This is a genomic window from Xylanibacter rodentium (genome assembly GCF_013166575.1).
GTDB lineage: Bacteria > Bacteroidota > Bacteroidia > Bacteroidales > Bacteroidaceae > Prevotella > Prevotella rodentium.
The window spans coordinates 288,358-403,700 of the sequence record NZ_JABKKE010000001.1; the positions used below are offsets into that span (position 1 = coordinate 288,358).

Sequence of the window (115,343 nt, forward strand, 5' to 3'; positions counted from 1 at the left end):
ATTTCCCAAAGAAGGAAACAGACTATAGTCGGAAACGGACAACACAAAGCAATAAAAGACACGGAGAAACGCCATACGGGGCAGTGCCCCACATTCTATTTCTCCGTGTCTTGCTCTATTTATAAGGACAAAGCCATCTCATCCAAAGGCCCTGTGCTTATTTTATTCTATCACTACGAGAGGATCACCCTCCATCACGCTCTGTCCTTCCTGAACGCAGACAGCCGTCACCTTGCCTGACTTTTCAGCCTCAAGGTTATTTGCCATCTTCATTGCTTCAAGTACAACAACGATGTCACCGGCAGACACCTCGTCACCAACGGCAACCTTTATCTCAGTTATCACACCGGGCAGAGGAGACTTCACGGCATTCTGAGATCTGGCACCGGCACCACCGGCCGGTGCAGCTTTAGGCTCGACAACAGCCACGGGACGGACAACCTTGGGCTTTTCTATCTTTTTCTCCTCACGTTCCATCTCCACCTTATATACTTCACCGTTTACCGTAACATCAGCAATGTTGTCAGTAATGTCACCGATGACAACGTCATACTTGTTTCCGTTGATTGTATACTTATACTCTTTCATATCAATAATGTCTCAACCTTGTTGTTTATGGATGTGCAGTCATTTGCAAGGCATGTCCGTTCCACTGAGTGTCACGTCTTACAATCGTAATCTTGCCGGACTCGCTGTCGTGGACATTGTTGCCCTCAAACTCATGCAGAGCCAATGCTATTGCAGCAAATATTTCCTTATTGTCCATAAGAGTTAATTATAAAAAATACAACACCCTTTATTACATCGGGATGTTTCCATGCTTCTTGGCAGGCAAACTCTCACGCTTTGTTGCAAGTTGAGCCAAAGCACGGCAGATACGGAAACGAGTATTACGGGGCTCTATCACGTCGTCAATGTATCCATACTTCGCAGCCTGATACGGGTTGGCAAACATCTCTGTATACTCTTCCTCTTTCTCTGCAAGGAAAGCCTTGACATCTTCACCGGCCTCCTTCTTTGCCTTAGCCTCCTTGGCACTAAGTACAGCGACTGCTCCCGAAGCACCCATAACGGCTATCTCCGCCGACGGCCAAGCATAGTTAAGGTCTGCACGCAACTGCTTGCAACCCATCACGATATGACTTCCTCCATAGCTCTTACGCAGTGTGACTGTAATCTTTGGCACAGTAGCCTCCCCATAAGCGTAGAGCAACTTTGCTCCGTGCAGGATTACGGCATTGTACTCCTGACCTGTACCCGGCAAGAATCCTGGTACATCAACAAGCGAAACAATCGGAATATTGAAAGCATCACAGAAACGTACGAAACGTGCTCCCTTACGGCTGGCGTTAACATCAAGAACACCTGCATAGCATGACGGCTGATTGGCTACGATACCTACACTCTGTCCATTGAAGCGGGCAAAACCCACAATGATGTTTCTCGCAAACTTAGGCTGTACCTCGAAAAACTCACCTTCGTCGACAATGGCACCAATCACCTTGTACATATCGTAAGCCTCATTCGGATTCTCGGGGATAATTTCATTGAGACTATCTTCCAAACGATCTATCGGGTCCTCACACTTCTTGCGTGGAGCCATTTCCATGTTGTTGGACGGAATATAGCTCATCAGAGTCTTTATCATCTGCAGACCTTCTTCCTCGGTAGATGCAGTGAAATGTGTAACACCACTCTTGGTGGCATGCACACTTGCACCGCCCAAATGTTCCTGATCTATATCCTCGCCTGTAACAGTTTTTACAACCTTCGGACCGGTAAGGAACATGTAAGACGTATTCTCCATCATAAGAGTGAAATCGGTTAGCGCTGGAGAATAAACGGCACCACCGGCACAAGGACCAAAGATACCGCTGATTTGCGGGATAACACCCGAGGCAAGAATATTCCTTTCGAATATTTCTCCATAACCGGCAAGAGCGCAGATACCCTCCTGAATGCGTGCGCCACCCGAGTCATTGATACCGATTACAGGCGCACCCATCTTCATGGCCATGTCCATAACCTTACATATCTTCTGCGACATAGTCTCAGACAGCGAACCGCCGTTCACTGTAAAATCCTGGGCAAAGATGAATACCAAACGACCGTCGATTGTTCCCGAACCGGCAACAACACCATCACCCAAATACTGCTTCTTTTCCATTCCGAAGTTTGTACAACGGTGAAGTTTGAACATGTCGTACTCTTCGAAACTGCCTTCATCAAGCAGCATGTCTATGCGTTCACGTGCCGTGTACTTGCCACGTGCATGCTGTTTTTCGATAGCCTTCTCACCTCCTCCAAGACGGGCCTGTTCACGCTTTTCTATAAGCTGCTTGATTTTTTCTAATTGCTTGCTCATTATAGTATATCGTTCTTAATAATATATTAATGTTCACAAAGTTCTGTAAGGATTCCTACTGTCGATTTGGGATGAAGGAATGCTATATTAAGGCTTTCTGCACCCTTGCGCGGAGCTTTGTCTATGAGCTTTATGCCCTTTGCATCACACTCGGCCAAAGCATTCGCCACACCATCCTCAACAGCAAATGCGACATGATGCACACCATGATTGCCCTTGTCAAGCCACTTCTGTATTGTGCTGTCCGGAGATGTCGGTTCGAGAAGCTCCAACTTCACCTCTCCGCACTTCAAAAAAGCGGTCTTCACTTTCTGATCTTCCACAACTTCAACATTATAGCATTTCAAGCCTAATACTTCCTCAAAATAAGGCAGGGATTCATCTATGCTCTGCACAGCGATTCCCAAATGTTCTATATGAGAAACCTTCATAAATAAACTTTTTTATAAAACGGTTAATATTAACATTGGCTGCAAAGTTAGCAATTATTATCAAGAATTAAGAAACAACTATTGAAAATATTGTTAAGTAATTAAAGTTTAAATGTATAATCTCATGTTTTTATTGTACATTTGCGTCCGGTATACAAATCACATTATCCAATAAGACGCATTTTCATGAGTTATAATTCGATATTCTTTATGACATTGCAGTTGACATACATGACAATTTGAGAATATACACTTATGCAGGCAGTATCTTGTTTGACAATGTTGAAAATAAAAAACAATAAATTAATGATATTATATATATCATGCAGATAAAAGAATATATCTTATGGCTATGGAAAACAACCAAGGGAGTGCGTGCAACCATGGCATGCAACACTATTTTCGGAATCCTGCATGTCGGCACATCCATATTCTTTATTTGGACAAGCAAACATCTGATAGACATAGCCACCGGCAAAAGTGAAGGTCCGTTTGTTCTTTTTGTATGTATTATAGTGGTATGCGTTGTACTACAACAGCTGCTTTCCGCTGTAATAAAGAGACAAGAATCACTGACAGAAACAAAACTTGCAAACAGACTACGCCACAGTCTTTTCATTCATATCATGAAAGGTCCTTTGACGAGTAGTGAAAACATACATACGGGCGACATCATCAATCGTTTGGAAAAGGATGTCAACATTGTAGCCAACCTTCTGAGCCATGTGATACCATCCGGCTGTGTAACATCTATCCGTATGTTTGCCGCTTTTATTTTCCTGCTGTCATTGGATATACGGTTGGCCGGAATCATTTTATTAATCATGCCTGTAACATTACTGTCAAGCAAAAGGCATATCCACAAGATGCGAAAACTTACAGAAAATATCAGGATTACGGACAGCCATATACAAATTTATCTGCAGGACAATTTGCAACACCGGACATTGATTTCCGCATTGTCCGCCACAAACTTGGCTTCACAACGCTTATTCTCATTACAGAACATCCTTTACCGGCAAATAAAATGCAGAACCGATTTTTACATATTCTCCCGGACAATGGTACAGTCTGGATTTGCCGCAGGCCACACAACAGCTTTTCTGTGGGGTGTTTTCTGCCTATGGCAAGGTACGGTGACATTCGGAACCGTAACAGCATTTATACAATTGGCAAATCAAGTGCAACAACCTATTGTAAAACTTGGAAATCACATCATGGCCTTTATCCATACATTTACATCCGTAGAGCGGTTGAACGGATTGGCAACATTGAAAACAGAGAAACAGGACACTCCGATAAAGCTGGGAAACATGCCTGGGATCAGACTTGAAAATGTATATTTTTCTTATCCGAATGATGACCGCAACATCATTGAGAATTTTTCCCACAACTTCATTCCGGGCAGCCTTACAGCCATACTTGGAAAGTCCGGAACAGGTAAAAGCACACTGCTGCATCTGTTGGCTGCACTGCTGATACCCCAAAAAGGAAACATCATTTTATACGACAGGAAACAAGAAGCTGTCGCTTCGCCACAGACACGTTGCAACATCGTATATGTACCACAGGGAAATACACTCCTCAATGGAACCATACGTGACAATCTGCTGTTAGGAAAGCCCGATGCCTCGGATGAAGAATTGCACGATGCTCTTATTGTATCCGCCGCCGATTTCGTTTACGAATTGCCCCAAGGACTGAATACACCTTGCAGAGAACTTGGTACCGGACTCAGCGAAGGCCAGGCACAGCGCATAGCTATTGCCAGAGGCCTGCTTCATACAGGCGGCATACTGCTATTGGACGAACCGACCGCTTCGCTTGACAAGGATACTGAACGGATTCTTCTTGACAGACTGACCGAATCTGTTCTTGACAAAACTATAATTATCGTAACACATAAACAAAGTACCGCACAGTTCTGTACTCACATTGTAAACATATAACTATAACGGTAAGCTACACACATCAGAAAACACATTCCAGTTCCAACAACATCCGCTTGGCATCAAGCCCACCACCGTAACCCGTAAGCGAATTATCGCTGCCTATGACACGGTGACAAGGAACAAAAACAGATATCGAATTTGCCCCATTGGCATTAGCCACCGCACGTACAGCACCTGGCTTCCCTATGCGACGTGCCATATCACCATAGGAAAACGTCACACCGAAAGGTATCTTCAACAGTTCCCGCCACACTGTTTTCTGAAAATCCGTTCCTACAAGCAACAACGGGACATCAAACTCACGGCGCTGCCGCGCAAAATATTCGTCGAGCTGTCGCGCAGCTTCTTCCGTCACCGCTGATGTCCCCTCTTCAAAATCGGCCTGCAATATCCGCCTCAACCGTCTGTCCACACGTTCGCGGTGGTTCTCAATCTGCCAGTCACACAGACAAAGTTTGCCATCGAATGAGCCAAGCACCAAAACACCACACGGCGATTGGTAATGTCTTACGATTATGCCATTACTTTTTTTCATATCCACATGCAAATTTACATATAAATCGCGAGAAATCCATACCGGTAGGATAAAGAAAATGATTCTCATTTAAGTTAGTCAACAAAATTAATTTAAATGTTTTGCATTCCCAAAGTGCCACTTTTGCATTGTAAAAGTGCCACTTTCACATCCTAAAAGCGGCACTTTTACAATGCAATATTGGCCATTATAGAAATGAAAGTTTTCGTTAAGTCAAATGAGCAGAGTAAAACTTGTTTCAACTCTGCCATGGCGAGAAAACGCGCATTAATATGAACTAAAATTTATAAACAAACAATACTTGTTGTATATATGCAAACGCCTACTTACCACAAGGAAACAACTTCAACCATATTCTCTCATAGAAAGCCAACAGATAGCGTCTGACTGGAGTGAGAGTTATCCATATTTCAGAATAAAACCTCCACTTAATTCCGGTAACCATATCAGGAACATCTCTTCCCTTGCGATAAAAACCAAGGGCAACTCCAACTACATTGTCCATTATGCAGTTTTCAACGTCACGTATATTTCCGTCGCCTTGCAGCGTCAGCAGATTGCCCTCTATCCGGATGACACGATGCAACACATAATATCCCATAACCGTTTCAGCAAGCACCACATCCCCTATCCTAACTGAGTTGCAAGGCCCCAAAATAATTTTATCCCTGCTGCCCTCAAGGAAAATACGCATACTCAATCCCCTAACCCGAAAAGTTATAGTGTGCCCATCGTCTATCAACCTTTTAATTTCCGGAACAAGGACTTCATTAGGGATAAATACCGTTTTCATCCCGTTATAGTTCTAAAACTTAATCTGACTGCCATTTCGTCCGGCCTGCATTTCAGACTGTAGACAGGTATTCTTTCTACGATACCCGACACGATATCACAAATTTTGCCATAAGATGATTTATCCCATACCATCGCTGAACATGAAGACAATATAGAGGTAAAAGCCTTGATACACGATTCCTTTTTAATAATGTTTTCCGGACATTGTTCCAATTTAACAAAAGCGCCAACCTCAACACTGACATTACGATAACATGGAGTCTTGCCGCTCCATGGTGTGCCATACACATAAATTTTCCCATCTTGCGGCATAAACCGTATGGCAGGATTGTCGTCATTGAGGAGTTCGGAACCAGTAATATATCTATGCCACAGTCTCGAATGAGTGCTCTTGCCTGTTCCGCTTTGTCCAAGAAACAAATAACCCTTATTGCCGTACATTGTAACGGAAGAATGCATCAGCACGATATTATTATATACACCGGAAAAAGCAAAGGCTATCATTACGGCGTTGTTCAGACCAAGAAACCGATGTTCGGTGTCTCCAAACAAAGAAACCCGACAGATAGAAAAATCTTCGTTTACTTCCATCGAGCAACACGTTTTTTTAGCAGAATCGTCTATCAGAATTTTATATCCATTGGATATTTTATACACCACATATCCGATTCCGTCACATCCGAATCGTCCTATATCCTTGCCTTCCGGCTTAAGCGACACCAAATCTGATCCTACTGTCATAACAAAGATAGGCAACTCTACCGCAGGAAGCGCCTGTATACGAAATGGGACATAAGAGGAAGTAAGGAGACGCGTATCCTCACCTTGAATACAATTCAAGCAAAACAGTGCATCCGCTACACGAAAATATAATTCTTTCATTAATTTAATGTATTAAAAACAATGCGGCATGCGTGCACCGGATTGCTCAGGCAACATATTTATTCTTCTGACACTTGATTTATTATATGCCTGAAAAGTATTTCACTCAGCACATGTTCTCCCATAAAACGGCTTTTGTCTATATATCCGGACACTCCGGCTATACGGCCTTTACTCGTATACTGCCACATGGTTATATCACGTCCGTCGGCCAACACAGGCTCACTGTCCGTATATTGGGCTATCATAAGCGGATAGCCGTCAATCTTGCCACAGAGATGTTTATTGTAAAAATTGGTATAAGTATAAAGCAACGGTTTCTGCTTGTATTCCTTCTCCACAAGTTGTATGAACAGCATGAGCGAATCGCAGAACTCATCTGTAGACAACCCTCCGGTGGTCTCTATGTCCACCATTGGCAACAGGTCCTGATCACCGGGCAGACATTGCATCTTGAAATTCTCCAACTGCCGCTTCTGTTCTGTCTTGGGACGATAGAAATGATAGCTTCCCACCTTGACACCATTGTTTTGGGCGAGTTCTATATTTCGTTTGTACATGTGGTCGATACGATCACCTCCCTCCGTGGCCTTAAGATAGACGTATGCCATCTTGGCGTTGGCACCGATATGCTCCCAAAATACTTCTCCCTGATAATGGCTCAAATCTATGCCATGTATATGTGTACACGTATCTTCACATTGCTCATAGACATCCTGTGCGACCACATCTACAGACGCCGACAACAGCAAAGACACGACAAATAATGTCAGTTTACTCATCATTGAAAACAAAAAATTTGATTGCAAAGGTACTAACTATTAATAAAAAAAGCGTATCTTTGCCGAAAAATATGTGATTATGAAATATTTCTTAACCATGATATGTGCTGCCATATTGCTCATATCGTGCGACAGCGATGATGAATGCATAAACACCGAAATAAAGGAACCGGCCATATATCCAAAGGCCGAACGCACTGTCATTGTGTATATATCGGCAGAAAACAATCTCTCTCCATTCGCAACAAGCGACATCAACGAGATGGCAAGAGGCTCGATTATGATGCCGGCCAACACCAACCTGATAGCATTCGTAGACAAGAACGATAAAAACAAACCGCCATACATCCTGCGCATGAGAAACGGAGAAATGGAGACGGACACTTATTACAATAACGACACCGACTTCTATGCCTCCGATCCTGAGCGCATGTACGAGACACTTCACTGGATAATGACACGCTATCCGGCCGAGACTTACGGTTTGGTATTGTGGGGACATGCCAGCGGATGGGTGATAGAAAAAGATTCCATATCCCCCTCACCGGCCATGAACAAGCCGCAGAGAGCTTATGGAGTGGACTATGGCACAGACAATATTACCGGTAACGGGGCAAAATGGATGAACATACCGTCAATGGCCGGAGCATTGGGACGGCTGCCCCACAGGCTGCTTTTCATCTTTGCCGACTGCTGCAACTTTCAGAATGCAGAGGTTGCATACGAATTGCGGAACGTGACCGACTACATAATAGCCTCACCGGCCGAAATACCAAACGTAGGAGCACCGTATGATAAAGTCGTACCCGACATGTTCGATACCTCTGATGACTTCTACAAGAAAATGGTTGACGACTACCACTCGATGAAGACCAATGCCGGAGAACAAGTACCGCTGTCGGTGGTAAAGACAAGTGGGATGGAAGCACTGGCCAAAGCCACACAAGAACTGACGGCACTGCTCGGACAAGCCGGCAAATATCCCTATACGGAAAATTTGATATACTACCGTCATACAAAAAAATACGGTGATGTGAAACTTATGCTTGACATGAACGATATTATGCTGCGCAACATCAGTGAAGAGGTATACGGAAGATGGAAGACTGTATACGACAGAACCGTAATCTACAAGGCCATGAGCAAAAAATGGATGACAGACGGACTGGTAGACTTCGACTTCGACATGAACGAAGAGAAATTCGGTGGCATGAGCATGTTCGTTCCATTGGAAATTTACGATAAAAAAGGCTACGACTTCTGTGAGACTATACAAAAAATGACATGGTATTATGCCGCAGGTGTAGACAAATGTTATACCGGAAGCATAAAAAACTAAACAACAAAAGGTTATTATGAATTAATTTCGTAACTTTGCAACCACAAAAACGATAAAAAGAATCAAACACTATGGTAGAGAAGAACTGTACAGGAAACGAGGAGAAGAGAAGTCTGAGCTTTGTCGAGCAGATGGTGGAGGGAGACCTTGCGGCCGGCAAGAACGGCAGCAGAATACAGACACGCTTTCCGCCCGAGCCCAACGGATATATACATATAGGTCATGCAAAAGCCATATGTATGGACTTCGGTGTGGCCGACAACTACGGCGGTGTATGCAATCTGCGCTTTGACGATACCAATCCGTCAAAAGAGAACAACGAATATGTCGACTCTATACTGAACGACATACAATGGCTCGGATTCAAATGGGGCAACTTATACTATGCATCCGACTATTTCCAGCAGTTGTGGGACTTTGCCGTATGGATGATTAAGAAAGGTTTTGCTTATATCGATGAACAGACATCGGAACAGATGGCTGCACAGAAGGGCACACCAACCGTAGCGGGAACAGAAAGCCCTTACCGCAACCGTCCAGTGGAGGAAAACCTTGAACTGTTCAACAAAATGAATACTCCCGAGGCTGTCGAAGGTTCGATGGTGTTGCGCGCCAAACTTGACATGACCAACCCGAACATGCACTTCCGTGATCCGGTGATATACCGCATAATACATACACCCCATCACCGTACTGGAACGAAATGGCACGCATACCCCATGTACGACTTTGCACACGGACAGAGTGACTACTTCGAGGGAGTGACCCACTCTATATGTACTCTCGAGTTTGTGCCCCACCGCCCACTTTACGACAAACTTGTAGACCTGCTGAAAGAATACGAGGCTGAAAACGGGCATACACCCGACTACCGTCCGCGGCAGATCGAGTTCAACCGCTTGAACCTGACATATACCGTAATGAGCAAACGTAAGTTGCACACCCTCGTAGACGAGAGTCTGGTAAACGGATGGGACGACCCGCGAATGCCAACTGTATGCGGAATGCGACGCCGAGGATATTCGGCACAGAGCATCCGAAACTTCATACGCTCGATAGGATACACAAAGTTTGACGCACTCAATGACTATGCCCTACTTGAGGCCGCCGTACGCGACGACCTTAACAAACGGGCATGCCGTGTCTCGGCTGTGCTCAACCCTGTAAAACTCATCATTACAAACTATCCCGAGGGTCAAACCGAAGAAATGATTGCAGTAAACAATCCTGAAAACGAGGCTGACGGTACACATACCATCACTTTCAGTCGTGAGCTATGGATAGAGCGTGAAGACTTCATGGAAGACGCACCAAAAAAATTCTTCCGACTCTCACCGGGAAAGGAAGTAAGACTGAAGAACTCATATATAATAATGTGCACAGGATGCAAGAAGAATGCCGACGGTGAGGTTGAGGAAATATACGCCGAGTACGATCCACAAAGCAAGAGCGGAGAAGAAGGGGCAAACAGAAAAGTGAAAGGTACGCTACATTGGGTCAGTGCTGCCCATTGTATAGAGGCAGAAGTACGTCTGTACGACAGACTTTTCAGTGTGGAAAACCCGTCGGCCGACGAACGCGACTTCCGTGAATTACTCAACCCCGAATCACTTACCGTGCTGAACAAATGCTATGTGGAAAAGTATCTCGCAGAAAAGAAGCCTGGAGACTTTTTACAGTTCCAACGCATAGGATATTTCACTCCCGACTCTGACTCTAAGCCGGAGAGACTGATATTCAACCGTACTGTAGGACTGAAAGACACATGGGCTAAGATCAATAAATGATGCAGACAGGTGACGAATATTTCGACAGCAAGGAATTCAGGGATATTCTGACGTCATATGAAGAATCCGTCAGGTCCGGACTACCCATATTTATGGATGCAGACGACCTGACGGATATAGCAGACTATTACAATTATACAGGTGACACCGACAGAGCAAATGAAGTAATAGACTTTGCACTGAACATGAATCCGGGAGCCACCACTCCACTTGTATTCAAGGCAAGGGCGGCACTTGAAAATGAAAATATCGCTTTAGCCGAAGAACTTGCAGAAAAAATCATCGACAAAGACGATCCCGACTACAAATATCTCAAGGCGGAAATACTGATTGCCCAAAATAAAATAGACAAGGCTGAGGAATTTCTGAACGAATATTCCGAGACAATAGAACAGGATGAATATGAGGATTTCATCATCGATGTGGCCAATCTATACGCTGACTACGGAGTTTACGACATGGCATATAAATGGATGAATATCGGTAACGAGAGTCAACTTCCAGAATACAAGGAATTGAAGGCAAGAGTGCTGTTCGGCATGGAAATGTATAGTGACAGTGCAAAAGTCTACAACGAACTGATAGACAGCAATCCATATTCTAAAAGATATTGGAATTCGCTGGCAAGTGCACAGTTCATGAACGAAGACTATGACGAAGCCATTACAAGCAGCGAATATGCAATAGCAATAGACCCCAAAGATTCCTACGGTCTTTTGGCCAAAGCCAACTCATTGTATCGTCTGAACAAGTATAAAGAAGCTCTCGACTACTACGGAAGATATTGCGAGATAAATCCGACAGACGAGTTCGGAAGGTTGCACAAAGGTATATGTCTTGTCAATCTGTCACGATATGAGGATGCCATAGAACAATTGGAAACAGCATTGTCAGTTGCTAAACCTGATTCGACGTATATTGTACAGATATATCAGGAAATGGCGTTCGCCTATAGTGCAATACGAAATCCGGAAAAAGCCATTGAGTATATAGACAAGACTGACTCAATGGACTGCGACCATACGGACATGAAAGTGCTGCGTGGCCACATACTATTGGAGAACGGACGCTACAATGAAGCGGAAGAAATGTTTCATGAAGCCATTATCAATGCTGAAAACGCTCCCGTCATAGTGCTGCGCATAATAGTATCACTGTATGACAACAAATATCTTGACACAGCATACAAGATGTTCAAGAAGTTATTTACAATGGTAGATGACGATTTCCTTGCCGGATATTCATACATGGCATTATGTTGCTGGGACATGAAACTGACAGATGAATTCATGCATTATCTGAAAATCGCCGTGGAAAAAAATCCGAATGAGGCAAAAAATGTTCTCGGCCATCTGTTTCCCAAAGACACTGATGCTAAAAATTATTATAATTATATGTACGATAAACTTAAAAGCAAAGATAAATGAACATACTATACAATCTCCTTGACAATCTAAACTATCTCACGATATTCATTCTTATGACCATCGAGAGTACATTCATTCCATTTCCCTCAGAAGTTGTGGTTCCGCCAGCAGCCTACAACGCAGCAGCCGGAGAGCTAAACATATTCCTTGTAGTGCTTTTCGCTACAATAGGTGCCGATGTGGGCGCAGCCATAAACTATGGTCTGGCATATTATCTTGGACGTCCCGTGATATACCGTTTTGCCGAAAGCCGCCTGGGACGTATATGCCTGCTCAACCGTCATAAAATAGAAATGAGCGAGAAATTCTTTTCCGACCACGGTATGGTCGCCACACTTGTAGGGCGCGTTCTGCCAGGAATCAGACAACTGATATCAATTCCCGCCGGACTGGCACGTATGAACTTCGGCAAGTTTATCCTCTACACCACAATTGGTGCCGGATGTTGGAACATAATCCTTGCTACAATGGGATGGTATCTGCACTCATTCGTACCGAAAAGCCAACTCAGTGACAAGATTACAGAATATTCCGAATACATCAAAATAACTATTATCGCTGTTTTATTACTCGTTATTGCATATTTCACAATAAAAATTCTGATAAAAAGATACGGCAATACTAATAAAAACAAATAGGCCCAACGGATTACATATCTCTGTTTTTAGAATACAAAAGCAATTAATATAGATACCAAAAGGACAACAACATAAAGACAAGTCCTACAGATATATCATTATTATCAATAAATCATAATTATTTATGGCGACAACAAACAACCATTTAGTAATCATGGCAGGCGGCGTTGGTAGCCGTTTTTGGCCGATGAGCACGGCAGAAAAACCCAAACAGTTCATAGACGTGCTCGGCGTTGGCAAATCACTCCTGCAACTGACGGCAGAAAGATTCAATGGCATTTGCGAGCCTCACAACATCTGGGTCGTAACCAACAGAAACTATGTGGACATCGTGAGACAACAGCTGCCCGACATACCGACAGGCAACATTCTCTGCGAACCATGCCGCCGCAATACAGCACCGTGTATAGCCTACGTCAGTTGGAAAATAAAATCACAGGATCCGAAAGCCAATATCGTTGTGTCGCCAAGCGACCATATTGTGACAAATACTACAGAATTTACCCGCATCATGTCAAGGTGTATGGAATTTACAAATGAGACCGACTCCATAGTAACACTTGGTATCAAACCATCACGCCCAGAAACAGGCTATGGTTACATACAGGCCGATTTGTCATCAAGCTCATTGCGCAACAAAGAGATATTCCGTGTAGACTCATTCCGCGAGAAACCAGACATTGAAACGGCACAACAATATATACAAAAGAATGACTACTTTTGGAATGCCGGCATATTCGTATGGAACGTAAATACCATAATCAACGCATTCCGCGTATATCAACCGACAATGGCAAAGATATTCGAATCGCTCATACCTATATACGGCACAGGCAAGGAACAGGAAGAAATAGACAGATTATTCCCCGAATGTGAAAACATCTCTGTAGACTACGCCATCATGGAAAAGGCTGAAGAAATATTCGTATGTCCAGCCGATTTCGGATGGAGCGACCTGGGAACATGGGGGTCATTGCAAACGCAGACACATAAGGATCTGTATGGCAACAGCTGTATAGGCAATGACATCAGTCTGTTCGAAACCCACAACTGTATGATACACACCACCCAAGAGAAAAAAGTGGTAATCCAAGGACTTGACGGATATATCGTAGCCGAGAACAACAACACTTTGCTTATCTGCAAACTCTCTGAAGAACAACGCATAAAACAATTCTCCGGACAAGACAAATAATGAAGTTATATTAAGAATAGTAAGTTTATAAAAGAAGAAAATGGAAAGAAAAGTTGCATTAATCACAGGTGTCACCGGTCAGGACGGTTCATACCTGTCAGAGTTTCTTATCGAGAAAGGCTATGACGTACATGGCATCATACGCCGTAGCTCGGTTGACTATCGCGAACGTATAGCCCATCTTGAGGGTCATCCGCAATTCCACCTGCACTATGCCGATATGGGCGACTCAATGTCTCTCGTAAAGGTTATAGGCAAAGTACAACCAACGGAAATATACAATCTTGCAGCACAGAGCCATGTACAGGTATCGTTCGACTCGCCCGAATTCACTGCCGACGTAGACGCCACTGGTGTTCTCCGCGTGCTTGAAGCCGTACGCGCCAACCATCTTGAGCAGACGTGCCGGATATATCAAGCATCGACATCCGAACTTTACGGCAAGGTTGAGGAAGTTCCGCAAAACGAGAAGACCCCTTTCCACCCATACTCACCATACGCTGTAGCCAAACTTTACGGTTTCTGGATAATCAAGGAATACCGCGAGGCATACAACATGTTCTGCTGTTCCGGCATATTATTCAACCACGAGTCCGAGCGCCGCGGTGAAACATTCGTTACAAGAAAGATCACCCTCGCAGCAGCACGCATAGCACAAGGCAAGCAAGACAAACTTTATCTGGGCAACCTTTCGTCACTGCGTGACTGGGGATACGCCAAAGATTATGTCGAGTGCATGTGGCTCATCCTACAGCACGACACTCCTGAGGACTTCGTCATAGCTACGGGCGTACAGCATTCCGTTCGCGAATTCTGCCAATACGCATTCCGTGCCGCCGGCATAGAGGTTGAGTTCAAGGGAGAGGGAATGGATGAGAAAGGATACGACGTGAAGACCGGCAAGTGCATCATAGAAGTATCACCCGACTTTTACCGTCCTACCGACGTGGTAAACCTTTGGGGAGATCCCACCAAAGCACGCAAAGAACTGGGATGGGATCCACAGAAGACAACATTCGAGGAGCTCGTCAGCATAATGGTCAAGCACGACATGCAGAAAGTTGCTGCCGACCACGTGGCAAGCGTAATGCGCACCAACCTTGCAGAATATCTGGAGAAAGGACTTGTGAAGTAATAGTTATATGTTAGACAAGAACAGTAAAATTTATATCGCCGGTCATCACGGACTCGTGGGGTCGGCGATATGGAATAATCTGAAACAGCGGGGCTACAATAATCTTATAGGCCGCAGTCACAGCGAACTCGACCTTACAGACCAGACCGCAGTGAAAAAATTCTTCGACGAAGAGCGCCCCGATGCAGTTGTCTTGGCCGCGGCTTTCGTAGGCGGCATAATGGCCAACTTCCTCTACCGCGCAGACTTCATCATGCAGAACATGCTAATGCAGTGCAATGTGATAGGCAATGCCTACTCGCATGGCGTGAAAAAACTGTTATTCCTCGGTTCGACATGTATATATCCAAAGGATGCACCACAGCCGATGAAAGAAGATGTGCTGCTCACATCACCATTGGAATACAGCAATGAGGAATATGCGATAGCAAAAATTGCAGGACTGAAGATGTGCGAAAGCTACAACCTGCAATACGGCACCAATTATATCGCCGTAATGCCGACCAATCTCTACGGCCCCAATGACAATTTCCATCTTGAGAACAGCCACGTAATGCCGGCCATGATGCGCAAAATCTATCTGGCCAAACTCATACACGACGGCAACTGGAACTCTATCCGTACCGATATGGACAAGCGTCCGGTTGAAGGAGTGACAGGCAGCAACTGCAACGACGAGATACTGACGGTACTTGCAAAGTACGGCATCAGTGACAACCGCGTGGTGCTTTGGGGCACAGGTACACCGCTCCGCGAATTCCTATGGAGCGAAGATATGGCCGACGCCAGCGTGCACGTGCTACTGAATGTAGACTTCAAGGACATCATCGGCATAGAGAAATACTCTTCCGTATTCTACGGAAAGACAACTACAGGTGCCGTTGACCGCAACAACAGTGAAGGTCGCGGCGGTGCAATCCCGTCTCTTGGCGAGATTCGCAACTGCCATATCAATGTAGGAACAGGCAAAGAACTCACCATCCGCGAACTTTCCGAACTTGTCGTCAAGGCTGTCGGTTTCAAAGGAACAGTGGAATTTGACGCCTCCAAACCGGACGGAACACCGCGTAAACTTATCGACGTGGAGAAACTCCACTCACTCGGATGGACCCACAAGGTAGAGATAGAAGACGGCGTGCAGAAACTGTTCGAATGGTATCAGGACAGTCTGCGGTAGCCTGCAACAGTCATTACTATATAATTATCCCGCATAATATACAATAACGGAAATAATAATTCGGATATATCCGTATAAAGCGATTCCCCCTGTAACTTCTTTAATGGAAGAACAGGGGGAATTGCTTTACACCAGACACGGCAATCCAATAACTTTATATACCATCATCTTACCCGCATCCTCCGCCAAAACCAATCCGGAATGCAACGCCATAACGCAGTGAGCACACGCCAACGGCAATCAATCACCGCAACACGCTTGCGCGATTTTATAGCCTTTACCATACTATATGCCACATCCTCAGGACGCATCAGCATAGGATAGCGGCAATCATCTCCAAGCAATGCCGTTGCAACAAATCCGGGACGCAGGTCTGTGAAGGTGATTGACAGCCCGCGCATACAGGCCTGTTGGTCGAGAGCCTGAATATATGCGTTCTGAAAAGCCTTTGTAGCAGAATATGAAGGAGCCACCCCTAACCCTTTGGTGCCGGCTATAGAACTTATCACTGCAATATGTCCTCCACCATTATCTGCCATATACCGATATGCCGCACCTACCATACGGGTAAATCCGAGAGCATTGGTAGCAACGGTGGACAACTCTGTATCCTGTTCCAGTCCAATGTTCTGCCGTCCGATGCCGGAAGCATAGAAGAACAGCTGCATACCTCCCACACGTTCAATCAATGATTCCAACCGCGCCACAGCACCTTCGTCCGTAACATCAATCGTCTCTGTCTCCACCCTGTCCGGACACATTTGCCTCAGTCCGAGCAATAACTCAGAACGACGGGCGGCAACTCCTATATGCCACCCGTCGTCCAAAAGAATCCGTGCCACCTCGAAACCAAGCCCCGACGAGGCACCTATTACTATAGCATGCTTCATTACTTTATTCCCACATTGAGAGGATTGCGCAGTCCGTCAAGGTATGAAGCTACGCGCAGTTGCCACTCTCCGAGGCTGCGGCAGTCATACTTGCTCCATGCCGAACCGAAGTAGTAAGTATAACCGCCGCCTTTGTATCCGCGCAATATGCCAAGAGCGTGGCCGGCATTGCCGCGAGTAGGATTGTCGTACATCAGCTTCTTGGTCTCCGTCACTCCGTTGGGAAATAGCGCCGCCACGTATATCTGAAAGTTCTGTCCTTTCGGATTGTCCGTCGGGTCAGCATATACCACATAGTCCTTGCCAGTTTCCACATTCTCGGTGTCCTCCGTATGAATGACCACACCCGAAGCCAAATCGGCCGGTACCGTAAGTCCGTCGTACCACACTGTCATCTTATTGAAGTTAGAACCTTTGTCGAGACTCAGTATTCTGTTCTCCACCACATTGTCACAGCCCTTTATCTTAGCCGGATTATACACCAGCTTCACCGTAAAACGCAGAGGACCGTTGTCAAGTATCTCATAGTCCTTGTAACAGTAAGGGAACAGTATCTTATCGCCGTCCATCAGGGCCGGAGTGCCGCAACCAAGCGTCGGTCCCACCTTATAGCAGTCGAGACCATGGCCTTGGTCGAAGTGATAGCTCGTAATCATGTTGAGCGAGTCGGCCGCTGCCGGATTCGTCTTTTTGAGCGCAGTTATCACAGGCTTCGTTACATCCTCTATATAATAACGCTTCTCCACCTCAAGATCGGGAGTGTTCTTGACCCAGACGTCGTTTCCGAAAGCATCCTCACCCGTACGCTGCAGGGCCGGACCATAGCATCGGTATGCCCCACGGTCGTTCTCCCAGGCAATATCGTCCACACGCTCGGGATACATACGGCCGTAACATGTATTGACAAATGTCTTCGGAGTGCCCTTGCTGAAGGTATAGAGTGCCGTTCCGCAAGGGCGCACAGCAGCATCAATAAGTACCTTGCCGTCGTATGTAAGCTGATACGGCACTTGCTGACCGAGAGCGTTGTACACACAGAACTGGCGTCCGCCGCTTATGCCAAGACGCGCAAACACCTCCTTGGCATCCAGTTCTACCACCTCCTGACGGAAACGGTCGGTGCTGTTGGTCACTCCAACAGTGAATGTCCTGGCGTCCGTAGGCCGCACGCTGCCATCGTCATAGCGCACCTTCTCGCATGCAGCAAGCAGGAAGGCTCCCGTTCCGAAGTTAGTAACATTCTGTGCGCTCAGCAGCTGGCCCTTGATGGCTTTCTCGCCGATAGGCTGCACATAGCCGACAGAACCGTCGGACTGCAGTGCCACAGTTGACAGATACTGCCATGCACGGTCTGCAGCCGGCCCATATACGGCACGGTCGAGCAGTCCGTTGTTAACGCCCCACATCAGTCCGTAGGCCAACAGCGCCGTTCCGCTGGTCTCGCGGCCCTCGGCCTGCTTCGGGTCGAGCATAGAGCGTGTCCAGTAACCGTCGGGCTGCTGGCATTTCACGGCTCCGGCAGCCAGACTCTTGAAACGCTCCACAAACACACCGCGATTGACATATGATGCCGGCATATCGGTGATAACCTTGGCCAGTCCGGCAAGCACCCACCCGTTGCCACGTGCCCAAAAGTCCTTCTTTCCGGCCTCGGTCTTGTGTGCAGGATAGAGATACTTGCCGTCACGATAGTAAAGATTGTCCTCCTTGTCATACATCAGATTGTCGGCATAGGTGAAGTTGTCGTACATCTTGTCAAGATACTTCACGTCGCCTGTGGCCACATACATCTTCGACATCACCGGCATAGCCATATACAGAGCGTCGGCCCACCACCAATAATCGGTCTCTTTCGTGGCACACTCATAGCCCATCACCTCGGTGGCACGTGCTATCTTGTATGCATCAGGGTTCATGGCGTACATATCGAGATATGTCTGGAAACATATCTGCCAGTCACCGAAGAGCACATAGTCATTCCCTTCACCATAATTCCTGTACTTCCATTGCTTCGGATTGGCGGCTGTGGCTCCGCTCCACTTGTTGTGACGTGCCCATTTGTCGCTATATTCCAGATACTTGGCGTTTCCGGTAAGGCGGTATGCCTCCATATTACCGGTAAAATAGACTGCATCATCCCAGAAAGCTCTCACTTCCGGCTTGTTCGTCTCCTGCCAATGGTTGTTCACTTTCTCTACAATCTCGATTGGCGACAACGTTGGAGCCGCCTGCTTCTTCTTGGCCTTGGCGTCTGCCGGTGACGGTACGAGCGTCATGGCGGCAACAAGGCTTGCTGATGTCAATAGTCTTAGTTTCATATAATATTGTTATGTAGTTTTCCTTTTTTATACAGTCCGCTATTTCATTTCGGCATTAAAGAAGTTGACAATCTGCCTGAACAGATGATTGCGCGTGTTGCCTCCGTAGATGCCATGGTTGCGGTTGGTGTATATATTCTCCTTGAAGTCCTTGTCGGCCTGTACGAGAGCCTCGGTGTATTCGGCCGTATTGCGGAAGTGCACATTGTCGTCGGCCATACCGTGGCATATCAGCAGCGAGCCGCTGAGGTCCTTGGCACGCATTATAGGGTTGATGTCGTAACCCGACGGATTCTCTTTCGGCGTACGCATATAACGCTCCGTGTACACCGTGTCATAATAGCGCCAGCTTGTAGGCGGTGCGACGGCTACTCCGGCACGGAATACGGCACGGCCTTCACTCATGCTCATCAGTGTGTTCCATCCGCCGTAGCTCCATCCCCATATGCCTATACGGTTCTTGTCGACAAACGACTGCCGGCCAAGCCACAGGGCTGCCTCCACCTGGTCGCGGGCTTCGAGCTCACCGAGACGCAGATATGTACACTTCTCAAACTCGGCACCGCGTCCGCCTGTGCCACGGTTGTCCACACAGACCACAAGATATCCCTGCTGGGCAAAGTAATGTTCGAGCACGGCTCCCTGCCCGCACATACCAATGTTCCAGCTGTTGAGCACCTGCTGACTGCCCGGACCACCATATTGATACATTATGACGGGATAGCGCTTCCCGATGTCGAAGTCCGCAGGCTTTATCATCCATCCGTTAAGTTCCACGCCTTCGGAGGTCTTGAACGAAAACAATTCGCGCTTGCCAAGCCCGTAGGATTCCATCTTTTCCTTAAGCTCATGATTGTCAATCAGGGTGGCCGTCACCTTACCTGTATTGGCACGGAGCGTATATACGGCCGGATTGTCGAGGTCGCTCCATATGTTGATGAAATACTTGAAGTTCTTGCTGAAGATAGCCGCATTACATCCTTCACGGTCGGTCAGCCGCTCCGTCTTGCCGTTCTGACGGGCCACGAATATCTGCCTGTCCTGCGGACCAAGCTGCGCGGCTGAATAATATACATCGCCCGTAGCTTCGTCAAGTCCGTAAAGGGCGGTCACGACATAATTGTCCTTCACTATCTGACGCTGCAGTTGCCCTGTAAGCGAATATACATAGATATGGTTGTAGCCGTCGCGCTCGCTCGGCACTACGATGTGCTTGTCGGTAATGACGATTCCGTCCATCGACTCTTCCTTGATATACTTGTCCGCCTTGTCCTGCACGACAAGCTGGCACACGGTGGAAAGAGGGTTGGCCATATATATCGACAGGCAGTCCTGGTGGCGGTTCATCGTGTATACGGCCACCTTGGTCGGGTCGGATGTCATCACGATCCGAGGTATATATCCGTCGGCATCGAGCGGCAAATCCATGCGTCGTGTCTGACGCGACTTGATGTCAAAGCTGTATACGGCCACCTTCGAATTGGCTTCGCCCGCCACAGGATACTTATATGTATACTCTCCGGGATATCCGGCATATTCCTTACGTTCGGGTCTGAGACCGCAGTAAAGCGGAAACGAATATTCCTTCACGCCCGATTCGTCGTACCGGATCCAGCATATCTGACGGCTGTCGGCCGTGAAGACCATGGCACGGCTATGTCCGAACTCCTCCTCACACACCCAGTCTGGAATGCCGTTTATCACCTCGTTGCGCCGTCCGTCCTTGGTGACCTGGCTCTCGGCATTGTCGTAGAGCAATTTTATAAGATGGATATTATTGTCCCGCACAAAGGCTATCATGTTGCCGTCGGGCGAGAAGAGCGGCGTCTGCTGCGGCCCTCCGTCCGACAATGGCACCATCCTGTTGTTCTCCACCTCGAATATATAGTACACCGCCGTAAACGAACGACGGTATATGTCCTTGGTCTCTGTCTGGATAAGTATGCGGTCACCCTTTGGACTGATGATATATCCGTCTATCGATTCAAGTTTTTTCCCGCGTACGGTGTTCACGTCAAACAGCGTCCCCACTTGTTTTCCGGTCCGGAACGAGTACTTAACAATCTGTTTCCCGTCGCTGCTCAACCGCGCATATGTCTCTCCGTCGTCGAGAGGTTTCACGCCGGTGATATGCCTGCCGCTGAATTCGCCGCCGGTAATGCTCTTCAAATCGAGCCTGTCGCCGGCAAAAACGTGAACGGCAGCCGTGAGTAATACAGCACACATAAATGCAATTTTCTTCATTATAATACAATTATTATATCGTTATTAGTTTTATTTCCTGTATCTATATATTCGGCAAAGTTACAAATAAAATATGAAATGAGACAATTACAGCGCAAGGATATGGTGGCAGAATGACAGAAATGTGATTTTTCAGCAATGACAAGCACGAAGCGGAATTGCGTTTTTCCACCACTCAGATTATCCCATACGCCCAATATCCCCCTTGGGAGACTATAGCAGTCCGTCCTCTTTTTTCTTAATTTTCCGTACTTTCTTTCTCTCATTCTGGAAGAACAGAAAGGCCTTTTCAGCGCTCTTGACACACGTTTCCAGCACCATTTTCTTGCCGTAAGGGCCTTTTTATCTCCCAAAACGGCCATTTTGTCTTCCCAAAGCGGCCGTTCGGTCTTCCCGAAGCGGCTCCGTTGCAATGCGAAACGGCCGTTATCGCAACCCGAAAGCGGTCTCTCTGCTTTCTTTACATGGCCTTACGAAAGCGGTGCAAGCGTAACCCGCTGACTGTCAGCACATCCTGTTTTGGCACAAATTTGCGATATTTCGGGCCCAATGGTGGCAAAACACGATTTTGTGACGGCCGACGAAGTGTTTTGTAAAGTAAATTACCACTTTACGGACACACAGTCTGTCGGCACAATACTGCACCGACGGCAGGCCGTACTTCAGCTGCCGGCCCTCGTCGAAATAGGCATGCAGCAGATTGTCAAACCGCATCAGCAGGGACAGATTGTCGTGCTAGTCATCGGTCATCACCTCTTCACCGTTGTCTTTCCAGCCCCCCTATCTGCCCCGGGGCCACGCATATCACCTTACCTTTCTTATAGTCGTACTTGCCGCAGCCGTAAGACAAATCCACTTCAGCCTCATCGTGAAAGAAAATGCCGTATACACTGTAGTTGTTAAGGCTGTGCCGCACGGGCGACACAGAGGCATAGTCGATTATACTCACCAGAGGATGCTGCTCCAATTGCCCCAGATAGCGGCTGTAATCGTTGGGATTTCTTATTTTCAGAATATTGTTCATAAGGCCAGTTTATTGCTATTCTGTGACAAAGATATTTATTTTTACCGTCAAAACGGCATAAACGGCACAATAAAATCAGTAAAAATGGTACAAATACACCGTTTTTCGTTACATAGATTACGCTGGATTATACATAAATTTGCACCATAAAACTATTGGAATATGAAAAGAACAATTATGACAATGGCACTGGTCGCCGCAACTAACATGGCGCTGTATGCCAAGACTTTGGTGGTGTATTACAGCTATACGAACAATGTACACAACATCGTAACGGCACTTTGCGGGCAGATTGACGCCGACGTGATACGCATAGAACCGGCCGAAAAAGGCCTCGACTATGCGGCAAACAACTATGCCATAGGCAGCGAGCAGATAGCCGCGATACGCAACAAGCCAGACGATGCGGCGGCGTATCCCGCCATCGACCCCGTTACGGTAAATCCAGACGAGTACGACACGGTGATAATAGGAGCCCCGCTATGGTGGAGCGACATGGCATCGCCGTTGCAGACGTTCCTGTTCCATTACGGCAAACAGCTGGCCGGCAAGCGCATCGGCCTGATTGTGTCGAGCGCAAGCAGCGGCATATCGGGGGTGGAAGCCGACGCGAGGCGCCTTGTGCCCGGCGGAGTGTTCCTGTCACCGTCGCTATGGATACGGTCGTCACAGACGTCGTCGGCCCCCACGCTCGTGGCCGAATGGCTGAAAACGATAGACTATAAAAACATAACAGACAACAATATGAACAACAAACTATCCATCAGCGCCAACGGACACACGCTGACCGCCACCCTCGACGACAACAGTTCGGCACGCGCCTTGCAGGAGATGCTGGCCTCGGCAGGGCCTGTCACCATCCACATGTCAGACTACGGAGACATGGAAAAGGTGGGTATACTACCGCAATCGCTGCCCACCAACGACGAGCACATCAACACCGTGGCCGGCGACCTGATACTGTATCAGGGCCGGAACTTCGTTATCTACTACGATAGCAACTCGTGGAACTTCACCCGTCTTGGGAAAATAGACAATGTGACATCCGGTAACGAACTGAAAAACATACTCGGCAGCGGCGACGTGGACGTGACACTGACACTGTCTGGCACAGCGGGGATAAGCAGCACCACGGCCGACAGCGGCAAGGCCACGACCATGTACGACCTGCGCGGGATGCACACGGCACATCGCAGCAACGGCCCTGAGGGCATGCCCAAAGGGGTGTATATAGTAAACGGAAAGAAAACGACGGGCAGATAAACGCCGTATCACAAAACACAGACAGCAAGAATATGATGAAACAATTTACATTCGCCATTATGTTGCTGGCCGCGTTGAGTGCCAATCGGACAATAAGGAAAAGACAGACCATATAGACCGGCGGTCCAAGTCAGTTTACCGTCATATGAAAGCAGCCTTGCTTTACTTCATACTTTACATAACAGCGGCCTTGTTCACGGAAATCGCGCAGCACTTCGCTCAGCACCCACTTCAGCGTGTCGTTGCGCACCATCCGTCGGGCCGGCCCGTCAGGGTCCTCCACAGTCTTGTAACGGTTGTAGCAAATGTCAAAGGTGGTTCCATATAGATGGCAACTGTTTTCTGTGGCGTTGCCGTTACGGTTGCGCAGCTTGGCAACATCGTCACGTGTGCGGAGCACGCTTGTCACTATCAGCTTGTGCAATGGAATGCCTTTGACCTGCAGGCTGTCGAAATACGCCCGGCCTATGTCCTGCAACAGCACTGCGGCACGTGGCACGAGATATGGTATGCTGCTGTTGAGCTTGTCTACATGATAATAAGGATTGCTGCCCATATACACAAGTTCTTTCATGCGGTGCTCCGCCTCTGTACGGTCATTCACCGGAGAAACTCCGTAGCGTCGGGCAGCAGCCATCTGCACGCTGTTGCTGTCGGGAAAGACTCCCTTAAAAGAACTTACACTGTAAATGCGGCTCTTGCGCGGTGTCCCGTCGGCATTGAAAAAGGTAGCCAAAGCAGTGGACGGCTGTATCCCGCCACCGCCACACGCAGGCTGTCCATCGCGACAACCGCCCGATGCTACGTTACCACGACCGCCGGCACATACCGGCTTGACATCTGTTCCACCTTCACCTACAGCCTTGTCTGCTGCGGTGGAGGCCGAGGCTTCCCGCCGAACATCCGCCACGCCCGGAAAAACACACCTGACAAGCGCCAGCAATACCACCACGGCAAAGAATCCCTGAAGATATCTTTTCTTCGTAATTATCATATTCTTAATAAACCGAATAAACACTATTTTGCAAAATTAAATGCAAAATTACAAATAAATCCCGAATAAAGTACAATTACAATCACGTAAAAAAGAGATAAAGAAAGAAATCAAAAAGATAATGAAAGATGACGGTATATTGAAAAGTTTCTGTAATTTTGCATACGAATATTAAACAGGAATCACATTGATAGAGAAACATATCGTACTGGAAGACATTGATCCCGTAGTATTCTACGGAGTGAACAATGCTCATCTGCAAATGATAAAAGCGCTTTATCCCAAACTTAGGATTGTGGCGCGCGACAACGTAATACGCATATTGGGCGACGAGGAGCAGATGTGTGCCATGGAGGAAAGCACCGAAAAGATGCGCCGGCACATAATGAAATTCAACACGCTGACAGAAGAAGACATACTGAGTATAGTAAAAGGCGAACGCACCAATGACGAATATCCCGACGGAGTTGTCGTATACAATATATCCGGACGCCCCATCAAGGCACGCGGAGAGAATCAGCAGAGGCTGATAGATTCGTACAATGCCAACGATATGATATTTGCCGTGGGCCCGGCCGGAACCGGAAAGACATATCTGAGCATCGCACTGGCGGTGAAAGCGCTGAAAGAAAAGAAGATAAGAAAAATAATATTGAGCCGTCCGGCTGTGGAAGCAGGAGAGAAACTCGGATTTCTTCCCGGAGACATGAAGGACAAAATCGACCCTTATCTGCAACCGCTGTACGACGCATTGGAGGATATGCTGCCGGCCGTAAAACTGCAGGACATGATGGACAAGCACGTAATACAGATTGCCCCGTTGGCTTTCATGCGCGGACGGACATTGAGCGACGCAACCGTCATACTTGACGAGGCCCAGAACACCACACCGGCGCAGATACGCATGTTCCTAACCCGCATGGGATGGAACACAAAGATGATAATCACCGGCGACATGACACAGATTGACCTGCCGCGCGAACAGAAGAGCGGACTGGTGGAAGCACTCAAGATACTGGAAGGAATTGAAGGGATTGGAGTGGTGAAACTTAACAAAAAGGACATCGTCCGTCACAAGCTCGTCACTAGAATAGTCAATGCATACGAGGCCTTTGACAAGAAAACGAAAAGTGAAGACGGAAAAGAGAAAGAAGAAACACCCAAAAGCGAGATTTAAGGAACAAAGATTCAAAACAGCATAACAATGAAAGCATTAACAAGAACCGATTTCAACTTCGAAGGACAAAAGAGCGTATACCACGGAAAGGTGCGCGACGTGTACGACATCAATGACGATCTGATGGTGATGGTGGCCACCGACAGAATTTCGGCATTTGATGTGATTCTGCCCAAAGGCATACCTTTTAAGGGACAGGTACTGAACCAGATTGCAGCAAAATTCCTTGATGCGACAGCCGACATCTGCCCCAACTGGAAGCTGGCCACCCCCGACCCCATGGTGACCGTGGGCCTGAAGTGTGAAGGATTCCGCGTGGAAATGATTATACGTTCCATTCTCACCGGTTCGGCATGGCGCGACTATCAGAAGGGATGCCGGGAGATATGCGGTGTAAAATTGCCCGACGGCATGAAAGAGAACGAACGCTTCGCTGAACCCATCATCACTCCTACTACCAAAGCCGATGAAGGCCATGACCTGAACATATCGAAAGAGGAAATAATACGGCAGGGGATTGTAAGTGCCGAGGACTACGAAGTGATGGAAGACTACACAAGAAAGCTCTTCAAGCGTGGACAGGAAATCGCTGCCCGACAAGGGCTTATCCTCGTAGATACGAAATATGAATTCGGCAAGCGCGACGGCAAGGTCTACCTTATTGACGAGATACATACACCGGATTCGAGCCGATATTTCTATGCTGAAGGCTATGAAGAGAAGCTGGCCAAGAGCGAACCGCAGAAACAACTGTCGAAAGAGTTTGTACGTCAGTGGCTGATAGAGCACGACTTCATGAACGAACCGGGACAGACCATGCCCGAAATCACCGACGAATATGCAGAAAGCGTCAGCGACCGATATATAGAACTCTACGAACACATCACTGGCGAGAAGTTTGACAAGGCTGCCGAAGACGGCGACATCGCCGCACGCATAGAAAAGAACGTGAGCGGATATCTGGCAAGCAGACAATAACACAATATGTACAAACAAGAGGGTATAAAGCCTTACGGGCAAGATACGGAGAAAGGTGAGCAGGTGGAACGGATGTTCGACAACATCGCGCCCACCTATGACACCCTGAACCACCGTCTGTCGTGGAACATAGACAAGGGATGGAGGCGCAAGGCCATCAAACAACTGGCACCATACTGTCCGAAGAATATCCTCGACATTGCCACCGGCACGGGCGACTTTGCCATCATGCTCGCAGAAATGTTGCATCCTGAAAAAGTAACCGGTGCGGACATCAGCACGGGTATGATGGAGATAGGACGGCAGAAAGTGGAACGGTGCGGACTGGCTGGTACGGTTTCATTCGCACGTGAAGACTGTATGCACCTGTCGTTCGGTGACAATACGTTCGATGCCGTCACGGCCGCTTTCGGCATACGAAACTTCCAGAATCTTGACCTCGGTCTGAAAGAGATGTACAGAGTGCTACGCCCCGGCGGTCATCTGAGCATTGTCGAACTTACCACTCCCATCGGCTTCCCCATGAAACAACTGTTTCGCATATATTCACACACTATCCTACCGGTCTACGGACGTATCATCTCCAAGGATACCAATGCCTACAGTTATCTCACGGCAACCATCGAAGCCTTCCCGCAAGGAGAACGCATGGTGGAGATACTAAAGAATGCCGGATTCGGCAAAGCGGAATTCAAACGTCTTACGTTCGGCATCTGTACGATGTATTTTGCAACCAAATAACAGACAACAACTTTATTTATGGATACATACGGTTTAATTGGATACCCCCTTGGCCACTCGTTTTCGATAAGCTATTTCAATCAGAAATTTGCCGACGAGAACATTGACGCCAAGTATGAGAACTTTGAGATACCGGCCATCGACTCACTGATTGAAGTGATTGACACGAATCCCAATCTGCGCGGGCTTAACGTCACAATACCGTACAAACAGAAAGTCATGCCGTTTCTTGACACAATAAGCCCGGAAGCAATGGCTATAGGAGCCGTTAATGTGATACGTGTGGTCCACGAAGGCAACAAAACCATACTTAAAGGCTATAACTCTGACGTGATTGGATTCACACAAAGCATAGAGCCTATGCTTGAGAAGATACACAGGAAAGCGCTTATACTGGGGACGGGAGGCGCTTCGAAAGCCGTAGCCTACGGACTGAAAGCACTCGGACTCGAAACTGTTTTCGTAAGCCGGTACCAACGTCCCGGGACAATACAGTACAGCGATGTGACACCGGATGTGATAAAAGAATACAACGTCATCGTCAACTGCACGCCATGCGGAATGTATCCAAATGTGGACGAGTATCCCGAACTGCCGTATGAAGCTATGGACAACCACACCATACTCTACGACCTTATATATAATCCGGACGAAACTCTCTTCATGAAGAAAGGAGCGGCGTACGGAGCAAACACCAAAAACGGACTCGAAATGTTGCTCCTGCAGGCATTCGCAAGCTGGAACTTCTGGAACGGCAAAGAGTAATAAGAACAAACCAAATAATAACAACGGCCTTGCTACACCACAGGCCCTCCCCGATATGGGGAGATGAGGGTGAGCTTCACTACAATGGACAACAGCAACCGCTATATGATGCGCGGCGTAAGTGCCGCCAAAGAAGATGTGCACAACGCCATCAAGAACATCGACAAAGGCATTTATCCGCAGGCTTTCTGCAAAATCATACCCGACATACTGGGCGGCGACCCTGAATACTGCAACATAATGCATGCTGACGGAGCCGGCACAAAATCGTCTCTGGCATACATGTACTGGCGTGAGACAGGCGACCTGAGCGTATGGAAAGGCATCGCACAGGATGCACTCATCATGAACACCGACGATTTGCTTTGTGTGGGTGCCGTAGACAACATCCTCGTATCAAGTACAATCGGGCGCAACAAGATGCTCGTGCCGGGAGAAGTAATATCGGCCATCATCAACGGAACAGACGAACTGCTGGCACGCATGAGGGAAATGGGTGTGGGCATATATGCTACCGGCGGCGAGACTGCGGACGTTGGTGATCTCGTACGCACTATCATCGTTGACTCCACCGTGACATGCCGCATGAAGCGCAGCGACGTAATCAACAATGCCAACATACGTCCGGGAGACATTATCGTGGGACTATCGTCATCCGGACAGGCAACATACGAAGACTGTTACAATGGAGGTATGGGCAGCAACGGACTTACAAGTGCGCGCCATGATGTGTTCGCAAAGTACCTTGCAGAGAAATATCCCGAAAGCTACGACCATACCGTGCCTGACGAACTCGTATACAGCGGACACTATCACCTTGACGACACTGTCGAAGGGGCTCCCGTAACAGCAGGACGCCTTGTACTCTCTCCCACCCGAACTTATGCCCCAGTCATCAAGCGCATACTTGATGAACTTCGTCCTGAGATACACGGAATGGTACACTGCACTGGAGGAGCCCAAACCAAAGTGCTCCACTTTGTCGGAAACAACTGTCATGTCGTTAAGGACAATATGTTCCCAGTTCCTCCTCTCTTCCGGATCATAAGTGAAGAGAGTGGCACAGACTGGAAAGAAATGTACAAGGTATTCAACATGGGCCATCGTATGGAGATATACGTAAGCCCCAAGCATGCAGAAAAGATTGTCGAAATAAGCCGCAGCTTCAACATCGACGCACGTATTGTCGGACGCATAGAAGAAGGGAAAAAGAGCCTGACGATAAAGTCTGAGTTCGGCACATTCGAGTATTGATGGGCAAATATAACTTCTTTCAATAAGTTCCACAATCACTTATGCACTGATAGTACAACGGTGTGTCGATATGCAACACATATTGATACACCGTTATAGTTTTTTAGTTAAAAACAGATAAAACGATATTGAATATTTGCATATATTACAAATTATTCATACCTTTGCACCCGATTTAAGGGTTCCGTAGCTCAGTTGGATTAGAGCAACGCCCTTCTAAGGCGTGGGTCTAGGGTTCGAATCCCTACGGAATCACGGAAGGAGCACTCAAAAAGTGCTCCTTTTCCATTGAAATACAAGCAGTTACAAATAAAGCATCACACTAAACCATAAAATACGGTATCAAAAAAGGTGGCGGTTATTGTCCGTTATTGTCCGTTTTTATCCGTTTGTGATACCGAATTGATTATGCTTAATCCCCCTATACTTGTCGTGTTGGCCGAAAAAATCCATGTCCCCTAATTAAACTAAATAATAATGATGGAGTATATACATACAAAAAGAGAGACTTTTAAGTCTCTCTTTTTGTGACTCCTGCAGGATTCAAACCTGCAACCTTCTGATCCGTAGTCAGATGCTCTATTCAGTTGAGCTAAGGAGCCCCGATTGCTTTCATTTCCGAATTGCGAGTGCAAAGGTAGAAATTTATTTTCATTCAACCAAATATTTTTTAGGAAAACTTTTGAAAAGTATTAAACTTATGCATTCATTATAAGTTAACCCTAACAAAGAACCCCCAAAAATATGATAACAATTTATCTTGCTTTCATCATTCTTCTGCGCCAAGCATAGTAGCCATAAACAGCTATGACTGTATAAACAGCATAAAGAAATGCACGAGCATATATACCTTTATATATATACAATGACGAAGACACGGCATCTACCACAAGCCACACCCACCATTGCTCGATATATTTACGCGAAAGCATCCACAATCCTATAATAGACAATGATGTCGTGAAAGCATCAAGCACCGGCACATTGCTATCGGTACAGAAATTAAGAAAAGCCCACAGAGCAAACCAAAGACCAAAAGTAATAGGAACAAGAACATATACGACAGACACAGGAATATGGCTGATAGCAAGACCAAAAACCTTATCCTCCCCACCCTGCCGTGAACCACCGGAAAAACTACTGACGTCTACGGCACGGCGCCGGCTCCACATCCAGAAGCCGTAAACGGCGGCAAGAAAATAGTAAAACTCCATTCCGCAGTCGGCATAGAGCCCCGCGCGATACAGCACAACGGTGTATACAACGGGCATGATGGCGCCCGTTATCCACATCAGTATGTTTTCTTTCAGTTCAAGATATAGATAGAGCAGCCCCAGTGCGGTGCCGAGCACATCCATCCAGTTGTTTACCAAATATTCTGTCATTATCTGTCGTTGTATGTTATATGGTGGTCACGTTCAGAACTTCAGCGTCACATTGCCCATCATGGTGAATCCCGCCATAGGTATATAGCCTATCTGATAGTAGCGGTCGGAGTTGAGAAAGTCGTCGCCCGATATGGCCGAATACACCCATCCGCCGGCAGCGTAACGGCGGTTGAAGATGTTGTTGAAGTTGAGGCCAACGACGGCCTCCTTCACTCCTATCTTCATCTTCCGCGTGTTGAAGGCGTACTTCAACGTGACGTTGGTGGCCGAATAGCACGGCAGCGAGCGGTCGGCGTTCTCGGAGTTGTCGAGATACTGGCGGCTCACGAAGTTGGTGTGCCACACTCCCTGGAAGCCTTTGTAGTGAACATCGACGAAACCGTTGAGTATTACCGATGGCGAGAACGACAGCGTAGAGTTGTCGTAGTGAGTCACGGTGGGCCCGTCGGCCTCCCAGTTCTCCACATACTCGTCGAAGTTCTTAATCTTGTTCCTGCTCAGCGCGGCGTTACCCTCGATGGAGAGCCATGTGAGGGGCGACACGCCGGCGCTCAGCTCCACTCCCATACGGTACGAATCCTTGATGTTAGTAGTGAGATTCTCGCCTATGTCCGACTGCGCTCCCGTCTGTACAAACTGGTTTTCGTAGTCCATGTAGTACAGGTTGAGGTTGACAAACCACTTGCGGGCCTGATAGCCGTAGCCCAGTTCGAAGTCGTTGAGCGACTCGGCCTTGGGTGCGGGATACGAGCCGTTGTCGGTAAAGTTATTGCGCTCGGGCTCGCGGTTGCTTCGCGCGTAGGATGCGTAGGCGTTGTGGCCGTCCTTATGGAAACTGACACCCACCTTGGGATTGAAGAAATTGTAGCTCTCGTCGATGTCGAGACGCTGGTTGGTGAACGAGCCGTCCTCGTTTTCGTAGAACTTGTCGTTCACTCCGTCGGTGGTGTACTTCACATATCGGTACTGCACGTCGGCAAAGGCATCGAGGAAGGACGTGATGTGATAGGTAGCTTTGGCAAAAGCACTCACATCAGTTTTGTCGGCATCAGAGTCGTAATACTTGTACTCACCCTTGTCGCCTATATAATAGTTGCGCACGTCCTCATCGGCAATGTATGTTAGATAGCCGTAATGATTGCCGGTGAACTGCTGCGCCGATATGTTTCCGAGCACGTCCCAGCGGCCGGCCTTGTAGTTGGCATTGAATATGGCACCGTAGAAATCCTGCGTCATACCTTTCTTGCGCACAAAGTCGGTACGCTTGACAAAACTGTGGTAGGCATCTGGCGTACGTGACAGACCGAATTTAGACAGTTTGTTGTCGTATCTGAACTCGTCATAAAAGCCGTGGCCATGCGTATAGTGCAGCGTGGCCGAGGTGCTCCACCTGTCATTCATCTGCCATGCCATGGAGAGGATGTTGTGATTGTACCAGAAGTTATCGGTGGTCTTCTCCCACAACGAGCCGTCGGCCATCTTGTAGCGAGACACGATGTATTGACCGTCACCGTCTATCGTAAGGCTCTCGTACAAACTATTGTACCTGCCGAGGCCCAGGCGGTGCATGTCCTTGTAGGTCTTCACGCCGTCGTAGCTGTTCAGACTGTAGTCGTCGTTACCTGCGGTGACGCCGCTCCACGCCTGTCCGGTCGACTCGAAGCTGCCTATGTTCTTGTAACTCAGCCTGAAGTTCTGCCTGTCGTTGATGAATATAGCGCCACCGTAGTAGTTGCCCGAGCGTCCGTCGGTGCCGTGAATGTAGCCGTCGGTAGCGGTCTGATGATAGGCACCTTCGAGCACAAGATAGTGGCGGGGCAGGCGTATGCCGGTGAGGCCGGTGGAGAACTGCGCCCCGAGGTTCAGCGTGTTGTACGAACCGAACGATGCCGACAGTTCAGCCGACGGGACGTACTGCGGCTGTGCCGTCATAAGAGAAATGGTGCCGCCGAAAGCACCGTCGCCATTCGACGAAGTGCCCACACCACGCTGTATCTGAGCACTGCCGAGCAGAGCACCGAAACTATTCATATTGGCCCAAAAGACGCACTGGTCTTCAGGCGAATTGAGGGCCACGCCATCGAGGGTGACGTTGACACGCGAGCCTGCCGCGCCACGTATGCGCATGTAGGTGGTACCGGTGCCCACTCCGTTCTCGCTCCATGCCAGCACACCGGGCGTACGGGCGAAGAGGAACGGCAGTTCCCGGCCTGTCTTGGCGAACTCCTGAAGTTGTTGTTTCTTGATGTTTGTCACGGCAAAAGGTGCGTCTTTGGCTGCACGCACACCCTTCACCGTCACCTCTCCGAGATTCTGTATGCGGAGAGAGTCGTTGTTGTCTGCCTTTACATTGCCGTTGGCGGCAAGTGCCGACAGGGTGACAAAGAGTATTTTCTTCATCTGTTTTACCCATTTATAATTAAATAAAAAGGGAGAGAAACCTTTTATCGGCATTTACTCCACACTCTCGCACGCAAAAAGAGCATGGTGTCGTTCCCTACGCTGGCATTATCCAGATCAGGTTGAGGGTTTGATCTCAGCACCACCAAAAGGCGGGCACCCCTTAAAAAGCATTTTGCTTTTCATTTGCAAAGGTATAAATAATATCCTGAACTTTAAAATACAATAACAAGTAATCGATAAAAATTAACACTTATCAAAAAAGAGAGAAAGCCTCATCACCTTTCTCCCTTCCCATTCTCTTTGCTCCAACAATCCGACCTTAAGGATTGTCCATCTAAATCTTGAGTTCTTTCATTATCTCGCTCATCTTCTGCAGTGTAGATATCCGAGTAGGAACAAGCGGCAAACGCAGTATATTCTTTACCATCCCCATCTCATATAACATGGCTTTAACACCGGCCGGATTACCATCGACAAAAAGCAGACTGAACAAGTCTGTAAACTTGTGATGTATCTTTCGCGCACTGTCATATTCACCTTTAAACTGCAGACGTATCATTTTTGAGAATTCGCGCGGCAGGGCGTTGCCAATAACGCTGATAACTCCCACTGCGCCACATGATATCATTGGAAACGTAAGGGCATCGTCACCACTTATAACATCAAAATCTTTGGGCTTATTCTTTATTATCTCATCACATTGCTCCAAGTTTCCGCTTGCCTCCTTTATCGCCACGATATTCTTGCAGTCACGGGCCAGACGAACGGTTGTCTCTGCTTTCAAGTTCACACCGGTACGCCCAGGAACATTGTAAAGCACAACAGGCAACGGACTTGCATCTGCAATGGCCCTGAAATGCTGGTAAAGTCCTTCCTGCGAAGGTTTGTTGTAGTATGGGCAGATACTCAATATACCATCTATACCATGGAAATCTTCTGTACGCAACTCATTCACCACTGCTGCTGTATTGTTTCCACCACATCCCAACAATATCGGCAACCGGCCATTGACATAAGACACCACCAGATTCTTTATCTTCCGTTTCTCATCAGCAGTGAGGCATGGAGTTTCACCAGTAGTTCCCAATATACAAAGAAAATCCGCTCCATTATTAATCTGGTAATCCACCAACCGTTTCAATGATTCGTAATCAACTGATCCGTCTTCGTTAAATGGTGTAACCAAAGCAATACCCAAACCTTTGAAAATATTATGTGCCATAAGATTTCTTATATTCTGATTTCCGACCGCAAAATTACACAAATTAATTGTAATTTGTTACTTCATGCCCGTTTTTTTCACATTTCTGAAACTTTTATGAAATAAATTATATCACAGGTAAACATATTTTATAACATTCCATGAAAACCAAGTCAACTATCATTAACCAAATACCGGATATATATTACAAATGCCCAAATGCATCATAGTAAACAAAAACCGTTGGATTTCATCCCACGGTTTCTCGCCATGACAAGGTTTGAACAGGTTTCACTCTGCTCGTTTGGCTTGACGAAAACGTTCATATTCATGCACATTTTCTCGCCATGGCAGAGCTGAAACAAGTTTCACTCTGCCCATCTGGCTTAACGAAAACGTTCAAAAAAAGAAAGAGGATGCCATATTTGACACCCTCTAATACACATGATTATAAATATAATATCAGCACTACAGCCTATTCAGCCTTGAACAATTCCTTTATACCGCCTATGCTGCCCATAAGATTTGTTGCCTCGTATGGCAGATATACGGTCTTTGTCTTGTCGCCTTCGGCCAATTGCTGCAACATCTGTATATATTTCTGGGCAAGCAGATAGTTGGCAGGATTGGTGCTCTGCCCTACAGCGGCGGCCACTTTCTCTATTGCTATTGCTTCGGCTTCGGCTCTACGAATACGTGCCTGAGCCTCACCTTCGGCTTTCAATATGGCTTGCTGCTTCTCTGCCTCGGCACGGTTTATCATGGCGGCCTTCTCACCTTCCGACTGAAGGATGTCCGAAGCCTTCTTACCCTCACTCGTAAGTATGGTGGCACGCTTGTTACGCTCAGCCTGCATCTGCTTCTCCATCGCCGTGAGCACGCTCTCGGGAGGTGTGATGTCCTGCAATTCCACTCGGTTTACTTTTACGCCCCATTTGTCTGTCGCATCGTCAAGCACGGCACGCAACTTGGTGTTGATTGTGTCACGGCTTGTCAGTGTCTCGTCAAGCTCCAGTTCGCCGATGATATTACGAAGTGTGGTCTGGGTGAGTTTCTCTATGGCATTGGGCAAATTGTTGATTTCATAAACCGCCTTGAAAGGGTCGACTATCTGAAAATACAACAGTGCATCTATCTCCGTCTGAACATTGTCTTTCGTTATCACGTTCTGCTTCGGGAAATCATAAACCTGTTCACGCAGATCGATATTGCTGGAATATCTGTAACGGCCGCGCTCCAACACTACAATCTCCTTTGCCTTGTCAATAAACGGAATGATGATAGCGATACCGGGGTCGAGCGTTCCATGGTATCTACCCAACCGTTCAATGATTTTCGTTTCAGACTGAGGAATGATTACAAGTGCCATTTTTGCGAATATCAATACGCAGACTACACAAACGATTAAAAAGTACATCATAATTAAAATCTTGTTTTATTGTTAAACATCAATTATTACTTTTATTATTACGCTTTCGCGCCCCACTACCCTGACACGCGTGCCGACAGGAATGGATACGGAACCTTCGGATTCGGCTTTCCAGTCGTCACCTCCTATTGCCACACGCCCGTAACCTCCGGCCTCTATCCTGCTGCTAACAGTGCCAACGGCACCTATCAGAGCGTCGGCATTACTCTTGCGATGGCTTTCTTCACGATGTAGATAGCGCAAGGCAAACGGCCGAACTAGAAATATGCTTATGGCTGAAAAAGCGACAAACACACCAAGCTGCAAATACAGACCACCGAGAAACGAAGCCACCATCGCAGCAAGACTGCCCACAGCAAAACATATAATGAAGAATCCGCCGGTAGACAATTCTACAATAAGACACAGAACAGCCATCACCGCCCATATCTGCCAAAGGTTGTCACTAAGGTAATCTATCATATAGCACAAAACTCTTTATTGGTTTAACGAGTGTAAAGATAATCATTTTTTATTGAAACATACAAGTATTCTGATGATTTTTTACATTTACAGACATTTTTTCATCAAACGGGAATAAACATCGCCACGTCATCGTGAGCCTATATAAAGGAATATCATTCCGAGAAGTACCAAGGCAAGGTCAATGAACTTAGACTTGAGATTCTTCTCATGAAAAGCTACGGCACCGAACAGGAAACTCACCACCACGCTGCCGCGGCGTATCATCGACACAATGCTTATCATTGCCCCGGACAGACTGAGCGAATAAAAATATACGAAATCGGCCGTACACAGGAACAGACTGACAAGGATGATGCCCCAATCCCAACGGAAAGGAGTGGAGGCATGGCGATGGGGCCACCACAACACCAAGAGCATCACACCCATCATGAAACACTGATATATGTTGTACCAGCTCTGAACCATCATCTTGTCGAGCCCCACACCGCCATCCTCGGGCGAAGCCATGAGGTACTTGTCGTACAACCCGCTCACCGCTCCGAGGGCCGCAGCAGCGACAATCATCCATATCCAATGGTCGTGTCTGAAGTCTATGCCCTCTTTCCTTCCGCTGCGGCTCAGCATGAAAAACGATGCGACGGCAAGCAAAACACCCACCCACTGCCACACATTGAGCCGCTCGCCAAACACAAGAAAAGCCCCGACAAGCACCATCACCGGTCTCGTGGCATTGATCGGACCTACGATAGTAAGCGGGAGATGCTTCATGCCGAAATATCCGAACACCCAACTGCTCAGCACTATACAGCTCTTCAACAATATAAACTTATGCATCTCCCATCCTCCGCTGCCAACATGAAAGATAGAACCGTCAAGAAAAGATGTGTGCATGCTGAGCACGACAAACGGCAAGAAGATGAGCGAAGAAAACAATGTGTTGAGAAACAACACCGGTATCACGGCGTTGCCGCCAAGCGCCTTTTTCTTAAACGAATCGTAGAAGCCGAGCAACGCCGCCGACATAAATGCTAACAATAGCCACATAACATGTTTATTTTAATATTCCTTTTTCAATATTTCACATCTTCAAGAAACAGGGCATGGCCAGGCATTGACTCACCCGCCGCCGTGCGCCGCCCGCTCTCTATCACACCACGGAATCCGTCTACGGTAAGACGATGTCGTCCCACTTCAATGAGTGTGCCCACCACCGCCCGTACCATGTTGCGCAGAAAACGGTTGGCCGTGATTTCAAAGTACCAACTCACAGGCGACAGACGGTGCCAACGGGCTGTAGTGACGGTACACAGAGTTGTCTTCACGTCGACATGACTCTTGCAAAAAGCCGCGAAGTCATCATATTCCATCAGAACTGCCGCTGCCTCGTTCATCAAGTCAAAATCGAGCTGATAGTGAAGTTCACACGAATAAGCCCTCAAAAACGGTTCCTTGACCGTATGTACATAATAATGGTACGTGCGCGAAGTGGCACTGAAACGTGCATGCATATCGTCGGCAACCGGTTTCATACAACTCACGGAGATGTCGCGCGGCAAAAAACGGTTGAGTTTATATACCAGCTGTCCGCAATCAACGGCAGCATCCGTATCAAAATGTGCCACCATACGGCGGGCATGCACCCCTGCATCGGTACGTCCGGCCCCTACCACCTCAGTCGGCCGGTGCAAAAGCACGGACAATGCTGTCTGCAATTCTTCCTGCACGGAGATACCGTTGGGCTGAATCTGCCACCCATGATAGCGCGTGCCGTCGTAACTGAATGTTATAAAATAACGCATTATATATAAGGTATCGTTTAAATATTCTGAATACACTAATGATGAAAATCAGGTACAAAGGTAGATGTTTTTTCTGAATAAGCCGATTCCGCATACATTTTTATCATAAAAAACCACTACTTAATACTATAAAATAAACCGTCAAACGCATTTTCACTCCGAAAAATTTGCCGGAACAAAATAAAACCACTACCTTTGCATCGCCTTTCGGAGGAAAGGTCTTACGGACAACGATTCGTCAGTAAGGCAAATAAATCAAGGTCGATTCATCTAATGGTTAGGATACAAGATTCTCAATCTTGGCATAGGGGTTCGATTCCCCTATCGACTACAAAGAGTTTTAAGGAATGTCCTTGAAACTCTTTTTTAGTATAATCAAGATAACAATGCCGGCATTCAATTACCCATATGTCATTGCCATACGCCAAAAACATGATTCGCCATAATACCCCATGACACGACAGAGCAAAAACATTGACCGGCAGATTTATATAATCCAAAATTTCCTTACTTTAACGTATGTTAAACGATATCAGAAATGCAAAAATCGACCAACGCCCCGAAAAAGGCCCGTTTTTGTCAAAACAGGAAGTGCTGACTATCAATGCATTACGATAAAAGAGCTTTGTAATAAAAGCAGAGAGGCCCATATCGCACTGCAAAACAGGCCATATTACACTTCAAAACAGCCCATATTGCAACATGAAACGACCCAAACAGAAGAGCAATAAGGCCCAAACGGCAAAGATTCAGCATCTCAAACGGGCCAAAACTGAACCGGAACAGTATTACGACTTTTCTATTTCGAGAAAAAACAAATATGTTTTTTTCGGAATAATATATACAAATCGCCAACGCAGAACAGTATCAGTCACACATTACATAGTCATCCGTCAAAAACCGTAAATGGCCGCATATATATATTTTCCCCAACCGTTTTATTGCCTGTTACAAATATTTTGAGTAAGTTTGCACGTCATTTACAATACAACGCCATTCATTGAAAGCCCATAACGACAGCATGAGCAGCTTGCCATACAACGACTACGGCACATGGATACGCTCACAATTTCCATTCAGAGTGCAGAAAATATCTATAGATGCCGGCTTTTCCTGCCCCAACCGCGACGGACGGGCCGGACTCGGAGGGTGTATATACTGTGACAACCGCACTTTCAATCCGTCATACTGCAACAGAAAACGCAGCATAACGGAACAGCTCGAGGATGGCAAACGGTTCTTTGCCAGGAAATATCCCGACATGAAGTATCTTGCATATTTCCAAGCCTATACAAATACATACGCCTCTGTTGAAACGCTGAAAGAGATGTACGAAGAGGCACTTGGCGTGGACGGAATCGTGGGAATAGTGATTGGAACAAGACCCGACTGCATGCCGGACGAACTGCTTGACTATCTGACGGAACTGAACAGACAGACATTCCTCATTGTGGAATATGGCATTGAGTCGGCCAACGACAATACCCTGCGGCTAATCAACCGCGGACACACTTTCGAATGTTCGCGACAAACCGTGGAACGCACATCGGAACGCGGAATCATCACCGGCGGACACATCATCGTCGGACTGCCGGGAGAGGATGCCGAAGAGACTGTCAGACAAGCAAAAGCCATGTCGGGAATGAAGCTCGACATTCTGAAAATACATCAGATGCAGATAATCAAAGGTACAGAACTTGCACGGATGTATATAGAGAAGCCATTTCATATATACACAGTCGACGAATATATGTCCACCATTGCCGAATACATACAATGGATAAGGGAAGATATTGTGATAGAACGATTTGTGTCACAGTCGCCAAAAGACATGCTCATTGCACCGCAATGGGGACTGAAGAACTATGAATTTACCAATCTGCTCACCAATCATCTGAGAAAAACGGGAACAAGGCAGGGCTGCAAAATCATTACGGAATAAAAAAACAGGATACAGGCAGACGTTTATGGTACGGTAATACACACCGCGGCACAATATCACCGGACTAAGAATACACTATAATCATTGTTCTTGAGCAACTTCTCTACACCGACATGCTTGTTGCTCTTCATGTATTTGTCCACCGAAGTTACATATTTGTTGAAAAATACGGGCTTGTGCATGGCCTTGTTGACAACCCACTGTATCTTCCCCATGTGTATGTCGCGCTCCGGTTGCGACAGTTCCCTGTCATAAGCCATGGGATAGAGACTGAGCAGATAGAACATCAGACAGTCGGGAACTATCATCGAACGTATCATCGACCGGCGCTGCGATACACTGTAAAACTTGAGATACAGAGGATATTCAAATCCAAGATACTTGTCAAGACATATTCCGAGCGTATTGTTGCCCACGATAATGCTTTGATCGAGCGAACCTATCTGGGCGTAAACCAACGGTATTTCGATATCCGGAACGGCGTCGGTGAGACGGGCGAACGCTTCCGTAAGGTCACGGTCGACATCGTCCATATTTGCATACTGATACTCCACATCCCTTATCAGGCTCTGTAATACAGTGTCCTGATAAAAGTTAAGAAATTTTGAATTAATCTGAGGATCGTTCACACGGCCTATTTTCAGCACGTCCTCGATAAGTGTACGGGTCTGAATCGGATAGTCAATATTCATATGCTTAAGCGCAGAAAAATCACCGGTGGTCAGATACAGACTTTCTATACGGTCGTAGCGCTCCACCCGAATGGCTGACGAGGATTTCCCTGCAACATCCAGTTTCAGATTCCATTCGCACCCCATGCAGAACAGAACTGACATCATTAATATATAATGTAGATTACGCAACTATTTATTGAATATTGTTAATATCAACTGCAAATATACTAAAAATTATTGAACAAACCGGCTTTTAACCTAAAAAAAGATAAAATACACACTGAAAATCCGACAATATGACTTTATTTCTATTAAAAACATACCGTATTCGGGCTATTTTATGTAATTTTGTAGTATTGAAAACTAATTAAAACAATTCCTGATATGAAAAAGAAAATGGTCTCGACGTTGTTTCTCGCTGCTGTCAGTTCGATAAGCATGGCGCAAAAGACGTTTGACGTAAATGTGACAAACAAATCAAAAAACGATCGCAAAGCCACACCTGTTGTATTGCAACTGAAACAGTATGGAGTGGATGTGAAATCGGCCGTCGTGACAAAAGACGGAACCGAAGTGCCCTGCCAACTTGATGATTTCAACAACGACGGCATATACGACGAACTGTGTTTCATGACGGATATGACGAAAAAGAGTACTCAGACATTCAACATACAACTGTTACCTACAGGAAAACCACGCGAATACAAACCACAGGTATATGCAGAAATGCTGATGTCAAACAAGAAAATCAAAAGTTCGAACAAACAGGATTTATATATAAGCAGTCTCACCGTAGACAACGGTACCAACCCATATTGGATGCTCCATCACCATGGTCCGGCATTCGAGAACGAAATGGTGGCTTATCGCATATACTTTGACCACCGCCAGACGGTTGACACTTACGGAAAGTATCGCAAAGGACTTGAAATAAAGGAAACACAGTTTTATCCCGACAAGAATCAAAAGGCTGCCGGATATGGCGACGATGTGTTGTGGGTTGGTGAGACATTCGGTCTCGGAGCGCTGCGCGGATGGGACGGCACGGCTCCGCAAATGCTGAAAGATGTAGACCACCGCACACTGCGCATCGTTTCGCGCGGTCCGTTGCGTACCATTGTCGAGGTTATAGATGAAGGTTGGAACACAATGAATGCCGGCAAGGAGAAGATAGACATGACAGCACGCTACACTCTATACGCCGGTCGCCGCGACTGTTTCGTAGATGTCAGGTTCAGTAAGCCCGTTCCTGAATACCGGTTCGCTACAGGCATCATCAACGTAAAGAACTCTGAAGAGATGTCTGACAAGAAAGGGCTGCGCGGATGCTGGGGCACCGACTGGCCCGTGTCAGCGAAAGATTCGGCCGGCCACAAGCGCGAAACAGTCGGTCTGGGTATCTGCATACCGGCAAAGAACGTAGTGAAAGAACTTCCGGCAAATAAGGACAACTATCCTTATGTCATAGGCAATGCTACTGACGAATTGCACTACAACATAACATTCGGTTCTGACAATGAAGAGTTTGGCTACCATAGTGCCAAGGAATGGTTTGAGTATCTGAAGGAATGGAAAGAAGAACTGAACAATGCCGTGGAAGTGAAATAATATCAATATACCGGTAAAACAACAATACAAGAAACAGCTTGTACGTAGATAAAAAGAGCGTGCATTCTTCTCAGAAATCCAACTCTGAGAAGAATGCACGCTTCTTTATATAATATTGCCAAAGCAGAGAACGGCCGAAAACTTCGGGAATGGCGTCTGAGACGCGGTTGCTCTGTATACGTTCGCGGTCAGACCTAAACTCGTGCTTCCATTTATGGAAAGCCCTGCGGGCACGCACTACAGCCTTGAAGTCACCCCAACTGCGTTTCAATATCAGCATTTCAAAAGCGGCAAGATAATCGAGCAACCGTCTCACGCGCATCACATGCTTCAGTTCTTTTTCAGGCAGACATTTATAAAGCATGGTCAGGTTGTTTCGGAAATTAAGAAATGTCTTCATCGGATTGCTCTTTGGCAGCGTCCCTCCACCTACATGATACACCACACTGTCCGGCAGGCAATAAACCTTCCGACCGAGGATACGCAGACGCCAACACAAATCTATCTCTTCGTTGTGAGCAAAGAAACGTCCGTCAAGCCCGCCAGCCATACGGTAATCGGCTGAACGTATCATCAAAACGGCACCGGTGGCCCAAAGAATCTCCTGAGCATAATCATACTGACCGTCATCACGCTCCACCGTATCGAATATTCTGCCACGACAGAAAGGATAGCCGTATCTGTCAATGAATCCCCCACTCGCCCCTGCATATTCAAAACTGTCCCTATCGAAGACGGAAAGCAACTTCGGCTGACATGCCGCCACTTCCTCATGAGTGTCCATAAACTCTAAAAGCGGAGTAAGCCAATGGTGGGTAACCTCGATGTCAGAATTAAGCAATACATAATATTCAGCCTCTATCCGGCTGAGAGCTTTGTTATATCCGTCAGCAAACCCCCAATTCTTATCAAGCCGTATGACACGACAGTCACCAAACTCTTCGGACAATACGGATAGAGAATCGTCTGTAGAAGCATTGTCTGCAACATAAACAACAGCCTCCTCACACGAGTAGCGCAACACTGACGGCAAATATCGGCGCAACATAGGTGCACCGTTCCAATTGAGAATTACTATCGCTACCTTATCCATGACATATTATATCAGCCTTTAATGCTGTTCTATCGTGATTGAAACATCCTAAACGAACTTTCATCAACTTGTTGTCGTACTCCTCACGCGCTTCATCGGCAGAAAGTTCTACACGGATATAGTTTGAGGTGAAACCGTGCATGGACTTGCCACGTGGAGCCTTTTCAAACAAGACCTCTGTCTCGGCACCTATAAAACGTTCGTAAAAAGCCTTAGTCTTTTTCTCTGATAATTCCAAAAGGCGCTTGCTGCGCTGCTTCTTCGTTTTGTCGTCTACAATATACGGTATCTTCAAAGCTGATGTCCCAGGACGTTCTGAGTATGGAAAAACGTGCAACTGTGTAACATCGAGACCGTCAAGAAAAGCAAATGTTTCTTCAAAACACTCGGGAGTTTCACCACGACATCCTACCATCACATCAACACCGATAAAGGCATCGGGCATAAATTGCCTGATCTTGAATATCTTTTCGGCAAACAACCGACTGTCGTAATGTCTGTGCATAAGCCGCAACACAGTATCACTTCCACTTTGCAGCGGTATATGAAAATGTGGCATGAATGCACGACTGTGCGAACAGTAAGCTATGAGCTCGTCACTGAGCAAATCCGGCTCAAGACTGCTTATACGATAACGCCTGATTGCCTCTATATCATCAAGCGCCTTAACCAAATCCATAAAACTCTCGCCGGTGGTCTTGCCGAAGTCACCTATATTGACACCTGTCAACACTATCTCCCTGGCTCCTTCGTCAGCAGCCTTACGGACCTGATTCACAAGAGACTCTATAGTCGGGTTACGACTGAAACCACGGGCATACGGTATGGTACAATACGTGCAAAAATAATCGCAACCATCCTGCACTTTCAGAAAATAACGTGTACGATTGCCACGCGAACAACTCGGAGCAAACGTTTTTATATCCTTTGTCTTTACTCTATGCACTATGCAACTGTCATTGTTCTTCCCATTGACAGACATAGTACCGCTCCATGCATCTGAAAGGAACTGTATCAAATTGGCTTTCTCATTAGAACCCAATACAAGGTCGACACCTTCTATCTTACTGACTGCCTCTGACTCCAACTGAGCATAACAGCCTGTAACAACAACAAAGGCATTGGGATTGTTGCGTACAAGTCGGTGAATAGCCTGACGACATTTATGATCGGCCACTTCTGTTACTGAACATGTATTTATAATGCATAAATCTGCCTCCTCGCCTTTTCCGGCCGTACATACACCCATATCATGCAACATCTTGCCAAATGTTGAGGTCTCTGAGAAGTTCAACTTGCAGCCAAGTGTAAAATAAGCAGCTTTCTTTCCATGAAAGGCTGATGAATCTATCATATAATTGTATTAAATATATAGTCTTTAACGCTGCAAAGATACACATTTTTTGCCATTCACCATTGCTAAACGTATTTATTAATCATAACGTCAACTGTAAACTATATTTTAACACTTTGTAACAAGCTGATTATCAACACATTGCTAAAAAGTTACAAAAACACTCTAAAAAAAGTCTTAAAAAAAAGAACAACCTATCAAAAAAATGTATACCTTTGCAATGTTTTAATAAACAAATGATTGTTTTACAGATTTAAAAAGCAAAGAAAAAATGAAAACATTAGTATTTATGTTCGTAGCTGTTGTAGCTATTTCATTCGCATCATGTGGTGGTAACAAGACAGAGCAGGCTGCTCCCGTAGATTCTGACACTGTTGTTGTTGACAGCGTTGTTGCTGATTCAGCTGTTGTTGACTCTGCCGCTATTGACAGCGTTGTTACTGATTAATTAGTTGCAACCTCGACGTAAAGAGAGAGAAAAAATCCCCCGAACTTAGTTCGGGGGATTTTTTTGTGCATACTAAAATAAAAATCCATTGCCTGCACTAATAATAAACATTGTGCACATATCCACAATGCTATATAAACATTTTATTTCACAGCAAACATATCAACCAAAGGACAAAAAAAATCCCGACTATATTACATAATCGGGATTCTCATTGTATAATAAATATGATTTGCTTTACAGCGAGATTACTCTTCTACAGGAGCCTCTGTTTCAGACTCAACTGGAGCTGCCACTTCCTCAACCGGAACTTCAATCTGCTCTGCACCTTCAGCAACAACCTTTACAGGTATCTCAACAGTCACTTCCTTATGGAAATGGATTGTTGCGATAAAGTCGCCTACAGTCTTTATGTCACGCATAACAATAAGCTTGCGGTCAATCTCATGACCGAGTTTCTTCAACTCCTCTGAAACATGAGCAGCATTTACCGAACCGTAAGTAACTCCTGTTGTACTAACTTTAGCCATTATTACAAGAGCAACATCTTTCAGAGCCTCAGCCTTCTTCTCTGCCTCAGCTTTCATGGCTGCAATCTTATGAGCCTGCTGTTTCAAGTTCTCTGCAAGAACTTTCTTTGCCGACGGGGAAGCAATAACACCCTTACCTTTCGGTATTAGGTAGTTACGACCATAGCCAGCCTTCACATTCACGATATCGTTCTTGAATCCCAGACCGATAATATCTTCTTTCAGTATTATTTCCATATCTGTTCTCCTCCTTATTATTTCATCAAGTCAGTTACATAAGGCAGCAGAGCTATCTGACGTGCGCGCTTTACAGCCTGAGCAACACGACGCTGATATTTCAGTGAAGTTCCAGTGATACGACGTGGAAGAATCTTACCCTGCTCGTTGAGAAACTTCTTCAAGAACTCAGGATCCTTGTAGTCGATATATTTTATACCGCTTTTCTTGAAACGGCAATACTTCTTCTTCTTTGTATCCACTGAAGGTGGAGTCAAATATCTGATTTCTGATTCTTGTGCCATTGCTTAAGCCTCCTCTTTTTTACCTAATTTGTTTCTTCTCTTCTCTGCATACTGAACAGCATACTTATCCAACTTCACTGTCATGTAGCGGATTACTTTCTCATCACGACGATAAGCCACGTCAAGAGTCTTAATTACCGAAGGCTCTGCCTTGAACTCTACCAGACAATAAAAGCCTGTAGACTTCTTCTGGATAGCATAAGCCATCTTCTTCAGTCCCCAAGCCTCTTCGTTCAGAATCTCTGCACCTTTATCGGTCAGAACCTTCTTGAACTTAGCGACCGTTTCCTTCATCTGTTCATCAGACAAAACGGGAGTCAAAATGAAAACGGTTTCGTATTGATTCATACCTTTAAATAATATAAAATGTTAATTTGCAAAATTGCGGTGCAAAGTTACTCTTTTTTCTCCACTCTACAAAATATTTTTTGTACTTTTGCCCGCAAATTAACGATTAAGATGAAAAAATACTTCAAATATTCCTCTTTCATGCTCACCGTCATAGGCGTGTTGCTTCAAGTGATATGTTACTTCATGCCTGAAGGAAACCATAACACACTGCTTCTCATATCCTTTTTACTTGTCATGGCAGGCATGTTCCTTTACATCTATACGGCAAAAAAAGACAGCAGATACTAAAAAAAGAACGTTTTCGTCAAGCCAAATGAGCAGAGTGAAACTTGTTTCAAGTCTGCCATGACGAGAAAAACGCAGGATGAAATCCAACGTTTTCGTTAAACCAGATGGGCTGAGGGAAACTTGTTTCAGCTCTGCCATGGCGAGAAAATGTGCATGAATATGAAGATAGTTTTTCAAGCAAAACACCATTGGCACTTAATCCAATGACAATAAGCAGGTATTCAGAATTATAAAGAAATACAGATGCTAACCTCCCGGCCGGCATCTGTATTCCTTTTGTCTATACGACTTAACTTATGCTTAATCTGTCCTAATTACATTCAATATTCTCAATCTTCCTCAGGAGTAATGAGCTTATATCCCTTACCATGAATATTGATTATTTCAATCTGATCGTCATCTTTAAGATGCTTGCGTAGTTTGGTGATATATACGTCCATCGAACGAGCGTTGAAATAATTGTCATCAATCCATATTGTCTTAAGGGCAAAATCACGCTGAAGTATTTCATTGGCATGACTGCACAGCAGAGCAAGAAGTTCGTTTTCCTTTGTTGTCAGCTTGGTCTGCTTGTCACCTATACTCAGAAGTTGCTTCTGTGTATCAAACGTGAAGCGGCCTATATGGTACAGGGTACTTTCCTTATTCTTCTTTCCACGCACCCGACGGAGAATAGCCTCTATACGAAATACAAGTTCTTCCATAGAGAAAGGCTTGGTTATATAGTCATCCGCACCAATCTTGAATCCCTCAAGTATATCCTCCTTCAATGTCTTTGCTGTAAGGAATATAATAGGAATATCCGCATTTGCAGAACGTATTTCCTGTGCAAGTGTGAAACCGTCTTTCTTAGGCATCATAACGTCGAGCACGCAGATGTCAAACTTGCTTTTCAGAAATGCCTTGTAACCAGCTTCTCCATCCGGGCAAAGCTCTGCTGTATAACCTTTGGCTGCGAGGTATTCGCGAAGCAACATACCCAAATTCTCGTCATCTTCACAAAGAAGGATCTTCAAATTCTCATCCATAATCGTAGTCATTTAAATTGTTAATACTCGTTGTTTATTTTATTTTCTTATTTTCAGTTTTTTATTACCGGTAACGATATTATGAAACGTGTACCCTTGCCGTATTCACTCTCTACATGAATCTCGCCTTTGTGAAGGTCAACAATCTTCTTCACATATGCCAGACCGAGTCCGAATCCTTTCACATCGTGCTGATTTCCGGTATGAACACGATAGAACTTATCGAAAACTTTCTTCAAATTGTCTTTCTTTATACCGATACCGGTGTCACGGATTGACAGATAGAGACGCTCATCGTCGTTCCATGTCTTCATATAGATATCAAGCGGCTTGTCCGGATTACGATACTTCACAGCATTGTCCATCAGGTTGAACACTACGTTCTGGAAGTGCATCTCATCCACATATATGGTAGAGTCAATAGCTTCGATGTCCGTAAAAATCTTTCCTCCTGTGTGTTCCACACGCAGTGCAAACGAGTTGGCTGTATTCTCCACAAGTTCATTCAAGTCAATTTCTTTTTTCTTGAACACAGCCTTCTTGCGGTCGAACATCGACATCTGCAGTACCTTCTCCACCAAGAAGCGCAAACGTTTCGACTCATCATTGATCACCCCACCAAGGTGTTTCATCATTGTCGGACTCTTCGTGACACTCTCGTCATTGAGCATCTGTGCGGCAAGCGATATGCTGGCAATAGGCGTCTTGAGTTCGTGTGTCATATTGTTTATAAAATCATTCTTTATCTCGGTATACCTTTTCTGACGGAATATCACTACTATTGTGAAAACGAATGTCACGAGAAGTACAAACGTGAATACCACCGAAGGTATCATAAAGCGAATACTCGAGAATATATATCCGTTTATATCAGGAAAGTGTATACTAACCACACCCATCTTCGGCGACGGATCGTTACGGAAAAGCACCTGCGAATAGGTATGTTCGTCACCTTCTTCAGTATAGTCCGGACATCTGTATACCTCTCGACCGTCGGATGTTGCCACCGTAAGATGATAAGGTATGCTTATACCGTTATTCAGCAGCTCGGCCCTGATATCCTGATCAAGCAACTTGAAGTTGACCCGTTCGTTAAGCGGTTTGTCACTTGCCGTGTACAGTATGTTATAGACCACTTCGTCAAGCAACGCTTTCTGATAAACATAGCGGTTGCGTACTATCTCCTGCAACGATTTCGATGCCGCACTGATGGAGTTTTTGTCAGAGCGAAGAATCATCGCCTTTGGAATGGTTGAAGGTTTGGTAGTGATGGTCTTCAACTGAAACGAAGAATAAACCGTACCGTCCTTTCCTGTTACCGAATACTGATGCGAATGCTGAATCACATCATTAAGTTTTCCCGAACGGCTCATCACTGAATCCTGACGGAATGCACGACGTTCTGTTTCATTAACGTCTTTTTCCAAATAGCGCAACGTCTCGTTCAGCTCCAGATTACGCGATGCCTGATAGAGACTGCGATTAACGGACTCGTCAAACTGTTCCTTCTTCATCTTTGCCATATCCTCGATATACGAAAGCTGCAAGAAGAGAAGCCCGAGGAACGATAGTCCCATCACTATTGCTATTGTCCAAATCGTTGATTTCTTCATGGTTGCAAAGATAATGTGATATATTATATAAACAAAATATTTAGTTAATCTATTTTGTTAAATTTACCCATGTTAACCAAAATATTACGATATAATTACATATATACAATTACATTACCTTATTCTTAACAAACCTTATTCCGAAAACACCCGAATGTCATCAGCTACAGAACAATCATCCTGCTGTCGAAACAGAAAATGCCACATCACAAATCTTTGCCTGTCGGGAAAAGCACGGCTTTCCTGCCGTTCTCATGTCCTCGTCAGAACCGTGACATCCGGCAACGGCACTGCACCGCAACCACCATAAAGACATGCAGTGAACGTGAAGTCATTGACTTTAGACAGTAAAATCATTAACTTTACACAATAATATCATTAACTTTACACAGTAATATCATTAACTTTACACAGTAATATCATTAACTTTACACAGTAATCTTAATAACATCTTTTTACGGCAGCAGCCTTGCAGATGTCCGATAAGACACGACTTAAAAGCCGGTTAGTCCGGAATTACATTGGTTCACACTTGAGAGTGCTGCTCAAAGCTGATTAACATCAAATTACACCACCGCGTAGGCAGAGGGTGCTGCTGAGAACTCCCTCTACCTACAGCGGTATAGATTTTCCTTTTGCTACAGCCCCCGAAAACTCCGGCATCTACTTCTTGGGCTTCATCTTGAAATTGTAGACCACGCTTAGCATAATATAACGGCTAAGACGCTCCGTTCTGTTTATTACATACCCTTTCTCTAAGTTTACAGAAGATTGCGTGGAATATGAATAACTAAAAAAAAGAAACAGGAATGAAGTGTCATGTAATCCTCTTCCTGTTTCTCTTTATACTAATTATATTTCCTTTATATCAATATGCAAAGAGTCTTTTCCTTAATCCTCTTCGCCATCGGCCTCGTGCTCCTTGATAAGCTGCTGCTGTATATCGTTGGGCACAAGTTCGTAGCTGGCAAACTTTGTTGTGAACGAAGCACGGCCTCCGGTGATTGAGCTGAGTGCAATACTGTAATTGGACAGTTCCTTCAGCGGAATCTTGGCCTGAAGTTTCTGATAACCGGCCTCGCTGTCCATACCCATGATGAGTGCACGCCGGCCCTGCAGATCGCTCATAACGTCGCCCATAAAATCAGCAGGCACATATACCTCGAGGTCATAGATAGGCTCGAGAATCTTCGGTCCGGCCTCCTTGAACGCAGCCGAAAACGCATTGCGTGCAGCGAGCATAAATGAAAGTTCGTTGGAATCTACAGGGTGCATCTTTCCGTCATATACTATCACACGAACGTCACGGGCATAGCTGCCTGTGAGCGGACCGCGCTCCATACGCTCCATCACACCTTTCAATATGGCCGGCATAAAGCGTGCATCGATAGCACCTCCCACCACAGAGTTGATGAATACGAGTTTGCCACCCCATTCCAAGTCTATCTCTTCCTTGCCCTTGATGTTCATACGGTACTCCTGACCGCCGAACTTGAACACCGTCGGGTCGGGCATTCCTTCTGCATACGGCTCCACAATGAGATGAACTTCGCCAAACTGCCCGGCACCACCCGACTGTTTCTTATGACGATAGTCTGCCCGTGCAGACTTGGTCAGTGTCTCACGATACGGTATCTTAGGCTCTTCAAACTTCACCTGTATCTTCTCGTTGTTCTCCATACGCCACTTCAACGTTCGCAGATGGAACTCGCCCTGACCATGAATTATAATCTGACGCAACTCCTTGCTTTGCTCAACCACCCACGTCGGGTCTTCCTGGCGCATCTTTATCAGTGCCGCCATCATCTTCTCCGTATCGGCCTCATTGACAGCCTTGATGGCACGTGAGAACTTGGAATTGGGGTATTTGATAAAATCAAACCGGTTTTCACAGTCTTTGCCGTTGAGTGTATTGCCAGTCTTCACGTCTTTCAACTTCACGGCACAACCTATATCCCCCGCGTTCAGACGCTCCACTGGCTGGCGATTTGCTCCTGCACATACATAGATCTGTCCAAGGCGTTCTTTCGAACCTCGGTCAGAATTGGTAAGTTCGTCACCGGTCTTCACACTTCCGCTCATTACCTTGAAGTAGCAGACCTCACCGATATGCGGTTCAACTCCTGTCTTGAAGAAATACAACGATGTAGGTCCGTCGGCAGTAACTGTGATTTCCTCACCGCGTGTATTGTGCACCTTAGGCATCTCGTCAACGAACGGCACCACATTTCCGAGGAACTCCATCAACCGGCGCACACCCATATCCTTGCCTGCACACACACAGAACACCGGGAATATGCTACGCGTGACGAGTCCCTTGCGTATTCCCTCGCGCATCTCGTCCTCGGTCAGTTTCTCCTCCTCGAAAAACTTCTCCATAAGAGTCTCGTCGTTCTCGGCTGCAGCTTCCACGAGTGCCTTGTGCATTTCCATGGCACGGTCCATCTCCTCTGCGGGGATATCCTCTATTGTAGGGGCACCGCCATCCGGGCCCCACGAATACTTCTTCATCAAAAGCACGTCAATTAGAGCGTTGAATCCGGGTCCCTCATTCAGCGGATATTGCACCGGCACCACCTTCGGGCCGTAAATCTCCGTCAGTCGTTCCAGTACATTGTGATAGTCACATTTGTCGGAATCAAGCTGGTTGACAAGGAATATCACGGGCTTTTTCAGTTTTTCAGTATAGCGGAAATGGTTCTGAGTGCCTACCTCCGGGCCATACTGTCCGTTCAACAGAAGTACTGCCGTGTCTGTAACGTTTAGAGCTGTCATGGCCGCACCCACAAAATCATCCGAACCCGGACAGTCAATAATATTCAGTTTCTTGTTGTTCCACTCCACATGATATACGGTGGAGAAAACAGAATATCCGTATTCCTGCTCTACGGGGAAATAGTCACTCACGGTATTTTTTGCCGTGATACGTCCGCGACGTTGTATGATACCTGCCTCGTAGAGCAATGATTCCGTGAGGGTGGTCTTACCCGAACCGTCGTTGCCAAGCAACGCTATGTTCTTAATCTCGTTTGTCTGATATACTTTCATATCGTCAGTAGATTTAAGTTGATACTAATTGGTCATGTTATTCTCGGCCTCTAAATTATTAATTTTATCTGAGAAAAGCAAAATATTAAAGCATCAATACAACCTTTGTTAAACAATATTAGTATTTTTGCATTAAAATTCATAATATGGCAGGACTATACATACATATCCCTTTCTGTGCAAGCCGATGCATATACTGCGGTTTTTATTCCACTACGCGCCACTCGATGCGCCGTAAATATATAGAAACCCTTTGCCGCGAGATAGCCATGCGCCACGACTATCTTCACGAACCTATACATACTATATATATAGGTGGAGGTACTCCGAGCCTGCTCGACGAAGAACAGCTCACACTGCTTTTCACAAATATCGACTATACTGCGGCCACAGAGATAACGATAGAATGCAACCCCGACGACATAACACCTCAATATGCGTCAATGATAAACCGTCTTCCGATAAACCGAGTGAGCATGGGAGCACAGACTTTCAACGACAGCAGGCTGCGTTTCATCCGTCGCAGACACAGTTCCAACGACATTGAACTGGCTGTAAAACTGCTTCGCGATGCAGGAACAGCCAACATAAGCATAGACCTTATGTACAGTTTTCCTGGAGAAACGATGGACGAGTGGCAAAACGATATCGACCATGCACTCGCTCTCGGAGTGGAACATCTCTCGGCATACAGTCTGATGTTTGAGGAAAACACCCCACTCCACCTCATGCTCACCGAAGGAAGAATAAAAGAGACAGAAGAGGAACTGAGCGCCGCGATGTACTACGCACTTATCGACCGGCTCACATCAGCCGGCTACGAACATTATGAGATAAGCAACTTCGCGCTATCCGGCTACCGCTCACAACACAACAGCAGCTACTGGAATGCCACACCATATATGGGTATCGGTGCCGCTGCACACTCATTCGACATAACAAGCCGCCAATGGAACGTACCGGATATCGACAGCTATATGGCTGCCGTCAGCCGTGGCGAACTGCCAATGGAACATGAAGAGCTCGACATGGACACACGTTATAACGACACGGTGATGCTCCGTCTGCGCACATGCGAGGGCATCAATCTGAATGCTCTCGCCGACGACTTCGGAAATAAATACCGCAATGCCTGCCTCAATTCTGCCCGACGATACATTGACGACGGCATGTTGAAACATACCGACGACGGTCGGTTGCGCCTGACGCGCCGAGGTCTTTTTGTAAGCGACATGATAATGAGTGACATGATGATGGTATAAACAAAAGTAACGCGCCGCAATCACTATGATTACGGCGCGTTTGTCTGTATCTATTCTGACGGATTTTTACTTTACCTTCTCTACAATAGCCTTGAAAGCCTCAGGATTGTTTACAGCGAGATCGGCAAGAACCTTGCGGTTAATCTCAATACCGGCCTTGCTCAAAGCACCCATAAGTGCAGAATAGCTCATACCTTCCAAACGTGCAGCGGCATTGATACGCTGAATCCACAGTGAACGGAAGTTGCGCTTCTTGGCACGACGGTCACGATATGCATATGTAAGGCCTTTCTCCCAAGTGTTCTTGGCTACTGTCCAAACATTCTTGCGGGCACCGAAGTAACCGCGTGTAAGCTTTAAAATTCTCTTTCTCTTTGCTCTTGAAGCAACATGATTGACTGATCTTGGCATAGTTTCTTCTTACTTTAAATGTTTGACAATGGTAATTAACGGAGACACAACAAATCACGAACCTGCCTCACATCACTGTGGTCTACCATAGTCTGGTGCAACAAGTTGCGCTTCTGTTTCTTTGTTTTCTTAGTCAGAATGTGATTGTGGTAAGCATGATGTCTCTTAATCTTACCTGTACCGGTGAAACGGAATCTCTTCTTTGCGCCGGAATTTGTCTTTACTTTTGGCATTGTTTTAATGTTTTAATTAATTATTATTATTAATTGTGGCAACGCATATACCGGGCGTTACGCACTTTTCATTCATTGTTTATTCTTGATTCTTCAACTTCTCCAAGGCATCGGCACTAATCTTTGCATTTGCAAACATACCACCGTTTGCCGGTATCTTCGCTTCTGCTTCGGGCTGCTGTATCCTTGCGTCCTTGCTTTCCGCAACTTTCTTCTCACGGTCCATAGCCTGCTGGCTCTTCTTAGCCACTCCGGCTTTCTTGGGAGCGAGATAGATAAACATTTTCTTTCCCTCAAGCGACGGCATCGACTCAACCTTGCCATATTCCTCCAAATCGTTGGCAAAACGCAACAGCAGCACCTCACCCTGCTCTTTGAAAAGGATGGAGCGTCCGCGGAAGAACACGTATGCACGCACCTTGTTACCATCCTCGAGAAACTCCTTGGCATGCTTCAGTTTAAACTGATAATCATGCTCATCGGTCTGCGGGCCGAATCTGATTTCTTTCACCTCTACTTTCACCTGCTTGGCTTTCATCTCCTTGGCACGTTTCTTCTGCTGATAGAGGAACTTCGAATAGTCGATGATACGACAAACAGGCGGATTGGCATTGGGAGATATTTCGACAAGGTCAACACCCTGCTCACGGGCCATATCCAAAGCCTGACGTGTGGGAACTACAGTCGATCCGCTATCTCCTACGATGCGGACTTCACGTACTCGTATCTGTTCATTGACACGATACTGATTCTTTATTTTGTCATTCTTCATTCAACTATTTTATAGAAATCGGATGCAAAGGTACGACAATTCAGACAATTAACAAAATATTTTTTCTGTTTTTTTACCTGAATTATGCTCGTTGGTCAAATAAATATCACGTAAATTTTCATCCCATCATCATCCTTTCTCGTTTCCTATTGTCAATTAGGAACAAAACAACTACGCATGTCCATCTTTGCCGACCGAAACATTATCGAAATTATGCTGAATGACGGACAACGAAAAAACATAAAAAACGGAGAAGCAAGCCATAAACAAGACTTTCTTCTCCGCTCTTATTATATCGATATGTTTATTCTTATCTTACTCCGGACGTATGTCGGTGGCTTTCAGTTGTTCAGCCACTTCACCGTTAATCTTGGCAGCGAACTCGGCTATTGTCATCACACCGCGTTCCTCCGAGCCTTGCTTGCGCACACTGACAGTAGCATCGGCCTGCTCTTTCTCGCCTACAATGACCATATAAGGTATACGCTTCAGCTCGTTGTCGCGCACCTTACGGCCAATCTTCTCGTTACGCTTGTCAACCGTTGCACGCACTCCGGCCCTGTCAAGCTCGGAAGCCACACGGGCCGCATAGTCATTAAACTTCTCAGATATTGGCAGGATGGCAACCTGGTCCGGCGTGAGCCACAAGGGGAAATGACCGGCTGTGTGCTCGATAAGCACAGCACAGAAACGCTCCATCGAACCGAACGGCGCACGGTGAATCATCACCGGAGTCTTCTTCTGGTTGTCCTCGTCCGTATACTCCAGTTTGAAACGCTGCGGGAGATTGTAATCCACCTGAATCGTACCCAACTGCCAACGGCGGCCAATAGCATCTTTCACCATGAAGTCGAGCTTGGGACCATAGAAAGCAGCCTCGCCATACTCAACCTTAGCCTTCAAGCCTTTCTCCTGACAAGCCTCGATAATGGCCTGCTCTGCAGAAGCCCAAACCTCGTCGCTTCCGATATACTTCTCGTGGTCTTCAGGATCGCGTAGCGAAATCTGCACCTCTACATTATCGTCGGAGAAGTTAAACGTTGAGAACACCGTCTGAATGATGTCCATCACACGCAAAAACTCACTCTTCACCTGATCGGGACGACAGAATATATGAGCATCGTCCTGAGTGAACGAGCGCACACGTGTAAGTCCGTGAAGCTCACCGCTCTGCTCGTAGCGATATACCGTTCCAAACTCTGCGATGCGCAACGGCAGATCCTTGTACGAACGCGGCTTCCAGGCGAACACCTCACAGTGATGAGGACAGTTCATCGGCTTGAGCATATATTCCTCGCCCTCTTCCGGAGTATGTATCGGCTGAAACGAATCCTTGCCATAATGTGCATAGTGACCGCTGGTAACATAGAGATTCTTCGAACCTATGTGCGGTGTTATCACCTCCTGATATCCGTAACGCTTCTGTATCTTTCGCAGCATATCCTGCAGGCGCAGACGCAACTCGGTGCCTTTTGGAAGCCAAATGGGCAGCCCCTTACCGACACGCTCGGAGAACATGAACAGTTCCATCTCCTTGCCTATCTTACGGTGGTCACGCTTCTTGGCCTCCTCTATCATCACGAGATACTCGTCAAGCATTTTCTTCTTTGGGAACGTGATGCCGTATAGACGCTGCATCTGCTCACGCGTAGCGTCACCACGCCAGAATGCTCCTGCAACGCTTGTCAGCTTGACAGCCTTGATAGCACCGGTATTCATAAGATGCGGACCACGGCAAAGGTCGGTAAAGGCTCCCTGAGTATAAGTGGTTATTGTGCCGTCCTCAAGATCCTGCTCGATGTGCTCACACTTATATGTCTGTCCGGCAGCGCCAAACTCGGCAAGCGCATCGGCCTTGGCCACTTCCTTACGCACTACGGGCTCCTTCTTTCCGGCCAGTTCTTTCATCTTGGCCTCAATCTTCGGGAAGTCGGATTCCTTGATCGACTCGCCGTCCTTCAACAATACGTCATAGAAGAATCCGTTCTCGATAGCCGGTCCGAATCCGAACTGTATGCCAGGATAGAGTTCCTGCAGCGCCTCGGCAAGCAAGTGGGCCGAGGTGTGCCAAAAAGCATGACGGCCTTCATCGTCGTCCCACTTGTAGAGTGCGATACTCGAGTCCTCTGTTATCGGACGATTAAGTTCTACTGTCTCACCATTCACTCCGCAAGCCAATACGTCGCGTGCCAAAGCCGGTGATATGCTTTCGGCGATCTGCAATCCCGTTACGCCCTGCTCATACGAGCGAACAGAACCGTCAGGAAATTTAATGTCAATCATATCTACAATATATGTTTTAGTTTTAATCAGTGGCAAAGTTAACTATTTTTCCCAAAACAAGTGCATTTTCACTATGTTTTTTATTCGTTGGCCCTCATTTGGCAAGCCTTGTCAATATAGCAAGAAACGTTTTCGTCAAGCCGGATGAGCAAAGTGAAACTTGTTTCAACTCTGCCATGACGAGAAAACGCAGGATAAAAATCCGAACTAAGAACGGCCCTTGACTCCGGCAACCTCTTTCTTCATATGCTTTATTGCCATACGCCCGGCATCGTCAAGCCCATAAAAGGCGGCCTGTGCTCCACCCTTTTTCTTCTCAGCCGCCTTAACTTGCCTGTCCGTATCTTCCAAAAACGCCAATATCTCCTCAATCTTATTGACGGCTATATTTATAACAGACGAGTACCGGGCATGTTCGTCACGCAACGCCTTGTGCACCTTGGAGAGATAAGCCAGTTTCTTCACCTTGCTGAGCTTGTTGTACTTTTCCTCGTCAAATGCAGTCATAGTATATCCACTGTACGACAACGGAGGCTCGGTGCCTATCCGTACGTCGATGGTTATGCCACAAGCGGCAGCCCTGCGCTTTATCGCCTCTATAGAATCCGGAAGAAACGGATAGCCTGCATTTATGGCATTGAGAATCTCCACATCTTTCCCGACATCGGATGTCAGAGCTACCACCTCACCATGTATCTCTTCAAGTCCGGCATCAGGTATTGCCAAAGATGCAAGTCCCTTCAAAGCCTGAATCTGCGCAACGGCCGGAACACTGAAGAACAATAAAACTGACAATACTATATTCTTTCTCATAATATAAAAAACACTTATATCACATTTTCTCGCTATGGCAAAGTCTGGACAAGATATCTTACTTCTTGCTATATTTCTTTATCACGCTATAGGCTGTATAGAGTCCCAACTCTCCGGCTTTGCTCAGATCGTTGATACCTTCCGACAGACGATCCGATTTCAGACAGACAAGCCCACGGTTATAGTATGCCTCAGCCAGATTCTCATCGAGAACAAGCGCCCTGTTGTAATCTTCTATTGCATTGACATAATCCTTGCACGAAGCATAGACATTGCCACGGTTATAGTAAAGATAAGCACAGCGCGGGTTATGCCTTATAGCTGCTGAAAAATCGGCAATTACCGTTGCCGATGCTATTTCCGATGTACCGATGCCCTGCGATGCTTCGAATGTCTCCATCTTCGACCGGCACACGGCACGTTGCCAATAAGCCATTGACGAAGTGCTGTCGGCAAGTATGACTGCCGAAAGGTCCTCTATTGCACTCTCGAAATTCTGTATCACAGAATAGGCAACGGCCCTTCTCAACAATGACGACCGGCGAGATTCGCCGCTATCATGAGCCAATACGGACGAAAGACTGTCGATGCGCGAAAAATACACGGCTGAGCGTCTTTCATCGAGCTTTGCCGGAACACAGTTTATATACAGTCTGTCTGACATACGCACCTTACTGTTGAAAGCCTCAACTTGACTGTCGAAAGCCATGAAAGGCTTCACCTCGGTACGGTGCTGTTCATAAGACAATTCATACATAGGCATGAAAGCCATGTCCACACGACGATTCTGAACCCGTCCGCGATAGTCGTTCTCGTATTCGTGCTCTACCTCATGTTCGTCGGCCACAACAAGCTGATTGTATTTGTCAAGGTCCTCGTCGCTGCGCTTGCGCATCTGATCCTTATTAAGACGCGGTTGCTTGCCATAGAGAGACTTATACAAACGTGCCTTGTATATACGGAACTCATCCGTCTCAGCCTGACGTGTCATACCAAGACGACGGTAACAGCCGGCACGGTAGTGCAGGCCGGTCCAGAAATTGGGATAACGGTCGATTACTTTCGAATAGTCCCGAATGGCACCGTGCAAATCACCTGTTTTGTCCAACAGAAGCCCGCGGTTGAACAATGCCATCATATTGTCAGGCTCAAGCCCCAGCACAAAGTCGAAATCGGTAATGGCCCGGTTGTCGTCGCCTACCTGGGCACGCAGCAGACCGCGATTATAATGACCAAGAAAATTGTTCGGGTCGAGATCAAGCGCTGTGTCATAATCGGACATAGCACCACGCAAGTTGTTTCTGTTCACACGGGCCAAAGCACGGTTGATGTAATTGCCGGCCTGGTTCGGAACAAGATGAATAGCCTTGTCCAGACGTTTTTCAGCTTCCTGCCATTCACTGCGTGAAAGACTTATTACAGCTGCCGCTGCCCATGTACTGCCATCATAAGGGTCAAGCTCAAGACTGCGGTCAAGAGCCTCAACAGCACGTGCCGTATCTTTCTGCAACATGTATACTTCGGCTCTCATGGAATATCCGCGTGCATACTTGCTCCAACGTGCAAGCATGGTATCCAAGTCAAGATGAGCCTGTTCAAAGTTCTTCTGCTGTATACGACAAAGCACACGGTTGTGCCACAAACTCTGATTGTCCGGAGAGTATTTCAATGCCCGTATGTAGTCATCGGCAGCCTCGTCAAACTTGTTCTGTCTGATGCGTGACAACCCGCGCAATTCATAGATACCTACAACATAAGGATTGCGTTCGATAGCTTGTGTACAGTCGTTTTCGGCTCCGACATAATCATCGAGGTAATATTTTGCCACACCACGAAAATACCATGGTTCGTAAAGATGTGGCTTGGCACTGATGGCCTGGTTGAAATACTGTATCGAAAGTACATAGTCTTCATAATAAAGCGCACTGCGCCCTATCGTCACCAATCTGTCGGTATTGAACTGGGCCATACCGACCAAAGGCACATACATTGCTATGATGAAAACAATCTTTCTATACATGAAAAAACCATATCACCGCTTCACCGCAGCCTTGGTCTTATATCCGCAGCGATAACGGCCCTGAAGGAGCGAGCGGAGTTTGTTCTTTATAAGTTGCTTACGCAAAGATGATATGCGGTCTATGAACATTTTTCCGTCAAGATGGTCAAACTCGTGCTGCATCACACGTGCGAGATAACCGTCCACCCACTCGTCATGAGGCTGCATGTCCTCGTCAAGATAGCTTACGCGTATACGTGTCGGACGGACCACTTTCTCGTGTATTGCCGGCAGACTGAGACAGCCTTCCTCCATAGCCTCCGTTTCGCTGTCGTCATATTCTACAATATGCGGATTAATGTATGCCTTTCGAAAATCCTTATACTCAGGAAAATCATCCGAAAGCACATCAAGATCGATAACCGCCAGACGTATGGCCTTGCCTATCTGAGGAGCTGCCAGTCCGACACCGTCGGACTCGGTCAACGTTTCAAACATATCCTTGATCAAATCGTTCAATCCCGGAAAATCCTCGGGTATATCCTCTGCAACCTTTCTCAATACCGGTTGCCCGTATATATATATTGGTAATATCACTGTTTGATAATTATATTATACTTCATATTAAACGCGTCTTATCGTCATGCCTATAAGCGTATCACACACGCGGATGTCCCCGCATATAGTCTTGCAGGATTATAGTAGCGCTGATTTCATCCACAAGCGCCTTGTCGCGACGCGCCTTACGCCTCAGGCCACCGTCAATCATAGCACGATGGGCAAGCACGGAAGTGAAACGTTCGTCATAATACTCTATTGGTATGCCCGACATAGCCTTGCGCCATCTGTTGACAAACTGCTGCACACGCGCCATATTCTCACTTGGCTCACCGTTCGGCTGAACCGGCCTGCCTATAACAATCCGTTCCACCGGCTCATGCGACACATAGTCGCATAAATAATCATAAAGGGCTGATGTAGGAACAGTCGCCAATCCTCCGGCTATAATCTGAAGAGGATCGGTGACTGCCAGCCCTGTACGTTTCTTTCCGTAATCAATCGAAAGTATACGTGCCACTATATTTAAGCGTACTCTATGCTTATTGTCCGTTGAAAAGCAACCATGCATCAGGATACTTCGCACGGAATTCATTGCGGCTTGCCGCTGCATCAGACTTGCTGTCAAACGTTGCGGCAATCACACGATACATATTCCTTTCGTCATTCTTTGCAATCTGCGCATCGTATCCTGCATCCTTAAGACGCTGATACAGGCCCTCAGCATTGGCTATTACTGAAAACGAACCGACAACGACACTGAAACTCTTCAGTCCGCTACCACTGATAACCGATACACGCTCCTGACGCACCTGTACATTGTCGGTGTTATCAACGACCTTAGTTTCTGTCGCAGGTTTCTCCACAATAGGAGTGACAACATTGACTTCTTCCGGCTGGGTCTGGTCTATAGGCTGTTGTGCCGTCTCCTGTGCTTTGGCTTTCTCATATGCTTTCTTGTAAGCGCTCTCACTCGACTTACATCCTGTAAAAGCTACAGATGCAAACAATCCTGCGCATAATACCATGTACTTCTTCATTTTTAAATACCTTATTTAATTAGACTTTACGTTTCAAAAAATATTTGTGCGAAGTTACAAAATATAGTCCAAAAGTAAAGACTGTAGTCGCATAAAGTTTGTTAAATGTCGAAAATACAAGTGTTTTAACAAAAAATGATAGTCCGAAGAGTATTGTTTCAGAAAATATTGCGTACATTTGCCTAACGAATTCGTCGAAGCACTGCAATACAAGCCACATAAGGCAACACTCGTCGGACAGGCTGTTTACAGCAGGCTTCGTATAAAAAAATGTTTAACTAATAAATTATCTGAATTATGAAAACTTTAGGTTACATTGGCGCATTCTTGGGCGGAGCCATCGCCGGCGCCGCAGTGGGATTGCTACTTGCCCCCGAAAAGGGTAAAGACACACGTGAGAAGATTACAGACGCTGTTGACGATTTTCTCAAAAAACACAATATCAAGCTGACACGTAAAGAAGTGGGCGACTTGGTGGACGACATAAAGGATGCTGCTCCGGCCTTGTAAGCCGTCGGCAAAATAAGTAAAAGCAGAGCATAAGATATAAGTTATGTTATCAAGCGACAAAAATGTTGAGTCTGTAGCACAACTGATAGAAGTGCTCAAAGATTATATCGGACTTCAGAAAGAATATCTGAAGTTCGATGTAATTGACAAGATGGTAAGGATGCTCACCGCACTTACCATCTCGATTATATTGTTTGTGCTGACAATAGCCATATTGTTCTACCTTTCTTTTGCCGCCGTATATTGGATGGCCCCTGTCACAGGAATTGCCGGAGCATATGCCATTGTATCGGCTTTCTTCCTTCTGCTGATTGTGCTTATAGTGATATTCCGAAGAATACTTATAGAAAGACCGTTAATAAGATTTTTAACCAAAGTATTATTGAACTGAGCGTTTTCGTAAAGCCCCATACGAAAAGAACGAAACTTGTCCAAACTTCGCCGTGGCGAGAAAACGCGCATGAACATGAACGTTATATTACATATAAAAATATAAGACAGCCATGACAACAGATAACAACAACAGATTCAATACACGCGAAGAACTGGAAGTACGCAAGAACGAACTGCTGACAGAAATTCGCAGCAAATCAGAATCTATAGAAAACATATGGCACAGTTTGTTTTCAGAGAAAAAAGAAAACAACAGGAGCGAACTCGTTGCAGGTATAGTGAGCAAAGGAATTATGGCTTTTGACGCATTTATGCTTGTACGCAAACTGATGAAGCAATACAACAGGATTTTCAGAAGAAAAAAGAGATGAAAACAATACTGTGACACCATTGTAAGCCAATACCAGAATATCACTCACACGAGCAACGTCTGTCCGTCGTAAGCCAGCTCCACACCATCGGGCAACATTCTGTTCACATCTTCATGAAGTCCTATATGATGACTGGAATGTATCAGTAATGTACGCTGTGAACCTATACGACGTGCAAAGTCAACGGCATCATCCACAAGTTGATGGGAATGATGTTCTTTGACAAAACGCAGGGCATTGACCACAAGCACATCCACACCGTCAAGATACGGGAGTTCCTCGTCACCGATGCTTTTCATGTCGGTAATATAGGCGAACCTGCCGAAACGGTATCCGAGAATAGGCATGCTGCCATGCATCACTTCGACCGGCATCACAGTTATGTCACCTACTGTCAACGGTACATGAGGCGATATCACATGAAGACTTATATCCGGAATATTAGGATATTTGTTTTCTGCAAAACAATAAGGCATAGCCTGCCGGAGAGCCTTTGCTGCACAGACATCCGCATATACATCAATATCTCCGAATGTACAGAAAGGACGCACATCGTCTATTCCACCCACATGGTCATAATGCGCATGAGTGACAAGTATGCCGTCAATACGACGAAATGACTGCATGAGCATCTGCTGACGAAAATCTGGTCCGCAGTCAATGAGTATACGCGTAGTATCTGTTTCAACAAGTGCCGAACAGCGCATACGACGATTGTGAGGGTCACCACTCGTGCATACATCACAACAGCAGCCTATCGTAGGCACCCCACTGCTTGTACCCGTACCGAGCAATGTCACTTTCATACGATATTGACCTCCGGATTCATTTCTATTCCGAACCTTGCCTTCACATCGCTTCTCACGGCTTCACACAATGCCAGTATGTCATTTCCCGTAGCACCGCCGCGGTTGACGAGCACAAGCGCCTGGCGTGAATGCACACCCGCACGACCGAGCGAACGCCCTTTCCATCCGCATTTCTCTATCAGCCATCCGGCCGGAATCTTCTCGTGTCCGTTGTCTGTAGCATAATGTGGCACATATCCCGCACCATACTCCGCTACTATCTCTTCATACTTTTCACGCGTCACTACCGGGTTCATGAAAAAACTGCCGGCATTTCCCTCTTTAGTATAATCGGGCAACTTGGCCTGTCTCATATCTATAATCACACGGCGCACCTGTTCGGCTGTCGGTACGACAATATCCCGGCGTTCGAGTTCGGCACGTATATTGCCGTAATCCAAACGAGGAACAAACGTCTTGCTCAGACGATAAGTGACATAGGTTATCACATAGCGTCCTTTCCACTCGTTCTTGAAACGGCTCTGCCTGTATCCATAGCCACACTCTTCTGCTGCAAACGTCACCACACTGCCGGAACTGACATCCACCGCCTCAACCTTATGTATTATATCCTTTGCCTCAACGCCATAGGCACCGATGTTCTGCACGGCACTCGCCCCCACATCGCCAGGTATGAGCGAAAGATTCTCAGCGCCATACCAACCGTTTGACACGCATAATTCAACAAATTCGTCCCACGTCTCACCACTGCCGGCACGCACCTCCACCCAACCGCCATCGGTCGTTTCGTTGACAGATATTCCATGTATAGCCGAATGGAGCACAGTACCAGCATAGTCTTTGGTAAGAAGCAGATTACTCCCGCCTCCCAAAACGAGCAGCGGCCTGTCAGCATCGGTAAGCATGGCCGACACGTCCCTCAGCCCATCCACTGTGTCAAACTCAATGAAACGTCGGCAACGGGCCTTTATGCCGAATGTGTTGTTCGCAGTGAGATCATAGTCTCTGACATCTTTCATAATCATCCCCTTAAGTTGTCATTTTCACAAGCTGCCATTTGGACCCCTCGCGCTTGAACGTAAGTTCCATCTCAAGGCCGTTTGATATCCCTCTTATCATGAATATCACCTGGTTGCTTTTCCTGCATGTCTGTCCGTAATTAATGTTGTATATCATCGTTTGCGGCAATTCGGGTGCAAAGGCCGGCCATGTGTCAGGACTGATTACGCCTTCCATCTGACTGAAGTCATCGTCCGGATCAGGACCGACAAACTGTACCGGATCATAAAGACTTTCCGTCTGAAATACAGAGTCATTGGCAAACTGATGATAGAATTTCAGGAAAGAGGCATTATCGTTTTTATAAAGAGGAATGATATTGATTTTCCTGAGCATCCACAGGCCGCCGGTACGGTTGAATATATATTGCCTTACTGTCTTGATGGCAAAGTCTATCTTCTCTACCGTCACATTGCTGACGGCGGTATCCTTCACAAGCTCCATCTGACTGCGGTTGGGAAACATCAGCGTATAGTAGCCCTGATGCATGAAGAAATGCTCCGTCTTCCATGCATGCTTGGTTATTGTGTCCGTACGTTCACCGATAACTAAAGGAAGTGGGAAAACAGTCCGCTCCAACTGCAATTTGCGGTTGGCTGCATAATTGAAGAAGAAGTCGTCAAAGAGCTCATCGGCCGCTTTCGGCATAGGAGTGTCGGAAATGAGCTGTTCCATGGTGTCGACCGACGCTGTATCGACTATCTCCACCGAGTCCGACGGTGCTTCGCCATCGTCACCCGCCATCTTGCCGCCTTTACATGAAAGCATAAGCAAAAACGATGCAGAAATCGCAATCAAAAACTTTCTCATTTATAAACCGGAATTGATTCCGCCTCTCAAATTTGCGCAAAAGTACAACTTTATTTTGATTTATGACCAATATTCGGTACAAAAATATTACCTTTGCAGCAAATTTATAATTCATAGCAACAATGATACTCGACAAAATAGAAAAACTTCTCGATGAAGTGCAGAACCTTAACGCACACAACGCTGAAGAAATAGAGGCTCTGCGACTGAAATATCTTAGCAAAAAAGGTGAAATAACAACACTCATGGCCGACTTCCGCAATGTACCGGCAGAACAGAAAAAGGAAGTGGGAATGAGAATAAACGAACTGAAGCAGACAGCCATAGAGCGGATCAACGCCCTTAAAGAGCAGTTCGAAACAACCGAGGGTGACGGTCCGGCCATGGACCTTACGCGCTCGCCCTACCCTATACGCCTCGGCACACGCCACCCGCTGACCATCGTCACCAACGAAATTATAGACATATTCTCGCGCATGGGCTTCGTACTGGCCGACGGACCGGAAGTGGAGGACGACCTGCACGTGTTCACGAAGATGAACTTTGCGGCCGACCATCCGGCACGCGACATGCAGGACACATTCTTTGTGGAGCAGAGCCAGACTGGCGACGTGACCAAGAACATGGTGCTGCGCAGCCACACAAGTTCCGTACAGGCACGTTTCATGGAAAACTCGCAGCCTCCAATACGCATCATAGCCCCAGGCCGCGTATATCGTAACGAAGCCATCACGGCACGCGCCCACTGCTTCTTCCATCAGGTGGAAGGCCTCTATGTCGACAAGAACGTATCGTTCACCGACCTCAAGCAAGTACTCCTGTCGTTTGCACGCGAAATGTTCGGTACCGACACCAAGATACGACTGCGCCCGAGCTACTTCCCCTTCACTGAGCCGAGTGCCGAGATGGACATATCATGCCATATATGCGGCGGCAAGGGATGCGGATTCTGCAAGCACACCGGATGGGTGGAGATATTGGGATGCGGCATGGTCGACCCCAACGTGCTCGAGCAATGCGGAATAGACAGCAAGGTATACAGCGGCTATGCGTTCGGCATGGGTGTAGAGCGCATCACCAACCTGAAGTATCAGGTGAGCGACCTGCGCATGTTCTCGGAAAACGACACCCGATTCCTCAAGGAGTTTGAAGCCGCAAACTGAGAAGCACCTTCAAGCATACATACACACTACACACGCGGAGCCACAAAGAACCTCTTACCCGAAACTTTGTGGCTCCGCATTTTTGCATTGTAAACACGACAATCAATGACAAAAGACAGACTTTTCACACCCGGTTATATCTGTATCCTGGCAGCCAACTTCCTCTTCTTCTTCGGCTTCTGGCTGCTCGTGCCGGTGCTGCCGTTCTATCTTAGAGAGACATACGCCTGCCATACTGCCGCCATCGGCATCATACTGAGCTGCTACACTGTGAGCTGCCTCTGTGTGCGCCCTTTCTCCGGATTTCTCATGGACAGATTTCCGCGCAAGCCCATATACATATCATGCTATGTGGCCTGCATGGCAATGTTTCTCGGATACATGTCCGACACCACCCTTACCGCCTTTATCCTCCTGCGCGCCATTCATGGGGTGGCATTCGGCGGCGTCACCGTTGGAGGCAACACACTTTGTGTTGACATCATGCCGAGCAGCAGACGCGGCGAGGGACTGGGCTATTACGGACTGACCAACAACATTGCCATGGCTCTCGGACCGATGGCCGGACTTTTGCTCCACGGACAGATCAGCTATAACAGTATCTTCCTTGCCGGAATGACGGCCAGCGCCATAGGACTGCTCTGCGCCATATCCGTCAAAGCACGCACTCCTGAATCGCTGAGAAAGCCGCAACATCCCGTCCGCAATACAGCGGGCGGCAAACGCCAAGACGACAATGTTACACCAGCCAACCGCACCGTCAGAAGCCACGGAATATCCCTCGACCGCTTCATACTGCTGAAAGGGATACCGGTAAGCATATCACTGCTCATGCTGTCGATACCCTACGGTGCCACCACCAATTTCGTGGCTATGTATGCCCGAGAGATAAATCTTGACGTGCCCACAGGATTCTTCTTCACGCTGATGGCCGCAGGCATGGGCGCATCAAGACTCGTGGCCGGCAAGAAAGTCGACCGCGGCTACATCACCCAATGCATCCGCTTCGGCTACTATCCTGTCATCGCCGCATTCCTGTTGCTCAGCCTTTGCCGTCAGGCGGTATCCGTAAGTCCGGCCGCCGCCACAACGATGTTCTTCACCGTTCCGCTACTTCTCGGCACTGGGTTCGGCGTAATGTTCCCCGCCATGAACTCACTGTACATCAATCTCGCACCCAACAACCAGCGCGCCACTGCCACAAGCACCTATCTCACGGCATGGGACGTCGGCATAGGTATCGGAATAGTGAGCAGCGGCATAATAGCCCAGCACTTCACCTTTTATATGGTATATCTCACCGGGGCGGCACTCTGTACGCTTTCGCTGCTGTTTTTCGTGCACCGTGTCACGCCACACTATAACCGCAACAAGCTCAGATAACATCACTATATCAAAATAAATGCTGCCGTAAAAATTGTTTTACGATTAGAATCAAATAGAGTACTACTTATTCTATCAGATTCTTTTAACTCCGCCAACGACAGCTGAAACAATTACCGTCACCACCCATCCCCAAACAAAAGGCATCCAGGAAACAGATGACATAAGCATCCCGAATATAGATCCGGCAGATATCCACATAAAGACTATTCCTATTACTATGCCAAGAAATATGCCTACAAAAAATCCAGATACAATACCCGAAGCAACTTCTGCGCTAAAGAATATACGGGTCAATACATACAAAACAGACAACACCACAACAAGTATAATCAAAATAGCGACAGGAGCTGCAACAGGAAGCAACGATATTAAATATTGAATCATAATCTTTAGTTTACATTTTACCCAACCTTTCTCATCAGCGTCATAAATATGTCCGCAATAAGTACATTTAGGCACAATAGTCCCATAATGATTGTATGTTGTGCCTCTCTCATTACTCTATTACAAACTGCACAAATTGGAACCTTATCATATATGTGAACTTTGCTACAATTATAGCATGCTTTCAATTCGCATGGGCCGTACTGGACCACCAGTTTGAGACGTGTTGAGCCACAATTGCGACAGGTGTCGCATGAAAACAAATCAGAAAAGAATCCCATAAGTTTTTATAATTTTGAATTTAGTGAAAAATCCGATACTATCAACCCTTCGAAGAATTTATCACATGCGAAATTAATTCTCACAAAGGGTTGATTTAAGGTTTTACGATGAATAACATCGAGAATCACAAGAAAAACAAATTATAGTTTCCCTTATTTCAACAATAGAACCGTCTTAACTGCGCATCCAGTTTGAACCGCAATCGCCACTGCATCCACAACAATTGGCACTTACGTGCCATGTTGTCTCATTCATCTTTGCCATCTTCTTTCCATACATTTGATTGATGGCATCAATGTTCGTCAACTTAAAATTCATGACTTAACTGTAATTTTGTGATTTGCCCTGTTTGATGGTAAGGACAATTAACCATTAGATAATTCTCTTATAAATCCACTCTCTTCCAAGAAAGTCTGGGTCATGATTACCCCTTTGGCTATCATAGCAAGTTCATCATTGTCAAAATCCCGCAAAGCCGCATAATCACAAGGCTTTTCAAGCATATGGCCAATCATCCATGAACCGGCCAACACACGTATCTTGGTTATGACGCATGTGTAAGGATCACGTCTCGACACGTCACCGTAAGTTATATAATTACCACCATAACAAGTGGGACAGACTGTTTCAAGAATACAACCGCGGCAGCGTTCATCAGACAATCTGTCTGGAGAGGAGAAATCAAACTCTCCCAGTTTTTCGCCTTTTTCCTTACTTACCTCATAAAACAAGTGACAAGGAAGGCATTGTCCGTCAGGAGTCCAGCAACGCATTATACTACCTGCTCCGCACAATTTATCTGTCATTCCACCCTTACCTGCTGCAACAGCTATGAATTTTATATTCAACAAATCCACCGGAATTATGTCTGGATGTTTCAAATAGTACATTGCAAGAATCATCAACTGTTCCTGTAATATTTTCTTATAGTCCACACTGTTACCATGTTCGTCCTTATCCCAATCGATACCTGTCGCAAAAGTACAATTATTACGACAGAAGCCCAATTCATGTATATGGATTATCCCATCTGACAATGATGCCAATGTACCAGGAGATGGTGTCATCTTCACTCCCTGCACGGGCCAATTGTCTCTGAAAAAAGCTATATCTATTTTTTCATAAGAGTTTGACCGGTTACGGTTGTGCATATCACGTGTTCCGTCCAAACTCAATCCAAGGCAAAAACGATGCTTGTTTTTTAACAGCCATTCTTTTATTTCACCATGTATAAGTGTGCCGTTTGTTGTAGCATAGCAAATATAATTAACCGGCCATTCTCTTGCCCAAAGCCATTCACATATTTCTCTGATACGCTTGTACGCCATAAAAGGCTCTCCACCATGAAACAAAATCTCCACATATTCTATATTTTCCGACACAGCACGCTCAAAAGTAGAAACTATGCCTTTCTTAGCTATATCCAAAGACATCACAGCTTTACCTTTCAAATGCTCATAGCAATATACACAATTAAGATTGCAATTCTCTGTCACATAGAGAGTACAAGTACATCTCTTGAACTTATCATATTTAAAAGTCCTTTCCTTCACCATCGTTTCAAACAATGCCTGCCGCGACCTCCATGCATCAGCTATTTCATTAATATACAAATGGAACTATACAAAAAAGCGTGGAGATCGTACCTGTTACCCGTTCCACGATTAGAGGCTCTGGCATTGGCCCATTCAGTCAGAACGAGCAACGCCAGAACCCACGCCGATGAATTTATATAATTATCCCTCTATCACATACCGCATACACCATCTGCTGAATACATACAACAATGGTATATACAATATAGACAGAAAGATGCCTATAAAAACATCCCATGAGCATCTACCGCTGCTATGTTCCATGACTGAATGTTGAAACTGCCAGATTTCTAATCGTCAAGAACAAAGCGTCAAGCAAACGCCTTTTTATAATAGTGACTCTCTTTCCCCAACCCCTTTGCCGCTGTCAGCGTATTTACCGTCACGGACATTTTCCCGTCCGCCATCAGTCTCCTCTTGTACGGCGTGAGTAAGATATACTGTCTCTATGTGCAGAAATCAACGGACACGTCCGCCTATATCCCACGAAACAGAATATTCAGAGAATCATCTGCAAAAATAACAAATATTTCTCAAAAACAAAACAAATATGAATTATTTTTCAAAAACATATTCAAAAACAAACGAAATTATCACGACATCCTTTACACACATTCCTGATTGACGAAACTGACATAAAAACAGTGGTATATACAATAAACAGACATAAGTCTCCCGCACATCCGGTTCATACCAAATACTGAATGGACATCTTACCGGACTTTTCCATTCAAATATTATGGTTTATCGGAAAAACAGATTATCTTTGTAACCCGTTTTACTACAAACACACCGTACATGCCGCACATCGGACCGGTGAAGTATACAGACACGAATAAATAAAAACATATGCGTATAATAGGAAATCTATTGTGGTGGCTCTTCGGAGGCCTCGAAGCAGCCATAGGATATTTTACAGGCAGTCTGGCAATGGCAATCACCATCATAGGCATACCCGTAGCCTTGCAGACGTTCAAGATCGGCTTGCTCTGCCTATGGCCTTTCGGGGCTGAAGTGAAGGAAACGGACAGCCCCTCTGGATGCATACGTATACCGCTGAATATCCTTTGGATTGTCTTCGGAGGCTTGTGGGCATGGCTTATACACATAGTTTTCGGTGTGTTGCTGTTTGTTACGATTATCGGCATCCCCTTTGCAAAACAGCATTTCAAGATGGCGGGACTTTCGCTTGCACCGTTCGGGAAAGATGTAAAACTACACATATAGACAACAATGGAGACATTCAAAGACGTTATATCATCCGACAGACTCGTATTGGTAGATTTCTTCGCCACATGGTGTCAGCCGTGCAAGATGATGCACCCGATACTGGAACAGGTGAAAGATGTGCTTGGTGACAGGATCCGCATCATCAAAGTCGATGTAGACAAACACAGTGCAACAGCAGTGCAGCATCAGGTGCGGTCTGTGCCTACGCTGATGCTGTTCAGGCATGGCGAGATGCTTTGGAGAACGAGCGGCGTAGTGCCTGAAAAGGATTTGCTGGACACAATAAAAAAATTTGTCAGATGAACAAAAGACAATACGCTCAGGCAAACAAGGATTGGCTGCAGACCAAAGTCCGGGAAGACGGGGTGAAAGCTCTTTCAAAAGGTATATATTACAAAGTATTGGCGGAAGGAAACGGCGATGGCATACATCCTTCGCCGCGAAGCATTGTGACGGCCCATTATACCGGCCGCACCATAGACGGAAGGCAGTTTGACAGCAGCCGTGGAGGGGCTCCGCTTGCCATAAGGCTCTGCGACCTCATAGAGGGATGGATCATTGCCATGCAGCAAATGTGCATAGGAGACAAATGGGAAGTATATATCCCCGCCGAGATGGGTTATGGAAAATATTCACAGCCGGGCATACCCGCCGGCTCTACCCTGATATTCGAAATAGAACTGATGGGCATAGCATAAAAGTCTTCGTCAAACCAGATGAGTTGAACGGAACTTGTCTTCATCAAGCCATGGCGAAAAAACGCGGGATTAGAATCCGACATCAGAAGACAACAACAATGCACGAAAGGATATTATATGACTGACTATCATCTATTTATTGCCATTTACATAATCGCTGTCAACCTTGTCACCTTCGTTACATATGGCATTGACAAATACAAATCCATAAAAAGAAAATGGCGGATATCCGAAGCTACGCTGCTGACAATGGCTGTCATAGGAGGAAGCATCGGGGCATGGACAGGCATGAAAGTGTGGCGCCATAAAACAATGCACAAGAAATTCACCATAGGAATACCGATTGTGTTTGTCATACATCTGTTTATTGTGATATATCTCCATACCATTACATGACTTTTCACTGCGTTGAAAAAACGGCCAATCGCAACCGATATTGCAAAAGCGGCACTTTTGCAGTGTGAAAGTGGCACTTTGGGAATGCGAAAGCGGCACTTTGGGGATGCGAAATCAGCACTTTAAGAACCCGAAAGCACGTTTTTTCACACTTTTGCTCCACATGCCCAACCTATGATCGGAGAGAAAACTCGCTGAAAAACGGGCGGGACTGATTCTCCAAAACGGAGATTTCGGTATGAAAAACGTGGTTTGAATTCTCCGTTTTGCCATTTCATGTGTTAAAAACGCGATTTTGGTATGTTAAAATAGCATTTTTCAGTGTTAATTCTCCGAGTTTTCTGCGGACGAAATGTTTCTGAATATTTACATTTTCAGATAGTGGAATGTCGTTGTATGCTGTATAGACAGGTTTGACGAGTGATGCATGGAGATTGTTTTTATTTACAATCGGTGTTGCGATTTATTACGGAGAATTCGGAGAATCTCCGAAAACAGGGTGTGTGCATCATGTTATAATCCGTAAGTAAATATTTTATATAATAATCTATTATTTAAATACATATATATGTATTTAAATAATAGATTATTATATACCCTGTAAAATCATATGCAGCGCATATTCTGTTTTCGGAGATTCTCCGAATTCTCCGTTTTGAAAACACACCAACCAATCTTACACAATTGTCCTTTCTTTATTCTCAAATATCTGTATGTCAATGTTCCGGCTACGATACCGCCGACAATAAAACGCTACACACGTTGTAAATAATATCGAAAAAAGTCATTACCAAAACCGCGTTTTTAACACATGAAATGGCAAAACGGAGAATTCAAATCGCATTTTTCATACCGAAATCTCCGTTTTGGAGAACCATCTACGCCTTTTGGAGAATTTGTCCGTGATATGCAGATTTGCATTTTCAGGCAAGTGCTTTCAAACTGTAAGCAACCGGATCGGATTCACTTTATCTGCATATGCCCCTTATTAGGCGCCAGTCTTTCAATAGTTCTCGGACTTTATCTCAAAGTAACTCTGTGCGTGGTCACATACGGGACATACCTCCGGAGCTTTCGTTCCTACTACAATATGCCCGCAGTTGCGGCACTGCCATACCATATCGCCCTCGCGCGAGAACACAATCCCCTCCTCTATGTTGCGCAGCAATCGGCGATAGCGCTCTTCGTGGGCCTTCTCGATGGCGGCCACACCACGCATTCTGGCGGCAATCTCGGGAAACCCCTCTTCCTCTGCCTCGCGGGCCATGCGGTCGTACATGTCGGTCCACTCATAGTTCTCGCCTTCTGCAGCCGCCTTCAGATTGGTCATTGTGTCTTGAATAGCTCCGCCCTCAAGATATTTGAACCACATCTTGGCATGTTCTTTCTCGTTGTCGGCCGTTTCTTCAAACAGGGCGGCTATCTGCATATAGCCGTCTTTCTTTGCCTTGGATGCAAAATACGAATACTTGTTGCGTGCCTGCGACTCTCCGGCAAAAGCCTCGAGAAGATTCTTTTCTGTCTTCGTTCCTTTCAATGTTTTCATAAATCCATTTATTTTTTGTTTGTTATTATAATTCACGATATTATCGTCAAATATCCTTAATTGGCTGCAAATATACAGTGAAAGCGCAACAGCACCAATAAAAAACCGATAGAATTGGCATTTCGCATCATAGAAAATATCTATCATACCTATGCTTGCCGGCTATTTTTTCGTATCTTTGCAGAAGATAAGCTGCATCTCGGCATAACTTCCAAACAAGTTTGGAGATTCTGCTCTCGATTTGCATTATCTTTGCACCATAAATGTTTTTCTTGACCGCAACATGACATTACAACAGATGCAATACGTCACGGCCGTATGCCGTATGCAACACTTCGCCAAGGCTGCAAAAGAATGCGGAGTGACACAGCCCACACTCAGCGCCATGATACGCAAACTTGAAGACGAGCTTGGCGTAAGCCTGTTCGAACGTTCGTCGCAGCGGGTGGAACCGACACGAGCCGGCCGGCTCGTGGCAGAACAGGCTCAGGCCATGCTGAAATGCGAAAGACGGATAAAAGAGATAATAGCCGAAGAACAGCACTCGCTGACAGGCACGTTCCGGCTTGGCATACTGCCCACAATAGCGCCTTATCTGTTGCCACGCTTCATGCCCAGACTGTACTACAGCCATCCGGGAATAAACCTGCAAGTGACTGAGATGAAGACGGCCCAAATCACGGAAGCACTCGTTCACGGCGATATTGACGCCGGCATAGCCGTGAACATCGACGGTCTGCACAACCTGAGACACAGAGTCCTGTTCTACGAGCAGTTCATCGCCTACGTATCACGCGGAAGCCTGCTGTTCGACCGCTCACGCATAGTAGCATCGGATTTGAGGCACGAACAACTGTGGCTGCTCGACGAAGGGCATTGCTTCAGGGACCAACTGGTAAAATTCTGCAATCTGAAATCTGCCGGAATGAGCAAGACCAACTACCTGTTGGGCAGTATCGAGACATTCATGCGCATGGTTGAAAGCGGACAGGGCATAACATTCATACCCGAACTGGCACTGGAACAGCTCACCGGGCAGCAGAAAGAGCTGGCACGGCCGTTCGGCCTGCCCATACCGGTACGCGAAGTGGTGATGCTCACGGCAAAGAACTTTCTGCGCAAGTCTCTGCTTGACGTCATCACAAGCGCCATCATCGGAAACATCCCCGAACGCATGTTGAGAATGAACAATACCGAACAACGCATATAACCGAAATATCGTATGGAAAAAGAAACAACGAAAAAGAAACACTCGCGCGTGGTGGCGGCAGTCATAATGCGCAACGACCGATACCTGTGCATGCAACGTTGCAGAAGCAAATATGAATATATATCGGAACGGTGGGAGTTTCCCGGCGGAAAAGTGGAAGATGGAGAAAGCGACCACGAGGCACTGCTCAGAGAGATACGCGAGGAAATGGACTGGGATGTATACGTAGGCCGGAGAATAGGCACAATAGACCACGAATACCCTGATTTCAGCATCACCGTTGCGGCATATCTGTGTCGCGGCGGCGACACAGACGATTTCAAGCTGCTGGAACATCTGGGCTACAAATGGCTGACGCGCGACGAGCTGGGACAGCTGGCATGGACGGCGGCCGACGAGAGACTGATAGAAACGATGGAATAATCCGGAGGCGACTGCCATAACAGAATAAGCCATATGCTGAAAAAGCAAAACACGAAACCAATTACTGAAATCCGATTATGAAAATAGGACTGGTGCTCGAAGGCGGAGCCATGCGCGGACTGTTCACCGCCGGCATACTCGACGTGATGATGGAACACGACATCACCCCCGACGGGCTGATAGGAGTGTCGGCAGGAGCCGCTTTCGGCTGCAACTACAAATCGCGGCAGCCCGGACGAGCCATAAGATACAATATGCGCTTTGCACGCGACAAGCGCTACAGCGGCATTGGCTCGCTATTGAAGACGGGCGACATATTCAACGCAGAATTCGCCTATCATGTGGTGCCGACGCAATACGACATCTTCGACAACGAGACCTTCGGGCACAACCCGATGGAGTATTATCTCGTATGCACCGATGCACTGACGGGACGGGCCGTATACAAAAGATGCGACCACGGCGGCCACGGATTCTTCGAATGGGTACGCGCATCGGCATCGATGCCGATAGTATCGCGGGTGGTGGACATCAACGGACGCAAACTGCTCGACGGCGGCGTGGCCGACTCTATACCGCTCGAATATTTCGAAAGCATCGGGTATGAAAGGAATGTGGTGATACTGACCCAACCCGACGGTTACATCAAACGCCCGATGAGAATGATGCCGCTCGTGCGCATGTGGATGCGGAGATATCCGAAGATGGCCGAGGCCATGGCACGACGTCACACGATGTACAACGCACAGCTCGACTATGTGCGGCGGGCAGAGCTGGCGGGCCGGTGCCTCGTGATACGCCCCGACACCCATCTGCCCATCGGCCACATTTCGCATGATGCGAAGGAGATGGAACGTGTCTACGACATCGGACGAAAGACAGGCACACGATATATCAGTGATATTTTTAGATTTATTAAACCACACGAGCAATGTTCTTTAACAAAGTTTCAGTAATTTTGCAGCTATGAGAATAGACATCATTACCGTATTGCCCGAGATGCTCGAAGGATTCGTAAACGAGTCGATACTGGCACGGGCACAGAAAAAGGGCCTCGCGGAAATACACCTGCACAACCTGCGCGACTATACCAACGACAAATGGCGACGAGTGGACGACTATCCTTACGGCGGATTCGCCGGTATGGTGATGCAGTGCGAACCGATAGACCGGGCCATATCGGCACTCAAGGCCGAACGCGACTACGACGAAGTGATATACACATCGCCCGACGGTGAACGGTTTGACCAGCACGTGGCCAACGAACTGTCGATGAAAGGCAACATCATCATACTCTGCGGTCACTATAAGGGGATAGACCAGCGTGTGCGCGACAATCTGATAACGCGCGAAATAAGCATCGGCGACTATGTGCTGACGGGCGGCGAACTGGCCGCCGCCGTGATGGCCGATGCAATAGTGAGGATAGTGCCTGGAGTGATCGGCGACGAACAGAGCGCTCTGTCCGACTGTTTTCAGGACGACATGCTTTCGGCACCGATATACACACGTCCCGCCGACTACAAGGGTTGGAAAGTGCCGGAGGTTCTGCTGAGCGGACACGAGGCAAAGATAAAGGCATGGGAGATGGAGCAGGCCATGGAACGCACCCGACGTCTGCGGCCCGACTTGCTGAAAGACTGATACGACAGTTTTCGTCAAGCCAAATGCGCAAAATTGAACTCGTTCAAACTTTGCCATGGCGAGAAAACACGGGATGAAACGACTGTCACATATATTTAATCAATAACAAAAACATTTCAAACACATGAATGAAGTAAAGAAAATGCCGGAGCTTGGCTTTGGTGAAGCCTTGAAACAGGCTATGGACAAACTCACACAGTTCAGCGGACGCTCGCGCCGTTCTGAATTCTGGTGGTGCATGCTGGCTGTAATCATAGCCAATGTGGTATTAAGTTTTATACCTTTCATCGGCAGCATCAGAAGTCTGCTGCTTTCTTTGGCCGTGATTCCCCTGACATTCCGCCGGCTGCACGACACAGGACGTAGCGGATGGTGGTGCGGCATCGGAGTCATAGGCACAATAATAGGCTATGGTGTCATAGCATACAATCTGGTAGACGTCATAGGCTCCGACATGCTTATGGAAATAGCCAAAGGCGAGGTAAGCGATCCTACGGAGATTGCAGACACGATAACGAATTCGTCTGCCGGTTTTCTTCCTATGACTATAAGTTATCTCATCGGTATGGCATACAATATAATGATGATTGTCTTCATGTGTCTTGACAGTCAGGTGGGTACCAACAAGTACGGCCCGTCGCCAAAATACATGGAACAAGGGGAAATCAATAATTAAGAGTAAAAAGTTTTAAGTCAGTCAGCAAAATCAAACTGCATTATCCTTCGGAGCGCATCCATCTTTGTCCGGACGATAATGCAGTTTGATTTTGCCGACTGACTTACTTTAATTTTCTACTTACTCTATACCTCAGGGGTCCATACGGCCACCTTACCGGCCGAGACAGGAAAGACGCCATTGCCGTCGTCGCCGATGACAATCGTTTCATCACGGTTGCCGGTCACCTCACGCCACGTTTCACCTGCATGCGTCTCACCGACATTCATAAGTTTCTCTGCATCATCACCATTGGATATCAGCACAGCCAGACCGGATCCGGGCTTGTCATCGACACCGCAGCGCGTGAAACCCACTACCGACGGATAGTCAAAATAGTCGGTCTGCTTTCCGTAGGCACAACGCCGCCGCACTTCAAGCAACGTGTCTATAACCGTCCTATGAGGTGACGGCTCACCCTTTACACCGTAGTAGTCGCCATAGAACAGACAAGGATATCCATGCTCCATGAGCAGAATCAGAGCATAGGCCGACGGCTTGAACCAGTCTTCGACTTGCGACTCAAGTGAACTTCCGAGCTGCGAGTCGTGGTTGTCCACAAAAGTCACGGCAAGCGTTGGATGTGAAGCCACGAGCGTGCCGTCGAGCAAATGGCTCAGATCGTAGTCGCGGCCGCTCTTCGACGCAGCACACAGGTTGTAATGCAGGGCCACGTCGAACAGGTCCATCTCGTAATTTATATTTGCCAGATACTCCTCAAGCGTATTTATATCTTCGACCCAATACTCTCCCACTGCATAAAACTTATCACCGGCATCGGCACGTACCGCCTCGAGAAATTTTTGCAGGAAACGGTCGTGCATATGCTTGACGGCATCAAGGCGCATACCGTCAAGATTAAACTCACGCACAACCCATATTCCCCATCGCTGCAACTCTGCCACCACCTCGGGATGGTCAAGATCGATGTCGGAGAACATCAGATAATCGTAGTTGCCGTTCTCTCCGTCCACGCCTATGCTCCAGGCCTTGCCCTCACTGACTATCTGATAAATGCCGGTTTTCTTGTCGCGCTCGTTATAGTCTGTACCGGAAAAATGGAACCAGTGCCACTTGAAGTCCGAATAAGTGTCACCGCGACCTGGGAAATCAAATCCCGTCCAACAGTCTATCTCGTATGGCTCGCTGATAGGCTGGTCGCGATTGTCAGGATCAACGAGCTGTGCCATGCAAGTCTCCACACGGTCGGCTCCGGCCTTGTGGTTCATCACGGCGTCAAGATATACCGATATGGAGTGTGCGTGCAAGGCATCTATAGCCTGCTCGAGTTCCTCGCGTGTGCCGTATTTGGTACGCACGGTTCCCTTCTGGTCGAACTCTCCAAGGTCGTAAAGGTCGTACACACCATATCCCACATCACTGCTTCCGCATCCCTTGTATGCCGGCGGAATCCACACTGCCGTCACTCCGATGTCGTGCAGATGTTCAGCGTCTTCTTTCAACTGTTCCCAAAGTTTACCGTCGTCAGGCAGATTCCATTCGAAATACTGCATCATAACTCCATTCTTCATACCTTCTTTCATTTTTATTGTTATACAATCTTTATACCTTATTCTCAACTCCACAAAGGAGAAAAGCACGGTATCCACCGCCTTTTTCCAATGGCAAATGTATAACAATATCACGGAATGGCACACACCGGACATCGTAAAAAAGCATAACGAATATTACGGGTTAACCTATTTTCAGAAGAAACAACATTACACCTGCCTGTTTTTCAGAGAAAGAAAGATTGCTTAACGCTACGACAACAGAGTACCAAAAATAAAACACCTACAGAGAAACAACTTAGGAACAGACCCAGACATACAACATCTCACCCGTATTTCTCACAGAAGTCACACCCCAACCGGAAACCTTCTTCGTACAGTGCTTCCAGCTTCGCGGCATCTTTGGTCATACGGTCTACATCCATCGGGCGTTGCGGACGGATGCAAATGATGCGGCCCTCATCTTCCATACGCTCCACCATGGCCAGCTGCTCATTATATACGGCTATACGGCGGCTCAAAGCAACACGCAGACGCGGATAGTTACGGTAGATGAAAGAAGGTATCTTCCGGTCGTGCCCACTATTGCGGTAACCACGGTTTCGCGTACACACGACAACATTGAACGGATGGCCCTGCCCAACAGCCCTCAATACTGGTATGCTGTCCACAATACCACCGTCAAGCATCGGAGTGCCGTCCACTTCTATCATTTTACAGACATACGGCAAACTGCTGCTGGCATGAGCAATGTCGATAGCCCTACAACGGTCGGACTGTTCCGAAAGATATTCTGCACGTCCGGTGAGACAATTAGTAGTAACCACCTCAAATGTTCCGGCATTGCTGAAATATGTATCGTAGTCAAAAGGCACAAGTTCGTTTGGAAAACGGTCATAGAGAAGTTCAGGATCGTATATACAACCGTGAGTGACAAGCCTGCGCACACCAAGATAATCGTACTTCACAAGCATGTCTATGTTCGATATGCGGGCACGGCGCGGCTGACGGCTGATGTAAGACATGCCGTTGCAGGCTCCGGCCGACACTGCCACCACATATCTGAAGTAACGCTCGTTCTTCATGAACGCATCAAGCACACCACTGGTAAACACTCCCCGCATGCCTCCTCCCTCGAGCACAAGCCCTGTATTCCTGTCTACTTGCATTATTTTAGCTTAAAAATCGTGCAAAGATACTTATTTTCGATAAAAATAATATATCTTTGCAAGATATTATGATACAAAAAACTGTTTTTGCTCATGTTTGACAAAGAAACTTATGTAAAACGACGCAATGAACTCAAAAGACTTGTAGGCAAAGGTATTGTTATATTGTTCGGCAACAACGAGTCGCCGGCCAACTATCCGACCAATGCCTACTACCCGTTCCGTCAGGACTCCGCATTCATATACTATTTCGGAATGCACCGCGACGGACTGGTGGGAATCATTGACATTGACAACGACCGCGACACTCTCGTCGGCAACGACATTGACATAGAAGACATCGTATGGTTCGGCTCCGTTGACAGCGTAGGCGACATGGCTTCGAAAGTCGGTGTGGAGCATACCGCACCAATGAAAGAACTGAAAGCCATCTGCGACAAGGCCGTATCCGAAAACCGCCGGATACACTTCCTGCCACCATATCGTCACGACACGATGGTTCTGATAATGGACTTGCTGGCCATTCATCCTTCGCAACAACGGAAGTCTGCATCAATTGAACTGATAAACGCAGTAGTGAAGATGCGCTCGACAAAAGAGCCACAGGAGATTGAGGCCATCGAACGTGCCTGCGAAGTGGGATACAGAATGCACACCACGGCCATGCGCCTGACACGCCCGGGGGTGACGGAACGATATGTAGGCGGACAAGTGGACGGCACGGCCGCGTCGTATTCGTCGAAAGTCAGCTTTGCAACGATATTCACACAACACGGCGAAGTGATGCACGGAGGTCCGTCGGACTGCCTGCTCGAACCGGGAAGACTCGCATTGTGCGACGCCGGGTGTGAGCTTGACGACTATTGCTCGGACCATACACGCACATATCCCGTATCAGGCAAGTTCACACAACGCCAGTTGGACATCTACCGCATTGTCGAGGAATGCCACGACTATACTCTTGAAGTGGCACGTCCGGGCGTACGGTGGTATGATGTGCATATGAATGTGTGCCGCCTGATGACAGAACGCCTGAAGGAAATAGGCCTGATGAAGGGCGATACGGAAGAAGCCGTAAGAGCCGGCGCCCACGCCATGTTCCTGCCTCACGGCCTCGGACACATGATGGGTATGGACGTGCATGACATGGAGGGCCTCGGACAGCAGTACGTGGGCTTCGACGACGAGACACAGCCGTCAGAACAATTCGGAACCAACTGCCTGCGCATGGGACGCCGGCTGGAAGAGAACTTCGTAATGACCGACGAACCGGGCATATACTTCATACCGGCACTCATCGACGACTGGCGTAAAAGCGGACACTGCAAGGAATGGATAAACTTTGAACTGCTCGAAACCTACAAGGACTTCGGAGGAATACGCATTGAAGACGACATCCTGATAACGAAAGACGGCTGTCGTTTCCTTGGCGAAAGCCGCATACCATACCATCCTCAGGATGTGGAGGAATTCATGAAAATGAATAATGACAAGTAAACAACAGAGAATCAACAAAACAACAAACAAAACCAATATGAAGAAAATTTTGACATTGTCGCTCATCGCACTGATGTCGGTAGGAGCGAACGCACAAGAGAAGAAAGATTCTGTAAACAAAAACAAACCGGTGTTCACAACAATCAAGGAGAACCCCATAACAAGCATCAAAGACCAGAACCGCAGCGGCACATGCTGGGCATACTCGACGCTGTCGTATTTCGAGAGCGAGATACTGAAAAAAACAGGAAAGACATACGACCTCTGCGAATCGTTCGTTGCCAACAAGAACTACATGGACCGTGCTATACAGGTGGTAAGACTGCATGGCGACTGTCAGTTCTCACAAGGCGGTTCGGCATATGATGTGCTCTATGTTCTCAAAAACTACGGTATATGTCCGGAAGATGCCATGCCGTTCCCGGGAAGCCTGTATGGCGACTCGCTGAACAACTTCAACGAGTTCTTCGAAGTGATGACTCCTTATGTGACAACCATTGCCAAGAGCGAGGCTAAAAAGATTTCAGGACAGTGGAAAGTCGGATTGCAGGGCATACTCGACGCATACCTCGGACAGTGTCCCACATCGTTCAAATATGAAGGAAAGACATACACTCCGAAAGAGTTTGCATCGAGTCTCGGTCTCGACTGGAACGACTATGTGACCATAACAAGCTATACACACCATCCGTTTTGGACAGCATTCCCCGTTGAGGTGCAGGACAACTGGCGCAATCCTCTGTCATGGAACGTACCGATGGAAGACATGATGCGCATCATCGACAACGCCGTTGACAACGGGTATACCATAGCATGGGGCGGTGACGTATCGGAAGATGGATTCACCCGCAAAGGTACTGCATATGCTTATGATATGAAACAGGTACAGAGCCTGACCGGAAGTGACGCTGCACGCTGGCTCCGACTGACAACCACCAAAAAGACCGCGATGTTTGACTCGCTGGGATGCACCGCTCCCGAAATTGTCCCCACACAGGAAATGCGTCAGGAACGATACGACAACTGGCAGTTGACCGACGACCATGGTATGCTTATCTACGGTGTAGCCAAAGACCAGAACGGCAAAGAATATTACATGGTGAAGAACTCATGGGGAGAATACGGCGACTACAAAGGTATATGGTATATGACCAAAACTTTCATTGCCGCAAACACCATGGATTTCATGGTCAACAAGAATGCCATTCCGAAGGACATACGCAAGAAGCTCGGCATATAAGAGAACTAACTTTGCAAACTGTGAAGTTCACACCAGAAGCGTTGTATATAACTTTTGGTGTGAACTTTAAAACAAGCGCAGATTTATAAAATCCAATAACATAACCTTACAAGCCAGTGACTACCAACTACTTACGTAAAAAAAACGGGGGGGGTAAAAATGAGAAGAGGTGACGATGCAAGCGAATTTAAAAGACAAAGTATGAACGCAATAAAACGCAGGACTATATTGAAGAAAGTCACTTTTATCTCCATGATGATAATAGCATTCTTCATGGCAATTGCTGTTGTACTTGCATATACTATCGAATGAATATGCTCTATATTAATATGAAATGAAGTGTCGCACCGGCCAAAAAGTGCGGCACTTGGTTTTTTATGTCAATAACAACTCCGAGACCAATGGTGTATTCGGGAATGTCATAATGATATATAAAAGATACATCTTCATAATAATTACATCTGTCCGTACAATCCTTAAAAACTCAAAAACTTACAAACCATTTCTACATTTTCTTATTTTTTATTAGTAATTTTACACGCTATATCATATCGTAGATACACAGACCGACACCACATCAATCCAAAAGAAGAAGACAATGTGACAAATACGGAAGACTGTGTGACAGCGATACGGCACCACTATCCTATCCTCAACCACTTTTAAATACATATGAGGAAATACTGTGGGATTCGTAACATAAAGAAAGAAGAAAATAAAAAACAATATAAATGCAATTTAAATGGAATTACGAACCACCGACACCTGAAAGACAGAAAGCAGCCAAGGAACTGGGAGAGAAAATCGGAATGAGCCCGATACTGGCCAATCTCCTTATCCAACGAGGCATCAAGACGGAGTCGGCGGCAAAACGCTTTTTCAGACCGATGCTCAACGAGTTGATTGACCCTTTCCTGATGAACGACATGGACGTGGCTGTGGATCGGCTCAATGATGCCATGGGACGCAAAGAGCGTATCATGATCTATGGCGACTACGACGTTGACGGATGCACGGCTGTTGCTTTGGTGTATAAGTTTCTGCAGCAGTTCTATTCAAATATCGAATACTATATCCCCGACCGGTATGACGAGGGATACGGTGTAAGCCGCAAAGGGATAGACTATGCCAAAGAAACGGGGGTAAAACTGATAATAATACTCGACTGCGGAATCAAGGCTATCGACGAAATTGCTTATGCCAAAAGTCTCGACATAGACTTTATCATCTGCGACCACCACGTTCCCGACGAAGAAATGCCGCCCGCCGTGGCTATACTCAACCCCAAACGTCCGGACTCGACATATCCTTTTCATCATCTGTCGGGATGTGGTGTCGGCTTCAAGTTCATGCAAGCATTCGCCAAGAACAACGGTATACCGTTTGCACGACTGATACCGCTGCTTGACTTGTGCGCAGTAAGCATCGCATCGGACATTGTCCCTGTAACCGGCGAGAACCGTACATTGGCATTCCACGGTCTGAAACAGCTCAATCAAAGCCCGTCCGTAGGGCTGAAAGCTATCATTGACATTTGCGGACTGACCAACAGGGAATTGACCATGAGCGATATCGTATTCAAAATCGGACCGCGCATCAACGCTTCAGGCCGCATGCAGAACGGCAAGGAAGCCGTGGAACTGCTTGTGGAGAAGGACTTCAGACGCGCACTTGTCGAGGCCGGAATGATAAACGAATACAACGAACAACGCAAGGATGTGGACAAACAGATGACCGAAGAGGCCAATTCAATTGTCGAGAAACTAGAAAGCCAGAAACACTTGTCGTCCATAGTGCTATACGATGAGAACTGGAAAAAGGGTGTAATCGGGATTGTGGCATCCCGTCTCACCGAGATTTACTTCCGCCCTACAATAGTGCTCACCATGAGCGACGGTATGGCGACAGGGTCGGCGCGCAGTGTGGCCGGATTCGATATCTACGATGCCATAAAGAGCTGCCGCGACCTGCTCGAGAATTTCGGCGGACACACATACGCCGCCGGCCTCTCGTTGAAAGCTGAAAACATCAAGGAATTCATATGTCGCTTTCAGGCTTATGTCAACAACCACATCATGCCGGAACAGACACAACCCATACTCGACATAGAAGAAGTGATAGACTTCAAGGATATCACGAAAAAGATGCAGGCCGACTTGAAGAAGTTTGCACCGCACGGTCCGTGCAATCCCAAACCTCTCTTCTGCACACGCAATGTATACGATTATGGTACAAGCAAGGTGGTAGGCCGTCATCAGGAACACATCAAACTCGAACTCGTGGACAGCCGCTCAAGCAACGTAATGAACGGTATTGCCTTCGGACAGAGCGCCGCCGCACGCTACATCAAGAGCAAACGGTCGTTTGATATCGTATACACGATAGAAGAGAACGCATACAAACGCGGCGAAGTCCAGCTACAAATCGAAGATATAATGCCGGATACACAGAAAAAGAATGAAAAATAAGAAAGGGTGAAGAACAAGAAAGAATGATGAGTGATGAATAGCGGAGAATCATCTTTCGAATCCATACTGCGACGCTACTGGGGATACGATGATTTCCGGAGTATACAACGCGAGATTATCGAGAGTATCAGCAGCGGGCACGATACACTCGGACTGATGCCCACCGGAGGAGGCAAATCAATTACATTCCAAGTGCCGGCATTGGCCAAGGAAGGCGTATGTATTGTTATAACACCGCTCATAGCTCTGATGAAAGATCAGGTCATGAATCTCCGCAAACGCGGCATACGTGCGGCAGCTATCTACTCAGGCATGTCGCACGAAGCTGTGCTGACCACGCTCGACAATGCTGTTTTCGGAGCCGTCAGCATACTTTATGTATCTCCGGAACGCCTTTCCTCACAATTGTTTCAGACCAAACTGAAACATATGCGCGTCAGTTTCATCACCATAGACGAGGCCCATTGCATCAGCCAGTGGGGCTATGATTTCCGTCCGTCATATCTGAAGATTGCCGACATTCGCAGCATAAAGCCGGATGCTCCGGTGCTCGCCCTGACGGCGACGGCCACTCCGACTGTGGTTGACGACATACAGGAAAAACTCGGATTCAGAGAGAAACGTGTGTTCAACATGAGTTTCGAACGCAAGAATCTCGCTTATGTTGTTCGTCATACGTCCGACAAGCAAGGCGAACTGATACACATTCTGCAAAACGTGAACGGCAGCGCCATCGTCTATGTGCACAGCAGACGTCACGCCAAAGAAACTGCCGAACTGTTATGCGACACGGGCATGAAAGCCTCATTCTACCATGCCGGTCTTGAAAGCGCCGAGAAAGACAAACGCCAGAAGGCGTGGCAGAACGACGACATAAGGATAATAGTGGCCACGAACGCTTTCGGAATGGGTATCGACAAGCCCGATGTACGCATTGTAATACACATAGACTGCCCTGACAGCATCGAGGCTTACTTTCAGGAAGCGGGACGCGCCGGACGTGACGGTGAAAAAGCCTATGCCGTGCTACTGTGCAACAATGCTGACGTGACCAAGCTCTCGAAACGCATCAGCGACAATTTTCCGGATAAAGACTATATTAAAAAGGTATACGAACATCTCGCCTATTTCTACCAGATAGCCACAGGATCCGGCTACGGACTGACTTTCGAATTCAACATAGACAAGTTCTGCCACACCTTCGGACACTTCCCCATACAGGTAGAAGCCGCTCTGCACATACTCACCCGTGCCGGATACATAGACTATATCGAAGAACAGGAAAATGCCTCAAGGGTAAGGTTCCTCACCGAACGCGACAACCTGTATCTGCTGAAAAACAACTCTGAGACCGAAGACAAGCTCATCATAGCTCTGCTGCGCAATTACAGCGGACTGTTCAGCGACTACAACTTCGTTGACGAGAGCTTTCTTGCACAAGAGACAGACCTCACGTCACACGAAGTATACCAGACGCTGAAACTCCTTGCCCACAAGAATATCATAGGTTTTATCCCCCGCAAACGCACTCCATACATCCGGTACACCCAGCGGCGCGAAGATTCGGAACACTTGTTCTTCCCAAAAGAAATATACGAAGAGCTGAAAGACAGGTTTGAAAAACAAATCAAGGCGATGACAGAATACTTCTCATCCGACGACACTTGCCGCAGCCGCATGCTGTTGGGCTACTTCGGTGAAAATTCGGATCACGACTGCGGAACGTGCGATGTATGCCTGCAACGTGACAAGAAACTTGTCAATGACGATACCATCGCCGCCACAGAAGCGGAAATACTCGCCCTGCTTGCCGACAAACACCGCCACCACATAACGGAACTGAACAGCATAAGACGCCCTTACGAACAGATAGACGCCGCCCTGTCTTCACTGATTAACGAAGAAAAGATATTCCAAGAAGACGGAATGCTGTTCGTTGACTGACACCGGCAGCATGACTTCAACAAGCCTCCATCAACACATAAACAAGTAATCCTATACACAAAAACACATTTTTCACATTTTCAGACTTAACATACCATAACCTTAAACGTATATTAAACACAAAGAATGACACCGGAAGAATTTGAACATATAGCCAGAAAGCTACGTCCTAAACTCAACAGTATAGGACTGGACTTCTTTTCAGACAGAGACATGGCCGACGATGTGACACAAGAAGTGCTCATGCGGCTATGGATAATGCGGGAACGGATAGACATAAGACTCGGTGTCGAGGCACTTGCCTCACGTATGGCAAAGAACATCTGCGTAAGCGAGTGGAGGAAAAGGAAAACCCGTATATCATCAGACACATCCGGACCGCCGGTCGACGGATACCAACAACCTACAGCAATGGAAGACAGCGACAACCGCCGTCTGCTTGAAAATGCCATAAGCCGCCTCACTCCCACCGAAGCACGACTATACCGTATGCGCCATTTGTCAGACATGGACCTGGCCGAGATGGAGACTGTCACCGGCATCAAGAGCCGCTCTATAAGCGCAATGCTCAGTACTGCACGCCGCAAACTGCTCGAAGCAATAAGGCAACAGGGAGGCCTGTAACCACAACGAACACCACAACAGCCACACCTTATTATATATAAGCGAATGAAAAGAGACAACGAACATACCGCAACAGAAGCCGAACGGCAACAGCTCATCCGGCGATTCCTCGCCGGAGAGACCACTGTCAGTGAAGAGCACAGACTTTACGGACTGCTCAAAAACGCTGCATCCACAGAAGAGGAACGCGTGCTGCTGAGCATCCTCCCCCACCCGACAAGCGACAACGACATCGATACATGGCTATCTGAAGACGAAACAGCCACCTACGATGCCATCATCCGCCAAAGACACCGCCGGATATTTGCCGTGAGATGGGCCGCTGCCGCCATATTCATCGGACTTGTATTCGTAATGGGAATGCACTTCGGACACAACACCACATACTCCGACTCCACGGAACACAACTCCATGACCGTACTCAACGCGACATCGGATACACCCTCAACAACCTGTCTTATGTCACCGCCGTCACAGCCACAACATACATCCACGCAGACAGGTCCCCAATCGCCAACAAGCAACCAGGCATCTGAAAAAAGGAAAGAAACGCCAAAGACTCCGACCGCACCACCGTCTCTGGCAACCGCTATCCCCAACATCACTGCTTCCAACACAGTAACCACTGCTGTCACACCTGCCGGAATGACAGCTGCCGACAGCATGACCATACTCGTGGAACGCATGGAACGCGACCTCGACAATCTGTCCGACAGCGTATATCTGGCCCACGTGGAACAGATAATAAAGGCCGACGCACGGTTCCAAAAGCTGATGAACAAGATTATAATCAACAACATTACGCGACAAGACAAACCGACCGAAGCGTATAACACCGACAAACAATAAAAAACATACAGCAATATGAAGACCATCCTAACCATCATAACTTCGCTGTTACTCACAGCTACGGCTGCGGCAAAGGGCACCGAAACAAATTCCTCAGAAGCCATGAAGAAAGATGTGGAACGCTTTATCAAGGCAGATGACAAGAAGACTGGCTTTTCACATCCGGGCACCGGACACTATGTATGGAACTTCAAATACCTGCTCAACGAAAGCGATGCCGCCTCCGGCCGGCTTCCACAATCACTCAAAAAGATAGACCGTGCTTTTGAGCGCCACACCGGCAAGGCCACCACCGTGCTTACCCACAGCCCGTCCGACGGCGATTCACCGTTCCATTGGCTGTCTTTCTCATGGCCCGACACATACTGGTCACGCATATGTTTCCGTTATAACATGCGCGACGATTTCACCTACCGGTTTGCCACTTTCACCGGTCCCGACTCACTGCGCACGCTTTACGGCATTGTATGGAGGCGGGAAATGTTCTACGACAAGGACTCCCTGCCCTGCCACACCATAGACGGATATCTGATAAAGATGACGGGCAGGCACTGGCGCATAGACGACCTGAACACCACCTACGTACCAGGCCGCAACCAGTCCAACAAGAGCAAGGCTACTCCCACCGACACCACCGCATTCGTAGAGTTGCGGGAGAAGACAAAATATATCACCGGTCTGTATGCCACCCATAAGGCCAACAACGACGAAAGGGGATGTGACGCCGCCGTCTACTTCTTCCACAAACTCGCGGAAGACCTCGAAAGCACGCTGACCGTCAAGCAGTTTGACGAGATAAGCGACCTCGCCAAAAAGATGTACACCGGCAGTTCCACATGCCAACGGAACAATATTCTTGTCAAAGCCCTGGCAAGCCTGCAAAGAAAAAGCAAGAAACGTTTTCTACCAGGCGAGCTGGTGAGGACCACCTACAACAAACCGTTCATGAAAAACGAGTTTCAGATGAAGCTCGTCAGCGAGACTTACGCTTGTTCCAAGGAGACGGACAGACAGCCAGTCAAACGGAACATCAGCGGAACTGTTGCCCCCGGAACAAGCAAACTGACCTTTAAACCGATTACATATCCGTTCGGTGACTATAACAATATAGCGATTGGCGAGGACGGCAGCTTCACATACACCTACGAGGCGGAGCCTGACCAGATGTTCGAGATTGTTGACGATAAAGGCCGTAAATATGCCGTCATCGCCGACACTGTGCCCATCGTGCTCGACATGGAACACCGTAGCATAAACGCATCAGACCTCAACATGAAGTTCATGGCCTGCCAGAACCGCATACACGACTATGAGCGCGAGGCCAAGAAATACACCACCGACATAGAAATGTATACGCAGCCGATGGACAAAGACGGCTTGCTGGCCCTGATTGACAGCGCCGATGCCGCCACCGACAACATCATACGCGCCAACATGGACAACCCCATCGCGGCCTACTATCTGTCCGGAAGCTATGCAAACATGAGCTACGGACGCCTCGGCAGCCTGCTCGACAGCACCCGGGTCTACGCCTCCCACAGAGCAATGATGCCCGTATGGCAGTTCTATCGCAACATGGAGAAACGCCGTCCCGGACGCATGTACACCGATGTTGAGCTCTCCGACCCCGATGGCAAGACCCGACGGCTGAGCGAATATGTAGGGCACGGCTACGTGCTACTGTACTTCTGGAACATTCAGGACGGAGCAAGCCGCGGAGAGATACCGATGCTCAAGATAATGAACAGACGGTATAAGGATGACGGTCTCAACATCATCGGTGTATATCTCGACTCCGACCATAATAACTGGGCACGCTATGTGGAGAAGCGCGGCATCCACTGGACGCATCTGTCCAACCTTAAAGGCTTCGATTCGGAGGTGGCCCGGGCCTACGGCATCACCTCCATGCCCGAGTATGTGCTCATCGGACCGGACGGGCGGATAGTCTCCTCCGGACTCATCGGCCACTGGTTGCAGGAAAGAATCGAAGAGATATTCAATAAGAAATAATTGTTTTTTAGTTCATAAAATAAGGCTGTTAATCTGGCCGGCGGGCATTGACATGCGAATGACGGTGCCCGTTTGTTTTCTAAAAAACAAATGACAACGTAATATTTCACACAAAAGAGCGTTTGTATAACTATACAACATTAACATACTGACACACAAAAAACAAATGAGAAAACCGATTATCATTATCGTCTGCATCCTTGCAGCCATCGCAATGCAGGCACAAACAGCATCCGACACAAAGGAAACCAAAAAGAAAGAAAAGACTGTAAACATAAGCGGCAGCGTATACGACTCCTTCACACGGGGCAAGCTGGCGGCATTCATCACGCTGATGCGCCCCGACTCAACCGTGGTGGACACCGTGACATGCTACGTCAGCGACAGAGGCCAATGGTCGTGGTACTCTTTCAAAGTGCCGCGCAAGGAAGCTAAATATATCGTCAAGGCTTCATACGAAGGATATCATGACTGCTATGTAGACTTCGAGATAGGCAAGATAGGCCGCAAGTCGTACTTCGAGATACCCCAACACCTAATGAAGATACACCGCAACAACGGCATGGACGGCGGCAACCTCAACGAGCTGGTGGTCAAGGGCACGCGCGTGCAGATAGCCTACCGCGGCGACACCATCGTCTACGACGCGGCGGCATTCAATCTGCCCGACGGCTCGATGCTCGACGGACTTATCCGCCAGATGCCCGGAGCGGAGATTAAGGACAACGGTGACATATACGTGAACGGCAAGAAGATAGACAATCTGCTGCTCAACGGCAAAGACTTCTTCAAAGGCGACAACAAGGTGATGCTCGAAAACCTGCCCTACTTCACCGTCAAAAACGTACAGGTATATCACAAAAGCACGGAGAAGAGCGAACTGGCAGGCCGCGACATAGAGGAAAAGGAATATGTGATGGACGTGAAACTCAAGCGCGAGTATGCCCGGGGATACATTGCCAACGCCGAGGCAGGCGCCGGAACGGAACAGCGGTGGATGGGCCGCGCCTTCGGACTTTACTATGACGACCATACACGCATGTCGGCCTTTGCCAATATCAACAACGTCAACGAAGACCGGAAGCCAGGAAACGACGGCGAATGGAAGCCGGCCGACATGCCGCGCGGGCTGCTAAAGACACGTCAGGTGGGCATAGATCTGGATACGGAAGACAAGGAGAAGACTTTCAACAACAGGTTTTCGTCGACACTGACATGGAGAGATGCCGACAACCGAACCAACACAGCCTCGGAGAACTTTGCCTCGGACGGAAGCATATACCGCGGAAGCTCGTCGAAGACGCTCAGCGACAACTTCCAATTCCAGATACAGAACCAACTCTCCTTAAGAAAGCTGCACCTGCACTCATTCACATGGCTCAACTATACCGACGGCACCAGCATATCGGAGAGCACCGACTCCACTTTCGCCGCCACACTTACCAACAGGAGATACAGCCTCGGAAGCGGACGCAACCGCAGCATCAACATCAACCAAAACATATACTGGAGCAAACAATTCGAGTCCGGAGACTATATATCGGCAGATTTCTACGGCACATACTACAGCCACAATCCGGCCGAAAACTTCAGACTATCCCGCACAGACTATCCCGCCAACGGCACGCACGACCTGCACAACAACTACACAGACAGCCACACAAGCAACTATACATATGACATTGACTTCAGCTACAACTTCATCCTGCCCGATGACTGGGAGATTAATTCAACCGTCGGATACATGCAGAACCAGCAAAGCGTGACCAACGGCATCTACCGGCTCGACATGCTTGACAACGAGCGCTACGAGAACTTTGGCCTGCTGCCCTCCACCCGCGACTCGCTCGACATGGCTCTTGATGTCGACAACAGCCATATATCCACCACCATGGTGCGCAAATACTCCGGTTCGATAGGCTTGTCAAAATACAATGGAAAGATGAGTGCAACCCTTCGTCTGCCCGTAAGCCGGCTGACGGAACGGATGAACTATCATCACGCCACCCTCGACACCACCGCCCACAGGGCATACACAGCCTTCGAACCGTACATCCGATTCAGGACATACGGCAAAACACAGTTCAACTTCAGATACAATTTCAGCGTTTCGCGCCCCGACTTCGCGTCGCTCATGCCCGTCAGCAACAACTCCGACCCGCTATCCATCCGCATCAACAACCCAGGAATAAAGAACCGCAAAATACACAAATCGGAAGGAACCGTAACGTTCAAGAACGACTCCATAGGCTCGTCGGTATACGTGGGCTACGACTTCCTGCTGACACATAACGCCCGCGGCACACGCACCACATACAACTCCGCCACCGGTGCCTACACAAGAATGACCGACAACGTCAACGGCAACTGGAGCGGAACATTCAAGACAGGCTGGCAACGCCCCATCGACAGACTGAAACGTCTGCGCTTCGACGTCAGCGGCAGCGTGAAATACGAACGCAGCGTCGACTTCGACATAGCCTACGACACAGATGCCGACGTGCTGAGCAAGGTGACGAACATATACACCCGCCTTAACGCCAAAATGGCATACCGCCACGAGAAGCTCTCGGCAGCCATAGTGTCAAAACTCGTAATGCGCAACAGCACAAGCAACCGTGACAACTTCGAACGCATCAATACCTACGACTATCAATACGGTGGCAACGCCCAGTACACCATCCCCGGCATAGACCTGACCATCGCCACGGACATCAACATGTTCTGCCGCCGCGGCTACAGCAGTCCGTCGATGAACACCGACGACCTCGTATGGAACGCGCAGCTGACCCGCTCGTTCCTGAAAGGCCGCCTTACGGCCAAGTTGCAGGCCTTCGACCTGCTCCACCGTCTGTCGGCAGTGCGCTACAACATCAACGCGCAGGGCCGCACCGAGACGTGGTACAACTGCATTCCGCGCTACGTGATGCTCACTGCCGCGTATAAGTTCACAAAGAAACCGGACAAGAAAGGCCGCTGACATTCACATTGACATAAATGTATAAAAACCATTACATGTAATTTTTATTCTTAAAAAACAGCACTTTTTTTCACGCATTCTGGAAGAAACAGATGCCTGGAAATGCCCTTTCAAGACATAAAACCATGGCGAGAATACCGCAAAACCGGCATTTCCGGACCCAAATACGCCATATTTAACAACTCATACGGGCCATATTGCCTTGCGAAAGCGCCCATATCGCAGTGCGATATGGGCGCTTTCGCAAGGCAATATGGGCCTCTCTACTTTCTTTACAAGCCGTTTCTATTCGTTAGTTCCGTAACTATCTGACTGTCAGCACGTCCTATTTATCATAAAAATACGCCATTTTCGGCCCGTATGTAACGAAATACTGTTTTGTGACGGCCAACGAAGTGTTTTGTCATAATTATTCCCAATCCGAGCCACATCCGCCCGACATCCATGCATTAAAGTCCGGAACACATGCCACACCATCACGTACAATTATGCGGCAACGGCAATAAAGTGACATGAATATTAGGTCATGAACAAAAAAAACGTTATATTTGCAGAAACATTATAAAAGCTGCTAAAACTTATAAACGATATGAAATACAAAGCATTGTTACTTGCCCTGTCGCTCGCCGCCACGGCAACGGCACAACGTCACGAGACGGTGCTGGACGAGGGGTGGATGTTTTCGCGCGACAAGGCGCAGTGGGAAAACGTGCGCGTGCCGCACGACTGGGCCATAAACGGACCGTTCGACAAGAAGTGGGACCTGCAAGTGGTGGCCATAGAGCAGAACGGCGAAAAGGAAAAGACTGAAAAGTCAGGCCGCTCGGGCTCGCTGCCATGGATAGGCGAAGGCCACTACAAGACAACGATACGCATACCGAAAAGCTGCAAACATGCCGAACTGGTGTTTGACGGGGCCATGAGCGAACCTACCGTGAGCGTCAACGGCCGGCGTGCCGGCTACTGGGCCTACGGCTACAACGCATTCAAGGTGGACATCACACCGTATGTAAAGACGGGCGACAACACTGTCGAGGTTGACCTGAACAACGTTGAGGAAAGCAGCCGGTGGTATCCCGGAGGCGGCATATACCGCCCCGTGACGCTCGTTGTGACCGAAGACGAGGCACGGTTCGAGACGTTCGAGACATTCGCCTATACCGCCAAGGCCGACAGAAAACTGGCCGAAATGAAAGTGACAGCCAAGGTTGCAGGCAACCTGAATGACGGAACGATGGGCGTGAACATAGCCCTGTACGACCAAAAGGGCTTCATCGTGGCCGAAAGCCACTGCAACATGACCGGGACAGGCGACATCAGCACTGTGCTCGACGTGAAGAAGCCACAGTTGTGGTCGCCCGAATCGCCATATCTGTACAAACTCGTGACAAAACTGTATCGCGACCGCAAGCTCATTGACCGGCAGACTGTAAACGTGGGCATACGCACGGCCACGGTGACAAAGGAGGGCGGATTCCAGCTCAACGGACAGACACGCAAGTTCAAGGGCGTATGTCTGCACCACGACCTTGGTCCGCTCGGCGCCGCCATAAACAAGGCTGCGCTGATACGCCAGATAAAGATGATGAAGGCAATGGGCTGCGACGCCATACGCACGGCCCACAACATGCCGTCGAAGATGCAAATGGACATATGCGACTCGCTGGGAATGATGGTAATGGCCGAAAGTTTCGACATGTGGAAATATGCCAAATGCAAAAACGGCTACGCACGCTTCTTCGACGAATGGGGCGACCGCGACATAGAAAACCTGGTGAAAAACCACCGCAACCACCCGTCGATAGTGATGTGGAGCATAGGCAACGAGATACCCGAACAGGGCATGAAGGGCGGAAAGGACATAGCCCGCCGCCTGCAGGACCTCTGCCACAGGCTCGACCCGTCGCGCACCGTCACGCAGGGTATGGACCGCGTGGACAATGCCATGCACACGGGATTCGCACAGGTGATGGACGTGCCCGGCTTCAACTACCGTCTGCACAAATACGAGAAAGGCCTGAAAGAACTGCCGCAGGGCTTCCTGCTCGGCTCGGAGACAGCCTCAACAGTAAGTTCGCGCGGTGTCTACAAGTTCCCTGTAGAGGTATCGAACAAGAAGACATACGCCGACGGACAATGCAACGGCTACGATACAGAATGCTGTCCGTGGAGCAATCTGCCCGACGATGACTGGCGCTGGCAGGACGACTACAAGCAGGTGATAGGCGAATTTGTATGGACGGGCTACGACTATCTGGGCGAGCCGACACCCTACGACGAGTACTGGCCAAGCCGCAGCAGCTACTTCGGAATATGCGATCTGGCCGGACTGCCCAAAGACCGCTACTATCTGTATCGCAGCAAGTGGAACACCAAGGAACACACCGTGCACCTGCTGCCACATTGGACATGGCCCGACCGCAAAGGAAAGGTGACACCCGTATATTGCTACACCGACGGAGTGGAGGGCGAACTCTTCGTCAACGGCAAGAGCCAGGGCCGCGTGCGCAAGAACAAGGAGGGCCGGCTTAACCGTTACCGCCTGCGCTGGAACGACGTGAAATATGAGCCGGGAGAAATCCGTGTGGTGGCCTACGATGCCGCCGGAAACAAGATTGGCGAGGACGTGAAGCGCACGGCCGGCGCCCCTGCCGAACTGATACTGACGGCCGAATATGCCGACGACAACAGGAAAGCACTGACGGCCGACGGCGACGACATGGCTTTTGTCACCGTCTCGCTGGCCGACAAGGATGGCAACTTCTGTCCAACGGCCGACGACGAACTGACATTCGAGGTCACGGGCACGGGTACATATCAGGCAGCCTGCAACGGCGACGCCACATCACTCGAGCCATTCAACGGAACGCAGATGAAGCTATTCGCAGGCCGGCTGGTCGTAGTGGTGCGAAGCACGAAGACTCCGGGCATCATGACACTGAAAGTTACGGACAAGAAACGCAAACTCCAAAAGACGATAGACATAAGGACTGTATGAACAGACAATGCCTTTCTGTGAAAAAGAATATCCCCGCTGCCGTCGCCGGCAGTGGGGATATTCATTAAGAGTAGTATGTAAACTTATTTTGTAGTATCGATGAACACTACCACGCGGTTGAAGTCCAGTTCGTCGAACATCTTGTCCGTAGCTCCCATACCCTGTGTGGTAAGACGGTCGGCCTTCACTCCGTAACGCTTCACGAGAGCGTTCTTGACAGCTGTGGCACGTGCCTCGGAAAGACGCTGGTTGAACTCCATGTTACCCTCGGGAGAGGCATAACCCTTTATAAGTATCTTGGACTCGGGATGATTCTTCATGTATGTCGCTATCATAGAGATACTTGCATACTGAGCCGCGTCGATGGTGCTCTTGCCCTGACGGAAGATTACCGACGGCTGGAGAACGTTGACATTGGTCGTGGTGGTCTCCTCCACTATCACCGGACGTTCGCTGTTGCGCAGACGATTCTCCAGATCGCTGATGGTGCGGCGGCCTGCTGCAATCTCGTTGTCACGGGCATCGACATCGCTTCGCAACTCGTTTATCCTGCCGTTGAGAGCGTCTATCTCTGCCTGGTCGCGGAGCTCGGCCAAAGCGAAGTTGTGAGTGCCGTTGCTGTTGCCGAACTTATAGTTGACACCGAGCAGAAGTCCTAATGCAGAATTGTTTGAGTTGAAATGGGTCTTGTTGCCGTCCATGTTCATTCCATATGTTATATTAGGCTCCAAATAAATCTGCCATGCCTTTGATTCGCCAAGGTTGAAGGTGAAGTCGACACCGAGCTTTGTGGTCATAACATTCTCACGAGGCAGTTTGTTGCTCTCCGTACTGAAGGCATGCCCCCATCCTATTCCATATACACCCACCACTTCAAACACTCTCGGTTCACCGGTATATCCGCCGAAAAGATTGCTGAAGTTGGTCGTTCCGAGCACCGACACGTTTATACCTTTCAGGAATGTGCCGGTCTCGTAGGCACTGCCCTTGTTGTCAAAATAAGCCTGTCCCTCTGCTGCTACTCCGAAAACAGGAGTGATATTACGGCCTATCCTAAGACCGGCAGAGGGGTTGAGATTGCGGAACATCGACGTGTGTGTGGTCTTGAAATTTGCTCCACCATTGATACCTATGTACCAGTTGTCTGTAAACTTGCTCTCTGCTAATGTCTGAGCTGACATTGTCTGTGCCGCCATTGCTGCGACTGCAAACATCAAAAATTGCTTTTTCATACTACTAACGTTTTTAATTGTAAAACTACTGTTCATAATGTTATCCTGTATTTGTTTGATTACGCTTGCAAAGTAAATAAAAATCTGAGTAACCGCCAAACCTTTTAGACAAGCACAATATTTAATAACAGATTTATTGAATTGGGGCTGTTTTAGGGATTTGATTTTACATTTATATGGCTAAAATATATGAAAAAAAGATGACCGCAGGCTTTGCCGTGTCTCACAAATAAGCTAACTTTGCGGTCGTAAAACGACAGGAGTATACGCAATGAAACGCATAATAATGATAACAGGCGGCCAACGGTCGGGCAAAAGCCGATATGCCGAGAACCTGGCACTTGGCTTGAGCGACCGGCCCATATACATGGCAACAGCCCATGTCTGGGACGACGAGTTCCGTCTGAGAGTGAAAAACCATCAGCAACGGCGCGGTCCGCAGTGGACAAACATAGAGGAGGAAAAGCATCTGAGCCGCCACGACATCGGCGGCCGGGTGGTCGTGATAGACTGTATAACCCTGTGGTGTACCAACTTTTTCTTCAACCGCAGCAAAGCCGAATGGGAGCAGCCGTCAGTGGACGAGGCCCTGGAGGCTGTGAAAGCTGAGTTCAACCGTTTCACGACCCAGGATGCCACGTTCATCTTCGTGACCAACGAGATTGGCAGCGGTGGCGTGAGCGACAACGCCATACAGCGTCGCTTCACCGATCTTGAAGGATGGATGAACCAATATGTTGCTTCACAGGCCGACGAAGTGGTGCTGATGGTGAGCGGAATACCGGTAAGGATAAAGTGACACCGACACCGGCAGACATCCGCAAAGGCATAAAAACATGTCCTTAATACATATAGAAATACACATTATTATATATAATGAGAGAATAACGACATCAAAAACATAACATCCATGCGACAATTCGACATAGCAACAATCTCTTCGCCTTCAATAGGGGAAGCGCATCCGGACCGCAATACCATACGTGCCAAGATAGACAATCTCAACAAACCTAAAGGGTCGCTCGGACAACTCGAGGAACTGGCCATGCAGATATGTATGATACAGAACACGCTGACACCGGCACTCAACAGCCCCCACCACCTGCTCTTCGGCAGCGACCATGGCATAGAGCGCGAGGGTGTGAGCGTGTCGCCAAGGGAAATAACATGGCAACAGATGATAAATTTCACGCACGGCGGCGGTGGAGTAAATATGTTCTGCCGGCAACACGGCTTCAAGTTGCGGCTGATAGACGTGGGCGTCGACTACGACCTAAGCGACTGCCAGGGCATCATCGACAGGAAGATTGCGCACGGCACGGCAAACTTTCTATACGGTCCGGCAATGAGCGAAGAACAATTCGACATTGCCATCGCCACAGGAGCAGAGCAGGTGGATGCATGTGCCGGTGAAGGATGCAACGTGATATGCATCGGAGAGATGGGCATTGCCAACACTTCACCGTCGAGCATATGGATGAGCATTTTCGGCAACATTCCGCTTGATGAATGCATTGGTGCGGGAGCAGGTCTCGACAGTCCTGGCATAAAACATAAGCGCGAGGTGCTGGCCAAAGCCGTGGAGAGATTTAAAGGCAAGGGGGCCGACTGTAAGATTCAGAGTTCAGAGTATAGAGTGCAGAAGTCTGATTGCCATTTGAGGCAGTTGTCTTGTCCTAAAAATAATAATACCTCTGCACTCCATACTCAGAACTCTGAACTCCACAATCCGAATTCCGACATAGAAAGGACGATAAGATACTTCGGAGGCTTTGAGATGGTGGCCGCCATAGGGGCGATGTTGCGCGCAGCCGAACGGCGTTTCGTCATACTGATAGACGGATTTATAATGACGGCATGCGCACTGGCCGCCTCACGGCTCTACCCCGCCGTTACGGACTATATGATATTCGGACATTGCGGAGACGAGAGCGGACACCGCCGCATGCTCGACATCATGGGAGCAAAGCCGCTGCTAAGCCTCGGACTGCGCCTTGGCGAAGGCACCGGAGCGCTATGTGCATATCCCATTGTGGACAGTGCCGTAAGGATGATTAACGAAATGAACAACTTCGACAATGCAAATATCACTAAATACTTCTAAATGGTACGACCGCCTGTGGGCGTCATTCATATTCTTCACACGTCTGCCGCTGTGGCGTCTGCACCAGCCGCCGCGTGAGTGTTACCGCAGCGTGGTCGAATACTGGCCACTGACCGGATGGCTCACCGCCGGTGTCATGGCCGCTGTGGTATACTTCGGGAGCATATGGATGCCCTACCCCGTGGCCGTGTTGCTGGCCATCGCATCGAGAATATTGCTCACAGGAGCACTGCACGAGGACGGTCTGTGCGACTTCTTTGACGGTTTCGGAGGCGGAGGGAACGACCGGCAGCGCATCCTCGACATAATGAAAGATTCGCGAACAGGCACATACGGCGTTCTCGGCATTGTCCTATACGGGCTTCTGCTCTTGGCCACACTCGTGTCAATGCCACGCACCATGGCCGCACTCACTATCCTTGCAGCCGACCCGTTTGCCAAGATGGTTGCCGGCCAAATCATAATGATGATGCCCTATGCCCGCAACGAGGAAGAGTCGAAAGCCAAAACGGTATACCGGAAGATGAGCATCACGGCCGGAATACGCCTCGCCGCACAGGGACTGTTGCCACTTGCCGCATATATATATGTATGGCGCAATGCCGGCATCGACTGGCAGATTCTCATTTTCGCCCCATGTATAGTGATGTATATGTTGTATCTGCTGATATGGAAACGTCTGCACGGATACACGGGCGACTGTTGCGGTGCTCTGTTCCTGCTCGTCGAACTGACATTCTATATTGCTGCCGCAAGTATGGTATAGGTTTAATTTGATTGAACGGATGAATGATGGAAGTGGTGATGATAAGACACACCAGAGTCGGTGTGGATAAAGGGACATGCTACGGATGGAGCGATGTGCCCGTAGCAGAAACATTTGAACAGGAAGCAGCCGTGACAAAGGGAAATCTCGACACTTTCGGTGAATTTGACGCCGTGTTCTCGTCACCGCTCACACGCGCACTGCGGTTGGCGGTATACTGCGGATATCCCGAAGCCATCAAGGATGAACGGCTTAAAGAGATGAATATGGGCGACTGGGAGATGCTGAAGTTTGACGAGATAAAAGACAGACGGCTGCAACAATGGTACGACAACTATATGACCCTACCGACGACCAACGGTGAAAGTTTCCCCATGCTGTATGACCGCGTAAGCTCTTTTCTCGACGAACTGCGCGGCAAACCATTCCATCGTGTGGCCATATTCGCCCATGGCGGCGTGCTGATGTGCGGCGGGATATACACCGGAATGTTCACGAAGGAAGATTGTTTCAACCATCTGGCCGCATACGGCGGAATACAGGCAATGTCTCTATAAGCCATTATACGAAGCACATACACAGAAACATACGTGACGGAAACGTATAGGAAAAGCCGTTTCATCCGATCATACGGTTGAAACGGCTTTCAATGCTATCTCGTTTCACACGCATGACAGTATGAAACGGTTTTCCTGATGCAGCCTTGTCCGGCTGTGCCACATATCACCGAGCCATCCTGGAGATAATCTTACCGCCCTCTTCCAAAGCCTGCATGTTCAGTGGAATAAGTCCGTGATGGCGTTCGGGCAGCGTCTTATACAACGCTTTCTCCATGCCGGCATGGCTCACTACGGGACACACCTCAAGCAGTCCTCCAAGCACAATCATATTGAATATCTTTCCGTTCTTCATCTCCGCAGCCTTGTCCATTGCATCTATGCGGTATACGGTGATGTCGCTGCGTGTCGGCGGATTGATTATTCCGTATCCGTCGTATATGAGTATGCCTCCCGGCTTCACCTTAGGCTCAAACTTGTCGAGCGACGGCTGGTTAAGAACAATGGCAATATCATACGTGCTCAGTATGGGTGACGATATGCGCTCGTCACTCACTATGACAGTAACATTGGCCGTACCGCCGCGCTGTTCGGGGCCGTAAGCCGGCATCCATGTAACTTCCTTGCCCTCCATGAGTCCGGAGTAGGCCAATATCTTGCCCATTGACAGCACACCCTGTCCGCCGAATCCTGAGATTATTATTTCTTTCTCCATATCTTAAGTGTTAAAGGAGTTATTCCGATGTTTTGTCTTTCAAGTCGCCCTTGGGATAGAACGGGAACATATTGTTCTTCATCCATTCGTTGGCTTTCACCGGCGACAGCTTCCAACCGCTGCTGCACGTTGAAACAATCTCTACCAGACTGCTGCCCTTTCCGGCCATCGACGCCTCGAAAGCCTTGCGGATGGCACGTTTGGCACTGCGAATAGATGCCACGCTCTCCACGCTTTGCCTCGTGACATAACACGTTCCCTCCAACTGGGCGGCAATCTCCGTTATCTTGATAGGATAGCCATGCAACTCGGCATCACGTCCGTAAGGGCACGTAGCCGTCTTCTGTCCGAGCAAAGTAGTAGGCGCCATCTGTCCGCCGGTCATGCCGTATATTGCATTGTTGATAAAGATTATGACTATATTCTCGCCGCGGTTGAGCGCATGGATGGTCTCGGCCGTACCGATACAGGCCAAGTCACCATCGCCCTGATAGGTGAACACCAGACGATCGGGCCAAAGGCGCTTGATGCCCGTGGCAACGGCCGGTGCACGCCCGTGAGCAGCCTCCTGCCAGTCGATATCAAGATAGCGGTAAGCAAAGACAGCACATCCAACCGGACTCACGCCCACGGTCTTCTCCTCCATTTCCATCTCCTCTATCACCTCGCCTATCAGCTTGTGCACCACACCGTGACTACAGCCAGGACAATAGTGCATCGGCACCTCATTCATCAGCTCCGGTTTCTTGTATACAAGATTCTCCGGAGATATTATTCCGTTAAATTCCGCATTCATTGCTCATTATTATTTTAGCACTGTGCCATTACTATTTCGCATTAACATATCCACGACAAGAGGCAACGGCGGCAGCAAGTTCTTGATACTCCACTCTCAATTCTCCATTTTACGAAGCGCATCGACTATCTCGTCCGGCTCTGGAACGATGCCTCCGAGACGGCCGAAATGCCCGACAGGCGTGCTGCCATTGACAGCCAGACGCACATCCTCCACCATCTGCCCGGCATTTATCTCTACCACAAGTATGCCTTTCCTGCCTTGCGCCACGGCCGCAATCTGCTCCGTAGGGAACGGCCACAAAGTAATGGGACGGAAAAGTCCAGCCTTGATTCCACAATCGCGCGCCATGTCGATGGCCTTCTGAGCCAGACGGGCGGCACTGCCGAAAGCTACAATAACATAGTCGGCATCGTCACACTGCCACGTATCGTAGCGCACTTCCGTCTCGCGTATCTTCCTGTACTTCTCCTGCAGATGCAGATTGTGCACCTCCATCACCTCGGACTTCAGCTCAAGCGAAGTCATTATGTTGGGACGTCGGTCCTTGGTACGCCCCATCGTGGCCCAAGGACACTCACGACGAATCTCTTCCTCGGTACGGCGAGGACGGTATGGCGGCAGTACCACACGCTCCATCATCTGTCCGATAACACCGTCGCTGAGTATCATGACGGGGTTACGGTACTTGAAAGCCAGATTGAATGACAAGTCGACGAAGTCGGCCATCTCCTGCACCGATGCCGGAGCGAGCACAATAACGTTGTAGTCGCCGTTGCCTCCGCCACGAGTGGCCTGAAAATAGTCACTCTGCGAAGGCTGTATGGTGCCCAGTCCGGGGCCTCCACGCTGCACGTTGACCACCACACCGGGTATCTCGGCCCCCGCCATATACGATATACCCTCCTGCATAAGTGCGATTCCGGGGCTCGACGACGAGGTAAAGGCACGCTTTCCGGCGCCGGCCGCTCCATACACCATATTGATGGATGCTACCTCGCTCTCGGCCTGCACCACTACCATGCCCGTGGTCTCCCACGGCTTGTCGAGTGCAAGCGTCTCTATCACTTCACTCTGCGGTGTTATCGGATATCCGAAATATCCGTCCACTCCGCAACGAACGGCCGCACGGGCTATAGCCTCGTTGCCTTTCATCAGTGTAACTTCCTGTTCTGCCATAATCCCTCCTTAGTCATCAATTCTTTTTCTATATACTGTGATACATCCGTCAGGACATACTATTCCGCACGATGCGCAGCCTATGCACTCATCGGCACAAATCACCTCTACATACGGATAACCGCTCACGTTGACCCGCTTGCCCATTGCTATGACAGCTTTCGGACAGGCCTGCACGCACAGTGCGCATCCTTTGCAACGTGCTGTATCCACCACGATAGCGCCTTTCATTCTTCCCATACACTTATATGTTTTATGGATTATACATGTCCTTGTTATAATAGCCCAATATATCGTCAAGCATACGCTTGGCCTCGACTGCAGGGCTGTCGGGGTCGAGTTCGATTGCAGCTATGTAGTTGTTGATGGCCTCATGCCATCTGCCTTCGCGCCGGCAACGGTTGCCACGCTCATAATACTCGGCTGAAGAAACTTTCTTCATCTACTTATAGTATTCCTTCTTGCCTGCCGCCAGCGTATTCTTCATCAGCGAGCAGATTGTCATCGGCCCGACACCGCCCGGCACCGGCGTGATGAACGAGCAGTGCGGGGCCACCTCGTCAAACTTCACGTCACCGTTGAGGCGGTATCCGCTCTTTCGCGATGCGTCGGGCACGCGGGTCGTTCCCACATCGACAATCACGGCCCCCTCCTTCACCATATCGGCTGTGACAAAGTCGGGACGCCCTATGGCAGCAATGATTATGTCGGCCTCGCGGCATTCCTCTTTCAGATTCTTCGAGCGGCTGTGGCACACTGTCACCGTGGCGTCGCCATATTCCTTCTGCATCATCAGCTGGGCCATGGGCTTGCCTACGATGTTAGAGCGTCCGAGCACGACACACTTCTTGCCGCTCGTCTCTATACCGTAGCGGCGAAGCAGTGTCATTATACCCAACGGAGTGGCCGAAATGAAGCACGGCAGGCCGATGGCCATGCGCCCCACATTGACGGGATGAAATCCGTCGACATCCTTATGATAGTCAATGGCCTCTATTATCTTCTGTTCGTCAATGTGCTTCGGCAGTGGAAGCTGTACTATGAATCCGTCGACATCGGCATCGCGGTTGAGCCTGTCCACACAGGCCAGGAGTTCTTCCTCCGTCACGTTGTCCTCATAACGTATCAGCGACGACGTGAATCCGCAGGCCTCGCAGGCCAGCACCTTGTTCTTCACATAAGTCTCCGAGCCTCCGTCATGCCCTACGAGCACCGCCGCCAAGTGTGGCCGCTTGCCTCCAGCCTCCACTATCTGCTCCACTTCCTGAGCTATCTCTTCCTTTATCCTGGCCGCTGTGGCCTTACCGTCTATCAGTTGCATAGTATGTTTATGTTCTGTATGAGTTGTTGTATTCAGGTATAATTGTCCTGCCTCTACATTTTGGGCATTCCCGGCATTCCGCCTTTCATGTTCTTCATTGCGTTGGCCATCTGCATCATCTTGCTGTTTGACGTGCCGGCCACCATCTTCATCATCTTCCGCGTCTGGTCAAACTGCTTCAGCAGACGGTTCACGTCCTGGATGTTTGTGCCCGAGCCCTTGGCTATGCGCATACGGCGGCTCTGGTTGATTATCTCGGGATGGATGCGCTCCTTCGGCGTCATGCTGTTGATGATGGCCTCTATGCCCTTGAAGGCATTGTCGTCAATGTCGACATCCTTTATCGCCTTGCCCACTCCAGGTATCATTGCAGCCAGATCCTTGATGTTACCCATCTTCTTGATTTGCTGGATTTGGTTCATGAAGTCGTTGAAGTCGAACTGGTTTCTGCGTATTTTCTTCTCAAGCTCCTTGGCCTGCTTCTCGTCGAACTGCTCCTGGGCGCGCTCCACAAGGCTCACGATGTCGCCCATGCCGAGAATACGGTCGGCCATGCGCTCGGGATGGAACACGTCGACGGCCTCCATTTTCTCGCCCGTACCGACAAACTTGATTGGCTTTGTCACCACCGTACGTATCGACAGGGCCGCACCTCCGCGCGTGTCACCGTCGAGTTTGGTCAGCACCACGCCGTCGAAGTCGAGACGGTCGTTAAACTCCTTGGCCGTATTGACGGCATCCTGACCCGTCATCGAGTCCACTACAAACAGCGTCTCGTCGGGGCGGACGGAATTCTTAAGGGCCTCGATTTCGTCCATCATCTGCTCGTCTACAGCCAAACGGCCGGCCGTGTCTATAATTACCACGTCGTGGCCCTTGGCCTTTGCCTCGCTGATGGCATGGGCGGCTATGTCAAGAACGTTCTTGCTGTCAGGCTCAGAGTATACCGGCACACCCACCGTCTGGCCCACCACACGCAATTGCTCGATAGCGGCAGGACGGTATACGTCGCAGGCCACGAGCAGAGGATTCTTGCGTTGTTTGGCCTTGAGCATATTGGCGAGCTTTCCGCTGAACGTTGTCTTACCCGAGCCTTGCAGTCCCGACATCAGTATGATGGCGGGCCGGCCCTCAAGTTTCAGCCCCACGGCCTTGCCACCCATAAGTTCCGTCAGTTCGTCGTGCACAATCTTTACCATGAGCTGCCCCGGTTTCACAGCCGTCAGCACGTTCATTCCCATTGCCTTCTTCTTGACTGTGTCGGTGAATGTCTTGGCCACCTTATAGTTCACATCGGCATCGAGCAATGCACGGCGCACGTCCTTAAGAGTCTCGGCTACATTTATCTCCGTGATTTTCCCCTCGCCCTTCAGTATTTTGAACGAGCGTTCAAGTCTGTCGCTTAAATTCTCAAACATTATTATATATAATATACGTTTATTAAAATTTGTTCTTTCATGCAAATATAATCTTTTAAATCAGAAAAAGCGAATAATCTACCAGTGTTTTAAACTATTTTAAATGGTGTGTCACCACAAATTGCGCACATATGTTTTCAGTGTGCAAAACTCACGTAACTATTCGGTTAGCCACCGGTGTACGCCTTTGTATGGTGAAGGAGGCAGCAGTCGGATGTCGCATGTCATCGTTACCTGAACATAAGATCCGACGGCAATGAATGCAGCAGGTATGCCGCCGGAACATCAGAAGTACACCGACAGCCATAAAACGCCAGTCACCCATACTGCAAGCATACCGCGCTCTGTCATCAAGAATCATCTTGACAAACTGCATCGCATATCTTTAAAATTCAAAATCAAAAAGGATTTCGCCCGAAATATGCGAGTTTTGGAGTACTTCAGCCAATAGTCTGACAATCAATACATTATGAAAACCATCTTCATCCGGCATTCTGAAAAATGTCAAATCGGTTTTTCAATAATGCCATAATACCCATTTGACAACGCAATATCGGCAGTTTTGCAACACGATATAGGCACTTTGACAATGCAATATAGGCACTTTGACAATGCAATATAGGCACTTTGACAATGCAATATAGGCACTTTGACAATGCAATATAGGCACTTTGACAACGCAATATAGGCACTTTGGCAACACGATATAGGCACTTTGGCAACACGATATAGGCACTTCGGCAATATAATATATGGTAATCAGAGCTTTTGAAACACCGAAACGGCAATTTTAAGACGAGAAAAACGGCATCTGAAAATCTATCTGGAGATTTTTCAGAGCCGTTTTTTTTCAGAATATTACTTACACTATCCTAAAGCTGTATCAATATATAGACATCGCACAAGTATGGCCATATGTTTCGCTGCACCCGACAACATGTCTTGTATCTGTCCGCCAATAAATGTCAAGTATCGTCATGCCGCAACATGGCGTACGCGGTCAGCCATATACATGCCGGCAAGTATCATTGCCGAACCGAAGACGAACCAAGGCGTAATCTGCTCACCGAGCACCATACGGGCAAACAATATCGTCGTGATCGGGTTGAAATACACCCAATTGGTGGCCCTCACGGCTCCAAGGCGGGCCATGCACCAGTTCCAGGTGAGGAAGCACACCATCGACGCCACGCAGCCGAGAAACAGCAGATTGGCCAGCACTTGCGGACGGAGCAGCACATCAGCCGGAGGCATTCCGGGCACAAACAGATAGTAAGGCATTATGGTGAGCACACCGTAGAAGAATACCTTACGCGTGATGAACATCGTGGAGTAGCGTCCCGACACCGTCTTCATGAGCAACGAATATACCGCCCAGCATATACATGCCGTAAAGGCAAGCACATCGCCCGCCGGCGACAGCCGGAGAACAAAACGTCCATTGAGCACTACGACGGCCATACCGAGAAATGCCATGACGGAACCGGCCATCTGCCACCGGCCAAGACGTTCCGTACGATAGCATATGCGTATGAGCAAGGCCGCAAAGAGCGGGCACGAACATACTATCAGCGACGTGTTGGTGGCCGTGGTGAAGCGCAACGCCTCGTTCTCCGTCAGAAAATACAGCGACCCTCCCGTCACGCCGAGTATGGCCATCATCAGTTCGTCGCACACGCTTCCGGCCATCAGCCGGAAGCCTCGCGGACCGGTCGCGAGCGAAAAGGAAAGCAGCAGCACATAGGCTGCGGCAAAACGCAGGGTGAATATCTGCGCAGGGGATATGCCGCTGATGATGAGCAGTTTGGTCCACACGAAAGTGGTGCCCCACACGGCCACGGTCGTCAAGGCCACGAGATGGCACAACAAGTCCGGGCGTCGTCTCATTTTATAGTCTCTATGTCACGCCTTACGTTGTCCCTTATCTTCGCAAGATACGCCTTCATGCCGTCGGCATCCTTGCGGTTGATAATGTCAAGCAGGTTTTTCAGCTCGCTGCGTATCTGCTCCACCTGTCCGCCGGTATATGGATTGAAGAGTATCTCCTGCAACAGATAGTCGTCTTCATTGAGCACCCCCTTGGCTATGCGCATGTGGCGCTTGAACGTTGTTCCGGGCGCATCCTGATGCTTCATCACGGCTGCAAACACGAAAGTGCTCACAAACGGGATGCTCAGCGAATAGGCCACGGTGCGGTCGTGCTCGTCAAAGGTATACTCGTAGATGTTGAGCCCCAGCCTTGCATAAAGGTCTTTAAAGAAAATGCGGCCCATATAGTCGCCCTCGCTGATGATGATGGCGTTCTCCTCGCTGAGCTGCTGCAGATTGGCAAACGTGGGGCCGAACATCGGATGAGTGGACACATAACGGCGTCCGCACTGCTCGTAGAAGTCTTTCAGTCCGGTCTTCACAGATGCTATGTCGCTGAGGATGCAGTCTTTGGGCAGATGTGGCAGCACTTCGTTGAATGCGGAAACGGTGTACTTCACCGTCACGGCATTGATGACAAGCTCCGGACCGAAACCTTCAATCTCCTCCAACGTAGTGAAGCGCCGGCAGTTGTACGTGAAGCGCATCCGCATGGGGTCTTTCTCGTATACGGCCGTCTCGTGGTCGAAACTGAGCAGGTCGAGGAAAAAACTGCCCATCTTGCCTGCTCCCAATACTAATATTCTCATAATTACAAGTCCTTTCCGAAACCTCCAGACGTCTACTTATTGATTATCTCCATCTGCTGACGCACCGATTCCTCGTGTATCTCTTCATAAACTTTCCTCACGAAGTCGGCACCCATTCCGCAAAGTGCACCCTGAGCTCCGCGCTTGTCGAGTATCTCATTATAACGGTTGGTCTGGAGTACGGTCATATTGTGCTCCTTCTTATACTGACCAATCTCACGGCACACGCGCATGCGCTTGGCAAGAAGATCCATCAATTGATTGTCGAGCTCGTCTATCTGCTTGCGCAATTGGGTAATGCCCTCGGTGGTGACGGTCTCGTCGCGCACCACGAGCAGGCTCAGTATGTAGTCAAGCACGTCGGGGGTGACCTGCTGCTTGGCGTCGCTCCACGCCTTGTCCGGCTCACAGTGGCTCTCTACGATGAGTCCGTCGAAACCCAGGTCCATGGCCTGCTGGCATAGCGGGGCCACCAGTTCGCGGCTGCCACCGATGTGGCTTGGGTCGCAGAAGATAGGCAACTCGGGTATGCGACGATGCAGCTCGATGGGTATCTGCCATGTGGGCAGATTGCGGTATATCTTCTTGTCGTAGCTCGAAAATCCGCGGTGGATGGCTCCGAGGCGTTTGATGCCGGCCTGATTGATGCGCTCCAGAGCACCGATCCACAGTTCAAGGTCGGGATTGACGGGATTCTTCACGAGTACGGGAACGTCTGTTCCGCGCAGCGAGTCGGCCAAAGCCTGCATTGCAAAGGGGTTGGCCGACGTGCGGGCACCCACCCAAAGTATGTCGACACCGTATTTCAGTGCCAGTTCGACATGCTCGGGCGTGGCTACCTCGGTGGCTATGAGCATTCCGGTCTCTTCCTTTACACGCGCCATCCAAGGCAGCGCCGTCTCGCCGTTGCCTTCAAATCCGCCAGGCTTGGTGCGCGGCTTCCACACTCCGGCACGGAATATGTGGCAGCCTTTGCCGGCCAGTTGCCGCGCTGTTGTCATCACTTGCTCTTCTGTCTCGGCCGAGCATGGACCTGCTATCACGTAAGGGCGCTCGTTGTCGCTCGGGAGTTGTAGTTTCTCTAATTCAAGTTCCATTGGTATTTTGTTGTTTTGTTGTTTTTATATTTTTATGGGGAGTCTGGGAGAAATGGGAGATTATGGGAAAGACGGGGCAGACTGTAGATTATCATAAAACAGTCGTTTTCTCATTAATTCATCGTCTTTATCTCACAATCTTACCGGCTTTATCTCACCAACCTATCGCTTTTATCCTCTCGAGAGCTTCCTTCAGTTTTTCTTCCTTGGCACAAAGCGAGATACGGATGTAGCGTTCGCCGTTGCTGCCGAATATGAATCCGGGCGTGATGAACACGCGAGCGTCGTGAAGCAGACGCTCGGTGAGATCTTCCACATTGTCATATATGTCGGGGATGCGGCCCCAAAGGAACATCCCCACCTGCGCGGGGTCATATGTGCAGCCCAACACACGCATTATCTCCCCGGCATATCGGCGGCGGCGGCTGTAGGTAGCTATGTTTGCCTCACGATGCCATTCGTCGTCGTTGGCATATGCCCGTGCCGCAGCCAACTGCAATCCGCGGAACGTTCCGCTGTCGATGTTGCTCTTTATCTTGAGTATCCAGCTGATGAACGTGGCGTTTGATGCGCACATTCCCACACGCCAGCCGGGCATGTTATGGCTCTTCGACATCGAGTTGAACTCGATACAGCAGTCTTTCGCGCCCGGAATCTGGAGCAACGACATGGGATTGTCATTGAGAATGAACGAATACGGATTGTCATTGACCACGACAATGGCATGACGGCGGGCAAAGTCGACAAGACGCTCGTAGGTCTCGCGGCGGGCATTTCCGCCCGTGGGCATGTTCGGATAGTTGGTCCACATCAGCCTGACGCGGCTCAGGTCCATCCTTTCCAACTCGTCAAAGTCGGGCTGCCAACCATTGTCCGCACTGAGATTGTAGTTTACCACACGTGCGCCGAGTATTTTGCTGAGTGACGTATATGTCGGATATCCGGGATTGGGCACGAGAACCTCGTCACCGGGATTGACGAAAGCCAGCGTAACATGTAGTATTCCCTCCTTCGAACCGATAAGAGGCTGTATCTCCGTGGCCTCGTCCAGCTCTACACCGTACCACCGCTTGTAGAATCCGGCCATGGCCCGGCGTAGTTCGGGCGTGCCGGATGTGGGCTGATAACCGTGGCTGTCGGGGCGGCGGGCCACCTCGCAAAGTGTCTCGACGGTCTCTTCCGACGGCGGCATGTCGGGGCTGCCAATGGCCAGACTGATTATGTCGCGCCCCTCGGCATTCATCCGTGCCACTTCTTTCAGCTTCCGGCTGAAGTAGTATTCGCTGACGAGCGAGAGCCGCCCGGCCGGCTGTATGCGGTTATTCACATTGTCTTCCATTCTGATATTCTCCTAATATTTTAAGTTCTTTGGTCAGTGGTGCTATCGCATCTATGCTTTGGCGGTAGCGCGTAAGGTTGTCGTAAGTAACATCGACATAGAAAAGATACTCCCACTCGTGGCCGATAATAGGCAGAGACTGTATCTTGGTCATATTGATTTTGTAGAACGAGAGGATGCTGAGCACTTGCGACAGCGAACCTTCCTCGTGGGGCAGCGAAAAGACGAGGCTTGACTTGTTCGTCCGGTCAAGCGGGCGCAGAAAGTCGGCCTTGCGCGGATTGCAAACAACGAGAAAGCGGGTGAAGTTGTGCTTGTTGTCCTCGATATGGTCTTCCAGTATCTTCATGCCGTAAAGACGTGCGGCTGCGGCACTGCATATTGCGGCCTGCCCTTGACGATGTCCTTCGGATATGTCCTTGGCCGAGCCGGCTGTGTCTTCACTTTCAACGGCCTTAAGCATAGGATGACCCGATAGAAAACCGCGACATTGCATCAATGCCACCGGATGGGAGTGTACTTCCTGTATCGTCGTCCAGTCGTCATCGGGCAGACAACAGATGCAGTGTGATATATGCAGCTTGTGCTCGCCCACCACCGTAGTGCCCGAGTCGCGCAACAGTTCATAGTTGTGTAGCAGGCTGCCGGCAATGGTGTTCTCTATGGCCATCATGCCGATTACGGTGGGATCGCGGCGGATGTTGTCAAACACATCCTCAAACGTTGCACAGCATATCAGCTGCAACTGCTCGCCATCGAAGTATTGATGGGCCGCCATATCGTGGAATGACCCTGTAAGTCCTTGTATTGCTACTCTCTTCATCTTCGTTTTTGTTTCTTGTCGTATCGTTGCGCATTTACAAAACAAAGTCCCGCTCCATTTGTTTGAAGCGGGACCTTGATGTAAATCTTTAAAGATTGTATCTTGTCATAAGTTGAAATCTACACGCAACTTCCCGCTTCACAATTCCTTGCAAAGTAAAAGTAAAAGCTATAAAAGTATGCGTCAAACTTATTCATCGTTTATCTGTCATTTTGTTTATCTGCTTGCAAAATTATATTATTTTCACGAAACATGCAAATAAATTGCAATATTTTTAGGCTGTTTGCTTACTTTCCATTCATTTTAATAACAAAATAACACTACGGCCTTAAGTCCGGCATATGCAGCTATAAGCCCGGCCGCAACACTCGCCCCTATATATAATAATGTGTATATTGCATCAGTAGTCTTCATCAGCATCAGGCTCTCATTGGCAAACGTGCTGAACGTGGTGAAGCCGCCACAGAAACCGGTGACAAGAAGAAGCCGCACCAGAGGCGGTACATGCCCAGAGGCAAACGCTCCCGTGAGCACACCGATAAGCAGGCAGCCCGCTACATTGACGGCAAACGTGCCCCAAGGGAAAGAGCCACCGGCCATATCACCGGCATACTTTGACACCAGATAACGGGCCACACTGCCCACAGCGCCACCAAGAGCAACCGCAAGAATATTTCCGACCGTCATTTCTTTGTCGAAATATGTATTGTCGGAATGTTGCTTTGCCGTAAAGGGACGCCTCCTTGCGGCACCGTGCCA

The 115,343-nt window shown here is 47.9% G+C and carries 110 protein-coding genes, 3 tRNA genes and 1 riboswitch (2 of these 114 only partly in view); of the genes, 50 read left to right on the top strand and 63 right to left on the bottom strand.

The features are described from left to right. Nucleotides 1-28, top strand: partial view of an aspartate 1-decarboxylase gene (gene panD, locus HPS55_RS01145; RefSeq protein WP_172173799.1) — the end only. 317 nt of this gene lie to the left of the window's left edge; the window shows 28 of its 345 coding nt (coding positions 318-345); the start codon falls outside the window, past its left edge; its stop codon occupies nt 26-28. A 134-nt stretch (nt 29-162) separates the two neighbouring features. On the opposite strand, the gene HPS55_RS01150 is transcribed toward panD, so the two are convergent. The 4 genes from HPS55_RS01150 to mce are packed head-to-tail and all read right to left on the bottom strand — an operon-like array spanning nt 163 to nt 2,796. Further along, nucleotides 163-588, bottom strand: coding sequence for a biotin/lipoyl-containing protein (locus tag HPS55_RS01150; protein WP_172173802.1), 426 nt, complete (start codon nt 586-588; stop codon nt 163-165). A gap of 25 nt (nt 589-613) precedes the next feature. Further along, a complete protein-coding gene (locus HPS55_RS01155) occupies nt 614-766 on the bottom strand; it encodes a hypothetical protein (RefSeq protein ID WP_172173805.1) in 153 nt (50 codons plus the stop codon). 33 nt (nt 767-799) lie between these two features. Then, nucleotides 800-2,365 carry an acyl-CoA carboxylase subunit beta gene (locus HPS55_RS01160; RefSeq protein WP_172173808.1) on the bottom strand — a complete coding sequence of 522 codons (1,566 nt, stop codon included), beginning with the start codon at nt 2,363-2,365 and terminating at the stop codon, nt 800-802. Nucleotides 2,366-2,391: 26 nt separating this feature from the next. After that, entirely contained in the window at nt 2,392-2,796 is a 405-nt protein-coding gene (gene mce, locus HPS55_RS01165) for a methylmalonyl-CoA epimerase (RefSeq protein WP_172173811.1), read from the bottom strand. A 323-nt stretch (nt 2,797-3,119) separates the two neighbouring features. Here mce and HPS55_RS01170 point away from each other — a divergent pair, with 323 nt between their 5' ends. Then, complete coding sequence (locus HPS55_RS01170) at nt 3,120-4,745, top strand: ABC transporter ATP-binding protein (RefSeq protein WP_172173814.1); 1,626 nt, start codon at nt 3,120-3,122, stop codon at nt 4,743-4,745. Nucleotides 4,746-4,767: 22 nt separating this feature from the next. Here HPS55_RS01170 and HPS55_RS01175 read toward each other — a convergent pair whose 3' ends face one another. The 4 genes from HPS55_RS01175 to HPS55_RS01190 all read right to left on the bottom strand — a co-directional run bounded on the left by HPS55_RS01175 (nt 4,768) and on the right by HPS55_RS01190 (nt 7,742). Beyond that, nucleotides 4,768-5,283 (bottom strand): methylated-DNA--[protein]-cysteine S-methyltransferase, encoded by a 516-nt coding sequence (locus HPS55_RS01175; RefSeq protein ID WP_172173817.1) that lies wholly within the window; start codon nt 5,281-5,283, stop codon nt 4,768-4,770. Between the two features lie 322 nt (nt 5,284-5,605). Next, nucleotides 5,606-6,076, bottom strand: a complete 471-nt coding sequence (locus HPS55_RS01180; RefSeq protein WP_172173820.1) for a peptidase S41 — start codon at nt 6,074-6,076, stop codon at nt 5,606-5,608. Further along, nucleotides 6,073-6,960, bottom strand: a complete 888-nt coding sequence (locus HPS55_RS01185; protein ID WP_216653093.1) for a hypothetical protein — start codon at nt 6,958-6,960, stop codon at nt 6,073-6,075. The genes HPS55_RS01180 and HPS55_RS01185 overlap by 4 nt, the downstream gene beginning before the upstream one ends. Before the next feature lie 59 nt (nt 6,961-7,019). After that, the gene (locus tag HPS55_RS01190) at nt 7,020-7,742 is read right to left on the bottom strand and encodes a glycoside hydrolase family 25 protein (protein WP_172174391.1); all 723 of its coding nucleotides are present in this window, start codon (nt 7,740-7,742) and stop codon (nt 7,020-7,022) included. Between the two features lie 79 nt (nt 7,743-7,821). Between HPS55_RS01190 and HPS55_RS01195 the strand changes: the two genes are divergently transcribed. The 7 genes from HPS55_RS01195 to HPS55_RS01225 all read left to right on the top strand — a co-directional run bounded on the left by HPS55_RS01195 (nt 7,822) and on the right by HPS55_RS01225 (nt 16,440). Then, on the top strand, nt 7,822-9,081 hold the full coding sequence (locus HPS55_RS01195; RefSeq protein WP_172173823.1) for a clostripain-related cysteine peptidase: 1,260 nt from the start codon (nt 7,822-7,824) through the stop codon (nt 9,079-9,081). A gap of 71 nt (nt 9,082-9,152) precedes the next feature. Continuing rightward, nucleotides 9,153-10,868 carry a glutamine--tRNA ligase/YqeY domain fusion protein gene (locus tag HPS55_RS01200; RefSeq protein ID WP_172173826.1) on the top strand — a complete coding sequence of 572 codons (1,716 nt, stop codon included), beginning with the start codon at nt 9,153-9,155 and terminating at the stop codon, nt 10,866-10,868. Continuing rightward, nucleotides 10,865-12,295, top strand: coding sequence for a tetratricopeptide repeat protein (locus HPS55_RS01205; RefSeq protein WP_172173829.1), 1,431 nt, complete (start codon nt 10,865-10,867; stop codon nt 12,293-12,295). Before HPS55_RS01200 ends, HPS55_RS01205 begins: the two co-directional genes overlap by 4 nt. Next, nucleotides 12,292-12,933: a DedA family protein gene (locus HPS55_RS01210; protein WP_172173832.1), complete on the top strand. Its 642-nt coding sequence runs from the start codon at nt 12,292-12,294 to the stop codon at nt 12,931-12,933. The genes HPS55_RS01205 and HPS55_RS01210 overlap by 4 nt, the downstream gene beginning before the upstream one ends. 124 nt (nt 12,934-13,057) lie before the next feature. After that, complete coding sequence (locus HPS55_RS01215; RefSeq protein ID WP_172173834.1) at nt 13,058-14,128, top strand: mannose-1-phosphate guanylyltransferase; 1,071 nt, start codon at nt 13,058-13,060, stop codon at nt 14,126-14,128. 40 nt (nt 14,129-14,168) lie between these two features. Further along, on the top strand, nt 14,169-15,263 hold the full coding sequence (gene gmd / locus HPS55_RS01220; protein ID WP_172173837.1) for a GDP-mannose 4,6-dehydratase: 1,095 nt from the start codon (nt 14,169-14,171) through the stop codon (nt 15,261-15,263). Between the two features lie 7 nt (nt 15,264-15,270). After that, nucleotides 15,271-16,440: a GDP-L-fucose synthase family protein gene (locus HPS55_RS01225; protein ID WP_172173840.1), complete on the top strand. Its 1,170-nt coding sequence runs from the start codon at nt 15,271-15,273 to the stop codon at nt 16,438-16,440. A gap of 164 nt (nt 16,441-16,604) precedes the next feature. Here HPS55_RS01225 and HPS55_RS01230 read toward each other — a convergent pair whose 3' ends face one another. The 4 genes from HPS55_RS01230 to HPS55_RS01245 form a co-directional block, all read right to left on the bottom strand. Continuing rightward, nucleotides 16,605-17,330, bottom strand: a complete 726-nt coding sequence (locus HPS55_RS01230) for an SDR family NAD(P)-dependent oxidoreductase (protein WP_172173843.1) — start codon at nt 17,328-17,330, stop codon at nt 16,605-16,607. Continuing rightward, a complete protein-coding gene (locus tag HPS55_RS14150; RefSeq protein WP_253945760.1) occupies nt 17,330-19,648 on the bottom strand; it encodes a DUF4861 family protein in 2,319 nt (772 codons plus the stop codon). Before HPS55_RS14150 ends, HPS55_RS01230 begins: the two co-directional genes overlap by 1 nt. A 39-nt stretch (nt 19,649-19,687) precedes the next feature. Further along, nucleotides 19,688-21,892: a S9 family peptidase gene (locus HPS55_RS01240; RefSeq protein WP_172173846.1), complete on the bottom strand. Its 2,205-nt coding sequence runs from the start codon at nt 21,890-21,892 to the stop codon at nt 19,688-19,690. Between the two features lie 757 nt (nt 21,893-22,649). Continuing rightward, nucleotides 22,650-22,916, bottom strand: coding sequence for a hypothetical protein (locus HPS55_RS01245; RefSeq protein ID WP_253945761.1), 267 nt, complete (start codon nt 22,914-22,916; stop codon nt 22,650-22,652). Nucleotides 22,917-23,078: 162 nt separating this feature from the next. Between HPS55_RS01245 and HPS55_RS14155 the strand changes: the two genes are divergently transcribed. After that, on the top strand, nt 23,079-24,179 hold the full coding sequence (locus tag HPS55_RS14155) for a cyclophilin-like fold protein (protein ID WP_253945762.1): 1,101 nt from the start codon (nt 23,079-23,081) through the stop codon (nt 24,177-24,179). 130 nt (nt 24,180-24,309) lie between these two features. On the opposite strand, the gene HPS55_RS01260 is transcribed toward HPS55_RS14155, so the two are convergent. Beyond that, nucleotides 24,310-25,173 carry a DUF5715 family protein gene (locus tag HPS55_RS01260; protein WP_172173849.1) on the bottom strand — a complete coding sequence of 288 codons (864 nt, stop codon included), beginning with the start codon at nt 25,171-25,173 and terminating at the stop codon, nt 24,310-24,312. 187 nt (nt 25,174-25,360) lie between these two features. On the opposite strand from HPS55_RS01260, the gene HPS55_RS01265 reads away from it, so the two are divergent. From HPS55_RS01265 to HPS55_RS01290, 6 genes are all read left to right on the top strand, one after another. Next, a complete protein-coding gene (locus HPS55_RS01265) occupies nt 25,361-26,350 on the top strand; it encodes a PhoH family protein (RefSeq protein WP_172173852.1) in 990 nt (329 codons plus the stop codon). A 27-nt stretch (nt 26,351-26,377) separates the two neighbouring features. Continuing rightward, complete coding sequence (locus HPS55_RS01270; protein WP_172173855.1) at nt 26,378-27,328, top strand: phosphoribosylaminoimidazolesuccinocarboxamide synthase; 951 nt, start codon at nt 26,378-26,380, stop codon at nt 27,326-27,328. Nucleotides 27,329-27,334: 6 nt separating this feature from the next. After that, a complete protein-coding gene (ubiE, locus tag HPS55_RS01275) occupies nt 27,335-28,069 on the top strand; it encodes a bifunctional demethylmenaquinone methyltransferase/2-methoxy-6-polyprenyl-1,4-benzoquinol methylase UbiE (protein ID WP_172173858.1) in 735 nt (244 codons plus the stop codon). 18 nt (nt 28,070-28,087) lie between these two features. Then, on the top strand, nt 28,088-28,834 hold the full coding sequence (locus HPS55_RS01280) for a shikimate dehydrogenase family protein (RefSeq protein ID WP_172173861.1): 747 nt from the start codon (nt 28,088-28,090) through the stop codon (nt 28,832-28,834). 105 nt (nt 28,835-28,939) lie between these two features. Then, nucleotides 28,940-30,088 (top strand): AIR synthase related protein, encoded by a 1,149-nt coding sequence (locus tag HPS55_RS01285; protein ID WP_410543852.1) that lies wholly within the window; start codon nt 28,940-28,942, stop codon nt 30,086-30,088. A gap of 180 nt (nt 30,089-30,268) precedes the next feature. Continuing rightward, nucleotides 30,269-30,343: transfer RNA gene (locus HPS55_RS01290), tRNA-Arg, on the top strand. Between the two features lie 273 nt (nt 30,344-30,616). Here HPS55_RS01290 and HPS55_RS01295 read toward each other — a convergent pair. From HPS55_RS01295 to truA, 8 genes are all read right to left on the bottom strand, one after another. After that, nucleotides 30,617-30,690, bottom strand: a tRNA-Arg gene (locus HPS55_RS01295). Nucleotides 30,691-30,843: 153 nt separating this feature from the next. Further along, entirely contained in the window at nt 30,844-31,473 is a 630-nt protein-coding gene (gene pnuC, locus HPS55_RS01300) for a nicotinamide riboside transporter PnuC (RefSeq protein WP_172173867.1), read from the bottom strand. A 33-nt stretch (nt 31,474-31,506) separates the two neighbouring features. After that, complete coding sequence (locus tag HPS55_RS01305; protein WP_172173870.1) at nt 31,507-33,876, bottom strand: TonB-dependent receptor; 2,370 nt, start codon at nt 33,874-33,876, stop codon at nt 31,507-31,509. A 76-nt stretch (nt 33,877-33,952) separates the two neighbouring features. After that, nucleotides 33,953-34,050: riboswitch (TPP riboswitch) on the bottom strand. Nucleotides 34,051-34,213: 163 nt separating this feature from the next. Continuing rightward, complete coding sequence (gene dapA, locus HPS55_RS01310; protein ID WP_172173873.1) at nt 34,214-35,101, bottom strand: 4-hydroxy-tetrahydrodipicolinate synthase; 888 nt, start codon at nt 35,099-35,101, stop codon at nt 34,214-34,216. Between the two features lie 454 nt (nt 35,102-35,555). Further along, nucleotides 35,556-36,500 carry an SPFH domain-containing protein gene (locus HPS55_RS01315; RefSeq protein WP_172173876.1) on the bottom strand — a complete coding sequence of 315 codons (945 nt, stop codon included), beginning with the start codon at nt 36,498-36,500 and terminating at the stop codon, nt 35,556-35,558. A 21-nt stretch (nt 36,501-36,521) separates the two neighbouring features. After that, nucleotides 36,522-36,971, bottom strand: coding sequence for an NfeD family protein (locus tag HPS55_RS01320; RefSeq protein WP_172173879.1), 450 nt, complete (start codon nt 36,969-36,971; stop codon nt 36,522-36,524). A 129-nt stretch (nt 36,972-37,100) separates the two neighbouring features. Then, nucleotides 37,101-38,018: a DMT family transporter gene (locus tag HPS55_RS01325; RefSeq protein WP_172173882.1), complete on the bottom strand. Its 918-nt coding sequence runs from the start codon at nt 38,016-38,018 to the stop codon at nt 37,101-37,103. Nucleotides 38,019-38,044: 26 nt separating this feature from the next. Next, nucleotides 38,045-38,776, bottom strand: a complete 732-nt coding sequence (gene truA, locus HPS55_RS01330) for a tRNA pseudouridine(38-40) synthase TruA (RefSeq protein WP_172174400.1) — start codon at nt 38,774-38,776, stop codon at nt 38,045-38,047. Nucleotides 38,777-39,032: 256 nt separating this feature from the next. Here truA and HPS55_RS01335 point away from each other — a divergent pair. Beyond that, nucleotides 39,033-39,104, top strand: a tRNA-Glu gene (locus HPS55_RS01335). Between the two features lie 690 nt (nt 39,105-39,794). Then, nucleotides 39,795-40,715: a TIGR01212 family radical SAM protein gene (locus tag HPS55_RS01340; protein ID WP_172173885.1), complete on the top strand. Its 921-nt coding sequence runs from the start codon at nt 39,795-39,797 to the stop codon at nt 40,713-40,715. Nucleotides 40,716-40,771: 56 nt separating this feature from the next. Here the strand turns inward: HPS55_RS01340 and HPS55_RS01345 are convergent, their stop codons facing one another. Then, a complete protein-coding gene (locus HPS55_RS01345; protein ID WP_172173888.1) occupies nt 40,772-41,578 on the bottom strand; it encodes a gliding motility protein GldB-related protein in 807 nt (268 codons plus the stop codon). A 195-nt stretch (nt 41,579-41,773) separates the two neighbouring features. Between HPS55_RS01345 and HPS55_RS01350 the strand changes: the two genes are divergently transcribed. After that, nucleotides 41,774-42,997, top strand: coding sequence for a DUF4861 domain-containing protein (locus HPS55_RS01350; protein ID WP_172173891.1), 1,224 nt, complete (start codon nt 41,774-41,776; stop codon nt 42,995-42,997). A gap of 70 nt (nt 42,998-43,067) precedes the next feature. Here the strand turns inward: HPS55_RS01350 and HPS55_RS01355 are convergent, their stop codons facing one another. Both HPS55_RS01355 and mtaB read right to left on the bottom strand, forming a co-directional pair. Further along, a complete protein-coding gene (locus HPS55_RS01355) occupies nt 43,068-44,090 on the bottom strand; it encodes a glycosyltransferase family 2 protein (protein WP_172173894.1) in 1,023 nt (340 codons plus the stop codon). Then, nucleotides 44,083-45,444 (bottom strand): tRNA (N(6)-L-threonylcarbamoyladenosine(37)-C(2))-methylthiotransferase MtaB, encoded by a 1,362-nt coding sequence (gene mtaB, locus HPS55_RS01360; RefSeq protein WP_172173897.1) that lies wholly within the window; start codon nt 45,442-45,444, stop codon nt 44,083-44,085. The genes HPS55_RS01355 and mtaB overlap by 8 nt, the downstream gene beginning before the upstream one ends. Nucleotides 45,445-45,715: 271 nt before the next feature. Here mtaB and HPS55_RS01365 point away from each other — a divergent pair, with 271 nt between their 5' ends. Then, complete coding sequence (locus HPS55_RS01365) at nt 45,716-45,892, top strand: hypothetical protein (protein WP_172173900.1); 177 nt, start codon at nt 45,716-45,718, stop codon at nt 45,890-45,892. Nucleotides 45,893-46,140: 248 nt separating this feature from the next. Here HPS55_RS01365 and rplI read toward each other — a convergent pair whose 3' ends face one another. The 3 genes from rplI to rpsF are packed head-to-tail and all read right to left on the bottom strand — an operon-like array spanning nt 46,141 to nt 47,291. After that, entirely contained in the window at nt 46,141-46,659 is a 519-nt protein-coding gene (gene rplI, locus HPS55_RS01370) for a 50S ribosomal protein L9 (RefSeq protein WP_172173903.1), read from the bottom strand. Between the two features lie 17 nt (nt 46,660-46,676). Continuing rightward, on the bottom strand, nt 46,677-46,943 hold the full coding sequence (gene rpsR / locus HPS55_RS01375) for a 30S ribosomal protein S18 (protein WP_042520093.1): 267 nt from the start codon (nt 46,941-46,943) through the stop codon (nt 46,677-46,679). A gap of 3 nt (nt 46,944-46,946) precedes the next feature. Continuing rightward, on the bottom strand, nt 46,947-47,291 hold the full coding sequence (gene rpsF, locus HPS55_RS01380; protein ID WP_172173906.1) for a 30S ribosomal protein S6: 345 nt from the start codon (nt 47,289-47,291) through the stop codon (nt 46,947-46,949). Between the two features lie 111 nt (nt 47,292-47,402). Between rpsF and HPS55_RS01385 the strand changes: the two genes are divergently transcribed. Next, the gene (locus HPS55_RS01385; RefSeq protein WP_172173909.1) at nt 47,403-47,582 is read left to right on the top strand and encodes a hypothetical protein; all 180 of its coding nucleotides are present in this window, start codon (nt 47,403-47,405) and stop codon (nt 47,580-47,582) included. Nucleotides 47,583-47,911: 329 nt separating this feature from the next. Here the strand turns inward: HPS55_RS01385 and rprY are convergent, their stop codons facing one another. The 3 genes from rprY to HPS55_RS01400 all read right to left on the bottom strand — a co-directional run bounded on the left by rprY (nt 47,912) and on the right by HPS55_RS01400 (nt 53,271). Next, nucleotides 47,912-48,610: a response regulator transcription factor RprY gene (gene rprY / locus HPS55_RS01390; protein ID WP_172324644.1), complete on the bottom strand. Its 699-nt coding sequence runs from the start codon at nt 48,608-48,610 to the stop codon at nt 47,912-47,914. 53 nt (nt 48,611-48,663) lie between these two features. Then, a complete protein-coding gene (locus tag HPS55_RS01395) occupies nt 48,664-50,223 on the bottom strand; it encodes a sensor histidine kinase (RefSeq protein WP_172173915.1) in 1,560 nt (519 codons plus the stop codon). Nucleotides 50,224-51,114: 891 nt separating this feature from the next. Continuing rightward, entirely contained in the window at nt 51,115-53,271 is a 2,157-nt protein-coding gene (locus HPS55_RS01400; protein ID WP_172173918.1) for an elongation factor G, read from the bottom strand. A gap of 146 nt (nt 53,272-53,417) precedes the next feature. Here HPS55_RS01400 and hemW point away from each other — a divergent pair, with 146 nt between their 5' ends. Beyond that, entirely contained in the window at nt 53,418-54,533 is a 1,116-nt protein-coding gene (gene hemW / locus HPS55_RS01405) for a radical SAM family heme chaperone HemW (RefSeq protein ID WP_172173921.1), read from the top strand. Nucleotides 54,534-54,599: 66 nt separating this feature from the next. Here hemW and rplT read toward each other — a convergent pair whose 3' ends face one another. The 9 genes from rplT to HPS55_RS01450 form a co-directional block, all read right to left on the bottom strand. Further along, nucleotides 54,600-54,944, bottom strand: a complete 345-nt coding sequence (gene rplT / locus HPS55_RS01410; RefSeq protein ID WP_172173924.1) for a 50S ribosomal protein L20 — start codon at nt 54,942-54,944, stop codon at nt 54,600-54,602. Nucleotides 54,945-54,979: 35 nt separating this feature from the next. Further along, nucleotides 54,980-55,177, bottom strand: a complete 198-nt coding sequence (rpmI, locus tag HPS55_RS01415; protein ID WP_172173926.1) for a 50S ribosomal protein L35 — start codon at nt 55,175-55,177, stop codon at nt 54,980-54,982. 79 nt (nt 55,178-55,256) lie between these two features. Next, on the bottom strand, nt 55,257-55,949 hold the full coding sequence (gene infC / locus HPS55_RS01420; protein ID WP_172173928.1) for a translation initiation factor IF-3: 693 nt from the start codon (nt 55,947-55,949) through the stop codon (nt 55,257-55,259). A 315-nt stretch (nt 55,950-56,264) separates the two neighbouring features. After that, on the bottom strand, nt 56,265-58,232 hold the full coding sequence (thrS, locus tag HPS55_RS01425) for a threonine--tRNA ligase (RefSeq protein ID WP_172173930.1): 1,968 nt from the start codon (nt 58,230-58,232) through the stop codon (nt 56,265-56,267). Nucleotides 58,233-58,439: 207 nt separating this feature from the next. Next, on the bottom strand, nt 58,440-59,045 hold the full coding sequence (locus HPS55_RS01430; RefSeq protein WP_172173932.1) for a hypothetical protein: 606 nt from the start codon (nt 59,043-59,045) through the stop codon (nt 58,440-58,442). A 58-nt stretch (nt 59,046-59,103) separates the two neighbouring features. Then, nucleotides 59,104-61,065: a tetratricopeptide repeat protein gene (locus HPS55_RS01435; protein WP_172173934.1), complete on the bottom strand. Its 1,962-nt coding sequence runs from the start codon at nt 61,063-61,065 to the stop codon at nt 59,104-59,106. A 12-nt stretch (nt 61,066-61,077) separates the two neighbouring features. Continuing rightward, nucleotides 61,078-61,641: a peptide deformylase gene (gene def, locus HPS55_RS01440; RefSeq protein WP_172173936.1), complete on the bottom strand. Its 564-nt coding sequence runs from the start codon at nt 61,639-61,641 to the stop codon at nt 61,078-61,080. 61 nt (nt 61,642-61,702) lie between these two features. Continuing rightward, on the bottom strand, nt 61,703-62,122 hold the full coding sequence (ruvX, locus tag HPS55_RS01445) for a Holliday junction resolvase RuvX (protein WP_172173938.1): 420 nt from the start codon (nt 62,120-62,122) through the stop codon (nt 61,703-61,705). A gap of 22 nt (nt 62,123-62,144) precedes the next feature. Further along, nucleotides 62,145-62,642 (bottom strand): SPOR domain-containing protein, encoded by a 498-nt coding sequence (locus HPS55_RS01450; protein ID WP_172173940.1) that lies wholly within the window; start codon nt 62,640-62,642, stop codon nt 62,145-62,147. Nucleotides 62,643-62,939: 297 nt separating this feature from the next. Here HPS55_RS01450 and HPS55_RS01455 point away from each other — a divergent pair, with 297 nt between their 5' ends. The 3 genes from HPS55_RS01455 (at nt 62,940) to HPS55_RS01465 (ending at nt 63,916) form a co-directional block, all read left to right on the top strand. Further along, complete coding sequence (locus HPS55_RS01455) at nt 62,940-63,152, top strand: YtxH domain-containing protein (protein WP_172173942.1); 213 nt, start codon at nt 62,940-62,942, stop codon at nt 63,150-63,152. Nucleotides 63,153-63,195: 43 nt separating this feature from the next. Next, the gene (locus HPS55_RS01460) at nt 63,196-63,543 is read left to right on the top strand and encodes a phage holin family protein (RefSeq protein ID WP_172173944.1); all 348 of its coding nucleotides are present in this window, start codon (nt 63,196-63,198) and stop codon (nt 63,541-63,543) included. A 112-nt stretch (nt 63,544-63,655) separates the two neighbouring features. Further along, nucleotides 63,656-63,916, top strand: a complete 261-nt coding sequence (locus HPS55_RS01465; RefSeq protein WP_172173946.1) for a hypothetical protein — start codon at nt 63,656-63,658, stop codon at nt 63,914-63,916. A gap of 44 nt (nt 63,917-63,960) precedes the next feature. Here the strand turns inward: HPS55_RS01465 and HPS55_RS01470 are convergent, their stop codons facing one another. From HPS55_RS01470 to HPS55_RS01480, 3 genes are read right to left on the bottom strand one after another with little or no spacing between them, the layout of a single operon-like run. Further along, nucleotides 63,961-64,722, bottom strand: a complete 762-nt coding sequence (locus tag HPS55_RS01470; protein ID WP_172173948.1) for an MBL fold metallo-hydrolase — start codon at nt 64,720-64,722, stop codon at nt 63,961-63,963. Further along, the gene (gene murB / locus HPS55_RS01475) at nt 64,719-65,744 is read right to left on the bottom strand and encodes a UDP-N-acetylmuramate dehydrogenase (protein WP_172173951.1); all 1,026 of its coding nucleotides are present in this window, start codon (nt 65,742-65,744) and stop codon (nt 64,719-64,721) included. The genes HPS55_RS01470 and murB overlap by 4 nt, the downstream gene beginning before the upstream one ends. Nucleotides 65,745-65,754: 10 nt before the next feature. Beyond that, nucleotides 65,755-66,594, bottom strand: a complete 840-nt coding sequence (locus HPS55_RS01480) for a DUF4348 domain-containing protein (RefSeq protein ID WP_172173954.1) — start codon at nt 66,592-66,594, stop codon at nt 65,755-65,757. Nucleotides 66,595-66,716: 122 nt separating this feature from the next. Here HPS55_RS01480 and pheS point away from each other — a divergent pair, with 122 nt between their 5' ends. Next, nucleotides 66,717-67,757, top strand: a complete 1,041-nt coding sequence (gene pheS / locus HPS55_RS01485) for a phenylalanine--tRNA ligase subunit alpha (protein WP_172173957.1) — start codon at nt 66,717-66,719, stop codon at nt 67,755-67,757. Between the two features lie 105 nt (nt 67,758-67,862). Beyond that, nucleotides 67,863-69,140, top strand: coding sequence for an MFS transporter (locus HPS55_RS01490; protein ID WP_172173960.1), 1,278 nt, complete (start codon nt 67,863-67,865; stop codon nt 69,138-69,140). Between the two features lie 75 nt (nt 69,141-69,215). On the opposite strand, the gene HPS55_RS01495 is transcribed toward HPS55_RS01490, so the two are convergent. From HPS55_RS01495 to HPS55_RS01505, 3 genes are all read right to left on the bottom strand, one after another. Next, nucleotides 69,216-69,527: a hypothetical protein gene (locus HPS55_RS01495; protein WP_172173963.1), complete on the bottom strand. Its 312-nt coding sequence runs from the start codon at nt 69,525-69,527 to the stop codon at nt 69,216-69,218. 456 nt (nt 69,528-69,983) lie between these two features. Next, entirely contained in the window at nt 69,984-70,127 is a 144-nt protein-coding gene (locus tag HPS55_RS01500) for a hypothetical protein (protein ID WP_172173966.1), read from the bottom strand. 47 nt (nt 70,128-70,174) lie between these two features. Continuing rightward, nucleotides 70,175-71,365 (bottom strand): radical SAM protein, encoded by a 1,191-nt coding sequence (locus tag HPS55_RS01505; protein ID WP_172173969.1) that lies wholly within the window; start codon nt 71,363-71,365, stop codon nt 70,175-70,177. Nucleotides 71,366-72,253: 888 nt separating this feature from the next. Here HPS55_RS01505 and HPS55_RS01510 point away from each other — a divergent pair. From HPS55_RS01510 to HPS55_RS01525, 4 genes are all read left to right on the top strand, one after another. Further along, nucleotides 72,254-72,631, top strand: a complete 378-nt coding sequence (locus HPS55_RS01510; RefSeq protein ID WP_172173971.1) for a YccF domain-containing protein — start codon at nt 72,254-72,256, stop codon at nt 72,629-72,631. Nucleotides 72,632-72,637: 6 nt separating this feature from the next. Then, nucleotides 72,638-72,937 (top strand): thioredoxin, encoded by a 300-nt coding sequence (gene trxA / locus HPS55_RS01515; protein ID WP_172173973.1) that lies wholly within the window; start codon nt 72,638-72,640, stop codon nt 72,935-72,937. Next, nucleotides 72,934-73,332 carry an FKBP-type peptidyl-prolyl cis-trans isomerase gene (locus HPS55_RS01520; protein WP_172173975.1) on the top strand — a complete coding sequence of 133 codons (399 nt, stop codon included), beginning with the start codon at nt 72,934-72,936 and terminating at the stop codon, nt 73,330-73,332. Before trxA ends, HPS55_RS01520 begins: the two co-directional genes overlap by 4 nt. Before the next feature lie 117 nt (nt 73,333-73,449). Further along, nucleotides 73,450-73,728: a DUF1294 domain-containing protein gene (locus tag HPS55_RS01525; protein WP_172173976.1), complete on the top strand. Its 279-nt coding sequence runs from the start codon at nt 73,450-73,452 to the stop codon at nt 73,726-73,728. 1,003 nt (nt 73,729-74,731) lie between these two features. On the opposite strand, the gene rbr is transcribed toward HPS55_RS01525, so the two are convergent. Further along, nucleotides 74,732-75,274 carry a rubrerythrin gene (gene rbr / locus HPS55_RS01530; RefSeq protein WP_172173978.1) on the bottom strand — a complete coding sequence of 181 codons (543 nt, stop codon included), beginning with the start codon at nt 75,272-75,274 and terminating at the stop codon, nt 74,732-74,734. 283 nt (nt 75,275-75,557) lie between these two features. On the opposite strand from rbr, the gene HPS55_RS01535 reads away from it, so the two are divergent. From HPS55_RS01535 to HPS55_RS01555, 5 genes are all read left to right on the top strand, one after another. Then, entirely contained in the window at nt 75,558-76,484 is a 927-nt protein-coding gene (locus HPS55_RS01535; protein WP_172173980.1) for a hydrogen peroxide-inducible genes activator, read from the top strand. A gap of 12 nt (nt 76,485-76,496) precedes the next feature. Next, nucleotides 76,497-76,907, top strand: coding sequence for a (deoxy)nucleoside triphosphate pyrophosphohydrolase (locus HPS55_RS01540; protein WP_172173982.1), 411 nt, complete (start codon nt 76,497-76,499; stop codon nt 76,905-76,907). A gap of 77 nt (nt 76,908-76,984) precedes the next feature. Next, complete coding sequence (locus HPS55_RS01545; protein WP_172173984.1) at nt 76,985-77,863, top strand: patatin-like phospholipase family protein; 879 nt, start codon at nt 76,985-76,987, stop codon at nt 77,861-77,863. 10 nt (nt 77,864-77,873) lie between these two features. After that, nucleotides 77,874-78,551: a tRNA (guanosine(37)-N1)-methyltransferase TrmD gene (trmD, locus tag HPS55_RS01550; protein ID WP_172173986.1), complete on the top strand. Its 678-nt coding sequence runs from the start codon at nt 77,874-77,876 to the stop codon at nt 78,549-78,551. A 124-nt stretch (nt 78,552-78,675) separates the two neighbouring features. Beyond that, the gene (locus tag HPS55_RS01555; RefSeq protein ID WP_172324646.1) at nt 78,676-79,227 is read left to right on the top strand and encodes a DUF805 domain-containing protein; all 552 of its coding nucleotides are present in this window, start codon (nt 78,676-78,678) and stop codon (nt 79,225-79,227) included. A 125-nt stretch (nt 79,228-79,352) separates the two neighbouring features. On the opposite strand, the gene HPS55_RS01560 is transcribed toward HPS55_RS01555, so the two are convergent. Both HPS55_RS01560 and HPS55_RS01565 read right to left on the bottom strand, forming a co-directional pair. After that, complete coding sequence (locus HPS55_RS01560; RefSeq protein ID WP_172173991.1) at nt 79,353-80,798, bottom strand: alpha-amylase; 1,446 nt, start codon at nt 80,796-80,798, stop codon at nt 79,353-79,355. Nucleotides 80,799-81,103: 305 nt separating this feature from the next. Then, the gene (locus HPS55_RS01565; RefSeq protein ID WP_172173994.1) at nt 81,104-81,946 is read right to left on the bottom strand and encodes a patatin-like phospholipase family protein; all 843 of its coding nucleotides are present in this window, start codon (nt 81,944-81,946) and stop codon (nt 81,104-81,106) included. Nucleotides 81,947-82,039: 93 nt separating this feature from the next. Between HPS55_RS01565 and HPS55_RS01570 the strand changes: the two genes are divergently transcribed. From HPS55_RS01570 to HPS55_RS01615, 10 genes are all read left to right on the top strand, one after another. Next, on the top strand, nt 82,040-83,443 hold the full coding sequence (locus tag HPS55_RS01570; RefSeq protein WP_172173997.1) for an aminopeptidase P family protein: 1,404 nt from the start codon (nt 82,040-82,042) through the stop codon (nt 83,441-83,443). Next, nucleotides 83,433-84,683: a C1 family peptidase gene (locus HPS55_RS01575; RefSeq protein WP_172174000.1), complete on the top strand. Its 1,251-nt coding sequence runs from the start codon at nt 83,433-83,435 to the stop codon at nt 84,681-84,683. Before HPS55_RS01570 ends, HPS55_RS01575 begins: the two co-directional genes overlap by 11 nt. Before the next feature lie 159 nt (nt 84,684-84,842). Next, nucleotides 84,843-84,995, top strand: a complete 153-nt coding sequence (locus tag HPS55_RS01580; RefSeq protein ID WP_172174003.1) for a hypothetical protein — start codon at nt 84,843-84,845, stop codon at nt 84,993-84,995. A 419-nt stretch (nt 84,996-85,414) separates the two neighbouring features. Then, nucleotides 85,415-87,151, top strand: a complete 1,737-nt coding sequence (gene recJ, locus HPS55_RS01585; protein WP_172174006.1) for a single-stranded-DNA-specific exonuclease RecJ — start codon at nt 85,415-85,417, stop codon at nt 87,149-87,151. Nucleotides 87,152-87,184: 33 nt separating this feature from the next. Then, nucleotides 87,185-89,095, top strand: a complete 1,911-nt coding sequence (locus HPS55_RS01590; protein WP_172174009.1) for a RecQ family ATP-dependent DNA helicase — start codon at nt 87,185-87,187, stop codon at nt 89,093-89,095. A 126-nt stretch (nt 89,096-89,221) separates the two neighbouring features. Next, entirely contained in the window at nt 89,222-89,719 is a 498-nt protein-coding gene (locus HPS55_RS01595; RefSeq protein ID WP_172174012.1) for an RNA polymerase sigma factor, read from the top strand. A gap of 45 nt (nt 89,720-89,764) precedes the next feature. Continuing rightward, nucleotides 89,765-90,568, top strand: a complete 804-nt coding sequence (locus tag HPS55_RS01600; protein ID WP_172174015.1) for a superantigen-like protein SSL4 — start codon at nt 89,765-89,767, stop codon at nt 90,566-90,568. A gap of 15 nt (nt 90,569-90,583) precedes the next feature. After that, nucleotides 90,584-92,581, top strand: a complete 1,998-nt coding sequence (locus HPS55_RS01605) for a peroxiredoxin family protein (RefSeq protein ID WP_172174018.1) — start codon at nt 90,584-90,586, stop codon at nt 92,579-92,581. A 166-nt stretch (nt 92,582-92,747) separates the two neighbouring features. Beyond that, the gene (locus tag HPS55_RS01610; RefSeq protein ID WP_172174021.1) at nt 92,748-95,561 is read left to right on the top strand and encodes an outer membrane beta-barrel protein; all 2,814 of its coding nucleotides are present in this window, start codon (nt 92,748-92,750) and stop codon (nt 95,559-95,561) included. 589 nt (nt 95,562-96,150) lie between these two features. Continuing rightward, entirely contained in the window at nt 96,151-98,559 is a 2,409-nt protein-coding gene (locus tag HPS55_RS01615) for a glycoside hydrolase family 2 TIM barrel-domain containing protein (protein WP_172178479.1), read from the top strand. Between the two features lie 83 nt (nt 98,560-98,642). Here HPS55_RS01615 and HPS55_RS01620 read toward each other — a convergent pair whose 3' ends face one another. Further along, nucleotides 98,643-99,791 (bottom strand): OmpA family protein, encoded by a 1,149-nt coding sequence (locus HPS55_RS01620; RefSeq protein WP_172178477.1) that lies wholly within the window; start codon nt 99,789-99,791, stop codon nt 98,643-98,645. 271 nt (nt 99,792-100,062) lie between these two features. Here HPS55_RS01620 and cobU point away from each other — a divergent pair, with 271 nt between their 5' ends. From cobU to cobC, 4 genes are all read left to right on the top strand, one after another. After that, nucleotides 100,063-100,590: a bifunctional adenosylcobinamide kinase/adenosylcobinamide-phosphate guanylyltransferase gene (cobU, locus tag HPS55_RS01625; RefSeq protein WP_172178475.1), complete on the top strand. Its 528-nt coding sequence runs from the start codon at nt 100,063-100,065 to the stop codon at nt 100,588-100,590. Between the two features lie 111 nt (nt 100,591-100,701). Continuing rightward, nucleotides 100,702-101,895, top strand: coding sequence for a nicotinate-nucleotide--dimethylbenzimidazole phosphoribosyltransferase (locus HPS55_RS01630; RefSeq protein ID WP_172178473.1), 1,194 nt, complete (start codon nt 100,702-100,704; stop codon nt 101,893-101,895). Further along, nucleotides 101,870-102,661, top strand: coding sequence for an adenosylcobinamide-GDP ribazoletransferase (locus tag HPS55_RS01635; protein WP_172178471.1), 792 nt, complete (start codon nt 101,870-101,872; stop codon nt 102,659-102,661). The genes HPS55_RS01630 and HPS55_RS01635 overlap by 26 nt, the downstream gene beginning before the upstream one ends. Before the next feature lie 26 nt (nt 102,662-102,687). Further along, nucleotides 102,688-103,218, top strand: a complete 531-nt coding sequence (gene cobC, locus HPS55_RS01640) for an alpha-ribazole phosphatase family protein (protein WP_172178482.1) — start codon at nt 102,688-102,690, stop codon at nt 103,216-103,218. A gap of 166 nt (nt 103,219-103,384) precedes the next feature. On the opposite strand, the gene HPS55_RS01645 is transcribed toward cobC, so the two are convergent. From HPS55_RS01645 to HPS55_RS01710, 14 genes are all read right to left on the bottom strand, one after another. Then, nucleotides 103,385-103,933 carry a 2-oxoacid:acceptor oxidoreductase family protein gene (locus tag HPS55_RS01645; protein ID WP_172178469.1) on the bottom strand — a complete coding sequence of 183 codons (549 nt, stop codon included), beginning with the start codon at nt 103,931-103,933 and terminating at the stop codon, nt 103,385-103,387. A 19-nt stretch (nt 103,934-103,952) separates the two neighbouring features. Further along, nucleotides 103,953-104,729: a thiamine pyrophosphate-dependent enzyme gene (locus HPS55_RS01650; RefSeq protein ID WP_172178467.1), complete on the bottom strand. Its 777-nt coding sequence runs from the start codon at nt 104,727-104,729 to the stop codon at nt 103,953-103,955. A gap of 96 nt (nt 104,730-104,825) precedes the next feature. Further along, a complete protein-coding gene (locus HPS55_RS01655) occupies nt 104,826-105,908 on the bottom strand; it encodes a 3-methyl-2-oxobutanoate dehydrogenase subunit VorB (protein WP_172178465.1) in 1,083 nt (360 codons plus the stop codon). 9 nt (nt 105,909-105,917) lie between these two features. Then, nucleotides 105,918-106,148 carry a 4Fe-4S binding protein gene (locus HPS55_RS01660; RefSeq protein ID WP_172178463.1) on the bottom strand — a complete coding sequence of 77 codons (231 nt, stop codon included), beginning with the start codon at nt 106,146-106,148 and terminating at the stop codon, nt 105,918-105,920. Nucleotides 106,149-106,161: 13 nt separating this feature from the next. After that, entirely contained in the window at nt 106,162-106,350 is a 189-nt protein-coding gene (locus HPS55_RS01665; protein WP_172178461.1) for a tetratricopeptide repeat protein, read from the bottom strand. Continuing rightward, nucleotides 106,351-107,229 carry a bifunctional methylenetetrahydrofolate dehydrogenase/methenyltetrahydrofolate cyclohydrolase FolD gene (gene folD, locus HPS55_RS01670; RefSeq protein WP_172178459.1) on the bottom strand — a complete coding sequence of 293 codons (879 nt, stop codon included), beginning with the start codon at nt 107,227-107,229 and terminating at the stop codon, nt 106,351-106,353. It abuts the gene before it with no gap. Between the two features lie 53 nt (nt 107,230-107,282). Further along, entirely contained in the window at nt 107,283-108,647 is a 1,365-nt protein-coding gene (gene ffh / locus HPS55_RS01675) for a signal recognition particle protein (RefSeq protein WP_172178458.1), read from the bottom strand. 975 nt (nt 108,648-109,622) lie between these two features. Next, a complete protein-coding gene (locus HPS55_RS01680; protein WP_172178457.1) occupies nt 109,623-110,534 on the bottom strand; it encodes a DMT family transporter in 912 nt (303 codons plus the stop codon). Continuing rightward, nucleotides 110,531-111,325 (bottom strand): prephenate dehydrogenase, encoded by a 795-nt coding sequence (locus tag HPS55_RS01685; protein WP_172178456.1) that lies wholly within the window; start codon nt 111,323-111,325, stop codon nt 110,531-110,533. Before HPS55_RS01685 ends, HPS55_RS01680 begins: the two co-directional genes overlap by 4 nt. A 32-nt stretch (nt 111,326-111,357) precedes the next feature. Next, nucleotides 111,358-112,422, bottom strand: a complete 1,065-nt coding sequence (locus tag HPS55_RS01690) for a bifunctional 3-deoxy-7-phosphoheptulonate synthase/chorismate mutase type II (RefSeq protein ID WP_172178455.1) — start codon at nt 112,420-112,422, stop codon at nt 111,358-111,360. Between the two features lie 154 nt (nt 112,423-112,576). Then, nucleotides 112,577-113,761: a pyridoxal phosphate-dependent aminotransferase gene (locus HPS55_RS01695; protein WP_172178454.1), complete on the bottom strand. Its 1,185-nt coding sequence runs from the start codon at nt 113,759-113,761 to the stop codon at nt 112,577-112,579. After that, complete coding sequence (locus HPS55_RS01700) at nt 113,742-114,584, bottom strand: prephenate dehydratase (RefSeq protein ID WP_172178453.1); 843 nt, start codon at nt 114,582-114,584, stop codon at nt 113,742-113,744. Before HPS55_RS01700 ends, HPS55_RS01695 begins: the two co-directional genes overlap by 20 nt. 303 nt (nt 114,585-114,887) lie before the next feature. Further along, complete coding sequence (gene crcB, locus HPS55_RS01705) at nt 114,888-115,271, bottom strand: fluoride efflux transporter CrcB (protein ID WP_172178452.1); 384 nt, start codon at nt 115,269-115,271, stop codon at nt 114,888-114,890. After that, nucleotides 115,268-115,343: the 3' end of a M48 family metallopeptidase gene (locus tag HPS55_RS01710; protein WP_172178451.1), read on the bottom strand. The gene runs 806 nt beyond the window's last position; the window shows 76 of its 882 coding nt (coding positions 807-882); its start codon lies beyond the right edge, outside the window; its stop codon occupies nt 115,268-115,270. Before HPS55_RS01710 ends, crcB begins: the two co-directional genes overlap by 4 nt.

Excerpts from the sequence above, each read along its gene's own strand:
- HPS55_RS01480 (WP_172173954.1), bottom strand. The coding sequence starts at position 66,594 with ATGAGAAAGTTTTTGATTGCGATTTCTGCATCGTTTTTGCTTATGCTT.
- cobC (WP_172178482.1), top strand. The coding sequence starts at position 102,688 with ATGGAAGTGGTGATGATAAGACACACCAGAGTCGGTGTGGATAAAGGG.
- HPS55_RS01590 (WP_172174009.1), top strand. The coding sequence starts at position 87,185 with ATGAATAGCGGAGAATCATCTTTCGAATCCATACTGCGACGCTACTGG.
- crcB (WP_172178452.1), bottom strand. The coding sequence starts at position 115,271 with ATGACGGTCGGAAATATTCTTGCGGTTGCTCTTGGTGGCGCTGTGGGC.
- trxA (WP_172173973.1), top strand. The coding sequence starts at position 72,638 with ATGGAGACATTCAAAGACGTTATATCATCCGACAGACTCGTATTGGTA.
- HPS55_RS01150 (WP_172173802.1), bottom strand. The coding sequence starts at position 588 with ATGAAAGAGTATAAGTATACAATCAACGGAAACAAGTATGACGTTGTC.
- HPS55_RS01365 (WP_172173900.1), top strand. The coding sequence starts at position 45,716 with ATGAAAACATTAGTATTTATGTTCGTAGCTGTTGTAGCTATTTCATTC.
- HPS55_RS01565 (WP_172173994.1), bottom strand. The coding sequence starts at position 81,946 with ATGCAAGTAGACAGGAATACAGGGCTTGTGCTCGAGGGAGGAGGCATG.
- rplT (WP_172173924.1), bottom strand. The coding sequence starts at position 54,944 with ATGCCAAGATCAGTCAATCATGTTGCTTCAAGAGCAAAGAGAAAGAGA.
- HPS55_RS01495 (WP_172173963.1), bottom strand. The coding sequence starts at position 69,527 with ATGATTCAATATTTAATATCGTTGCTTCCTGTTGCAGCTCCTGTCGCT.
- HPS55_RS01555 (WP_172324646.1), top strand. The coding sequence starts at position 78,676 with ATGAATGAAGTAAAGAAAATGCCGGAGCTTGGCTTTGGTGAAGCCTTG.
- pheS (WP_172173957.1), top strand. The coding sequence starts at position 66,717 with ATGATACTCGACAAAATAGAAAAACTTCTCGATGAAGTGCAGAACCTT.
- HPS55_RS01240 (WP_172173846.1), bottom strand. The coding sequence starts at position 21,892 with ATGAAGAAAATTGCATTTATGTGTGCTGTATTACTCACGGCTGCCGTT.
- HPS55_RS01285 (WP_410543852.1), top strand. The coding sequence starts at position 28,940 with ATGATGCGCGGCGTAAGTGCCGCCAAAGAAGATGTGCACAACGCCATC.
- pnuC (WP_172173867.1), bottom strand. The coding sequence starts at position 31,473 with ATGACAGAATATTTGGTAAACAACTGGATGGATGTGCTCGGCACCGCA.
- HPS55_RS01170 (WP_172173814.1), top strand. The coding sequence starts at position 3,120 with ATGCAGATAAAAGAATATATCTTATGGCTATGGAAAACAACCAAGGGA.
- HPS55_RS01680 (WP_172178457.1), bottom strand. The coding sequence starts at position 110,534 with ATGAGACGACGCCCGGACTTGTTGTGCCATCTCGTGGCCTTGACGACC.
- HPS55_RS01210 (WP_172173832.1), top strand. The coding sequence starts at position 12,292 with ATGAACATACTATACAATCTCCTTGACAATCTAAACTATCTCACGATA.
- HPS55_RS01455 (WP_172173942.1), top strand. The coding sequence starts at position 62,940 with ATGAAAACTTTAGGTTACATTGGCGCATTCTTGGGCGGAGCCATCGCC.
- hemW (WP_172173921.1), top strand. The coding sequence starts at position 53,418 with ATGGCAGGACTATACATACATATCCCTTTCTGTGCAAGCCGATGCATA.
- HPS55_RS01160 (WP_172173808.1), bottom strand. The coding sequence starts at position 2,365 with ATGAGCAAGCAATTAGAAAAAATCAAGCAGCTTATAGAAAAGCGTGAA.
- HPS55_RS01195 (WP_172173823.1), top strand. The coding sequence starts at position 7,822 with ATGAAATATTTCTTAACCATGATATGTGCTGCCATATTGCTCATATCG.
- HPS55_RS01350 (WP_172173891.1), top strand. The coding sequence starts at position 41,774 with ATGAAAAAGAAAATGGTCTCGACGTTGTTTCTCGCTGCTGTCAGTTCG.
- rplI (WP_172173903.1), bottom strand. The coding sequence starts at position 46,659 with ATGGAAATAATACTGAAAGAAGATATTATCGGTCTGGGATTCAAGAAC.
- HPS55_RS01155 (WP_172173805.1), bottom strand. The coding sequence starts at position 766 with ATGGACAATAAGGAAATATTTGCTGCAATAGCATTGGCTCTGCATGAG.
- rprY (WP_172324644.1), bottom strand. The coding sequence starts at position 48,610 with ATGGATGAGAATTTGAAGATCCTTCTTTGTGAAGATGACGAGAATTTG.
- ffh (WP_172178458.1), bottom strand. The coding sequence starts at position 108,647 with ATGTTTGAGAATTTAAGCGACAGACTTGAACGCTCGTTCAAAATACTG.
- HPS55_RS01460 (WP_172173944.1), top strand. The coding sequence starts at position 63,196 with ATGTTATCAAGCGACAAAAATGTTGAGTCTGTAGCACAACTGATAGAA.
- cobU (WP_172178475.1), top strand. The coding sequence starts at position 100,063 with ATGAAACGCATAATAATGATAACAGGCGGCCAACGGTCGGGCAAAAGC.
- HPS55_RS01650 (WP_172178467.1), bottom strand. The coding sequence starts at position 104,729 with ATGAATGCGGAATTTAACGGAATAATATCTCCGGAGAATCTTGTATAC.
- murB (WP_172173951.1), bottom strand. The coding sequence starts at position 65,744 with ATGAAAGATGTCAGAGACTATGATCTCACTGCGAACAACACATTCGGC.
- HPS55_RS01510 (WP_172173971.1), top strand. The coding sequence starts at position 72,254 with ATGCGTATAATAGGAAATCTATTGTGGTGGCTCTTCGGAGGCCTCGAA.
- HPS55_RS01395 (WP_172173915.1), bottom strand. The coding sequence starts at position 50,223 with ATGAAGAAATCAACGATTTGGACAATAGCAATAGTGATGGGACTATCG.
- HPS55_RS01525 (WP_172173976.1), top strand. The coding sequence starts at position 73,450 with ATGACTGACTATCATCTATTTATTGCCATTTACATAATCGCTGTCAAC.
- HPS55_RS01615 (WP_172178479.1), top strand. The coding sequence starts at position 96,151 with ATGAAATACAAAGCATTGTTACTTGCCCTGTCGCTCGCCGCCACGGCA.
- HPS55_RS01600 (WP_172174015.1), top strand. The coding sequence starts at position 89,765 with ATGAAAAGAGACAACGAACATACCGCAACAGAAGCCGAACGGCAACAG.
- HPS55_RS01655 (WP_172178465.1), bottom strand. The coding sequence starts at position 105,908 with ATGGCAGAACAGGAAGTTACACTGATGAAAGGCAACGAGGCTATAGCC.
- HPS55_RS01500 (WP_172173966.1), bottom strand. The coding sequence starts at position 70,127 with ATGAATTTTAAGTTGACGAACATTGATGCCATCAATCAAATGTATGGA.
- HPS55_RS01270 (WP_172173855.1), top strand. The coding sequence starts at position 26,378 with ATGAAAGCATTAACAAGAACCGATTTCAACTTCGAAGGACAAAAGAGC.
- HPS55_RS14150 (WP_253945760.1), bottom strand. The coding sequence starts at position 19,648 with ATGAAACTAAGACTATTGACATCAGCAAGCCTTGTTGCCGCCATGACG.
- HPS55_RS01315 (WP_172173876.1), bottom strand. The coding sequence starts at position 36,500 with ATGATGTACTTTTTAATCGTTTGTGTAGTCTGCGTATTGATATTCGCA.
- HPS55_RS01560 (WP_172173991.1), bottom strand. The coding sequence starts at position 80,798 with ATGAAGAATGGAGTTATGATGCAGTATTTCGAATGGAATCTGCCTGAC.
- HPS55_RS01190 (WP_172174391.1), bottom strand. The coding sequence starts at position 7,742 with ATGAGTAAACTGACATTATTTGTCGTGTCTTTGCTGTTGTCGGCGTCT.
- thrS (WP_172173930.1), bottom strand. The coding sequence starts at position 58,232 with ATGATTGACATTAAATTTCCTGACGGTTCTGTTCGCTCGTATGAGCAG.
- HPS55_RS01545 (WP_172173984.1), top strand. The coding sequence starts at position 76,985 with ATGAAAATAGGACTGGTGCTCGAAGGCGGAGCCATGCGCGGACTGTTC.
- HPS55_RS01635 (WP_172178471.1), top strand. The coding sequence starts at position 101,870 with ATGCAAATATCACTAAATACTTCTAAATGGTACGACCGCCTGTGGGCG.
- HPS55_RS01570 (WP_172173997.1), top strand. The coding sequence starts at position 82,040 with ATGTTTGACAAAGAAACTTATGTAAAACGACGCAATGAACTCAAAAGA.
- HPS55_RS01230 (WP_172173843.1), bottom strand. The coding sequence starts at position 17,330 with ATGAAGCATGCTATAGTAATAGGTGCCTCGTCGGGGCTTGGTTTCGAG.
- trmD (WP_172173986.1), top strand. The coding sequence starts at position 77,874 with ATGAGAATAGACATCATTACCGTATTGCCCGAGATGCTCGAAGGATTC.
- HPS55_RS01490 (WP_172173960.1), top strand. The coding sequence starts at position 67,863 with ATGACAAAAGACAGACTTTTCACACCCGGTTATATCTGTATCCTGGCA.
- HPS55_RS01175 (WP_172173817.1), bottom strand. The coding sequence starts at position 5,283 with ATGAAAAAAAGTAATGGCATAATCGTAAGACATTACCAATCGCCGTGT.
- HPS55_RS01450 (WP_172173940.1), bottom strand. The coding sequence starts at position 62,642 with ATGAAGAAGTACATGGTATTATGCGCAGGATTGTTTGCATCTGTAGCT.
- HPS55_RS01620 (WP_172178477.1), bottom strand. The coding sequence starts at position 99,791 with ATGAAAAAGCAATTTTTGATGTTTGCAGTCGCAGCAATGGCGGCACAG.
- HPS55_RS01320 (WP_172173879.1), bottom strand. The coding sequence starts at position 36,971 with ATGATAGATTACCTTAGTGACAACCTTTGGCAGATATGGGCGGTGATG.
- HPS55_RS01665 (WP_172178461.1), bottom strand. The coding sequence starts at position 106,350 with ATGAAGAAAGTTTCTTCAGCCGAGTATTATGAGCGTGGCAACCGTTGC.
- HPS55_RS01505 (WP_172173969.1), bottom strand. The coding sequence starts at position 71,365 with ATGGTGAAGGAAAGGACTTTTAAATATGATAAGTTCAAGAGATGTACT.
- gmd (WP_172173837.1), top strand. The coding sequence starts at position 14,169 with ATGGAAAGAAAAGTTGCATTAATCACAGGTGTCACCGGTCAGGACGGT.
- dapA (WP_172173873.1), bottom strand. The coding sequence starts at position 35,101 with ATGGCACATAATATTTTCAAAGGTTTGGGTATTGCTTTGGTTACACCA.
- HPS55_RS01355 (WP_172173894.1), bottom strand. The coding sequence starts at position 44,090 with ATGGATAAGGTAGCGATAGTAATTCTCAATTGGAACGGTGCACCTATG.
- mtaB (WP_172173897.1), bottom strand. The coding sequence starts at position 45,444 with ATGATAGATTCATCAGCCTTTCATGGAAAGAAAGCTGCTTATTTTACA.
- HPS55_RS01540 (WP_172173982.1), top strand. The coding sequence starts at position 76,497 with ATGGAAAAAGAAACAACGAAAAAGAAACACTCGCGCGTGGTGGCGGCA.
- HPS55_RS01435 (WP_172173934.1), bottom strand. The coding sequence starts at position 61,065 with ATGTATAGAAAGATTGTTTTCATCATAGCAATGTATGTGCCTTTGGTC.
- rpsF (WP_172173906.1), bottom strand. The coding sequence starts at position 47,291 with ATGAATCAATACGAAACCGTTTTCATTTTGACTCCCGTTTTGTCTGAT.
- HPS55_RS01470 (WP_172173948.1), bottom strand. The coding sequence starts at position 64,722 with ATGAAAGTGACATTGCTCGGTACGGGTACAAGCAGTGGGGTGCCTACG.
- HPS55_RS01225 (WP_172173840.1), top strand. The coding sequence starts at position 15,271 with ATGTTAGACAAGAACAGTAAAATTTATATCGCCGGTCATCACGGACTC.
- HPS55_RS01700 (WP_172178453.1), bottom strand. The coding sequence starts at position 114,584 with ATGAAGAGAGTAGCAATACAAGGACTTACAGGGTCATTCCACGATATG.
- HPS55_RS01185 (WP_216653093.1), bottom strand. The coding sequence starts at position 6,960 with ATGAAAGAATTATATTTTCGTGTAGCGGATGCACTGTTTTGCTTGAAT.
- rpsR (WP_042520093.1), bottom strand. The coding sequence starts at position 46,943 with ATGGCACAAGAATCAGAAATCAGATATTTGACTCCACCTTCAGTGGAT.
- HPS55_RS01400 (WP_172173918.1), bottom strand. The coding sequence starts at position 53,271 with ATGAAAGTATATCAGACAAACGAGATTAAGAACATAGCGTTGCTTGGC.
- HPS55_RS01595 (WP_172174012.1), top strand. The coding sequence starts at position 89,222 with ATGACACCGGAAGAATTTGAACATATAGCCAGAAAGCTACGTCCTAAA.
- HPS55_RS01645 (WP_172178469.1), bottom strand. The coding sequence starts at position 103,933 with ATGGAGAAAGAAATAATAATCTCAGGATTCGGCGGACAGGGTGTGCTG.
- HPS55_RS01610 (WP_172174021.1), top strand. The coding sequence starts at position 92,748 with ATGAGAAAACCGATTATCATTATCGTCTGCATCCTTGCAGCCATCGCA.
- ubiE (WP_172173858.1), top strand. The coding sequence starts at position 27,335 with ATGTACAAACAAGAGGGTATAAAGCCTTACGGGCAAGATACGGAGAAA.
- rpmI (WP_172173926.1), bottom strand. The coding sequence starts at position 55,177 with ATGCCAAAAGTAAAGACAAATTCCGGCGCAAAGAAGAGATTCCGTTTC.
- HPS55_RS01685 (WP_172178456.1), bottom strand. The coding sequence starts at position 111,325 with ATGAGAATATTAGTATTGGGAGCAGGCAAGATGGGCAGTTTTTTCCTC.
- HPS55_RS14155 (WP_253945762.1), top strand. The coding sequence starts at position 23,079 with ATGAAAAGAACAATTATGACAATGGCACTGGTCGCCGCAACTAACATG.
- HPS55_RS01245 (WP_253945761.1), bottom strand. The coding sequence starts at position 22,916 with ATGAACAATATTCTGAAAATAAGAAATCCCAACGATTACAGCCGCTAT.
- HPS55_RS01205 (WP_172173829.1), top strand. The coding sequence starts at position 10,865 with ATGATGCAGACAGGTGACGAATATTTCGACAGCAAGGAATTCAGGGAT.
- rbr (WP_172173978.1), bottom strand. The coding sequence starts at position 75,274 with ATGAAAACATTGAAAGGAACGAAGACAGAAAAGAATCTTCTCGAGGCT.
- HPS55_RS01465 (WP_172173946.1), top strand. The coding sequence starts at position 63,656 with ATGACAACAGATAACAACAACAGATTCAATACACGCGAAGAACTGGAA.
- HPS55_RS01280 (WP_172173861.1), top strand. The coding sequence starts at position 28,088 with ATGGATACATACGGTTTAATTGGATACCCCCTTGGCCACTCGTTTTCG.
- recJ (WP_172174006.1), top strand. The coding sequence starts at position 85,415 with ATGCAATTTAAATGGAATTACGAACCACCGACACCTGAAAGACAGAAA.
- HPS55_RS01535 (WP_172173980.1), top strand. The coding sequence starts at position 75,558 with ATGACATTACAACAGATGCAATACGTCACGGCCGTATGCCGTATGCAA.
- HPS55_RS01200 (WP_172173826.1), top strand. The coding sequence starts at position 9,153 with ATGGTAGAGAAGAACTGTACAGGAAACGAGGAGAAGAGAAGTCTGAGC.
- HPS55_RS01520 (WP_172173975.1), top strand. The coding sequence starts at position 72,934 with ATGAACAAAAGACAATACGCTCAGGCAAACAAGGATTGGCTGCAGACC.
- HPS55_RS01180 (WP_172173820.1), bottom strand. The coding sequence starts at position 6,076 with ATGAAAACGGTATTTATCCCTAATGAAGTCCTTGTTCCGGAAATTAAA.
- HPS55_RS01430 (WP_172173932.1), bottom strand. The coding sequence starts at position 59,045 with ATGAGAAAGAATATAGTATTGTCAGTTTTATTGTTCTTCAGTGTTCCG.
- HPS55_RS01690 (WP_172178455.1), bottom strand. The coding sequence starts at position 112,422 with ATGGAACTTGAATTAGAGAAACTACAACTCCCGAGCGACAACGAGCGC.
- HPS55_RS01215 (WP_172173834.1), top strand. The coding sequence starts at position 13,058 with ATGGCGACAACAAACAACCATTTAGTAATCATGGCAGGCGGCGTTGGT.
- HPS55_RS01260 (WP_172173849.1), bottom strand. The coding sequence starts at position 25,173 with ATGATAATTACGAAGAAAAGATATCTTCAGGGATTCTTTGCCGTGGTG.
- HPS55_RS01575 (WP_172174000.1), top strand. The coding sequence starts at position 83,433 with ATGACAAGTAAACAACAGAGAATCAACAAAACAACAAACAAAACCAAT.
- HPS55_RS01660 (WP_172178463.1), bottom strand. The coding sequence starts at position 106,148 with ATGGGAAGAATGAAAGGCGCTATCGTGGTGGATACAGCACGTTGCAAA.
- HPS55_RS01580 (WP_172174003.1), top strand. The coding sequence starts at position 84,843 with ATGAGAAGAGGTGACGATGCAAGCGAATTTAAAAGACAAAGTATGAAC.
- HPS55_RS01385 (WP_172173909.1), top strand. The coding sequence starts at position 47,403 with ATGAAAAAATACTTCAAATATTCCTCTTTCATGCTCACCGTCATAGGC.
- HPS55_RS01305 (WP_172173870.1), bottom strand. The coding sequence starts at position 33,876 with ATGAAGAAAATACTCTTTGTCACCCTGTCGGCACTTGCCGCCAACGGC.
- mce (WP_172173811.1), bottom strand. The coding sequence starts at position 2,796 with ATGAAGGTTTCTCATATAGAACATTTGGGAATCGCTGTGCAGAGCATA.
- HPS55_RS01605 (WP_172174018.1), top strand. The coding sequence starts at position 90,584 with ATGAAGACCATCCTAACCATCATAACTTCGCTGTTACTCACAGCTACG.
- folD (WP_172178459.1), bottom strand. The coding sequence starts at position 107,229 with ATGCAACTGATAGACGGTAAGGCCACAGCGGCCAGGATAAAGGAAGAG.
- HPS55_RS01325 (WP_172173882.1), bottom strand. The coding sequence starts at position 38,018 with ATGTGGCTATTGTTAGCATTTATGTCGGCGGCGTTGCTCGGCTTCTAC.
- HPS55_RS01630 (WP_172178473.1), top strand. The coding sequence starts at position 100,702 with ATGCGACAATTCGACATAGCAACAATCTCTTCGCCTTCAATAGGGGAA.
- infC (WP_172173928.1), bottom strand. The coding sequence starts at position 55,949 with ATGAAGAATGACAAAATAAAGAATCAGTATCGTGTCAATGAACAGATA.
- HPS55_RS01695 (WP_172178454.1), bottom strand. The coding sequence starts at position 113,761 with ATGGAAGACAATGTGAATAACCGCATACAGCCGGCCGGGCGGCTCTCG.
- HPS55_RS01340 (WP_172173885.1), top strand. The coding sequence starts at position 39,795 with ATGAGCAGCTTGCCATACAACGACTACGGCACATGGATACGCTCACAA.